95 protein-coding genes and 11 pseudogenes (1 of these 106 only partly in view) are annotated in these 112,471 nt (G+C 71.9%); 49 read left to right on the top strand and 57 right to left on the bottom strand.

The window, feature by feature from the left end:
* Together ACFZCP_RS08655 and ACFZCP_RS08650 are read right to left on the bottom strand one after the other, a co-directional pair.
* Positions 1–4,466: the start of an SDR family NAD(P)-dependent oxidoreductase gene (locus ACFZCP_RS08655; protein ID WP_391425318.1), read on the bottom strand. It extends 9,526 nt beyond the left edge of the window; 4,466 of the gene's 13,992 nt are visible here — the first part of the coding sequence; the start codon lies at positions 4,464–4,466; the stop codon falls past the left edge of the window.
* Between the two features lie 159 nt (positions 4,467–4,625).
* The gene (locus tag ACFZCP_RS08650; protein ID WP_391425316.1) at positions 4,626–6,353 is read right to left on the bottom strand and encodes an AMP-binding protein; all 1,728 of its coding nucleotides are present in this window, start codon (positions 6,351–6,353) and stop codon (positions 4,626–4,628) included.
* Positions 6,354–6,696: 343 nt separating this feature from the next.
* Here ACFZCP_RS08650 and ACFZCP_RS08645 point away from each other — a divergent pair, with 343 nt between their 5' ends.
* Both ACFZCP_RS08645 and ACFZCP_RS08640 read left to right on the top strand, forming a co-directional pair.
* The gene (locus tag ACFZCP_RS08645; protein ID WP_391425314.1) at positions 6,697–7,791 is read left to right on the top strand and encodes a chemotaxis protein; all 1,095 of its coding nucleotides are present in this window, start codon (positions 6,697–6,699) and stop codon (positions 7,789–7,791) included.
* Between the two features lie 150 nt (positions 7,792–7,941).
* Positions 7,942–8,967, top strand: coding sequence for a Gfo/Idh/MocA family oxidoreductase (locus ACFZCP_RS08640; protein WP_391425311.1), 1,026 nt, complete (start codon positions 7,942–7,944; stop codon positions 8,965–8,967).
* Here ACFZCP_RS08640 and ACFZCP_RS08635 read toward each other — a convergent pair.
* Together ACFZCP_RS08635 and ACFZCP_RS08630 are read right to left on the bottom strand one after the other, a co-directional pair.
* Complete coding sequence (locus tag ACFZCP_RS08635; RefSeq protein ID WP_391425309.1) at positions 8,957–10,990, bottom strand: phosphocholine-specific phospholipase C; 2,034 nt, start codon at positions 10,988–10,990, stop codon at positions 8,957–8,959. The genes ACFZCP_RS08640 and ACFZCP_RS08635 overlap by 11 nt on opposite strands.
* Before the next feature lie 140 nt (positions 10,991–11,130).
* Positions 11,131–11,544, bottom strand: a complete 414-nt coding sequence (locus ACFZCP_RS08630) for an SsgA family sporulation/cell division regulator (protein WP_391425306.1) — start codon at positions 11,542–11,544, stop codon at positions 11,131–11,133.
* Between the two features lie 350 nt (positions 11,545–11,894).
* Here ACFZCP_RS08630 and ACFZCP_RS08625 point away from each other — a divergent pair, with 350 nt between their 5' ends.
* Positions 11,895–13,325, top strand: coding sequence for a SpoIIE family protein phosphatase (locus tag ACFZCP_RS08625; protein ID WP_391425304.1), 1,431 nt, complete (start codon positions 11,895–11,897; stop codon positions 13,323–13,325).
* Positions 13,326–13,506: 181 nt separating this feature from the next.
* Here ACFZCP_RS08625 and ACFZCP_RS08620 read toward each other — a convergent pair whose 3' ends face one another.
* Positions 13,507–15,000: a hypothetical protein gene (locus ACFZCP_RS08620; RefSeq protein ID WP_391425302.1), complete on the bottom strand. Its 1,494-nt coding sequence runs from the start codon at positions 14,998–15,000 to the stop codon at positions 13,507–13,509.
* Between the two features lie 341 nt (positions 15,001–15,341).
* Between ACFZCP_RS08620 and ACFZCP_RS08615 the strand changes: the two genes are divergently transcribed.
* Both ACFZCP_RS08615 and ACFZCP_RS08610 read left to right on the top strand, forming a co-directional pair.
* Positions 15,342–16,487, top strand: a complete 1,146-nt coding sequence (locus ACFZCP_RS08615; protein WP_391425300.1) for a phosphotransferase — start codon at positions 15,342–15,344, stop codon at positions 16,485–16,487.
* A gap of 267 nt (positions 16,488–16,754) precedes the next feature.
* Positions 16,755–18,722 (top strand): N-acetylmuramoyl-L-alanine amidase, encoded by a 1,968-nt coding sequence (locus tag ACFZCP_RS08610; protein WP_391425298.1) that lies wholly within the window; start codon positions 16,755–16,757, stop codon positions 18,720–18,722.
* A gap of 12 nt (positions 18,723–18,734) precedes the next feature.
* Here ACFZCP_RS08610 and ACFZCP_RS08605 read toward each other — a convergent pair whose 3' ends face one another.
* The 7 genes from ACFZCP_RS08605 to ACFZCP_RS08575 all read right to left on the bottom strand — a co-directional run bounded on the left by ACFZCP_RS08605 (position 18,735) and on the right by ACFZCP_RS08575 (position 24,747).
* Positions 18,735–19,232, bottom strand: coding sequence for a hypothetical protein (locus tag ACFZCP_RS08605; RefSeq protein ID WP_362695631.1), 498 nt, complete (start codon positions 19,230–19,232; stop codon positions 18,735–18,737).
* Positions 19,233–19,344: 112 nt separating this feature from the next.
* Entirely contained in the window at positions 19,345–20,280 is a 936-nt protein-coding gene (locus tag ACFZCP_RS08600) for a universal stress protein (RefSeq protein ID WP_391425296.1), read from the bottom strand.
* A gap of 165 nt (positions 20,281–20,445) precedes the next feature.
* Complete coding sequence (locus ACFZCP_RS08595) at positions 20,446–20,688, bottom strand: DUF397 domain-containing protein (RefSeq protein ID WP_391425294.1); 243 nt, start codon at positions 20,686–20,688, stop codon at positions 20,446–20,448.
* 82 nt (positions 20,689–20,770) lie between these two features.
* Entirely contained in the window at positions 20,771–21,937 is a 1,167-nt protein-coding gene (locus ACFZCP_RS08590; protein WP_391425292.1) for a thiolase domain-containing protein, read from the bottom strand.
* Positions 21,934–22,983, bottom strand: coding sequence for a thiolase domain-containing protein (locus tag ACFZCP_RS08585; RefSeq protein ID WP_391425290.1), 1,050 nt, complete (start codon positions 22,981–22,983; stop codon positions 21,934–21,936). The genes ACFZCP_RS08590 and ACFZCP_RS08585 overlap by 4 nt, the downstream gene beginning before the upstream one ends.
* A complete protein-coding gene (locus ACFZCP_RS08580; RefSeq protein WP_391425288.1) occupies positions 22,980–23,930 on the bottom strand; it encodes an OB-fold domain-containing protein in 951 nt (316 codons plus the stop codon). The genes ACFZCP_RS08585 and ACFZCP_RS08580 overlap by 4 nt, the downstream gene beginning before the upstream one ends.
* Positions 23,931–23,946: 16 nt before the next feature.
* Positions 23,947–24,747 carry a crotonase/enoyl-CoA hydratase family protein gene (locus tag ACFZCP_RS08575; protein ID WP_391425286.1) on the bottom strand — a complete coding sequence of 267 codons (801 nt, stop codon included), beginning with the start codon at positions 24,745–24,747 and terminating at the stop codon, positions 23,947–23,949.
* A gap of 176 nt (positions 24,748–24,923) precedes the next feature.
* Between ACFZCP_RS08575 and ACFZCP_RS08570 the strand changes: the two genes are divergently transcribed.
* Positions 24,924–26,534, top strand: coding sequence for an AMP-binding protein (locus tag ACFZCP_RS08570; RefSeq protein WP_391425285.1), 1,611 nt, complete (start codon positions 24,924–24,926; stop codon positions 26,532–26,534).
* Positions 26,535–26,778: 244 nt separating this feature from the next.
* Here ACFZCP_RS08570 and ACFZCP_RS08565 read toward each other — a convergent pair whose 3' ends face one another.
* Together ACFZCP_RS08565 and ACFZCP_RS08560 are read right to left on the bottom strand one after the other, a co-directional pair.
* Complete coding sequence (locus ACFZCP_RS08565; RefSeq protein ID WP_391425283.1) at positions 26,779–27,675, bottom strand: alpha/beta fold hydrolase; 897 nt, start codon at positions 27,673–27,675, stop codon at positions 26,779–26,781.
* A 79-nt stretch (positions 27,676–27,754) separates the two neighbouring features.
* Positions 27,755–28,216: a bacteriocin immunity protein gene (locus ACFZCP_RS08560; protein WP_391425280.1), complete on the bottom strand. Its 462-nt coding sequence runs from the start codon at positions 28,214–28,216 to the stop codon at positions 27,755–27,757.
* A gap of 139 nt (positions 28,217–28,355) precedes the next feature.
* On the opposite strand from ACFZCP_RS08560, the gene paaK reads away from it, so the two are divergent.
* Positions 28,356–29,651, top strand: coding sequence for a phenylacetate--CoA ligase PaaK (gene paaK / locus ACFZCP_RS08555; protein ID WP_391425278.1), 1,296 nt, complete (start codon positions 28,356–28,358; stop codon positions 29,649–29,651).
* Positions 29,652–29,673: 22 nt separating this feature from the next.
* Here the strand turns inward: paaK and ACFZCP_RS08550 are convergent, their stop codons facing one another.
* Complete coding sequence (locus ACFZCP_RS08550; RefSeq protein ID WP_391425277.1) at positions 29,674–30,933, bottom strand: MFS transporter; 1,260 nt, start codon at positions 30,931–30,933, stop codon at positions 29,674–29,676.
* Between the two features lie 139 nt (positions 30,934–31,072).
* Between ACFZCP_RS08550 and ACFZCP_RS08545 the strand changes: the two genes are divergently transcribed.
* Positions 31,073–31,945: a helix-turn-helix domain-containing protein gene (locus ACFZCP_RS08545; protein ID WP_391425274.1), complete on the top strand. Its 873-nt coding sequence runs from the start codon at positions 31,073–31,075 to the stop codon at positions 31,943–31,945.
* A 46-nt stretch (positions 31,946–31,991) separates the two neighbouring features.
* Here ACFZCP_RS08545 and ACFZCP_RS08540 read toward each other — a convergent pair whose 3' ends face one another.
* Entirely contained in the window at positions 31,992–32,891 is a 900-nt protein-coding gene (locus ACFZCP_RS08540; protein ID WP_391425272.1) for an MBL fold metallo-hydrolase, read from the bottom strand.
* Positions 32,892–33,096: 205 nt separating this feature from the next.
* On the opposite strand from ACFZCP_RS08540, the gene ACFZCP_RS08535 reads away from it, so the two are divergent.
* The 5 genes from ACFZCP_RS08535 to ACFZCP_RS08515 all read left to right on the top strand — a co-directional run bounded on the left by ACFZCP_RS08535 (position 33,097) and on the right by ACFZCP_RS08515 (position 36,962).
* Complete coding sequence (locus ACFZCP_RS08535) at positions 33,097–33,306, top strand: hypothetical protein (protein WP_391425270.1); 210 nt, start codon at positions 33,097–33,099, stop codon at positions 33,304–33,306.
* Complete coding sequence (locus ACFZCP_RS08530) at positions 33,293–34,684, top strand: amidase family protein (protein ID WP_391425268.1); 1,392 nt, start codon at positions 33,293–33,295, stop codon at positions 34,682–34,684. Before ACFZCP_RS08535 ends, ACFZCP_RS08530 begins: the two co-directional genes overlap by 14 nt.
* Positions 34,685–34,763: 79 nt before the next feature.
* Positions 34,764–35,339 carry a TetR/AcrR family transcriptional regulator C-terminal ligand-binding domain-containing protein gene (locus tag ACFZCP_RS08525; RefSeq protein WP_391425266.1) on the top strand — a complete coding sequence of 192 codons (576 nt, stop codon included), beginning with the start codon at positions 34,764–34,766 and terminating at the stop codon, positions 35,337–35,339.
* 102 nt (positions 35,340–35,441) lie between these two features.
* Positions 35,442–35,774, top strand: a complete 333-nt coding sequence (locus ACFZCP_RS08520; RefSeq protein ID WP_391425264.1) for an ArsR/SmtB family transcription factor — start codon at positions 35,442–35,444, stop codon at positions 35,772–35,774.
* Between the two features lie 288 nt (positions 35,775–36,062).
* Entirely contained in the window at positions 36,063–36,962 is a 900-nt protein-coding gene (locus ACFZCP_RS08515) for a TIGR03620 family F420-dependent LLM class oxidoreductase (RefSeq protein WP_391425263.1), read from the top strand.
* Here ACFZCP_RS08515 and ACFZCP_RS08510 read toward each other — a convergent pair.
* From ACFZCP_RS08510 to ACFZCP_RS08500, 3 genes are read right to left on the bottom strand one after another with little or no spacing between them, the layout of a single operon-like run.
* Positions 36,952–38,448: a fatty acyl-CoA synthetase gene (locus tag ACFZCP_RS08510; RefSeq protein WP_391425262.1), complete on the bottom strand. Its 1,497-nt coding sequence runs from the start codon at positions 38,446–38,448 to the stop codon at positions 36,952–36,954. The genes ACFZCP_RS08515 and ACFZCP_RS08510 overlap by 11 nt on opposite strands.
* A 44-nt stretch (positions 38,449–38,492) precedes the next feature.
* Positions 38,493–40,043: an AMP-binding protein gene (locus ACFZCP_RS08505; protein WP_391425260.1), complete on the bottom strand. Its 1,551-nt coding sequence runs from the start codon at positions 40,041–40,043 to the stop codon at positions 38,493–38,495.
* Positions 40,040–41,152, bottom strand: coding sequence for a nitronate monooxygenase (locus tag ACFZCP_RS08500; RefSeq protein ID WP_391425258.1), 1,113 nt, complete (start codon positions 41,150–41,152; stop codon positions 40,040–40,042). Before ACFZCP_RS08500 ends, ACFZCP_RS08505 begins: the two co-directional genes overlap by 4 nt.
* 124 nt (positions 41,153–41,276) lie before the next feature.
* Between ACFZCP_RS08500 and ACFZCP_RS08495 the strand changes: the two genes are divergently transcribed.
* Positions 41,277–43,049, top strand: coding sequence for a serine hydrolase (locus ACFZCP_RS08495; RefSeq protein WP_391425257.1), 1,773 nt, complete (start codon positions 41,277–41,279; stop codon positions 43,047–43,049).
* Positions 43,050–43,123: 74 nt separating this feature from the next.
* Here ACFZCP_RS08495 and ACFZCP_RS08490 read toward each other — a convergent pair whose 3' ends face one another.
* The 8 genes from ACFZCP_RS08490 to ACFZCP_RS08455 form a co-directional block, all read right to left on the bottom strand.
* On the bottom strand, positions 43,124–44,683 hold the full coding sequence (locus tag ACFZCP_RS08490; protein ID WP_362695587.1) for an NAD(P)/FAD-dependent oxidoreductase: 1,560 nt from the start codon (positions 44,681–44,683) through the stop codon (positions 43,124–43,126).
* A 190-nt stretch (positions 44,684–44,873) separates the two neighbouring features.
* Positions 44,874–47,087, bottom strand: a complete 2,214-nt coding sequence (locus ACFZCP_RS08485; protein ID WP_391425254.1) for a tetratricopeptide repeat protein — start codon at positions 47,085–47,087, stop codon at positions 44,874–44,876.
* A gap of 121 nt (positions 47,088–47,208) precedes the next feature.
* A complete protein-coding gene (locus ACFZCP_RS08480; RefSeq protein ID WP_391425516.1) occupies positions 47,209–48,006 on the bottom strand; it encodes an oxygenase MpaB family protein in 798 nt (265 codons plus the stop codon).
* 277 nt (positions 48,007–48,283) lie between these two features.
* Positions 48,284–49,084, bottom strand: a complete 801-nt coding sequence (locus ACFZCP_RS08475) for an acyl-CoA thioesterase domain-containing protein (RefSeq protein ID WP_391425252.1) — start codon at positions 49,082–49,084, stop codon at positions 48,284–48,286.
* Between the two features lie 224 nt (positions 49,085–49,308).
* On the bottom strand, positions 49,309–50,451 hold the full coding sequence (locus tag ACFZCP_RS08470; RefSeq protein WP_391425250.1) for a DUF3103 family protein: 1,143 nt from the start codon (positions 50,449–50,451) through the stop codon (positions 49,309–49,311).
* 471 nt (positions 50,452–50,922) lie between these two features.
* On the bottom strand, positions 50,923–51,315 hold the full coding sequence (locus ACFZCP_RS08465) for a hypothetical protein (RefSeq protein WP_391425248.1): 393 nt from the start codon (positions 51,313–51,315) through the stop codon (positions 50,923–50,925).
* Complete coding sequence (locus ACFZCP_RS08460; RefSeq protein WP_391425246.1) at positions 51,315–53,663, bottom strand: DUF4132 domain-containing protein; 2,349 nt, start codon at positions 53,661–53,663, stop codon at positions 51,315–51,317. The genes ACFZCP_RS08465 and ACFZCP_RS08460 overlap by 1 nt, the downstream gene beginning before the upstream one ends.
* Complete coding sequence (locus ACFZCP_RS08455; RefSeq protein ID WP_391425244.1) at positions 53,660–55,720, bottom strand: DUF4132 domain-containing protein; 2,061 nt, start codon at positions 55,718–55,720, stop codon at positions 53,660–53,662. The genes ACFZCP_RS08460 and ACFZCP_RS08455 overlap by 4 nt, the downstream gene beginning before the upstream one ends.
* Positions 55,721–56,223: 503 nt before the next feature.
* Here ACFZCP_RS08455 and ACFZCP_RS08450 point away from each other — a divergent pair.
* Together ACFZCP_RS08450 and ACFZCP_RS08445 are read left to right on the top strand one after the other, a co-directional pair.
* Positions 56,224–56,661, top strand: a complete 438-nt coding sequence (locus ACFZCP_RS08450; protein ID WP_391425514.1) for a DUF1003 domain-containing protein — start codon at positions 56,224–56,226, stop codon at positions 56,659–56,661.
* 208 nt (positions 56,662–56,869) lie between these two features.
* Positions 56,870–57,202, top strand: coding sequence for a hypothetical protein (locus tag ACFZCP_RS08445; RefSeq protein ID WP_391425242.1), 333 nt, complete (start codon positions 56,870–56,872; stop codon positions 57,200–57,202).
* Between the two features lie 37 nt (positions 57,203–57,239).
* Here ACFZCP_RS08445 and ACFZCP_RS08440 read toward each other — a convergent pair whose 3' ends face one another.
* The 5 genes and pseudogenes from ACFZCP_RS08440 to ACFZCP_RS08420 all read right to left on the bottom strand — a co-directional run bounded on the left by ACFZCP_RS08440 (position 57,240) and on the right by ACFZCP_RS08420 (position 61,206).
* A complete protein-coding gene (locus tag ACFZCP_RS08440) occupies positions 57,240–57,845 on the bottom strand; it encodes a CGNR zinc finger domain-containing protein (RefSeq protein ID WP_391425240.1) in 606 nt (201 codons plus the stop codon).
* A 218-nt stretch (positions 57,846–58,063) separates the two neighbouring features.
* Positions 58,064–58,282: a hypothetical protein gene (locus tag ACFZCP_RS08435; RefSeq protein WP_391425239.1), complete on the bottom strand. Its 219-nt coding sequence runs from the start codon at positions 58,280–58,282 to the stop codon at positions 58,064–58,066.
* 12 nt (positions 58,283–58,294) lie between these two features.
* Positions 58,295–59,524, bottom strand: a complete 1,230-nt coding sequence (locus tag ACFZCP_RS08430) for an alpha/beta fold hydrolase (protein WP_391425237.1) — start codon at positions 59,522–59,524, stop codon at positions 58,295–58,297.
* Between the two features lie 5 nt (positions 59,525–59,529).
* Positions 59,530–60,132, bottom strand: a pseudogene (locus ACFZCP_RS08425) (flavin reductase family protein); the annotation flags it as partial.
* Between the two features lie 225 nt (positions 60,133–60,357).
* Positions 60,358–61,206, bottom strand: coding sequence for an MBL fold metallo-hydrolase (locus tag ACFZCP_RS08420; RefSeq protein ID WP_391425235.1), 849 nt, complete (start codon positions 61,204–61,206; stop codon positions 60,358–60,360).
* A 371-nt stretch (positions 61,207–61,577) separates the two neighbouring features.
* Between ACFZCP_RS08420 and ACFZCP_RS08415 the strand changes: the two genes are divergently transcribed.
* On the top strand, positions 61,578–62,435 hold the full coding sequence (locus ACFZCP_RS08415) for an MBL fold metallo-hydrolase (RefSeq protein ID WP_391425234.1): 858 nt from the start codon (positions 61,578–61,580) through the stop codon (positions 62,433–62,435).
* Positions 62,436–62,570: 135 nt separating this feature from the next.
* Here the strand turns inward: ACFZCP_RS08415 and ACFZCP_RS08410 are convergent, their stop codons facing one another.
* Positions 62,571–63,290 (bottom strand): hypothetical protein, encoded by a 720-nt coding sequence (locus tag ACFZCP_RS08410; protein ID WP_391425232.1) that lies wholly within the window; start codon positions 63,288–63,290, stop codon positions 62,571–62,573.
* 394 nt (positions 63,291–63,684) lie between these two features.
* On the opposite strand from ACFZCP_RS08410, the gene ACFZCP_RS08405 reads away from it, so the two are divergent.
* From ACFZCP_RS08405 to ACFZCP_RS08395, 3 genes and pseudogenes are all read left to right on the top strand, one after another.
* The gene (locus ACFZCP_RS08405; protein WP_391425231.1) at positions 63,685–63,864 is read left to right on the top strand and encodes a PAS domain-containing protein; all 180 of its coding nucleotides are present in this window, start codon (positions 63,685–63,687) and stop codon (positions 63,862–63,864) included.
* Positions 63,861–65,113: pseudogene (locus ACFZCP_RS08400) on the top strand (PP2C family protein-serine/threonine phosphatase); the annotation flags it as partial. The gene ACFZCP_RS08405 and the pseudogene ACFZCP_RS08400, both read left to right, overlap by 4 nt.
* A gap of 165 nt (positions 65,114–65,278) precedes the next feature.
* Positions 65,279–65,572, top strand: coding sequence for an ATP-binding protein (locus ACFZCP_RS08395; protein ID WP_391425512.1), 294 nt, complete (start codon positions 65,279–65,281; stop codon positions 65,570–65,572).
* A gap of 62 nt (positions 65,573–65,634) precedes the next feature.
* Here the strand turns inward: ACFZCP_RS08395 and ACFZCP_RS08390 are convergent, their stop codons facing one another.
* A complete protein-coding gene (locus tag ACFZCP_RS08390) occupies positions 65,635–66,207 on the bottom strand; it encodes a TetR family transcriptional regulator C-terminal domain-containing protein (RefSeq protein WP_391425229.1) in 573 nt (190 codons plus the stop codon).
* A 223-nt stretch (positions 66,208–66,430) separates the two neighbouring features.
* On the opposite strand from ACFZCP_RS08390, the gene ACFZCP_RS08385 reads away from it, so the two are divergent.
* The 4 genes and pseudogenes from ACFZCP_RS08385 to ACFZCP_RS08370 all read left to right on the top strand — a co-directional run bounded on the left by ACFZCP_RS08385 (position 66,431) and on the right by ACFZCP_RS08370 (position 70,515).
* Complete coding sequence (locus tag ACFZCP_RS08385; RefSeq protein WP_391425227.1) at positions 66,431–67,447, top strand: alcohol dehydrogenase catalytic domain-containing protein; 1,017 nt, start codon at positions 66,431–66,433, stop codon at positions 67,445–67,447.
* A gap of 72 nt (positions 67,448–67,519) precedes the next feature.
* Positions 67,520–68,593 carry a hypothetical protein gene (locus ACFZCP_RS08380; protein WP_391425225.1) on the top strand — a complete coding sequence of 358 codons (1,074 nt, stop codon included), beginning with the start codon at positions 67,520–67,522 and terminating at the stop codon, positions 68,591–68,593.
* 126 nt (positions 68,594–68,719) lie between these two features.
* Positions 68,720–69,390: pseudogene (locus tag ACFZCP_RS08375) on the top strand (enoyl-CoA hydratase-related protein).
* A 237-nt stretch (positions 69,391–69,627) separates the two neighbouring features.
* Positions 69,628–70,515: an oxidoreductase gene (locus ACFZCP_RS08370; protein WP_391425510.1), complete on the top strand. Its 888-nt coding sequence runs from the start codon at positions 69,628–69,630 to the stop codon at positions 70,513–70,515.
* Positions 70,516–70,820: 305 nt separating this feature from the next.
* On the opposite strand, the pseudogene ACFZCP_RS08365 reads toward ACFZCP_RS08370, so the two are convergent.
* From ACFZCP_RS08365 to ACFZCP_RS08350, 4 genes and pseudogenes are all read right to left on the bottom strand, one after another.
* Positions 70,821–71,000 (bottom strand): annotated as a pseudogene (locus ACFZCP_RS08365) (ISAzo13 family transposase); the annotation flags it as partial.
* Positions 70,997–71,401 carry a hypothetical protein gene (locus ACFZCP_RS08360; protein WP_391425223.1) on the bottom strand — a complete coding sequence of 135 codons (405 nt, stop codon included), beginning with the start codon at positions 71,399–71,401 and terminating at the stop codon, positions 70,997–70,999. The gene ACFZCP_RS08360 and the pseudogene ACFZCP_RS08365, both read right to left, overlap by 4 nt.
* Before the next feature lie 152 nt (positions 71,402–71,553).
* A complete protein-coding gene (locus ACFZCP_RS08355; RefSeq protein ID WP_391425221.1) occupies positions 71,554–74,037 on the bottom strand; it encodes a GH92 family glycosyl hydrolase in 2,484 nt (827 codons plus the stop codon).
* Between the two features lie 125 nt (positions 74,038–74,162).
* Positions 74,163–74,651, bottom strand: a complete 489-nt coding sequence (locus ACFZCP_RS08350) for an SRPBCC family protein (RefSeq protein ID WP_391425219.1) — start codon at positions 74,649–74,651, stop codon at positions 74,163–74,165.
* A gap of 279 nt (positions 74,652–74,930) precedes the next feature.
* Here ACFZCP_RS08350 and ACFZCP_RS08345 point away from each other — a divergent pair.
* Positions 74,931–75,140, top strand: a pseudogene (locus ACFZCP_RS08345) (dienelactone hydrolase family protein); the annotation flags it as partial.
* 255 nt (positions 75,141–75,395) lie between these two features.
* Here the strand turns inward: ACFZCP_RS08345 and ACFZCP_RS08340 are convergent.
* Entirely contained in the window at positions 75,396–76,574 is a 1,179-nt protein-coding gene (locus ACFZCP_RS08340; protein ID WP_391425217.1) for an acyl-CoA dehydrogenase family protein, read from the bottom strand.
* Positions 76,575–76,657: 83 nt separating this feature from the next.
* Positions 76,658–77,032, bottom strand: a complete 375-nt coding sequence (locus ACFZCP_RS08335) for a ferredoxin (protein ID WP_362683344.1) — start codon at positions 77,030–77,032, stop codon at positions 76,658–76,660.
* Between the two features lie 191 nt (positions 77,033–77,223).
* On the opposite strand from ACFZCP_RS08335, the gene ACFZCP_RS08330 reads away from it, so the two are divergent.
* On the top strand, positions 77,224–77,589 hold the full coding sequence (locus ACFZCP_RS08330) for a DUF6479 family protein (protein ID WP_391425215.1): 366 nt from the start codon (positions 77,224–77,226) through the stop codon (positions 77,587–77,589).
* Positions 77,590–77,802: 213 nt separating this feature from the next.
* On the opposite strand, the gene ACFZCP_RS08325 is transcribed toward ACFZCP_RS08330, so the two are convergent.
* The 3 genes from ACFZCP_RS08325 to ACFZCP_RS08315 all read right to left on the bottom strand — a co-directional run bounded on the left by ACFZCP_RS08325 (position 77,803) and on the right by ACFZCP_RS08315 (position 78,779).
* Entirely contained in the window at positions 77,803–78,258 is a 456-nt protein-coding gene (locus ACFZCP_RS08325) for an RpiB/LacA/LacB family sugar-phosphate isomerase (protein WP_391425213.1), read from the bottom strand.
* A gap of 100 nt (positions 78,259–78,358) precedes the next feature.
* A complete protein-coding gene (locus ACFZCP_RS08320) occupies positions 78,359–78,526 on the bottom strand; it encodes a hypothetical protein (protein ID WP_391425211.1) in 168 nt (55 codons plus the stop codon).
* An 85-nt stretch (positions 78,527–78,611) separates the two neighbouring features.
* A complete protein-coding gene (locus ACFZCP_RS08315) occupies positions 78,612–78,779 on the bottom strand; it encodes a hypothetical protein (protein ID WP_391425209.1) in 168 nt (55 codons plus the stop codon).
* On the opposite strand from ACFZCP_RS08315, the pseudogene ACFZCP_RS08310 reads away from it, so the two are divergent.
* Positions 78,763–79,161 (top strand): annotated as a pseudogene (locus ACFZCP_RS08310) (ATP-binding cassette domain-containing protein); the annotation flags it as partial. The gene ACFZCP_RS08315 and the pseudogene ACFZCP_RS08310 overlap by 17 nt on opposite strands.
* Positions 79,162–79,169: 8 nt before the next feature.
* Positions 79,170–79,589, top strand: coding sequence for a PT domain-containing protein (locus ACFZCP_RS08305; protein WP_391425207.1), 420 nt, complete (start codon positions 79,170–79,172; stop codon positions 79,587–79,589).
* A gap of 91 nt (positions 79,590–79,680) precedes the next feature.
* Here the strand turns inward: ACFZCP_RS08305 and ACFZCP_RS08300 are convergent, their stop codons facing one another.
* Complete coding sequence (locus ACFZCP_RS08300) at positions 79,681–80,871, bottom strand: zinc-dependent alcohol dehydrogenase (protein ID WP_362683395.1); 1,191 nt, start codon at positions 80,869–80,871, stop codon at positions 79,681–79,683.
* 264 nt (positions 80,872–81,135) lie between these two features.
* On the opposite strand from ACFZCP_RS08300, the pseudogene ACFZCP_RS08295 reads away from it, so the two are divergent.
* Positions 81,136–81,235: pseudogene (locus tag ACFZCP_RS08295) on the top strand.
* A gap of 95 nt (positions 81,236–81,330) precedes the next feature.
* Positions 81,331–82,254: a zinc-binding dehydrogenase gene (locus tag ACFZCP_RS08290; protein WP_391425205.1), complete on the top strand. Its 924-nt coding sequence runs from the start codon at positions 81,331–81,333 to the stop codon at positions 82,252–82,254.
* Positions 82,255–82,633: 379 nt separating this feature from the next.
* Here ACFZCP_RS08290 and ACFZCP_RS08285 read toward each other — a convergent pair whose 3' ends face one another.
* The gene (locus ACFZCP_RS08285) at positions 82,634–83,677 is read right to left on the bottom strand and encodes an RNA polymerase subunit sigma-70 (RefSeq protein WP_391425508.1); all 1,044 of its coding nucleotides are present in this window, start codon (positions 83,675–83,677) and stop codon (positions 82,634–82,636) included.
* Positions 83,678–83,691: 14 nt separating this feature from the next.
* Here ACFZCP_RS08285 and ACFZCP_RS08280 point away from each other — a divergent pair.
* Positions 83,692–83,816 (top strand): annotated as a pseudogene (locus ACFZCP_RS08280) (IS5/IS1182 family transposase); the annotation flags it as partial.
* 286 nt (positions 83,817–84,102) lie between these two features.
* Here the strand turns inward: ACFZCP_RS08280 and ACFZCP_RS08275 are convergent.
* Positions 84,103–84,444 (bottom strand): annotated as a pseudogene (locus ACFZCP_RS08275) (catalase); the annotation flags it as partial.
* A 272-nt stretch (positions 84,445–84,716) separates the two neighbouring features.
* Between ACFZCP_RS08275 and ACFZCP_RS08270 the strand changes: the two are divergent.
* From ACFZCP_RS08270 to ACFZCP_RS08260, 3 genes are all read left to right on the top strand, one after another.
* A complete protein-coding gene (locus tag ACFZCP_RS08270; protein ID WP_391425203.1) occupies positions 84,717–85,274 on the top strand; it encodes a hypothetical protein in 558 nt (185 codons plus the stop codon).
* A gap of 38 nt (positions 85,275–85,312) precedes the next feature.
* Positions 85,313–85,792 carry a hypothetical protein gene (locus ACFZCP_RS08265; RefSeq protein WP_391425201.1) on the top strand — a complete coding sequence of 160 codons (480 nt, stop codon included), beginning with the start codon at positions 85,313–85,315 and terminating at the stop codon, positions 85,790–85,792.
* Positions 85,793–85,897: 105 nt separating this feature from the next.
* Positions 85,898–86,053 (top strand): DUF6131 family protein, encoded by a 156-nt coding sequence (locus tag ACFZCP_RS08260; RefSeq protein ID WP_362683398.1) that lies wholly within the window; start codon positions 85,898–85,900, stop codon positions 86,051–86,053.
* A 179-nt stretch (positions 86,054–86,232) separates the two neighbouring features.
* Here ACFZCP_RS08260 and ACFZCP_RS08255 read toward each other — a convergent pair whose 3' ends face one another.
* Complete coding sequence (locus tag ACFZCP_RS08255; protein WP_391425199.1) at positions 86,233–86,742, bottom strand: FAD-dependent monooxygenase; 510 nt, start codon at positions 86,740–86,742, stop codon at positions 86,233–86,235.
* A 136-nt stretch (positions 86,743–86,878) separates the two neighbouring features.
* A complete protein-coding gene (locus ACFZCP_RS08250) occupies positions 86,879–88,351 on the bottom strand; it encodes an FAD-dependent monooxygenase (protein ID WP_391425197.1) in 1,473 nt (490 codons plus the stop codon).
* Positions 88,352–88,469: 118 nt separating this feature from the next.
* Between ACFZCP_RS08250 and ACFZCP_RS08245 the strand changes: the two genes are divergently transcribed.
* Positions 88,470–89,096 (top strand): TetR/AcrR family transcriptional regulator C-terminal domain-containing protein, encoded by a 627-nt coding sequence (locus tag ACFZCP_RS08245; RefSeq protein ID WP_391425196.1) that lies wholly within the window; start codon positions 88,470–88,472, stop codon positions 89,094–89,096.
* 109 nt (positions 89,097–89,205) lie between these two features.
* Here ACFZCP_RS08245 and ACFZCP_RS08240 read toward each other — a convergent pair.
* Positions 89,206–89,496: pseudogene (locus ACFZCP_RS08240) on the bottom strand (DUF4872 domain-containing protein); the annotation flags it as partial.
* A gap of 317 nt (positions 89,497–89,813) precedes the next feature.
* Between ACFZCP_RS08240 and dhaK the strand changes: the two are divergent.
* From dhaK to ACFZCP_RS08225, 3 genes are read left to right on the top strand one after another with little or no spacing between them, the layout of a single operon-like run.
* Entirely contained in the window at positions 89,814–90,806 is a 993-nt protein-coding gene (dhaK, locus tag ACFZCP_RS08235; protein ID WP_362683413.1) for a dihydroxyacetone kinase subunit DhaK, read from the top strand.
* Between the two features lie 46 nt (positions 90,807–90,852).
* Positions 90,853–91,464 carry a dihydroxyacetone kinase subunit DhaL gene (gene dhaL / locus ACFZCP_RS08230; protein WP_391425193.1) on the top strand — a complete coding sequence of 204 codons (612 nt, stop codon included), beginning with the start codon at positions 90,853–90,855 and terminating at the stop codon, positions 91,462–91,464.
* On the top strand, positions 91,457–91,867 hold the full coding sequence (locus tag ACFZCP_RS08225; RefSeq protein ID WP_391425192.1) for a PTS-dependent dihydroxyacetone kinase phosphotransferase subunit DhaM: 411 nt from the start codon (positions 91,457–91,459) through the stop codon (positions 91,865–91,867). The genes dhaL and ACFZCP_RS08225 overlap by 8 nt, the downstream gene beginning before the upstream one ends.
* Positions 91,868–91,994: 127 nt before the next feature.
* Here ACFZCP_RS08225 and ACFZCP_RS08220 read toward each other — a convergent pair whose 3' ends face one another.
* Positions 91,995–92,690 (bottom strand): glycoside hydrolase family 75 protein, encoded by a 696-nt coding sequence (locus ACFZCP_RS08220; protein WP_391425190.1) that lies wholly within the window; start codon positions 92,688–92,690, stop codon positions 91,995–91,997.
* 378 nt (positions 92,691–93,068) lie between these two features.
* On the opposite strand from ACFZCP_RS08220, the gene ACFZCP_RS08215 reads away from it, so the two are divergent.
* A complete protein-coding gene (locus ACFZCP_RS08215) occupies positions 93,069–94,049 on the top strand; it encodes a fibronectin type III domain-containing protein (RefSeq protein WP_391425188.1) in 981 nt (326 codons plus the stop codon).
* A gap of 230 nt (positions 94,050–94,279) precedes the next feature.
* Complete coding sequence (locus tag ACFZCP_RS08210; RefSeq protein ID WP_391425186.1) at positions 94,280–94,837, top strand: hypothetical protein; 558 nt, start codon at positions 94,280–94,282, stop codon at positions 94,835–94,837.
* Positions 94,838–94,995: 158 nt separating this feature from the next.
* Here ACFZCP_RS08210 and ACFZCP_RS08205 read toward each other — a convergent pair.
* Both ACFZCP_RS08205 and ACFZCP_RS08200 read right to left on the bottom strand, forming a co-directional pair.
* Positions 94,996–95,532, bottom strand: a pseudogene (locus tag ACFZCP_RS08205) (PadR family transcriptional regulator); the annotation flags it as partial.
* A 31-nt stretch (positions 95,533–95,563) separates the two neighbouring features.
* Positions 95,564–97,579, bottom strand: a complete 2,016-nt coding sequence (locus ACFZCP_RS08200; RefSeq protein ID WP_391425183.1) for an FAD-dependent oxidoreductase — start codon at positions 97,577–97,579, stop codon at positions 95,564–95,566.
* A gap of 179 nt (positions 97,580–97,758) precedes the next feature.
* Here ACFZCP_RS08200 and ACFZCP_RS08195 point away from each other — a divergent pair, with 179 nt between their 5' ends.
* Positions 97,759–98,187 (top strand): tautomerase family protein, encoded by a 429-nt coding sequence (locus ACFZCP_RS08195; protein ID WP_391425181.1) that lies wholly within the window; start codon positions 97,759–97,761, stop codon positions 98,185–98,187.
* Positions 98,188–98,203: 16 nt separating this feature from the next.
* On the opposite strand, the gene ACFZCP_RS08190 is transcribed toward ACFZCP_RS08195, so the two are convergent.
* A complete protein-coding gene (locus ACFZCP_RS08190; protein ID WP_391425179.1) occupies positions 98,204–98,572 on the bottom strand; it encodes a hypothetical protein in 369 nt (122 codons plus the stop codon).
* Between the two features lie 134 nt (positions 98,573–98,706).
* On the bottom strand, positions 98,707–99,588 hold the full coding sequence (locus ACFZCP_RS08185; RefSeq protein ID WP_391425177.1) for a hypothetical protein: 882 nt from the start codon (positions 99,586–99,588) through the stop codon (positions 98,707–98,709).
* Between the two features lie 322 nt (positions 99,589–99,910).
* Here ACFZCP_RS08185 and ACFZCP_RS08180 point away from each other — a divergent pair, with 322 nt between their 5' ends.
* On the top strand, positions 99,911–101,989 hold the full coding sequence (locus ACFZCP_RS08180; RefSeq protein WP_391425175.1) for a SpoIIE family protein phosphatase: 2,079 nt from the start codon (positions 99,911–99,913) through the stop codon (positions 101,987–101,989).
* 1 nt (position 101,990) lies between these two features.
* Here ACFZCP_RS08180 and ACFZCP_RS08175 read toward each other — a convergent pair whose 3' ends face one another.
* Entirely contained in the window at positions 101,991–102,788 is a 798-nt protein-coding gene (locus ACFZCP_RS08175) for a putative protein N(5)-glutamine methyltransferase (protein ID WP_391425172.1), read from the bottom strand.
* Positions 102,789–103,116: 328 nt separating this feature from the next.
* On the opposite strand from ACFZCP_RS08175, the gene ACFZCP_RS08170 reads away from it, so the two are divergent.
* The 3 genes from ACFZCP_RS08170 to ACFZCP_RS08160 are packed head-to-tail and all read left to right on the top strand — an operon-like array spanning position 103,117 to position 107,105.
* Entirely contained in the window at positions 103,117–104,532 is a 1,416-nt protein-coding gene (locus ACFZCP_RS08170) for a hypothetical protein (protein WP_391425170.1), read from the top strand.
* Between the two features lie 42 nt (positions 104,533–104,574).
* Positions 104,575–105,855, top strand: a complete 1,281-nt coding sequence (locus ACFZCP_RS08165) for an AAA family ATPase (RefSeq protein WP_391425168.1) — start codon at positions 104,575–104,577, stop codon at positions 105,853–105,855.
* Entirely contained in the window at positions 105,852–107,105 is a 1,254-nt protein-coding gene (locus ACFZCP_RS08160; RefSeq protein ID WP_391425166.1) for a VWA-like domain-containing protein, read from the top strand. Before ACFZCP_RS08165 ends, ACFZCP_RS08160 begins: the two co-directional genes overlap by 4 nt.
* 187 nt (positions 107,106–107,292) lie before the next feature.
* Here ACFZCP_RS08160 and ACFZCP_RS08155 read toward each other — a convergent pair whose 3' ends face one another.
* A complete protein-coding gene (locus ACFZCP_RS08155; protein ID WP_391425164.1) occupies positions 107,293–108,384 on the bottom strand; it encodes a hypothetical protein in 1,092 nt (363 codons plus the stop codon).
* A gap of 152 nt (positions 108,385–108,536) precedes the next feature.
* Between ACFZCP_RS08155 and ACFZCP_RS08150 the strand changes: the two genes are divergently transcribed.
* Entirely contained in the window at positions 108,537–108,935 is a 399-nt protein-coding gene (locus ACFZCP_RS08150) for a MarR family winged helix-turn-helix transcriptional regulator (RefSeq protein ID WP_362684311.1), read from the top strand.
* A 168-nt stretch (positions 108,936–109,103) separates the two neighbouring features.
* Here the strand turns inward: ACFZCP_RS08150 and ACFZCP_RS08145 are convergent, their stop codons facing one another.
* A complete protein-coding gene (locus tag ACFZCP_RS08145; protein WP_391425162.1) occupies positions 109,104–109,859 on the bottom strand; it encodes a GNAT family N-acetyltransferase in 756 nt (251 codons plus the stop codon).
* A gap of 167 nt (positions 109,860–110,026) precedes the next feature.
* Between ACFZCP_RS08145 and ACFZCP_RS08140 the strand changes: the two genes are divergently transcribed.
* The 3 genes from ACFZCP_RS08140 (at position 110,027) to ACFZCP_RS08130 (ending at position 112,207) form a co-directional block, all read left to right on the top strand.
* Positions 110,027–110,632, top strand: coding sequence for a molybdopterin-dependent oxidoreductase (locus ACFZCP_RS08140; RefSeq protein ID WP_391425160.1), 606 nt, complete (start codon positions 110,027–110,029; stop codon positions 110,630–110,632).
* Positions 110,625–111,392 carry an FAD-binding oxidoreductase gene (locus ACFZCP_RS08135; protein WP_391425158.1) on the top strand — a complete coding sequence of 256 codons (768 nt, stop codon included), beginning with the start codon at positions 110,625–110,627 and terminating at the stop codon, positions 111,390–111,392. Before ACFZCP_RS08140 ends, ACFZCP_RS08135 begins: the two co-directional genes overlap by 8 nt.
* 233 nt (positions 111,393–111,625) lie before the next feature.
* The gene (locus ACFZCP_RS08130; protein WP_391425156.1) at positions 111,626–112,207 is read left to right on the top strand and encodes a DUF3592 domain-containing protein; all 582 of its coding nucleotides are present in this window, start codon (positions 111,626–111,628) and stop codon (positions 112,205–112,207) included.
* The last annotated feature ends 264 nt before the right edge of the window (positions 112,208–112,471 follow it).

The raw sequence follows: 112,471 nt of genomic DNA, 5'->3' as shown, positions 1-112,471 counted from the left end.
TACCCCGGGACCGGGTCGCCGTCGGCGGCCGCGACCGCGCCGCGTGTCACCCAGACGGTCCGCGCGGGCGCCTGCTCCGCGGGGAGCGCGATGAGGGCCTGCAGTTCGGCGAGGCCGGCGGCTGCCAGGTCGTGGGCCACGGCTTCCGGCTGCGCGTCGGCTGCCGGGCGTGGCCAGAAACGTACGACGACGTCGGTGCCCTGCTCACGGCGGTCCGGGCCGTGAGGGGCTGCCGCGGTCTGCGGGGCGGCCGGGCTGCGCAGGGCGGCCTCGGTCCGCCGGTCGGCCGGCTCGCCCACGACGGTCCAGGCGAGGTCCGGCGCCGCGGCGGCCGGATGCCCGGTCACCGACCGGTCTTCGGTCACCGACGGATCCTCGGTCACCGACCGTTCCCCGGTGCCGGCCGGATGCTCGGTGACGGCCGTCCAGGCCACTTCGTACAGGTGCCGGGCGTTCTCCGAGCCGGCGTCCAGGTCGGCCGGGTCGGCGGCGCGCAGCCGTACCGCCTCCAGCCGCCCGGCGGCCAGGCCGTCGGCGTCCCACAGGGTGACGTCCAGGGTGAGGTCCGTGGCCGAGCCGCCGGTGCGGCGCACGTGCGCGGTCAGGTCGCCCGTACCGCTCCGGGGCAGGACGCAGCGGCCCACGGCGACGGGGAGCAGGGCGCGTCCGTCGGCCGTGCCGAGGGCGGCGGTCACTTGGAGTGCGGCGTCCAGCAGGGCCGGGTGCAGCGGGTAGGGGTCGGCGACGTCACGGGCGGCGGCCGGCAGGGACAGGCGGGCGAGCAGTTCTCCGTCGCCCGTCGTGACGGCCGACCGTACGCCCCGGAAGGCGGGCCCGTAGCCGAGTCCGAGAGCGGCGAGACGGTCGTACGTCTGCCCGCTCCAGGCCTCTTCGGTGGTGTCGGGCCAGACCGGGGGGCCGCCCACTGCGGGCGGGGACGGCTCGGCCGCCGAGGCGGTGGCGTGCAGGGTCCAGCCGATGCCGTGCGCGCCACGCGGGCGGCTGTGGACCGTGATCTCGGGGGCGGGCCCGGCGGTGACGACCTCGACGGAGACCTCGACCGTGCCGGAGGCGGGCAGGACGAGGGGGCTGAGCAGCAGGAGGCCGGTGACGTCGGCCGGACGGTCCGGGCGGGCCACGGCGAGTGCGGCACGGCACAGCTCCATCACCGTGGTGCCGGAGACCACGGTCCGGCCGAACACGGTGTGGTCGGGCAGCCAGTCGGCCGTGGCCTGCGACCACTCGTTACGGAAGGTCCAGCGGGACTCGTCGGCGGACTGGAGCTGGATGCCGAGCAACGGGTGCGCGCAGCGTTCGAAGAGGGCGGGGCCGCCGGCCGCGGTCTCCGGTTCGGTCCAGTGCCGCTGCGCGTCCCAGGCGTAGGTCGGCAGCTCGGCAGGGTCTGCGGCGGGGACCAGCCGGCGCCAGTCGATCCGCCGTCCGCGGACGTGGAGTTCGGCCGCGGCCCTGTCCAGACAGGCGGGACCGTGCTCGTCCCGGCGCAGCGAGCCGACGGCGGTGAGGTCGTGCCCGGTGTCCTCGCCGATGGTGCGCAGCGCGGTGAGCAGGGCCGGGTGGGGGCTCAGCTCCACGAAGTGGCGGTAGCCGTCGGCGAGCATGCGCTCGACGGTGGGCGCGAAGCGGACGGTGTCGCGGAGGTTGGTGTACCAGTAGTCCGCCTCCAGTTCCCCGGTGACCGGCTCGGCGGTGACCGTGGAGTACCAGGCGATGTCCGTCGGGTACGTGGTGATGCCGTCGAGTTCGTCGAGGATCGCGGCGCGGACCGGTTCGACCCGGTCGCTGTGGGAGGCGTAGTCGACGTCGAGACGGCGGACGAACACCTGGCGCGCTTCCAGGTCGGCGAGCAGGGCCGCGAGCGGTTCGACGGCACCGGCGACGACGGTCGCCCGGCCGCTGTTGACGGCGGCGACGCAGACGGCGCCGTCGAGACCGTCCAGTGCCGCCCGCACCTCGGTGTCGGGCAGCGCGATCAGGGCCATGGTGCCGGTGCCGGACAGACCGGTCAGGGCCTGGCTGCGCAGGGCGACCACGGCGGCGGCGTCGTTGAGGCTGAGCGCGCCGGCCACACAGGCCGCGGCGACCTCGCCCTGGCTGTGCCCGATCACGGCGTCGGGGCGGACACCCCGGGCCCGCCACACGGCGGCCAGCGACACCATCACGGCGAACAGGGCGGGCTGGACGACGTCCACGCGGTCCGGGGACGGGGCACCCGCGTCCCCGCGCAGCACGGCCGCCACGGACCACTCGGTGAAGGGGCGCAGGGCGGCGTCGCAGCGGTCCAGTTCGTCGGCGAAGACCGGGTCGTCGTCGAGCAGGTCGCAGGCCATCCGGGCCCACTGGCTGCCCTGGCCGGGGAAGACGAAGGCCAGCTTTCCGGTGGGGGCGTGCCGGTCGGGGCCCGCGGTGAGGTCCGGATCGGGATGTCCGTCGGCGAGGGCCCGCAGGGCGTCGAGGAGCCGGGTGCGGTCGGGCGCCTGGACGACGGCCCGGTGGTCGAAGTGGGTACGCCGGTGGGCGAGGGTCGCGGCGACCGCGGGCAGCGCCGTCTCCGGGTGCGTCTCAAGGGCGTCGGCGAGCCGGGCGGCCTGGCCCCGGAGGGAGGGGAGGCTGCGGGCGGAGAGGGGGAAGAGCGCGGGGGCGGGGAGGGCTACGGGAGCAAGCAACTCTCCGGCCGCGGGCTGTCCTTCGGAGGCGGGCTGCTCTTCGGAGACAAGCCGCTCGTCAGAGACAGGCCGCACCTCGGGCGCGAGCCGCTCGGCGGGCACAGACCGCTCGGCGGGCGCCGTGGCGGGCACGGGGTGCGGTGCCGGCTCGGAGCCGGCACCGGATCCGGCCGGTGCCTCCTCCAGGACCACGTGGGCGTTGGTCCCGCTGATCCCGAACGCGCTGACCCCGGCCCGGCGCACCCGGTCCCGGCCGCGCGGCCAGGCCTGTCCGGCACTCTGCACGTGCAGGCCGCTGCCGGTCCAGTCGATGTGGTCGGTCAGGCGCTCGGCGTGCAGGGACGCCGGGATGTGTTCGTGGCCGAGAGCGAGGACGGTCTTGATGACGCCGGCGATGCCCGCGGCCGCCTGGGTGTGGCCGATGCGGGACTTCACGGAGCCGATGCCGAGCGGCCGGCCGGCGGGCCGGTCCGGCCCGAACACATCGGCCAGCGCCCGCAGTTCGATGGGGTCGCCGAGCGGGGTGCCGGTGCCGTGGGCCTCGACGTGGTCCAGGTCGTCCGGGGCGAGCCCGGCCGCGTCGAGGGCGGCGCGCAGCACCCGTTCCTGGGCCCGGCCGTTGGGGGCGCTCAGGCCCTGGCTGCGGCCGTCCTGGTTGATCGCCGAACCCTTGACGACGGCCAGGATCCGGTCGCCGTCGCGGCGCGCGTCCGCCAGCCGCTTGAGCAGGACGAGACCGCAGCCCTCGGCCCATACGACACCGTCCGCGTCGGCGGAGAAGGGGCTGCACCGCCCGGACGGGGACAGCCCGCGCAGCCTGCTGAACTCGACGTGCCCGCGCGGGGTGACCAGCAGCGTGGCCCCGCCGGCCAGGGCGAGATCGCACTCGCCGGCCGCCAGGGCGCGCGCCGCCAGGTGCAGGGCGACCAGCGAGGAGGAGCAGGCGGTGTCCACGGTCACCGCGGGCCCCTGCAGGCCGAGGGTGTAGGCGATGCGCCCGGAGGCCACGCTGGACGCCGAGCCGGTGCCCACGTGTCCGTCGAGCTGGGCGAGCGAGGCGGCGGCCAGGTAGCCGCTGTCGTACAGGCCGAGGTAGACGCCGGTGGAGCTGCCGTTCAGGGACTCCGGGAGGATCCCGGCGTGTTCGAGGGTCTCCCAGGTGGTCTGCAGGAGCAGCCGCTGCTGGGGGTCCATGGCGGCGGCCTCGCGCGGGGAGATGCCGAAGAAGGCGGCGTCGAAGCGGTCGATACCGCCGTCGAGGAAGCCGCCGCGCAGGGTGTAGGCGGTGCCGGTGGCCTCGGGATCGGGGTCGTACAGGCCGTTCGTGTCCCAACGGCCCGCCGGGACCTCGCGGATGACGTCCTCGTCGGCGCTCAGCAGCCGCCACAGGGCCTCGGGGTCGTCGGCTCCGCCGGGGAGGCGGCAGGCCATGGAGATGATCGCCACGTCGTCGCCGGGACCGGTCCGGTCCGCTGCCGGGCTCGGTGCCGGTGCCTGGGCGGGAGGCTGCGCGAAGACGGCGTCCGCGACCGCGGCGATGGTGGGGTGGTTGAAGACGAGGGACGGCTCCAGGGGGCGGCCGGTGAGGGCGGCCAGCTCTGCGGCCAGCGTCACCAACTGGCGTGATCCCAGGCCGAATTCGGCCAGCGGCCGGTCCGGGTCGAGGTGCGACTGGTCGGTCCCGGCCGCCTCGGCGACCGCCGACGCCAGCCAGGCCCTGACGCCCTCGGAGGTCGTCAGGGACGGCTCGGGGGTGTGCTGGGGGGACTCGTTCGCAGGCATCTGGGCAGCTGTCCTCGTGAACTCGGGGCAAGGCTCGGTTCCGCACCGCGCGACGGACGCGCGGCACGGCTGAAGCAAGGGGCTGCGGCCGGGTTCCGGGGCCGCTGGACGGGGTATGAGGCCGGGCCGCCGGCGCCGTCGGGCACCGGCGGCCGGGGGTCACGCCTCGGTGGTCGCGGCGGTCACCGGGGAGAGGGTGCCGTCGAGGTACGCGGTCCGGGTGGCGCGGCGCTGGATCTTCCCGCTGGAGGTCTTGGGGATGGTGCCGGGCAGGACGAGGACGACGTCGCGCACGGCCAGGCCGTGTCCTTCGCCGACCGCGCTGCGGATCAGGTCGGTGATCTTCTCGGACTCGCCGGCCCGGTCGGGGGCGACCTCGGCGACGAGGACGGGCTGTTCGCCCTCGGCCGCCGAGTCCACGGCGAAGGCCGCGGTGCAGCCGGGGCGCAGGGCCGGGTGGGCCAGCTCGGCGGTCAGCTCCAGGTCCTGCGGGTAGTGGTTGCGGCCGTCGATGACGATGAGGTCCTTGAGCCGGCCGGTGACGAACAGTTCGCCGTCCCGCAGGAGGCCGAGGTCGCCGGTGCGCAGGAACCGCCCCTCGTGGCCGGGGAGCTGGGCGCGGAAGGCCTCACGGGTGGCGAGGGTGTTGCGCCAGTAGCCCTTGGCGACGCTCGCTCCGCCCACCCAGATCTCGCCGACCTCTCCCTCGGGCAGTTCGTGCCGCCCCTCGGGGTGGACGATCGCCACGGTCACGCCCTCGCCGGGCCGGCCGCAGCCCACGGCGGCCGCGTCGGCCTCGCCGGCGTTCGGCGCCCCGTCGGCGGCGGCGAGCAGCGTGGGCGGGGTGTCCACGACGCCGCCGGTGACCATCAAGGTGGCCTCGGCCAGGCCGTAGCAGGGGTAGAGCGCCTCGCGGCGGAATCCGGCGGGGGCGAAGGTGTCGGCGAAGCGGCGCAGGGTGGCCGCGCGCACCGGCTCGGCGCCGTTGAAGGCGACCTTCCACGCGCTGAGGTCCAGGCTGTCGAGGAGCTCGGGGCCGGCGTGCTTCAGGCACAGCTCGTAGGCGAAGTTGGGGCCGCCGCTGGTGTGCGGGCGGTAGCGGCTGACCGCGGTGAGCCAGCGGTCCGGCCGCTGGAGGAAGTGCAGCGGCGAGAACAGGGTGGCGGTGACGCCGAGGTACACCGTGTTCAGGACCGGGCCGATGAGCCCCATGTCGTGGTAGACGGGCAGCCAGCTGACGAACATCTCGTGGTCGTGCGCGGCGATCGCCTCGGGCGTGTGGCCCATGCGTTCGGTGATGACCCGCTCGTTGTCCAGCAGGTTGCCGTGGGTGACCACGACCCCGCGCGGGGCGGAGGTCGAGCCGGAGGTGTACTGGAGGAACGCGACGGAATCCGCGCCGAGTTCGGGATCGCGCCAGGCGGCCGCCGCGTCGTCGGGTATGTCCTCGGTGGCGGCGCGGGCGATCCCGTCGAGTTCGGGCAGGTGCCCGGCCATGCCGTCTAGCGCGGCCATGACCTCCCGGCCGCCCAGGATGACCTTGGCGTCGGCGTCGGCCATCAGGCGCTTCATCCGGGTCAGCGCACGGTGGTTCTGCGAGCGGCCCTGCGGGGGCACGCCCGGTACGGCGATCACACCGGCCGAGAGGCAGCCCAGATAGGCGCAGATGAACTCCAGGCCGGGCGGGTAGAGCAGCATCGCGCGCGAGCCGGCCAGTCCACGCTCCTGCAGCCAGGCGGCGACGGCCCGGGAGCGGACGGCGAGCCGCTCGTAGGTGAGCTCCTGGATCTCCCCGTCGCAGTCACCGGTCACGAGGTGCCGGTAGGCGGTGCGCTCGGGGTGGTTCGAGGCGTGCTCGGTCAGTAAATCGACCAGGGAACGTGCCATGGGACGTGTCTCACCTGTCTGGGTACGTGAGCGAGGAGAGGGAGTGCGGGCGTCGCGGTGCACGACCGGACGCTGCGCCGCCAACCCGGCCTCATTGCCGGGTCGTTGGGCTCGGCTGCCCGTGTGGGGAGTCATGGGTCGGATGACTCCTGCTGTTCCCCCGCAGCAACTTGCTACCAGCGAGTAGCACGATAGCAGCCCAAATGATCGACATGTCGAACGCATGTAAACACTTCGTGTCCAAGCGAGTTGACGCATCACGTCCGGAGCGTTACGCAGCGTAGCGAAATATCCCTCTTTGAGCCCGAATGCCGGACAGCTGAAACCGCCCTATCGTTCTGTCATGGAGCACGCACTGAGTCCCGCAACCCTTGCCGAACTGCGGCGCCCGCGCCCTTATCCGGCAGTGTCCGTGCTGACGCCGACGCACCGCCGTGAACCCGAGAACGGGCAGGATCCGGTCCGGCTGCGCAATGTCGTGGCCGAGGCCAGGAAGCGGCTGGAATCCGACCCCTCCGTCAGCCGCGAGCGGCGCACCGAGGTCGTGGCGGAGCTGGACCGCGCCCTGGCGGAAGTCGACCTGGCGCACGCCGAGGACGGCCTGGTGATCTTCGCCGCCCCCGGTGAGCACCAGGTCTGGTCGCTGGCCCGCACCGTCCCCGAGCGGGTGGTCCTCTCGGACACTTTCCTCACCCGCAATCTGGTCTCCGCCCAGGCCGCCGAGCGGCCCTTCTGGGTGCTGTCGCTCTCCGCCGACCGCATCACCCTGTGGAGCGGCGGCCCCGACCGGGTCGTGGAGGACCACTCCGGCGGCTTCCCGCTGATCCACGTGCGGGAGAACTTCGACGCCGAACGGAGGATGCAGATCGGCGACGATCCGAGCACCTTCCGTGACGAGGGCACCCGCCAGTACCTGCGCGAGGCGGACACGGCCATGAGCACGGTCCTGCGCGACCAGCCCCGCCCGCTGTACATCACCGGCGAGCAGGCGGCGCTGTCTTTGCTGGACGAGGTCGGCAGCCTCGCCAAGTCGGCCGTGCAGATCCCGCACGGTGGCCTCGCCCACGCCGGCCCTGAGGCGGTGTGGCAGGCCCTCCGGCCGGTCCTGGAGACGGAGGGCCGCAAGAACACCACGTCCGTCATCAGGGAACTGATCTCGGCACGCGGGCACAAGACCTTTGCCGCCGGGGTGGACGAGCTGTGGCAGAACGCCCGGGACGGACGCGTCCGGCTCCTCGCCGTGGAGGAGAACTACCGTACGACCGTCCGCGACGACGGCGACCACCTCGTCCCGGCCGATACCGGTGACCTGGACGCCCGCGACGACATCGTGGACGAGATCGTCGAGAAGTGTCTGGAGACCGGCGCCGACGTCCGCTTCGTGCCCGACGGCGCACTGGGCGACGCGAACGGCATCGCGGGGGTGCTGCGTTACTGAACCTCCGATCCGCCCCGGCCCCGGGCCCGCCCGGACCTCCCGCCCCCTTGCGGCCTGCGCCCGAGACGCCCGGCGCTCCGGGCCCGCCCCCTCGCCGCCCGCTCCCGGGCGTACGCTACGGCGTGATCGGCGGCGAGAGGGAGCACGTGCATGGGTGAGCTGCTGGGCGTGGCGGTACTGGGTGCCGGGCACATGGGAGCCGACCACATACGACGCCTCGACCAGGTGGTGAGCGGGGCGAGGGTGGCTGCCGTCGCCGACCCGGTCGCCGAGCGGGCCAAGGCCGCGGTGGCCGGTCTGGACGGCGTCACCGTACACACGGAGGCGTTGGCCGCGATCGACGCGCCCGGGGTGGCGGCCGTGCTGATCGCCTCCCCCGGCGCCGCGCACGAGGAGGTGCTGCTCGCGGCCTTCGACCGTGGTCTGCCGGTGCTGTGCGAGAAGCCCATGGTGCCGGACTCCGCCGGTGCGCTGCGGGTGCTGGAGGCCGAGGCGCGGCTCGGCCGCCGGCTGGCCCAGATCGGTTTCATGCGGCGCCACGACACGGAGTACCGGCGCCTGAAGGCCCTGCTGGACGGGGGCAGCCTCGGCCGTCCGCTGATGCTCCACTGCACCCACCGCAACGTGTCCTCCCCCGGCCACTTCACCAGCGCCATGCTGATCAACAGCTCCGTCTCGCACGAGATCGACGCGGCACGCTGGCTGCTCGGGCAGGAGCTGACGGCGGTCACCGTGCTGCGGCCCGCGCCCTCGGGCGGTGCGCCGCAGGGCCTGATCGATCCGCAGTTCGTGCTCTTCGAGACCGAAGACGGTGTCCTGGTGGACGTGGAGGTCTTCGTCAACTGCGGCTTCGGCTACCAGGTGCGGTGCGAGGCCGTGTGCGAGGCGGGCAGCGCCCGGATCGGGGACGAGCACACCATGGTGGTCACCTCCCGGGGCAGCGCGGCCGAGGCGGTGGCGCAGGACTACCTCGTCCGCTTCGCCGACGCCTACGACCGGGAGGTGCAGGCGTGGGTCGACGCCACCCGGCGGGGCGAGGTGACCGGCGCGAGCGTCTGGGACGGCTACGCGGCCTCGGTCGTCGCCGAGGCGGGGGTCCGGGCGCTGGAGACCGGCGGCCGGGTGGCCGTCGACCTCGCTCCGCGCCCGGACCTCTACGCCGGGGTCAGCCGCTGACGCTCGCGGCGCCCGTCTCCAGGTGCCCGGTGAACCGGCGCGACCAGGTCGCGTCCGAGTCGACGGTCACCGTGAAGTCGTACCAGCCGTTCTGGTAGGCGACCGCGTTGAAGTAGTCCTCCTTCGAGGCTCCCGCGGCGACGCTGTAGGTCCAGGGGCCGTCGGTGCGGTAGTGGTTGGAGGTGATGGTGAACTTCACCGGTCCCGAGCCCGAGTTGGTCATCTTGAAATAGACGGCGAGCCTGCCCGTGCCCGGCTCCACGGCGTAACGGGTGCTCACCTCGGCCGTCTTGCCCGCCTTGGAGGCGTCGCCCTGGAAGCGGCGCAGGAACCGGTTGGGGCCGGTCATGGTCAGGTCGTACTTGCCCGAGCCGAAGCCCAGGCCGATGTTGAAGTAGTCGGAGGCCGTGCCGCCCGGGTCGACGGTGTACTGGAAGGGCGTGGTGTCGCGGTAGGCGTTGGGGTGGAGGGAGAAGTGCGCCGCCCGGGCCGCCGGGCCGCCCTGGTTGGTCATGGTGAACCAGGCGAGGATCTTGCCGGCGGACCCGAACTCCAGGTGGTCCAGGTACCCGTTCGGCTGGTACGGCAGCGCACGGGCCGGGCGGGTGCCGGACTCCTGGGCGGGCAGGGCGTTGTTCGTCGGCGCCGGGTTGGGCAGCGGGCCGCAGGTGCCGATGCCGATGACGCTCGTCGCGGGCAGCGCGACGGGGCCGTGCACCGGGTTGGCGAAGTCGAACACACCGGTCAGGTCGCCGCTCACCCGGCGCCGCCAGTCGCTGATGTTGGGGCACTTGGCGGGCGTGCCGATGGCCGACGTCCAGGTCTCCAGGAAGCGCAGCACGGAGGTGTGCTCGAAGACCTCAGAGGAGACCCAGCCGCCGCGCGTCCAGGGCGAGACGACGATCATCGGCACGCGGAAGCCGAAGCCGTACGGCACCCCGTTGAGGAACTCGCCGGCGGTTCCGGCGGGCGGGGCCGGGGGCGGGACGTGGTCGAAGTAGCCGTCGTTCTCGTCGTAGTTGAGGAAGAGGACGGTCGAGTCGAACACGTCCTGGTCGGCGGCGAGGGCCTGGTACACCAGGCTGATGAAGTGGGCGCCGTCGCCGGGCGGGGCGTAGGGGTGCTCGGAGAAGGCCTGGTTGGGGACCACCCAGGAGACCTGCGGCAGGGTTCCGGCGAGCACGTCGGCCTTGATGGCGGCGGCGATGTCGTCCGGGGTGGAGCCGGTGGCCTTCGGGACGGAGGACATGCCGCGGTCGTGGAGCGGGTCGCCCGGTGTGGCATTCACGAAGTTCTTGAAGTAGGCGCAGGCGTTGTCGCCGTAGTTGTCGTCCGCGTTCTGGTAGACCTTCCAGCTCACCCCGGCGCCCTGCAGCGCCTCGGCGTAGTTCTGCCAGGTCAGGCCCGACTCGTCGCCGCCGTCGTAGCTGGAGGAGTCGACCTTGCCGCTCCACAGGTAGGTGCGGTTGGGACCGGTCGCACTGAGGGTGGAGCAGAAGTAGGCGTCGCAGATCGTGTAGTTGTCGGCGAGCGCGTAGTGGAAGGGGATGTCGGAGCGGTCCAGGTAGCCGAGCGAGCGGACGTTGCCGACGCCGAGGACCCAGTTGTCCATGCGGCCCTTGTTCCACGCGGAGTGCTGCGAGGACCAGGAGTGCGGCAGGTCGCCGCTGCACTGGGCGAGGGTCTCGCCGTCCTTGCCGCCCGCGTCCGGGGTCGCGCTGAGCTTCCACGGGTACTGGCGGCCCAGTCCGTTGGGCTGGTTGAAGACCGGGTACCCGCCGCCGAGGGTGATGCCGCTGCGGTCGTCGAATCCGCGGACGCCCTTCAGCCGCCCGAAGTAGTGGTCGAAGCTGCGGTTCTCCTGCATGAGGATGACGACGTGCTTCACGTCCTTGATCGTGCCGGTCGCCGCGGCGGCTGCAGGCGCGGCCGCGGCCGTGCCGCGGGCGCCGACGCCGAGGGCGGCTCCCGCCGCCACGGACGCCCCGAGCCCCACGAATCCTCTTCGGCTGATCGGTGTCATTGGCCCCGTCCTCGTCAGCGGAGTGCCCCTGCGGCACACCGCGCGCCAGGGTGCACGCGGTGATCGTCCAGGTCCATAGCTGTGCAATGAGGCATGGGTGAACAAAAGTCAAAGTTGTGCCCGGGCGGCTCCGGCGCCGCTCAGACCCCGCCGAACAGGGTGCTCAGCCCCCGTTCCACGACGGCCGCCACGTCCTCCTGCCCGGCCGGCACCATGGCATAGGTGTTCAGCAGGAAGCGTCGCAGCGCCGAGGTCGGGAACTGGATCAGGGCCAGGCCGCACGACGAGTGGAACTCGACGACCGTCCGCGTGTGGCCGTACGGCCATATCTGTACGTCCCCGTGCCCGGCCGGGGCGCGCAGACCCTGGTCCAGCAGCGAGCGCGCGAAGGTCCAGGTGACCTCGTCGCCCCCCAGGGTGGCCTCGGGCGGGAAGTCCACGAAGACGGCCAGCGGATCGCCCGCCGTGTAGCGCAAGGTCGCCGACACCGGGACCTCCTGGTCCTCGGCGGTGATCAGACGGGCATGGGCGGGCTGTTCGATGATGACGTCCATGCCTATAAGGAGTCCGAAGACGCCTTTCACAGGACGCTGAATCCGGACAGAGTTGGCGCGTCGCAGGCTGCCCGGGGCATCCTTGAACACCTGAGCGTCGAACGCATGGCCGAGCCCTGCTTCCAGGCACCTGGAGTCGGCCATCTCCCGTAGCACGCCTACGACTTGACGCATCGCGCGCGTACGTCATCCGTACCGCCGGATCGCTCCGGGAAGACTCTGGCATATGCCGGAAGCACCACCGTATCGTGTGTTGCCAAATCCCTTACGAGGCGTCGCGGGCTGTGCGACAGTCGTAACGGTCCCTCCCCGTCCCCCGTGGCCGTACCGTCCCCTCATCGGAGTGCGTCATGCCGTCCCCAGTCTCCGCGGACCGCTCAGCCGCCCAGCCGCCCGGGCGCGGCTCGGTCGAGGCGTTGATAACACAGACGCGGAGACTCAAGGGCGACGTGGACGCCGTTCGACGGGATGCCAAGAGCGAGGTTTTGGACCCCGAGGAGCGCTGGCAGCGGGCGCTGTACGACCTCGCGCTGCACCAACTCGACGATCTGGACGCCCATTTGGCGCAGCTCAGGGACGGCCCGCTGCCCGCGCCCGCCGAGCCCGTCGACACTCCGGTCGTCCGACCGGCGGCGGCAGGCCCCGCACGAGGGTCGCTGCTCACCCGGGTCGGCAGCGCGGAGTGGAACCTGCTCACGGACGAGGTGAGCTGGTCCGGGGAGCTGTACCAGATCCTCGGGCTCGACCCGGCCGCCCCCGCGCTCACTCTGGACGAACTGCCCTCCCTGATCCTTGAGGAGGACCGGCCGAAACTGACCGCGATGGTGACGGACTGCCTGGTCGACGCCAAGCCGATCGACGGCGAGTTCCGCGTCGTCCGGTCGGACACCACCGTACGGACCGTCCACATGATGGGCGAACCCGTCCTCGGCGCCGACGGCGGCACCGCCTCGATGTGGGTGGTGCTGCGGGACGTCAGCGAACTGCGGCGCAGCCAGCGGACGGTGCGCGAGACCCATGACACGCTGCATCACCACCGCAGGCAGGCGCAGACCGAGCACCGGCTCGCGGTCGAACTGCAGGAAGCCGTGCTGCCGCCGTGGCGCGGCTCGCTGCGGCTCCCGCACCGGGGGCCGCAGACCCTCGACCTCGCCGCGCACTGTCTGCCGGCCGCGACGAGCGCGCTGATCGGCGGCGACTGGTACGACGCGCTGGAACTGTCCGACGGGGCGACCCTGCTCAGCGTCGGCGACCTCACGGGGCACGGGGTCGCCGTCGCCTCGGGCATGGCGATGCTGCTGGGGGCCGTGCGCGGGATGGCGATGGCCGGAACCGAACCCGGCCCGCTGCTCGCCATGCTGAACCAGTTACTCGACGCCACCGTGCAGCCCGCCCTCGGCAGCGCCGTCTGCTGCCGCTACCGGCCCGGGACCCGCACCCTGGTGTGGGCGCAGGCAGGACACCCCGCCCCGCTGCTGTACCGCAACGGGACGGGGCGTGTGCTGCACGCACCGGACGGTGTCCTGCTCGGCGCCACCACGGGCGCCACCTACGGACAGACCGAAGTGACCCTGGAGCCGGGCGACATCCTCCTGCTGCACACCGACGGACTGGTGTCCGGGCAGAACGCCACGACCGCCATCGCCCCCCTCCTCGGCCTCGCCCCACGCTTCGGGGCGGCGCGCACCGCGCAGGACTGTGTGCGCACGGTCGTGGAGGAATTCGGTGGAGCCGAGCGTGAGGACGACGCGTGTGTGCTCGTCGCCAAGGTCACCGCGTGAGCAGCCCCGACGGGTCCACGGTCTGAGCCGACCCGGCACGGCCACCGGCTGATCCGGCGTGCCGAGCACATCGCAAGCAGAACCGGCAAGGCCACGGGCTGAGCCGCGCTGCCGGGGCCACCGCGTGACCCGACCTGTCCGCAAACCCCCGACCTGTTTGAAGCCGCAGTGCACAGGCTCCCTACGCCTGAGCGCTGTTGTCGTCCCTTCCCTTCTGCTTCGGCAGGGCGAGCCGGATCTCCTCGCGCAGTTCATGGATCTTCGGGTAGCCGGCGTACTCGGCGGTGAGCCTGTACATCTGACGCAGCCGGTCCCAGGTGCGGCGCGAGGAGTTCGAGCCCATCGACATCAGGGCCAGCCGTGCATAGCGGTCGGCCTGTTCGGGGTCGTCGGCGATGAAGCAGGCCGAGGCCATGGAGAGATGGTCGAAGATCTTCGACCGCTCCCGTCCGTCGACACGCAGGGCCAGCGCCTTGTCCGCGTAGTGCTGGGCATGGACGGCGGCGCCCGGGTCGAACTCCGCGAGCGTGCGGTAGGCGAGGGCCTGCATGCCGTACAGATCCTCGTCCTTGAAGGTCTGCATCCAGTCCGGCGGCTCCATGCCCCCGCGGCCGGAGACGAAGAGATCCTCCGCCTGCCCGAGCGTGCGGCGCATCGCCTGGCCCTTGCCCATCGACGCCTGTGCCCAGGCCTCGATGGTGTGGAACATCGCCTTCGTACGCGGCTGGAGGCGCTCCCCCGAGCCGGACTGGGCGAGCTTCATCAGGTCCAGCGCGTCGTCGGGCCGGCCGAGGTGCACCATCTGCCGGGCCGCCCGGGACAGGGCCTCCCCGGCCCGCGGCCGGTCACCGCCCTCGCGGGCGGCATGGGCGGCGATGATGAAGTACTTCTGGGCCGTGGGCTCCAGGCCGACGTCGTGCGACATCCAGCCCGCGAGGACGGCGAGGTTGGCGGCGACGCCCCACAGGCGGCGCTGGAGATGGGGTGGATGGTGGTAGGCGAGCATGCCGCCCACCTCGTTGAGCTGTCCCACGACCGCCTTGCGCTGCAGCCCGCCACCGCGGGCCGCGTCCCAGGCGCGGAACACCTCGACCGAGCGCTCCAGTTCCTCGATCTCCTGCGACCCGATGGGGGCGGCCTCATAGCGGTCGAACCCAGCGGGGTCGGCGTGCAGGGGATCGTCGAGGACAGGGGAGTCGGCCTTCAGGGTGGGGTCGGTGTGCAACCAGTCGTACATGGCGCTGCTGAGTGTGGATCCCGCGGCGAGCGCGGCACCCGCGCCCACCAAGCCGCGTCGGTTGAGCATGAGGTCCATTCCCGTGAATTCGGTGAGGACCGCGGCGGTCCGTTCGGGCGCCCACGGCACTCCGTCGGGATGCTCCGCATTCCCGTCGCCCTGCCGTTTTCCCGCACGCCCGTGCCGTACCAGACCGAGGTCCTCGATGGTCACGACACGGCCGAGACGCTCGGTGAACAGAGCCGCCAACACCCGCGGCACGGGATCGCGCGGGATCTCTCCCATGTCGATCCACCGCCGCACCCGCGAGGTGTCGGTCGACAGCTGGGGGTGGCCCATGGCCGCCGCCTGCTTGTTGACCAGCCTCGCGAGTTCGCCCTTGGACCAGCCGGCCAGGCCGAACAGGTCGGCGAGGCGGGTGTTGGGTTGTCCGCTCACGTCAAGCCCCCAGGTTCTCGGCTGAGTTGACAGTAGCCCCGTGGAGGTTGCCGGGCGACTATTCGCCACGGTTCGCCAGGGTGCGCCAGATGGTGTGCCACCGGGCATCGGGTGTCAGGTAGGAAAGCGCCACCCCGACCCGGTCGCTGCTTTTCATGTCACTGCTTGTAGTGAAGGTGCATTCCCCAGGGTGCACCCGGGCGCCGGGCCGGGTGGGCGTACGAACTCGAAGCCATCACTTCGAGCGTGGACGTTCGAGCGTGACTTTGAGCTTCGAGCACGACTTTGAGCTCGGACCCACAGGCAGGCACCGCAGGCACACGAAGGGATCTGTATCTCCCATGTACGCAGCATCATCCTCCGTGTCCGCTCCGCCCCGGCCGCTGCGTCCCCGCCCGGCGGGCGGCGGACCGTACCTCGACCCGGCGGCGCGGCCGGGCGGCCCCGTGCTGGGCGCGGGCCGGCCGCGGCGCGTTCCGGGACAGCCCGGTACCCAACCGCTCAGCGGGAGACTCGACTTGTCCGGTCCCCAGGGAGCACAGCTGCGCACCGCGATCGCCTCGGTGCACCGGATCTGTCCGGAGTTCTCTCCGGTGCAGGTGCTGCGCCGCAGCGGGAGGTCCGTCCTCCTCGTGGGGACGACAGGGCGCAGCACGGCCGTGGCCAAGTGCCTCCTGGACCAATCGCCCGCCTGGTCGGAGCGGATCCGGCACGAAATAGCGGCATACCGCTCGTTCGTCCGGCACCGCCCGCCCGTGCGGGTGCCCAGACTGATCGCAGCGGACCCGGACAACTGCACCCTGGTGATCGAGCGCATGCCGGGCCGGGCGGCGGCGCTCCAGCGGCATCCGGTGGAGGCCCCGCCCCGGCCGGACATCAGGGCCGCGCTCGGCGCGATCTGCCGGCTGAACGCCTGGCGGCCCCCGGCGGGCACCTTCGACGCCCCCCTGGACTACGCGGCGCGCATCTCCCGGTACCACGAGCTGGGGCTGCTGACCGACCGGGACCTGGGAGACCTGCAGAAGCTGCTGCACGGCATCGCGCACGCGGCGGGCCGCCAGGGGATGGGCCAGTTCTGCCACGGCGACGCCCTGCTGTCGAACATCCTGTTGTCACCGGCCGGTCCAGTGCTGGTGGACTGGGAGCACGCGGGCTGGTATCTGCCGGGGTACGACCTGGCGACGCTGTGGCTGGTGCTCGGGGACGCGCCGGTGGCGCGGCGGCAGATCAGCCAGATCGCCCAGACGGCGGGTCCCGCCTCCCGGGACGCCTTCCTGGTGAACCTGATGCTCCTGCTGACCCGGGAGATCCGCACCTACGAGACGGCCGTGCAGCGTTCGATGCACGACACGACCCCGGCGGCACCGGGCATGGCCCACCCGGGCGCTGCGCCGTCCGGCGAGGAACAGCGCCTGCTGCTCAGGCGGCTGCACGACGACTGTCAGCTGGCCCGCAGGGCCGTGCGCGCGGCGGTCGGCACTCGCTGACGGGGACGACGGTTCCGCGGTGTGCCCAGAGCGGCGGCGCACCGCGGACCTTCGTATGTCCGCACCCGGCCCACGGGCGCCCAGTGGTGTACGCCTCTGACGCTCCGCAGGCCCGGGCGCCGCCGCGGCGAAACTCGCCGAACCCCTCCGTGACATGGGAAATCAGGCCCCTGAGGGCATCATTGACGGATCGTCGGCAAGCCGGTACCACTGTCCCAGCTCGGCGCCGCACGCCCCGCCACGCCCCGCCCGTCACAGGAGGCAGCATTGCGAGGTTCCGCCACCGACCCCACGAGAGCACCCGGCCACAGACAGCTGCGGCGGACCGCCGGCACGCTTGCCTCCGCGGCCCTGCTGCTGCCGCTGCTCGGCGCGGCCCCCGCCCCGAGCGCCACCACACCCTCCGCCGACCGGCTCCAGCGCGCCTACGCCACCGCGGCCGACGAGTACCACGTCCCGCTGAGCGTCCTGCTGGCCGTCTCCTACCTCCAGTCCCGCTGGGACACGCACGCCGGAGCCCCCAGTGTGACCGGCGGCTACGGGCCGATGCACCTCACCGACGCCCGCACCGCCCTCGCCACGACCGAGCATCTCGCCGAGGGCACCGAGGACGCCCGTGGCGACGCCGCCCGTGCGGCCCTTCACCCGGACATCAGACTGCCGGCCGAGTCGGTGCTCCCGGCCCGTCTGAAGACACTGCCCAGGGCGGCCGGACTGACCGGTCTTCCGGCCGCTCGGCTGCGTTCCGACCCGGCCGCCAACATCGCGGGCGGCGCCGCCCTGCTCGCGGCCGCCCAGAAGGAGCTGGGCGAGCCGTTCAGCTCCGACCCGGCCGACTGGTACGGGGCGGTGGCCCGCTTCTCCGGCGCCGACGACACGGCGACCGCGGCGGCCTACGCGAACGACGTGTACGACGTCCTCCACACCGGTGAGGAGCGCACCAGCGACGACGGCCAGCTGGTCGTCCTCGCCGCCCAGCCGCACCTCGTCGCCGACATCGCCCAGCTGGCACGCGCCGGGCTGCGCACGGCCCCGACGGACGACACCGAATGCCCACGGTCGGTGTCCTGCGAGTGGATCCCCGCGCCGTACTCCCAGTTCGGGAACGACGACTACGGCAACCACGACCTCGGCGACCGCCCCGGGTCACAGAGCATCAAGTACATCGTCATCCATGACACGGAGGGCACCTGGGACGGGGTCCTCCATCTGGTCCAGGACCCCACGTATGTGTCCTGGAACTACACCATCAGGTCCACCGACGGTCTGATCGCCCAGCACGTGAAGGCGAAGGACGTGGCCTGGCACGCGGGCAACTGGTACATCAACGCGAAGTCCGTCGGCATCGAGCACGAGGGCTTCCTCGCCGCGCCGGACGCCTGGTACACGGAGGCGATGTACCGGTCCTCGGCGCGTCTGGTGAGGTATCTGGCCCGGGAGTACGACATCCCGCTGGACCGGCAGCACATCCTGGGCCACGACAACGTGCCCGGCCCGACCACGTCCACGATCCCCGGCATGCACACGGACCCCGGCCCGTACTGGGACTGGCGCCACTACTTCCAGCTGCTGGGCCACCCCTTCCGCGCCACGGGCGGCAGGCACTCCGGTCTGGTGACGGTCCTGCCCGACTACGCCCGCAACCAGCCGGTGTACACGGGCTGCACCACCGCGGGCGAGCCCTGCGCGGCGCACGGTTCCGACGAGGTGCGGCTCTACTCCGACCACGACGAGAACGCCCCGCTGATCAAGGACATCGGCCTGGGCACGACACCGACCGACGGGGTGAACGACCTGTCCTCCCGGGTCTCCACCGGTCAGCAGTACGCGGTGGCCGACCGCTGGGGCGACTGGACGGCGATCTGGTACCTCGGGCAGAAGGCCTGGTTCAGGAACCCGCGCAAGGAGCCCACGGCGGTACCGGCGGCCGGTCTGGCCGTCACTCCGAAGGACGGCCTGGCGAGCGTCCCGGTGTACGGCAGGGCGTATCCGGAGAAGGAGGCCTACCCGGCGGGGGTGCCCGCCCAGACGGTGGTGGCACTGCCGTACACGATGGCGGCGGGGCAGAAGTACGTGGTCGGTGACGTGGTGCCGGGCGAGTACTACTACGCGGTCACCTTCACCACCGACTCGCACCGGGTCGTGGTCGGCAAGGACCTGTACTACGAGATCCAGTACGGCCACCGGGTGGCCTTCGTGCGCGCCGCGGACGTCCGCCTGGAGGGCTTCCGCTAGCGGGAGCCCTGGTCAGCCCTGCTGGAACAGCTCCGCCGGGAGCGGCTTCAGCAGGGCGTACAGGTCGTCGGTGATGGGGCGGTCCCAGGCGGCGATGGTCACGAGGATGCCGTCGCTGCGGTCGAACTGGACGCAGGAGATGCGGCTCTCGGAGAGCTTCAGGCGGCGCACGATCAGCAGGTTGTCGCCCTGGAGGACCGGGGTGTCCTCGGTGCCGACGACGGTGACCTCCTCGTCGTTCTCCAGCGCCAGCAGCAGCTGTCCCACCTCGAAGGGGATCTCGCCCTCGGTGACCTCGCGGGCCGGGGAGCCCTCGGGGAGGTTGCCGATGATCATTGCGGGGCCGCGGCCGCCGAACAGGTCGTAGCGCAGGAAGACACCCTGGCAGGTGCCGTCGGGTGCGGGCAGCAGGCCCGCGCCGAGGTTGCCCGGCCAGTCGCCCGGGTCCATGGCCAGCACGTCGAAGTCGGGCCCGGCGGGAGTGGCACTGCGGCGGCGGAGGAACGACATGCGGCCATGGTACGTGTACACGCGTGGTCGGCGACGTGCGGGAGCCCTCTCGGGGGACGCCTGTACGCCGGTGCCCGTCACGGAGCGTGCCCGGTGCGTGGGCGCGGCGGTGTCACTCCTGCGGCGGCGCCGGCGGTACGACGGCCACCGGGCTCGCCGCGTGCAGCAGCACCGCCTGGGTGACCGAGCCCATCATGGAGGCGGGGGCGAGCAGGCGCCGCCGGTGGCGGCCGACGACGACCAGGTCGGCCTTCTTGGACGCGGCGACGAGGTGGCCGGCCGCGTCTCCGGGCAGGGCCTCCACCTCGGCGCGCACGTCCGGGTGGCGCTTGCGGTGCGGGGCGAGGAAGCCCTCGGCGAGGGACCGGGTCTCGTTCCTGACGGCGTCCTCGTCGATCGGCGGCGGCACCGGCTGGCCGGGGGCGGACCAGGTCTGCACCGGCCACGGGTAGGCGGCGATCGCCCGGACGCGGGCCCCGCGCAGGGCGGCCTCGGTGAAGGCGAAGTCGAGGGTGGCGTCGTCGGGGCTGTCGGCGTGGACGCCGACGACCACGCGGGGCCCGGGCCCGTCGGGCCCGCCCCCGTGCTCCCCCACTGCCCGGACGGCGCGGGAGGTGCTCCCGTCGCGGCCGGGCCGGGGCACGACGACCACCGGGCACGCGGCGTCGCGCGCGGCGGCCATGCCGTTGGAGCCGAGCAGCAGGCTGGCGAAGCCGCCGCGGCCCCGTGAGCCGAGGACCAACAGCTGGGAGTCCGTGCCCAGTTCGGGCAGCACCGCGCCCGGTACGCCCTCCATGGCCACGTACTCCACGGCCGGGGCGTCCGGGCGGTCCCGCAGGAGAGCGCGCACCTCGTCGAGCACCGGGTCGCCCCCTGCGTCGGGCGGCCCCGCGACCAGTACGTCGGCCTGCCCCCAGGCGGCGTACTGCCGCACATGGACCACCCTCAGCTCCGCCGCACGGCGGCGGGCGGCGTCCAGGGCCCATTCCAGGGCCCGCCGGCTGTCCTCGGAACCGTCGACCGCGGCGATGACCGGCGTACTGCTCATCTTTCCTCACTTCCGGAACACGACCTTCCCGTGCCGGGCCCAGCCTCGCGCAGGCAGGGCCCCGGCAGGGCACTGTTGGTCGCGTGTCCGGAAAAACGCTCGCAACACTCCCGGATCGGCTCCCGGTGCCGGCGGCGGCGCCGGGAGGGCCGACGGCGAGGCCGCTCAGGTCAGGTCGAACTCCCCTTCCCGTGCGCCGGAGACGAAGGCACCCCACTCCGCCGGGGTGAAGATCAGGGAGGGGCTTTCCGGGCTGCCGCTGTTGCGCATCGCGATGAATCCCTCGACAAAGGCGATCTGCACATCGCCCAGCCCTCGGCTGCTGGACTGCCACTCCGCCTTGCTGAGGTCCAGCGGCGGCTTGTCCCAGCCCGTGAGCGGCATCTGCTGGGTGGTGGTCTCGGCCACGTCCGTGCTCCTCCCGGTTCGTCGTCCGCGGTCAGCCTAGCGAGCGGTTCGGACTGCGGACAGGCCGTGTCGGAAGGACCTTTCAGGAGCCGGGGGGCTGTGATCCCACCAGCCACATGGAGAAGAACTGCGATCCGCCGCCATAGGCGTGTCCGAGCACCTTGCGGGCGCCGTCCACCTGGTGTTCCCCTGCCTGGCCGCGTACTTGGAGTGCGGCCTCGGCGAAGCGGATCATGCCGGAGGCGCCGATGGGGTTGGTGGACAGCACGCCGCCCGACATGTTGACGGGCAGGTCGCCGTCCAGCTCGGTCACGCCGGACTCGGTGAGTTTCCAGCCCTCGCCCGCCTCGGCGAAGCCGAGGTTCTCCAGCCACATGGGCTCGTACCAGGAGAACGGCACGTACATCTCGACGGCGTCGATGTCCCGGCGCGGGTCGGCGATGCCTGCCTGCCGGTAGACGTCGGCGGCGCAGTCCTTGCCGGCCTGCGGGGAGACGAAGTCCTTGCCCGCGAAGAGCGTCGGCTCGCTGCGCATGGCGCCGCCCAGCATCCAGGCGGGCGGCCGGGGGGCGCGGGCGGCTCCGGCGCGGTCGGTGAGGACCATGGCGCAGGCGCCGTCCGAGGAGGGGCAGGTCTCGGAGTAGCGGATGGGGTCCCAGAGCATCGGCGAGGCCTGGACCTTCTCCAGGGTGATGTCGTGCTCGTGGAGGTGGGCGTAGGGGTTCTTCAGGGCGTTGCGGCGGTCCTTGTAGGCGACGAGGGAGCCGACGGTGCCGGGTGCGCCGCTGCGCCGCAGGTAGGCGCGCACGTGGGGGGCGAAGAAGCCGCCCGCCCCGGCGAGCAGCGGCTGCTGGAAGGGGATCGGCAGGGACAGGCCCCACATGGCGTTGGACTCGGACTGTTTTTCGAAGGCGAGGGTGAGGACGGTGCCGTGGACGCGTGCGGCGACGAGGTTCGCGGCGACCAGAGCGGTGGATCCGCCGACCGAGCCGGCGGTGTGCACCCGGAGCATCGGCTTGCCCACCGCGCCGAGGGCGTCGGCGAGGTACAGCTCGGGCATCATCACGCCCTCGAAGAAGTCGGGCGCCTTGCCGATGACGACGGCGTCGACGTCGGCCCAGCCCAGCTCCGCGTCCTGGAGTGCGGCGAAGGCCGCCTCGCGGACGAGGCCGGCGATCGACACGTCCCGGCGGGCGGCCACGTGCTTGGTCTGGCCGATCCCTACGACGGCCACGGGCTCCTTGCTCATCGTGGATCCCCTTCGAGTACGGCGACCAGGTTCTGCTGCAGACAGGGACCGGAGGTGGCGTGGGCGAGGGCGCGGTCGGAGGCGCCGCGGTGGATGCGGGCGGCGGCCTCGCCGATGCGGACGAGTCCGGCGGCCATGACCGGGTTGGCGGCGAGGGCACCGCCGGAGGGGTTGACGCGGACGCCGTCGCCGAGCCGGAGCGCCTTGCGCAGCACGACCTCCTGCGAGCTGAAGGGGGCATGCAACTCGGCGGTGTCGACGGGCCGTTCGAAGGCGCCCGCCTTCTCGGCGGCCAGCCGGGCGGACGGCGAGTCGGTGAGGTCGCGCACGCCCAGGGAGTGGGCCTCGATGCGGTGGTCGATGCCCCGGATCCAGGCGGGCCGCGCGCACAGCTCGCGGGCCCGCTCGCCGGCCGCGAGGATCACCGCGGCGGCACCGTCGCCGACCGGCGGGCAGTCGCCGGTGCGCAGCGGGCGCACGACGTAGTCGCCCTGGGGCACCGGCCCCCTGCGCTGCGCATGGGGGTTGGCGGCGGCATCGGTCCCGCTGCGGGCTCCGACGGCGGCGAGCGCGGGCTCGTCGGCCTCCCCCGCGTCGATGAGGGCCTGCGCCTGGAGGGCGGCCAGGGCCACGGCGTCGGGCCACAGGGGGGCCACGTAGTACGGGTCGAGCTGCCGGGTCAGTACGTCGCGCACGGAGCCGGGTGAGCACTTGCCGTAGGAGTAGACGAGCGCGGTGTCGGCGTCTCCGGTGAGCAGTTTGGTCCATGCCTCGTACAGGGCCCAGGCGCCGTCCATCTCGACGTGCGACTCGGAGATGGGCGGCCAGGCGCCGACGCCGTCCAGCGCGAGGGTGAAGGAGAAGGCCCGGCCGGCGAGGTAGTCGCTGGAGCCGGAGCAGGTGAAGCCGATGTCGGAGGTCTTGAGCCCGGTCTGTTCGAGGGCCTCGTGCAGGACCGGCATGAGCATCTCGACCTCGGAGGACTCCTCGGTGGAGCGCCGGTGGTCGGTCTGGGCGAAGGCGACGACCGCGATCTCCCGTGTCACAGCAGCTCCTTGTAGGTGTCGTAGTCGGCGTCGGGTTCGCCGCTGGGCCGGTAGTGGTCGGGGTAGCGGGCTCCTGGTGTCCACACGGGCTCGACCCGCAGTCCCATGCGCACCTCGTCGTAGGGGATGCCGCCGATGCGGGCGTGCAGGGCGAGGTCGGCGCCGTCGAGGGCGATGTGCGCGTAGACGTAGGGCACCTCGATGTCGAGATTCGCCGTGTGAGCAGCCTTGATGTTGACGATGCAGTAGGTGGTCACTGTGCCGCGCGGACCCACCTCGACCTGTTCGGATGTGGCGACGCCACAGGTGGGGCAGGCGCCCCTGGGCGGGACGTAGACCTTGCGGCAGGAGGGGCAGCGCTCGCCGACGGTCCGCTGTTCGCAGAGGGCGCCGATGTAGGCGGACTGGGCGCGGCCGGGCGAGTAGGTGTAGTCGAGCCGCGCGGGGGCGACGATCCCGGTGAGCGGGTTCTCGAACGCGCCCGTGTGGCCGCCCGGTTGTTCCGGCGCGCCGTCGTAGGGCTCGAAGCACGCGATGTCGGTGATGGCCCCGGTGCGTTCTGCGGCCCACCGGATCCGCACCCGCATGCCGGTGCGCACGGCGTCGGGGCCGGGGGCGTCCAGGGCGTGCAGCAGGGCGGTGTCCGCGCCGTCGAGCCGGACCAGGACCCAGGCGAACGGGGTGGCCAGGGGCTGGCCGCGGCGCGGCTCGTGGTTCCAGGCCCAGGTGGTGACCGTGCCCGTGGGGGCGACTTCCACGAGATCGCGGATCTCCTCGGCGGTGACGGGGTCGTACTCCACGGGCGGCACGAGGGTGCGGCCGTCCGCGGTCCCGACCCCGAGGACCACGCGTTCGCGCAGTCCGGTGAGGAAGGCGCTCTGGACGGGGCCGAGGGACCGGGTGAAGGGGAACTCGACCACGAGAGGGGCTTTGAGGACTTCGGGCATCGGCGTGCTCCTCGGTTCAGGCGCGCTTGTAGACGGGGGGTCGTTTCTCCGCGAAGGCGCGGGCGCCCTCCTTGGCGTCGGCGGTGTCGAAGACGGGCCAGCCGCGGGCGAGTTCGGCGGCGAGTCCGTCGGTCTCGGTCATCTCGGCGGTCTCGTACACCGATGCCTTGACGGCCTCGACGGCGAGCGGGCCGCAGGCGTTGATCCGCTCGGCGATCTCCAGAGCCTCGGCCAGCGCGGTGCCGTCGGGAACGACGTGCCCGATCAGCCCGATGGCCGCGGCCTCCTCGGCGCTGTACGGCCGCCCGGTGAGCAGCATCTCCAGGGCGTGGGTGCGCGGGATCTGGCGCTGCAGCCGGACGGTCGAGCCGCCGATCGGGAACAGCCCGCGCCTGACCTCGAACAGGCCGAAGGTGGCGGACGCTCCCGCGACCCGGATGTCGGTGCCCTGGAGGATCTCGGTGCCCCCGGCCACGCAGTGTCCCTCGACGGCGGCGATCACCGGTTTGCGGGGGCGGTGGTGGCGCAGCATGGCCTTCCAGTGCAGATCGGGGTCGGCGTTGAGGCGGTCGCGGTAGTGCTCTCCCGCCATGCCGCCGCCGGCCAGTGCCTTGAGGTCCATTCCGGCGCAGAAGGCGCCCCCGGCTCCGGTGAGCACGATCGAGCGGATCGCCTCGTCCTCGTCGGCCTCGGTCCAGCCGTCGTACAGGCCGACGAGCATGGGAAGCGAGAGCGCGTTCTTCGCTTCGGGCCTGTTGAGCGTGAGCACCAGTGTGGCGCCTTCGCGCTGCACGGTGAGGTGTTCTGTCCCACCCATTGCCCATCTCCCCTCGGTAAGAACGAGAACAGGTTGCAGGAGGCGGTGAGGCACTTCAAGGGTTTTCTGACAGACAGTCAGATTTCCTTGCGCGGACCCTTCACAGTTGCGGCGCCCTTTGCTCTGATGACCGGCGAACCGGTGGATCGCCCGGCCGTCGGAGGTCAGGAGGAGCGGTGGAGTTCAACCTTGCCGATCTGTTCGAGTCGGTCGTCGACGTGGTACCGGACCGCGAGGCCCTCGTGCACCTCGACCATCCCGGCACGGGCGCGGAACGCCGCCTGACCTACGCGGAGCTGGACGCGGCCGCCAACCGCATCGCCCACCACCTGGTCGACAGCGGGATACGCCCCGGGGAGCACCTGGGCCTCCACCTGTACAACGGCGTCGAATACCTGCAGACGGTCCTCGCCTGCCTCAAGGCGCGCATCGTCCCGGTCAACGTCAACTACCGCTACGTCGAGGAGGAGCTGGTCTACCTCTACCGGGACGCGGACCTGGCCGCGCTCGTCTTCGACGCCGAGTTCGGCGACCGGGTGGCGGCGGCGCTGCCCCGCGCGCCGGGACTGCGGCACCTGCTGCGGGTGGGCGGACCGGCCGAGGTGCCCGGCGCCGTCCCGTTCACGCAGGCCGAGGCGGCCGGGTCGGCCGGGCGGGGCTTCCCTGAGCGGTCGGGCGACGACCAGTTCATCATCTACACCGGCGGTACGACGGGCATGCCCAAGGGGGTGATGTGGCGTCAGGAGGACCTGTTCTTCGCCGGCCTGGGCGGCGGGGCGCCGACCGGCGAGCCCGTCAAGACGCCGCAGGAGCTTGCCGAGCGGGTCGCGGCGGGCGGCCACGGGATCACCTTCTTCCCCACTCCCCCGCTGATGCACGGTACGTCGACCCTGACGGCCTTCATCGGGTTCAACTTCGGCCAGCGGGTGGTGCTGCACCGCAAGTTCGTGCCCGAGGAGGTGCTGCGCACCGTCGAGAAGGAGAAGGTGACCAGCATGTCGCTGGTCGGGGACGCGATGCTCCGGCCCCTGATCGACGCCCTGGGCGGACCGATGAAGGGAACGGACTGTTCGGCGCTGTTCAGCGTCTCCTCGTCGGGCGCGATCATGTCGGAGACCGTACGCCGGCAGTTCCGGGAGCTGGTCCCGAACGCCGTGCTGCTGAACAACTTCGGCTCCTCCGAGTCGGGCTTCAACGGGACGGCGACGGACGACTCGGGCCCCGAGCGCGGCTTCCGCATCCGGGTCAACTCCCGTACCCGGGTGGTGGATCCGGCGACGCACGAGCCGGTCGCCGTGGGCGAAATCGGCCGGGTCGCCCAGTGCGGCCATGTGCCGCTCGGCTACTACAACGACGTGCGCAAGACCGCCGAGACGTTCTTCGAGCGGGACGGGCAGCGCTGGGTGCTGCTCGGCGACATGGCGACGGTGGACGAGGAGGGCGTGGTCACCGTCCTCGGCCGGGGCTCGCAGTGCATCAACACCGGGGGCGAGAAGGTGTACCCGGAGGAGGTCGAGCAGGCGCTCAAGGCCCATCCGGACGTGTACGACGCACTGGTCGCCGGGGTCCCGGACAGCGTATGGGGCCACCATGTGGCGGCCGTGGTGCAGCTGCGCGAGGGCGCGCGACAGCCGTCACTGACCGACATCCAGGACCACTGCCGCACCTGGCTGGCCGGGTACAAGGTCCCGCGCCAGCTGGTGATCACGGACTCCGTCCAGCGCTCCCCGAGCGGCAAGGCGGACTACCGGTGGGCGCGGGAGGTGGCGCTGGCCGAGGACCGGTGAGCCGCCGGGGCGACGGGGCACCGAGGCACCGAGGTGAAAGGGAGCCCGGGCGACGGGCCTACGGGCCAAGGGGCCAGGGGCCAAGGGGCCAAAGTGCGACGGGCCGCCGGGGCGACGGGGTACATCGGTGGCAAGCGGCCTTGCTCGTCCAGCCGGGCCCTCGGCCGACGAACTCCTCACGGTGACAGGGGAACTCCTCCGGCTTTTGGCCGCAGCTCGTGCACCGGACGGCCCGCGTCGACGGTCACCGGGCGGGCGTCGGTGCGACGCCCGGGGCCTGCCCGTCGTCGGGGAAGAGCCGCCCGCTCCCGTCGAGAAACGCGGAGACACGGCGCACGAAGAAGTCCGGGTCGTCCAGCCACGGGTAGTGACCGGCGTCGGGCTGGACGGCCAGCTCGGCGTTCGGGAAGACCTCGGCGGTGCGGCGGGCGAGATCGGGACGGGGGCCGCCGTCGAGTCCGCCCGCATACACCAGGACCGGGACGGCCAGGGTGGCGAGCGCGGCCCGGGTGGCGTCCGGGGTGAAGGCGCCCTGGGCGGAGAACCGGTCGGCCGCCTCGTCGTTGGTCTGCTCCTCGGCGGCTTCGTCATGGCTGCGGGCGGCCTCGTCCCAGCGGCCGTAGAAGAACGGCATGACGGCCTCGTCGAAGCCGGTCCGGCCCGTGAGCCAGGCCTCGAAGACGGGAAACGCCCGCGCGTACCACGGCTCGTCCGCCCGCAGGCGGGCCGCGGCCAGCCGGTCCTCGGGTGTCGTCCGCATGCCGAGGGCCGACGGATTGGGGGTGAGCAGGACGAGCCGCCGTATCCGGTGGGGGTGGCGGGCCGCGTAGAGCAGCGCGAGACTGGCGGACGCCGAGTGCGCGACCAGATCCATGTGCTCCAGGCCCATGTGGGCGCGCCATACCTCCACGTCGTCGACCATCCGGTCACAGCGGTAGGTCGCCGGGTCGTCCGGCACCGCGGAGTCGCCGGTGCCCCGCAGGTCGAGCAGGGCCAGGCGGCGGTGGGCGGTCAGCCCGCCCAGGTCACCGAGGTAGGCCGAGGCGCGCATGGGTCCGCCGGGCAGCACCGCGAGGGTCTCGCCCGCACCCCGCAGGTGGTAGGCGAGCCGGGTTCCGTCGGCTGCGGTGAAGGTCGGCATGCGGATGATCATCCTGGTTCGCCCGCCCGAGCCGCAACACTCTTTCGGGCGGGGGACCGGCTCGGCCCGGTCGGCGGGCTCACAGCGCGATGGGCCGGTAGGCCAGTATCTCGTCGACGATCCGCTCCGGCGAGGCGTCCACGAGGTGGGCGGGCGGGTGGAAGATCAGGTCGCGGGACCGGGGGTGGGCGACGTTGGCCTCCAGCACCAGCAGGTAGTGGTCGGTGTCGGGATCTCCTGGTGCCGCCATGATCCGGCGGACGATCTCGCCCAGTTCCGCGCGGGTGACGTCCGGCACGCGCGGCCATGCCGGGCGCGCCGCCTCCAGGGCGAACGCCTCCGGACCACCGGCCGCGGCGCAGTTCACAAAGGCGGACGGCCCGTACGCCTTCCCGGTCGCCGCGTTGAAGGCGTCGATCGCCCGCTGCCCCGCCTCGGCGTCCTCGTGCAGCAGGTTCTCGATCCGCTCGATCTCCTCGCCCAGTTCCGCCGACCGCTCGGCCGGCACGGGCGCGGGCAGCAGTTCCCGTCGCAGTTCCACATGCCCATTCTGTGAGACGCCGCCGAGAAAATCCGGGCGGACCCCTTGTCTGGAGACGGATGGCCTGAATTACTGACCCGAACAGAGCGACCGAATGATCGGTCGTCCGGAATGTGCGGATGGTGAGGGAGACGTCCCGATGGCAGATGCGACGGACCTGCTCGACGCGGGCGAGCGGCTCGGCCCCGAGGAGCTGCGTGCGCTCCAGCTGGAACGGCTGCGTGCCTCGCTGCGACATGCCTACGACCATGTGCCCTTCTACCGGGACTCGTTCGACAAGGCCGGCGTCCGCCCGGAGGACTGCCGCTCACTGGCCGACCTGGCGCACTTCCCGTTCACCGTGAAGGCCGACCTCCGCGAGCACTACCCGTACGGCATGTTCGCCGTGCCCCGAGAGCGCATCCGCCGCCTCCATGCCTCCAGCGGCACCACGGGCCTGCCCACGGTGGTCGGCTACACGGACAACGACCTCTCGGTGTGGGCCGACATGGTGGCGCGGTCGATCCGGGCTGCGGGCGGGCGGCCGGGTGACATCGTGCATGTGGCCTACGGCTATGGGCTGTTCACCGGCGGCCTGGGCGCCCACTACGGTGCCGAACGCCTGGGCTGTACGGTCATCCCCGCGTCCGGCGGCATGACCGCCCGTCAGGTCCAGCTGATCCGGGATCTGGAACCCGGCGTCATCATGGTCACGCCGTCGTACATGCTGACGCTGCTCGACGAGTTCGAGCGGCAGGGCGTGGACCCGCGCGGCACCTCGCTGCGGGTCGGTGTCTTCGGCGCCGAACCGTGGACCGAGGAGATGCGGCGCGAGATCGAGGAGCGGTTCGCGATCGACGCCGTCGACATCTACGGGCTGTCCGAGGTGATGGGCCCAGGGGTCGCCCAGGAGTGCGTCGAGACCAAGGACGGCCTCCATGTGTGGGAGGACCACTTCTTTCCGGAGGTCGTCGACCCGATCACGGGCGAGGTGCTGCCGGAGGGTGAGCGGGGCGAGCTGGTGTTCACCTCGCTCACCAAGGAGGCCATGCCGATCGTCCGGTACCGGACGCGGGACCTGACCCGGCTGCTGCCCGGCACGGCCCGCGTGTTCCGGCGGATGGAGAAGGTCACCGGCCGCAGTGACGACATGGTGATCCTGCGCGGGGTCAATCTGTTCCCGACCCAGATCGAGGAGATCGTGCTGCGCACCCCCGGCGTGGCGCCGCACTTCCAGCTGCGCCTGACTCGGGAGGGCCGCCTCGACGCGCTCACCGTGCGCGCCGAGGCACGCCCCGGCGCGACGCCCGAGGTGCGGGAGGCGGCGGCCCGGTCCATCGCCACGGCGGTGAAGGACGGAGCCGGTGTGTCGGTGGACGTGGAGATCGTGGAGCCGGAGACGCTGGAACGGTCCGTGGGCAAGGTCCGCCGGATCGTGGATCTGCGGCCGCGCTGACGATCGGGGACACCCGGGTGGTTCACCCGGCGTCCACGGTGTCCTCGGCCCGGGCCGGACGGACCGAGCCCGCCCGGGCCCGGGTGCGGGTGGTCGTCCGCCGGCCGAGGGCCCACACCAGCAGACCGGCCAGCGGCAGCACCGTGCCGAGGGCGCAGACGCCGGTCCAGCCGTAGGCGGTGTGCAGTGCCCCGGCGACGGCGGAGGAGAGGGCGCCGCCGGCGAAGACCGTGGTCATGAAGACCGTGTTGATGCGGGCGCGGGCATCGCCGCGCAGCGCGTAGATCCCGTGCTGGCTGAGCACCTGGTGGCACTGCACGGCGAAGTCCAGCAGCACCGCGGCCAGGGCGAGCAGCGGCACGCTCCGGTGTCCCAGGGCTGCGAGCAGGAACATGGAGGAGGCGAGCAGCAGGGCAGCGCCACTGGCGGCACGGCCGTGGCCGCGGTCGGCGATCCGGCCGGCGATCGGTGCGGCGGCCGCGCCGCCCGCGCCGACCAGCGCGAAGAGCGCGATCCGGGCCTGGCCGAAGTGATGTTCGTCGATCAGTTCGTAGGCGATGGCCGTCCAGAACGTGGTGAACGCCCCGAACATGCTCGCCTGGCACAGGGCCCGGCGGCGCAGGGCGGGCTCACGCCGCACCAGCTCGCCGAGGCTCGCCAGCAGCGCGCGGTAGCCCGCCGTGTGGTCCGGTGCGCGTTGCGGCAGCATCCGGTGCAGGACGGCGGCGAGGCCGAGCATCAGGGCCGCCGAGATCACGTAGATCGCCCGCCAGCCCAGCAGGCCGGCGATCAGGCTCGCCGCGGTACGGGCGAGCAGGATGCCGGTCAGCAGGCCGCTCATCACCTGGCCGACGGCCTTGCCGCGCCGCTCGGGCGGGGCCAGGTGCGCCGCCAGCGGCACCAGTATCTGCGCGACGACCGACGTCGTCCCCACCAGCACGGAGACGGCGAGGAACATGCCGAACACCGGGCTTGCCGCGGCCAGCAGCAGCGCGGTCGCCGTCACGAGCAGCGTCCGTGTCGCCAGCCGGCGGTTCTCCACCAGATCGCCGAGCGGCAGGACGAACAGCAGGCCCAGGGCGTAGCCGGCCTGGGTCAGCGTCACCACCGTCGCGGCCGGGCCCTGGCCCACGCCGAAGGAGCGGGCGACGAGTTCGAGCAGGGGTTGCGCGTAGTAGAGGTTGGCCACGGTCAGTCCGCACGCCACTGCCATGACCAGGGTCAGTGCGGGACTCATCCGCTGCGGTGCGACCGCTGTGGGCGCACTCACCAGTTGACGCATCGTTCACGCCTTCCTTCCGGGGTTGCGGCCACAACGCTAGGAAGGGGGCGGCGGGCGAAGAAGGGTGTGCTGCACCCTGTCCCGGCCAGGGTGCAGCACACCCAGGCGGAGCGGTCCTCCCGGCGGTACGGTTACTGCCATGACGAGGGCAAACGAGCTGGGCGACTTTCTGCGCGCCCGTCGCGACCTGGTCTCCCCCGCGCAGGCGGGCCTGCCGTCGCACACCTCCCGCCGGGTCAAAGGCCTGCGCCGGGAGGAGGTGGCGCTGCTCGCCGGGGTCAGCACCGACTACTACACCCGCCTCGAACAGGGCCGTGAACGGCATCCCTCGGAGCAGGTGCTCGGTGCGGTCGCCCGCGCCCTGCACCTCGACGAGCCCGCCGCCACGCACCTGTTCCGGCTCGCCCAGCCCGGGCAGCGGGCCGCCACCGCTCCGGTGAGCACCGTCAGCCCCGAACTGTCGCGGCTGATGGACCACTTCCTGGGCCTGCCGGCCTGCGTCGTAGGACCCGCGCTGGACTTCCTGGCCGCCAACCCGTCGGGGAGGCAGCTGTTCAGCGACTTCGCCCGGATGGACAACCAGCTGCGGATGCTGTTCCTCGACCCCGTCGGCCGCCGCTTCTACCGGGACTGGGAGCGCGCCGCCCGCGGCATGGTCAGCAACCTGCGCGCGCAGGCCGCCCCTTACCCCGACGATCCGCGCATCGCCCAGGTCGTCGGTGAACTCTCCCTGCGCAGCCCGGCCTTCGCCGGTCTGTGGGCCCGCTACGACGTACGGCCCTGCACCAGCGACGACAAACCGCTGTGGCACTCGCAGGTCGGCGAGATGTACCTGCACTACGAGTCGTTCACCGTCGCCAGCGCTCCCGGCCAGCGGCTGCTGGTCTACTCCGCCGAACCCGGTACCCCGAGCGCCGACGCCCTCGTCCTGCTGCGCACCCTGGCCGACGACGCCCGTACCGCTCGTCCCCCGCGTACGGGGTCCGGGGCATCCACCGCGACCACGGCCTGACGGCGGGCAAGGCCCTTCGCCCCCTCCGGCCGCGCGCGGTGGCCGGTCAGGCCGCCGGGACGGGGATCAGCCGGTAGGCGTCCCCGTGGGTGACCACGCGGCCGGCGGTGGGCGGCGCGAAGTGGGTGCCGAGGACGAGTGCGTCCGTGTCGGCCAGGGATCCGAGCAGCCTGCGCCGCGAGGCCTCGGACTCCTGCGGGTCGATGTCCACGCAGGCTCCGATGGCGGGATGGGCGAACTGGACCGGATGGTGGATGCAGTCGCCGGTGATCAGCGCCTTGTGCCCCTTGCTGGTGAGCTCGACGGCGAGGTGGCCGGGGGTGTGGCCGGGGGTGGGCGTCAAACGCAGGCCCGGGGCGATCTCGACGCCCTCGGCCGGGACGTCGACGAGGTCGAGCAGTCCGGCCTGCTCGACCGGGATCACGGAGTCGCGGAACATCTGCCTGCGCGCCTCCTCCATGTCGTACGCGGCCCAGAACTCCCGCTCGATGCGCGAGGTGAGGTGGCGGGCATTGGGGAAGGTGGGGACCCACGCGCCGTTGACCTCCCGCGTGTTCCAGCCGACGTGGTCGGCGTGCAGGTGGGTGAGGATCACCAGGTCGACGGAGTCCGGCGCGAAGCCGCCGGCCGTGAGGCGCTCCAGGAAGTCGGTCCTCAGGTCGTGCCAGGCCGGGTTGGCCCGTTCCTTGCCGTTGCCGACGCCGGTGTCCACGAGAACGCGCAGCCCGTCCACCTCGAAGGCGAAGCTGTGGCTGTCGATGCGCAGAACGCCCTCGTCGTCGGCGAAGTCGGGGCGCAGCCAGTCCTCGCCGGTCACCACCTCGGGCGTGGCGTCGGGCAGCAGCCACGCTCCGGTCGGGGGCGGCAGGAGGACCTCGTCGACGCGGTGGACGGTCACGTCGCCCACGGTCCAGGAGGGGAGCTGTACGGCGGGGGAGGTCTGCATGGTCCCTCGTCTCCTTGTTCTCTTCGGCTGCTCACTTCAGCAGAGGTGATCTTCTGCGGGGTGGGTTGCCCCACGCCCCGACCCTCCCGCTTAACGCAATGCATTTGCTTTTAAGGCACGGTAGAACCTACAGTCCACTAAAGCAAACCGTTAGCTTTTGGCTCGGGATCTTCCGCCGCCCGGCCCTGCCCAGGAAGGAACACCCATGCCCGCCATGGACATCACGCCACCGGAGGCGGCCCGCTGGGCCGCCCGTGCCGGACTCCCCCTGCCCGCCGACCGTCACACGGCGGTCGCAGCGACCGCCCACCACATCCAATCCGTCGTCGCGGTCCTGCGGGAGCTGGACTTCGGGGACACGGCGCCCGCCGGCGCCTACCGTGCGGGAGAGGGGAAGCACGATGCAGCCGTATGAGCTGTCCGTCGCCGCCGCCGCGGACGCGATCCGGGCCCGGCGGCTGTCCCCCGTCGAGCTGGTCGACTCGGTACTCGGCCGCATCGAGCAGGTCGAGCCGGACCTCGGCGCCTATGTCACGGTCACCGCGGAGCAGGCACGCCGGGCGGCCCGCAAGGCCGAGCACGATGTGGCACACGGCCGCCACCGGGGACCCCTGCACGGCGTCCCGATGGGCCTGAAGGACCTGATCGACGTCGCCGGCGTGGGCACCACGGCAAGCTCCCGGGTCCGCGCCGACCACCGCGCCGAGGCCGACAGCACGGTCGCCGCGCGCCTGACGGAGGCCGGCGCGATCCTGGTCGGCAAGACGCACACCCACGAGTTCGCCTACGGACTGACCACCCCGCAGACCAGCAACGCCTGGGACCGCAGCCGGGTCGCCGGCGGCTCCAGCGGCGGGTCCGCCGTCGCCGTCGCCTCGGGTACGGCGACCTTCGCCCTGGGCACCGACACGGGCGGATCGATCAGGGTGCCCGCCGCGCTCAACGGGGTCGTCGGGCTCAAGCCGACCTACGGCCTCGTCCCCCGCCACGGCGTCACGTCCCTGTCCTGGTCGCTGGACCACGTCGGTCCGATCACCCGCACCGTCGAGGACGCGGGCCTGGTCCTGACCGCCCTGGCCGGGCACGACCCGCGCGATGCGGCCTCGGTGGCCGCCCCCGCGGCGGACTACCGGCCGGGCGCGGGCACGGACCTGACGGGGCTGCGGATCGGCCTGCCCCGCACCCACTATTTCGACCACGTCGACGCGGAGGTGGAGGCCGCCGTCCGGCACGCCGTGGGGCAACTGGAGACTCTCGGCGCACGGCTCGTCGAGGTCGACATCCCGATGACCCGCTACCTCCAGGCGACCCAGTGGGGGCTGATGGTCCCCGAGGCCACGGCCTACCACGAAGGCACCCTGCGGACGGTCCCCGAGCTGTACGGGACGGACGTCCGCATCCTCCTGGAGGCCGGCGAGCTGATGACCGCCGGGGACTACCTGCGCGCCCAGCGGTCCCGGACGCTGATGCGGCGGGAATGGGCCCGCATGATGGAGGAGGCCGACGTGATCGCCGCCCCGACGGTCCCGGCGACCGCGGTGGGGGCCGGCGAGCAGACGATCACCTGGGCCGACGGCACGCCCGAGAGCGTCTCCGACGCCTATGTGCGCCTTTCCGCCCCCGCCAACATCACCGGGGTGCCCGCCCTGTCCCTCCCGGTCGGGCACGACGGAGCGGGCCTGCCGATCGGCATGCAACTGCTCGGCCGGCCCTTCGGGGAACGCGCACTCCTGCGGGTCGGCCACGCCTACGAACAGACACAGCCTGCCCGAGCGCTCGCGCCGGCGGTCTGAGAACGGCATGCGGCCCGGGGGGATCAGCGCACTGCAGCACGGGCCCCTAAACGCAATGATTGTGCTTTAAGGTGGTTTCATGAGCCGCAGACAGATGGCGCGTCCCGGCGGGCGCAGCGCCCGGGTCCAGGAATCGGTGCACAGCGCCGTCCGCGCACTCCTGTCGGAGGTGGGGCGCGACGCGCTGACGGTGCCGCTGGTGGCCCAGCGCGCAGGAGTCACCCCGTCGACGGTCTACCGCCGATGGGGCGACCTGCAGGAGTTGCTGTCCGACGTCGCGGTGGAGCACCTTCGGCCCGACACGTCACCCGAGGACCACGGCAGCCTGCGGTCCGACCTGACGGCCTGGGCCGAACAGTTCCTCGACGAGATGTCGTCACCCTCCGGCCGCGCCTACATCCGCGACGCCCTGCTCGGGGACCCGGACGGCAGCAACGCCGGAAGGTGCTCGGCCTACGCGGCCGAACAGATCGACGTCATCCTCGCCCGGGCGACCGGCCGCAGGGAGAACGTCCCCGGCGTCGAGACGGTCATGGACCGCGTCGTCGCCCCCTTCATGTACCGCATCCTCTTCCGCCCCGACGGGCTCGACCCCGTGTACGCGCAGCGGCTCGTCGACGAACTCCTCGGGGCGGCCGAGGAGGCCGGCCGGTGACGTGCCGGCCGGCCCGCACGGGCCTGCGCGGTCCTGGCGTTCCGCACCGCGGCATGCATCGACGTATCCCGAAACGTCGGCCGCGACCTATACTCCGGACGCATGACGGACATCGCCCCCTCCCCGGATCCTGACCTGGTCAGCGCGTTGCGGGCGCTGTCCAACCCGATGCGGCTGCAGATGCTGCAGTGGCTGCGCGAGCCCGAGCGGCACTTCCCCATGGAGACGGCGATCGCCGATCCGGCGGAGGTGGGTGTGTGCGTGAGCCACATCCAGGCGAAGGCGGGGCTGGCCCAGTCCACCGTGTCGGCCTACATGGCCGAACTGCAGCGCGCCGGCCTGGTGCGCGCGACCCGCGTGGGCAAGTGGACCCACTACCAGCGCGACGAGCAGCGCATCGCCGGCCTCGTCACGACACTCGGCCAGACGCTCTAGCCGACCGCCCCGCCGGACGCCGCCGAGCCACGTCGAGCCGCCGCGCCCGACACTCGCGAGCCACGTCGAGCCGCACCGCCCCACGCCCACGAGCCGAACCAACCGCACCGCCCGACGCGCCGGCCGCGTCCAGCCACGCCGAAGCCGCCCCCGGGTCACTCCTTGCACTCATATCGAGATTCTGCGATATTTCGATCGAGCGATGCGATTGCATCCACCTCCGATCCGGCGACGGTCGGTCCTCGGCCCCGCTTCGATCGAACAGGGAATCCAGTGAAGGAGCGCACGATGACCGGCGGGAAGCATCCGGACCTCGGCACGTTCGGGATCTACACCTTCGACTTCGAGCACCAACCGGCCGCGGCGATCAGGGACTCGGTCCAGGAACTGGAGGAGCTGGGCTGGCCGGCGCTGTGGATCCCCGAGCTGCTCGGGCGGGACGCGTTCAGCCACGCCGGCTATCTGCTCGCCGCCACCGAGCGGATGAGCGTGGTCAACGGCATCGCACGCATCTGGTCACGCGAGGCGCGCTGGACCCACGGTGCCGCCCTGCTGCTCGCGGACGCCTACCCGGGCCGGCACGTGCTCGGCCTCGGCTTCGGCGGTCAGCCGCGCCCGGGGGTCAAGCCGCTCGCCGCCATGTCCGCGTACCTGGACGAGCTGGACGCGGCGGACACGCCCAACCCCCGTCCCCGGATCCCGGTCCGGTGCCTGCTGGCCGCCTACGGCCCCCGGATGCTGGAGCTGGCCCGCGAGCGCGCCGACGGGGCCCAGACCTATCACGTGAACGTGGCCCACACCGCCCAGGCACGGCAGATCCTCGGGCCCGACGCCTTTCTGGCCGTCGAGCACGCGGTGCTCCTCGAGACCGATCCCGGCCGGGCCCGTTCCCTCGCCCGCGAGCATCTGCACGGTTACCTCGGTACCCCGTACAACCTGGCCAAGTTCCGCAGGCTCGGCTACACGGAGGAGGACCTCCTGGGCGGTGGCAGCGACCGGCTGGTGGACGACCTGGTGTTCTGGGGCGACCTGGAGACCGTCGTACGGAAGCTGCGGGGCCACGCCGAGGCGGGCGCCGATCATGTGGCGGTGCAGGTGATCGGTGTCGAGCCCGGCACCTCGGCGCTGCCGCAGTGGCGCCGGCTCGCCGCCGCCCTGCTGCCCGGCGCGGCCGGCGTCAGCCGCTGAACCGCTCGCGCAGCTCCCGCTTGAGGATCTTCCCGCTGGCGTTGCGCGGCAGCGCGTCCACGAAGAGCACGCGCTTGGGCGCCTTGAAGGGCGTGAGCTTGTCGCGCACATGGGTGACGAGCTGTTCCCCCGTCACCTCGCCGCGCCTGACGACGACCGCCGTGACGGCCTCGATCCACCGCTCGTCGGGCAGGCCGATCACGGCGGCCTCGGCGACGGCCTCATGGGTGTAGAGCGCGTCCTCCACCTGGCGGGAGGCCACCAGCACGCCACCGGAGTTGATGACGTCCTTCACCCGGTCGACGATGGTGAAGTAGCCGTCCGCGTCCCGCACGGCCAGGTCGCCCGAGTGGAACCAGCCGTCACGGAAGGCCTCCTCGGTCTCCTCGGGCTTGTTCCAGTAGCCCTCGCACAACTGCGGTGAGCGGTAGACGATTTCACCGGTCGTGCCGTCGGGCACGTCCTCGCCTTTGTCGTCGACCACCCGGGCGTCCACGAACAGGACGGTCCGGCCGCAGGAGTCCAGCCGGCCCTCGTGCTCGTCGGGCCCCAGCACCGTGGCCAGGGGGCCGATCTCGCTCTGCCCGAAGCAGTTGAAGAAGGCCAGTTCGGGCAGGCGTTCACGCAGGCGACGCAGCACCGGCACAGGCATGATCGAGGCGCCGTAGTAGGCCTTGCGCAGACCGCTCAGGTCCCGCGTGGCGAAGTCGGGCCGGTTCGCCAGGCCGATCCACACGGTGGGCGGTGCGAACAGGCTGTCCACGCGGCCCGCTTCGACGAGGTCGAACAGGCGGTCCCCGTCGGGGGCGTCCAGGATGATGCTGGTCGCGCCGACGGCGAGGTAGGGCAGCAGGAACACGTGCAGCTGCGCCGAGTGGTACAGCGGCAGCGCGTGCACGGGCCGGTCGCCGGCGCTCAGGTCGAGAGCCGTGATCGCGCTCAGGTACTCGTGCACCAACGCCCGGTGGGACATCATCGCGCCCTTGGGCAGGGCGGTGGTACCGGAGGTGTACAGCAGTTGCACCAGGTCCTCGGTGCGCGCCTCGGGCGCGTCGCAGGGCGGCGCCCCGGCCAGCCGGGCCAGGAAGGAGTCGTCGGTGTCCCGCAGCGGGAGCACCCGTACCTGCTCCGGCAGCCGGCCGGCGAGGTCCGGGTCGGCGAGGACCACCGTGCTGCCCGACTGGCCGACGATGTACGCCAGGTCGTCGCCGGTCAGGTTCTGGTTGACCGGCACGTGGACCAGCCCCGCGCGGGCGCAGGCGAGGAAGGCGATCAGGTAGGCGTCGGAGTTGTGCCCGTAGGTGCCGACCCGGTCACCCGGGGCGAGCCCCTCGGCAAGGAGGAGGCCCGCCGCGCGGGAGACGGCGTCGTCGAGTTCCTGGTACGTCCAGCTGCGCTCGCGGTACTCCACCGCGACCCGTGCCGGGGTGCGCCTGGCGCTGCGCCGCAGCACCCCGTCGACCGTGCTGCCGTGTCCCTGCGTCATGAAAGCCGATCCTCGGCCCACCGGCAGGCGCAGGTCAAGCACCGTCACACCAGCCGGGTGCGGCCCTCCCAGTACGGATCCCGCAGCCGCCGCTTGTACAGCTTGCCGTTGGGGTCACGGGGCATCTCGGCGATGAAGTCGACGCTCTTGGGCCGCTTGTACCCGGCGAGCCGCTGCGCACAGTGGTCGAGCAGCGCCGTGGCGAGGTCGGGCCCCGGCTCGTGCCCGGGGGCCGCTTCCACGACGGCCTTGACCTCCTCGCCCCAGTCGTCGTGCGGAATGCCGAAGGCGGCGGCGTCGGCGACGGCGGGGTGGGCGAGCAGGGCCGACTCGATCTCGGCGGGGTAGATGTTGACCCCGCCGGAGATGATCATGTCGATCTTGCGGTCACGGAGGAAGAGGTAGCCGTCCTCGTCGAGGTAGCCGAGGTCGCCGACGGTGAAGAAGTCGCCGATGCGGTTCTTGCGGGTCTTCGCCTCGTCCTTGTGGTAGGAGAATCCGCCGGTGCTCATCTTCATGTAGACGGTGCCGAGCCGGCCCGGCGGGAGGCGGTTGCCGTCGTCGTCGAAGACCGCGAGTTCGCTGATGGGCCAGGGCTTGCCGACCGTGCCGGGCTTCTTCAGCCAGTCCTCGGCGGTGGCGAAGGCTCCGCCGCCCTCGCTCGCCGCGTAGTACTCCTCCACGCAGTGCCCCCACCAGTCGATCATGGCTCGCTTCACATGGTCGGGGCAGGGGGCGGCGCCGTGGATGGCGTGCTGCATGGACGAGACGTCGTACCGGTCCTTCACCTCGTCCGCAACGGCCAGCAGGCGGTGGAACTGGGTCGGGACCATATGGGTGTGGGTGCACCCGTGGGTGTCGATGAGACGGAGCATCTCCTCGGGGGTCCACTTGTCCATGAGCACCAGACGATGGCCGATGTGCAGGGACGCACCCGCGAACTGGAGGACGGCCGTGTGGTAGAGCGGCGAGCAGACGAGATGGACGTTGCCCTCGAACGGCCTGATGCCGAAGATGCCGAGGAAGCCGCCGAGGTAGGACTCCTCGGGAGGCTTGCCGGGCAGCGGGCGGCGGATGCCGCGCGGGCGTCCGGTCGTGCCGGAGGTGTAGTTCATGACCCAGCCGAGCGTGCGGTCGGCGGGCGCGGATGCGGGCTGTCCGTCGAGGAGTTCGGGGTACGGCCTGAAGCCCGGGACCGTGCCGACCGCGTAGCGGTGGGTGGCCGGCAGACCGGCCTCGTCGGCGGCCTCGCGGGCCGGCGCGGCGAAGCGCTCGTGGGCGATGAGCACCTTGGCGCCGGAGTCGGCGACGATCCAGGCGATCTCGGGGCCGACCAGGTGGTGGTTGACGGGGACGAGATAGAACCCGGCCTGGCTCGCGGCCAGGTAGGCGGTGAAGAACTCGACGCCGTTGGGCAGGACGACCGCGAAGGCGTCGCCCCGCTCCAGGCCCGCCGCGCGCAGCCCGTGGACGAGCCGGTTGGCTGCGGCGTGCAGGCGTCCGGCGGTCCACTGCTCGCCGTCGGGGGCGATCAGGACGGTACGGTCGGGATCCTGGGCGGCCTGGGCCCAGAATCCGGCGGGGGGTGTGCTCACGACTGGCCGCTCCTTCCGGCGATGCGGTTGATGCGGTCGACGGCCTGCTCGAAGCCGCGGGTGAGGTCGTCGAAGACGGCCTGGACACTGCGTACGCCGGTCATCCGGCCGACGATCTGACCGACGGGGGTGCCGAGCAGCGGCTCGACCTCGTACTTCTGGATGCGGGAGACCGCCTCGGCGACCAGCAGGCCCTGCAACGGCATGGGCAGCGTGCCGGGCCCGGCGGGGTCGTCCCAGGCGTCGGTCCACTCGGTGCGGAGCTGGCGGGCGGGCTTTCCGGTCAGGGCGCGGGAGCGGACGGTGTCCCCGGACCCGGCGGCGAGGAGTTTGCGGGTCAGGGCGGGCGAGTGGAGATCGGCTTCGGTCGTGGTCAGCCACAGGGAGCCCAGCCATGCACCCTGGGCGCCGAGGGCGAGGGCGGCCGCCACCTGCCGGCCGCTGCCGATGCCTCCGGCCGCCAGCACGGGCAGCGGGTCGACCGCCTCGACGACCTCCGGGGTCAGCACCATGGAGGCGATCTCCCCGGTGTGGCCACCGGCTTCGTAGCCCTGCGCCACGACGATGTCGATGCCGGCCTCCTGGTGCTTGCGGGCGTGCCGGGCGCTGCCGGCGAGCGCGGCGACCAGGACGCCCCGGTCGTGGGCGCGGGCGACGACGTCGGGGGGCGGGGAGCCGAGGGCGTTGGCGAGCAGCCGGATCGGGTAGTCGAAGGCGACGTCGAGCTGGCTGCGGGCGACCTGTTCCATCCACCCGGTGATGCGCCACCCGGAGGCCTCGCCCTCGGCCAGTTCCGGTACCCCGTGCTGGGCAAGGGTGTCGCGCACGAACTGCCGGTGCCCCGGCGGGATCATCGCCTCGACGTCCGCCTCGGAGACACCCTCCACCTTCTTCGCGGGCATCACCACGTCGAGCCCGTAGGGGCGGCCGCCGACGTGTGCCTCGATCCAGTCGAGGTCCCGTTTGAGGTCGTCGGGGGCGGTGTAGCGGACCGCGCCGAGCACGCCGAAGCCGCCGGCCCGGCTGATGGCCGCGGCGACGGCGGGGAACGGCGTGAAGCCGAAGACGGCGTGCTCGATTCCCAGTTTCCTGCTCAGCTCCGTCTGCATGGGCGCAGGATGCCGCAGTCGCCCGGACGACGGAAGACCTTTTCTGATGCTCCGTCAGATCCATGTTCCCGGACGGCCCGCACGCCTCATTGACACATGCCGCGGCCGACAGGACAGTTTCACGATGACCGATGAGGTGGTTCCAGGACTCACCCGCCGTCAGCTGGGCGCCCTGACCGTGGCCGGCGCCCTCGCCCTCGCTCCGCTGCCCGCGGGTCCGGCCGAAGCCGCGCCCGCCTCCGGCGGCCGCGGTCCCACCCTGCGCCACGGCTCGCCCGAACGCGCCGGACTCGTCGCGGCCCATCTGCGCGGGCTCGTCACCGATGCCGAGGCGTTCCTCGGTCCCTCCCCCACGCACCCCTGGTACGCGGGGGCCGTCCTGCTCGCCGGGCGCGGCGGCACCGTCGCGCTGCACCGGCCGATCGGCACGGCGGTGCGCTATGCGGGATACGACGAGAGGACCGACACCGGCATCGAGTTCCCGCCCGCCCGGCAGATCACGATGGCCCAGGACACCGTCTTCGACCTCGCCTCCCTCTCCAAGCTCTTCACCTCGCTGCTCGCCGTGCAGCAGCTGGAGCGGGGCGCGCTGGAGCTGGAGGCGGCCGTCGCCTCGTACGTCCCGGAGTTCGGCCGGGCCGGCAAGGAGCGGATCACGGTCCGTCAGCTCCTCACCCACACCTCGGGGTTCCGCGCCTGGCTCCCCCTCTACAACGCGCCGACGCACGAGGAGATGCTCCGCCTCATCTGGAACGAGGCCCCGCTCAGCCCGCCCGGGACGGCCTACCTCTACTCGGACCTCAATCTGATCTCCCTCCAGCTCGTCCTGGAGAAGATCACCGGCCGCCCGCTCGACGTCCTGCTCCGTGAGGACATCACCGCCCCGCTCGGCCTGACGCGCACCCGGTACAACCCGCCCGCGTCCTGGAAGCCGAAGATCGCCGCGACGGAGGACGCCCGCCCGCCCTGGTCGGGGCTGGACCGGGGGCTCGTCTGGGGCGAGGTGCACGACGAGAACGCCTTCGCCCTCGGCGGGGTCGCGGGTCACGCGGGGGTGTTCTCGTGCGCCTGGGACCTCGCCGTCCTCGGCCGCACGCTGCTCAACCGGGGTACGTACGGCCGTGCCCGCATCCTGCGGCCGGAGTCGGTGGACCTGATGTTCACGAACCTCAACACCGCCTTCCCCGGCCACGACCACGGGCTCGGCTTCGAGCTCTACCAGCACTGGTACATGGGCGCGATGGCAACCCCGCGCACCGCGGGTCACACCGGCTTCACCGGTACCTCTCTCGTGCTGGACCCGACGACGGACTCCTTCCTCGTCGTGCTGGGCAACTCCGTTCATCCGGTGCGCACCTGGCGGTCCGGGTCCGCGCCCCGGGTCGCCGCGGGCACCCGCCTGGCCCGCGCCGTTCCGGTGCGCCCGGCGCTCGGCCGTACCGCCTGGTTCTCCGGAACGGCCGACGCCACCGCCGCGACCCTCGCCCTGCCCGCGGTCGACACGTCGCCCGGTGCCGCCCGGCTGCGCTGTGCGCTGTGGTGGGACACCGAGCCCGGCTCGGACCTCCTCGTCCTGGAGGCCACCACGGACGACGGCACCACCTGGCAGCCGGTGCCGTTCACGACCGAGCGCCGCGGCGAGGAGCCGCAGGAGCACCCCTCGGGTTCGGTGACCGGCTGGTCCGGCCGCGTCTGGCACCGACTGACCGCCGGACTGCCCGCCGCCCGGCGGCTGACCGTGCGCTGGCGGTACAGCACGGACCGGCTGTACGTCGGCCGTGGCGCCTACGTCGACGCCTCGCGCATCGAGGCGGGCGGCGAGACCGTCTTCGACGAGGCGCGACCGGCGGACGCGGCACGGATCGAGGCGGTGGGGTGGAGGATCTCGGCCGACTGAAGTCCGCCGCCCTGGCCCACGGTGGACCGCCGCCTCGGCGGCCGAGGTCCGCCGCCTGCGTCGCCCCCCGCCCGCTATGCCTCCAGCACCGCCATCGCCGCGTTGTGCCCCGGCACCCCGCTCACCCCTCCGCCGCGCACCGCGCCCGCGCCGCACAGCAGGACGTTCCCGTGCCGGGTCTCCACGCCCCAGCGCCCGGTGCCTTCCTGGGCGTACGGCCAGGACAGCTCCCGGTGGAAGATGTTCCCGCCCGGCAGCCTGAGGTCGCGTTCGAGGTCCAGCGGGGTCTTCGCCTCGATGCAGGGGCGGCCGTCGGCATCCGTGGCCAGACAGTCCGTGAGGGGTTCGGCGAGATGGGCGTCGAGCTGGGCGAGGGTGGACTTCAGCAGTTCCTCACGGACGGCGTCGTTGTCCCGGTCGAAGAGCCGCGCGGGGGTGTGCAGGCCGAAGAGGGTGAGCGTCTGGAAGCCCTGCGCCACCAGGTCCGGGCCGAGAATCGTCGGGTCGGTGAGCGAGTGGCAGTAGATCTCGGAGGGCGGGGCGGCGGGCAGCTCACCGGCGGAGGCCTGGGCGTGGGCGACGGCCAGTTGCTCGTAGCCCTCGGCGATGTGGAAGGTGCCGGCGAACGCCTCGCGCGGGTCGACGGAGGCGTCCCGCAGCCTCGGCAACCGCTTCAGCAGCATGTTCACCTTGAGCTGGGCGCCCTCGGCGGGCGTCGGGGGTTCCTCTCCGGTCAGCGCGGCCAGCGCCTGCGGGGAGGCGCCCACCAGGACGTGCCGGGCGGTGGCGACGCCCTCGCCGTCGGGCGTCCGGTAGGTCACTTCCGCGGTGCGCCCGTCCGTCTCGATCCGGTCGGCCTCATGGCCGGTGGCGATCACCGCGCCCGCCTCACGGGCCGCGGCGGCCAGGGCGTCGGTGAGGGCGCCCATGCCCCCGACCGGCACGTCCCAGGCTCCCGTTCCGCCGCCGATCACGTGGTAGAGGAAGCAGCGGTTCTGCCGCAGGGAGGGGTCGTGGGCGTCGGCGAAGGTGCCGATGAGCGCGTCGGTGAGGACCACGCCCCGCACCAGGTCGTCGCTGAAGTTCTCCTCGATCGCGACGCCGATCGGCTGCTCGAACAGGGTGCGCCAGGCCTCCTCGTCGTCGATGCGGCGGCGCAGCTCGTCACGGGTGGGCAGCGGTTCGGTGAGGGTCGGGAAGACCCGCCGGGCGACCTCGCCGGTCATGGCGTACAGGCGCTGCCAGGCCTCGTACTCGCGCTCGCCGCCGGTCAGCCGGGCGAAGGCCTCACGGGTGCGCTGTTCGCCGCCGCCGACCAGAAGTCCGGTGGGGCGGCCGCCGCGGTCCACGGGGGTGTACGAGGAGATGGTGCGGCTGCGGACGCTGAATTCCAGCCCGAGATCGCGCACGATCTTCTGCGGGAGCAGGCTGACCAGGTACGAGTAGCGCGACAGCCGGGCCTCCACGCCGGCGAACGGGCGGGTGGAAACGGCCGCGCCGCCGGTGTGGTCGAGCCGTTCCAGCACCAGCACGGACCGGCCGGCCCGGGCCAGATAGGCGGCGGCGACCAGGCCGTTGTGCCCTCCGCCGACGATGACGGCGTCGTATGTCCGGGATCCCTCGAGTGCGGTCATGGTTCTTGGTAACACGGGATGATCTAGGTCGGCCAGAGGACGGACGGCTGCGAGTACGGCGCGGCGAGCGCTCCCGCGGTGAGCGGGCCCGGCTCCGCCGGGGCGTCGGAGCCGGGTCCGTCCGGGCTCCATGCCGCCGAGCCGGTGCCGGTGCCGCCGACGGGGCGGCCGGTCCGGGGCGGGGCTCGTCTCAGCGGCCCCCCGCCGCCAGCTGCTGCCGCAGGACCGCCACCCTGCGGTAGAGCTCGACCGCCTCCGCGCCGCGACCGAGCTGTTCCAGGCAGTGGGCCTCGTCGTTGCGGCTGGCGAGGGTGTCGGGGTGGTCGGCGCCGAAGACGCGCTCGCGTGCCGTGGCCACCCGCCGGTAGGCGCTGAGCGCGTCCGCCCAGCGGCCCAGCCAGCCCAGGGCGACGGCGACCTCCCGGCGGCTGACCAGCGTGTCCGGGTGGTCGGCGCCGAGGACGCGCTCACGCTGTGCGCACACGTCGCGGGCCTCGGCGAGTGCCTCCTCCCAGCGGCCGAGCCGGCCGAGGTTGACACCGAGGCCGTGGCGGGCGCGCAGCGTCTCGGGGTGGGTGGCACCGTGCACGCGGGTACGGTCCTCGATCAGGCCGCGGTACAGCAGGAGGGCGTCCGCGCTGCGGCCGAGGCGGCCCAGGCTGATGCCGGCCTCGTAGCGGGCGGCGAGTGTGTCCGGGTGGTCGGGGCCGAGGGTTCTGGCGCGCGCCTCGGCGACCTCGCGGTAGGTGTGCAGCGCCTCGCCCCAGCGGCCCAACTGGCCCAGGGCGTAGGCGACTTCGTAGCGGGTGACCAGGGTGTCGGGGTGCTCGGGCCCGAGCACCCGGGCGCGGGCGGCCGCCACGTCGTGGGCCATGCGGAACGAGTCGTCGAGCCGGCCGAGCCGGCTGAGGTTGAAGGCGAGGTTGTGGCGGCAGCGCAGGGTGTCCGGGTGATCCGGGCCGAAGACGCGCATCCGGGCGTCCAGCACCGAGGTGTAGCTCTGGTGCGCCTCGAAGTGACGGCCCAGTTGCCCCATGACGTAGGCCGTTTCCTGGCGGGCGGCGAGGGTGTCGGGGTGGTCGGGCCCGAGGACGCGTTCCCGGGCCGCGGCGACGTCCGCGTAGGCGCGCAGTGCGTCGGCGGCGCGGCCGGTGCGGCTGAGGGTGAAGGCGACCTCGTAGCGGCTGGCGAGGGTGTCGGGGTGGTCGGGGCCGAGCAGCGCGGCCCGCTCGGCGGCGACGGCCCGGTGGACCTCGCCCGCCTGGCCCCACCGGCCGCGCCGGGCGAGTCCGAGGCCCTGCTGGTGCCGTGCGGTCAGGGCGGCGGCTGCCTCGGACGACGGCCGGGGCAGCAGCGCGACCGCGGCGGCCGGGCCTGCGGTCCATGCGCCGGTCAGGGCGGCCCCGGCGTCCGGCGCGGCGGTGTACAGTCCGGCGCCGACCGCCTTGTGACCGGTGGTCATCCCCCGGGTCCAGGGCGGCAGGAGCCCCTCGCGGTGATCCGCCTCGGCGGGGCGCGGCCCGGGCGCCACGATCGTCGGCACATACCCGGACGCCCTTCGCTCCCCGGCCAGGCGGCGGCCCAGCTCGTGTGCGTCGCAGGGCCGCTCCTCGGGGTGTTTGGCCAGCAGGTCGAGGACGATGCGCTCGAAGCGGGCGGGCAGTTCGGGACGGTGCAGGCGCGGCGGACGCGGCGGGGTGTCGCGGTGTCCGATGAGGATCGCCCAGGCGTCGTCCAGGTCGAACGGCGGTACCCCGGTGGCGATCTCGTACAGGACACAGCCCAGTGAGTACAGGTCGCTGCGGTGGTCGACCCCGGATCCGCCGATCTGCTCCGGGGACATGTAGTGCGGGGTGCCCATCGCGACGCCGGTGCCGGTCAGCCGGGAGGTGAAGCCGATGCCGTGGCCGAGGCGGGCTATGCCGAAGTCGCAGATCTTCGCCGTGCCGTCGGCGAGCCGCACGATGTTGGCCGGCTTCAGGTCGCGGTGCACTATGCCCTGCTGGTGGGTGTAGGCGAGGGCGGAGGCGACCTGCTCGGCGATGTCGATCACGTCGTCCACGGGCAGCGGGTGCCCCTTGTTGTCCTCCAGGAGCCGGCTCAGGTCACGGCCCTCCAGCAGTTCCATGACCAGGTAGAGGACGCCGTCGTCCTCGCCGAAGTCGTGGACCACGGTGACGCCGCGGTGCGAGAGGGCGGCGGCCACTCTGGCCTCCCGCCGGAACCGTTCCTGCACGATCCGGTCGAAGGACGGGTCGTGGTGTGGGCCGAGCGGCTTGAGGCACTTGACCGCGACCTGCCGGCCGAGTGACTCGTCGCGGGCCCGCCACACCTCGCCCATTCCGCCCCGCCCGATCAGATCGAGCAGCCGGTACCGGCCCTGAATCAGCCTGTTCTCCCCCATCGCGCGCCGTCGCCCCCGTCGCCGTCCGCCCCGCCCCCTGGGGGACCCGGTCCCGGCGCCGTGGCCGCGCAGAACGCGGTCCGATCCGTGACACACCCCCCTGCTCGTCCAGTATGGCGGCCTATCGCCCCACTTTGTACGGTGCCGGTCGCGCACTCGGGCCGAGCCTCGCCATGGCCCGCAGGATGTGTTTGGGCGGCAGCTGCCAGCGCAGACGTGCAGGAATACGGCGCAACAGGGCGCCCGTCACCCGCAGCCGCCGGGTGACGACGGCGGGTGCGGGGGCCGGTCTGCCGTACAGCTCGTGGGCGTATGGAGGCAGAGAGGCGTACGCCAGCTGTGCCACGCGCCGCCAGAGCACCTCGCGCGCCGGTACAAGGAGGGGGTGCGTCGGCGGGCGGAGGAGGAAGTCGTCCACCTCGCGTGCCTCGGGCCCCGCGGCCAGCTCCGGCCGCACCTTCTCGAAGTAGGCGGCCATCTCGGCCAGAGCGGCCGGTACGGCGCCGGGGTCGAGGCCCACCAGGCGGGCGCTGACGCGGTGTTCGGCGAGGTAGCAGTCGGCCTGGGCGTCGGTGAGGGGGAATCCGGAGCGGCGCAGGACGTGCAGGTAGGAGTCGATCTCGGCGCAGTGCACCCACAGCAGCAGTTCGGGTTCGCCTATGCCGTAGCGCTCGCCGGTGGCGGGGTCGGTCGCCGTCAGCATGCGGTGGATCTTCCGCACCCGGGCGCCCGCCCGCTCGGCGGCTTCGGCGGTGCCGTACGTCGTGGTGCCGACGAAGTTCGCGGTGCGCATCAGCCGACCCCAGGCGTCGCGGCGGAAGTCGGAGTTCTGCAGGACGCCACGGACCGCACGCGGGTGCAGCGCCTGGAGGTACAGCGCGCGGACGCCGGCGATCCACATCATGGGGTCGCCGTGCATCTGCCAGGTCACCGAGGAGGGGCCGAAGAGGCCCGGGTCGCCCGTGTCAGTGCGGTCCACACCGGCAGTGTGTGCAGGCCCCGCGGCCGGCAGCAAGGCCCGCGCGCAGACCGCGGGCCGACCGATGTGCGTTCTCGCCACACGGAGGGACCGCGCGAAACGGTCACACCCCGGGTGCCGGCCGCCTACCGCCCACTACCCCCGCCGCCCGCCGCCTGCCGCCCGCCGTCTGCCGCCTGCCGCGAGGGGGGCAGGGCGGCGCGCCGTCGGCGTCCTCTCAGCCGCGCGGAGCCACGTACAGCGTCTGCGTACTGCGGCCGAGCGGACCTTTCTCGTCGTGCAGGGCGGACTCGGCCAGCCCGATGCCCGCTCCGTCCACCATCGACCGGGCGTCCAGGCAGACCCACTCGCCCTCGGGATGGCGGTGCAGGCCGACGGTGAGGTCGGGGTTGATGAAGACATAGCGGTGGAAGTCCAGTTCGGTGCTGACGCCGTTGCCCGAGTCGGCAGCCGTCAGCACACGACTGAGGGGGGTGATCTCCTCGCCCGCGACCAGGGGGACCCGCATGCGCATCCAGGCCGTGGCCGGGCCGCGTTCGAGGAACGAACCGGCGGTGAAGCGGATGTCCATGGCGGTGTGGTAGCCCTGGTCCCACGGGACGGGGAAGAACGGTTCCGGCTGCGCCTCCTCCGGCCCCGGCACCTGCCGGCCCGGCGAGACCGCCGGTACGGCATCCGGTGCCGCCTTCATCAGCAGGGCCGTCGCCCGCATCACTTCCTCGCCGCCGTCGGGTGCCAGACCGGCCTCGACGAGTTCGACGCTGCGCCCGGCCCGCAGCACGCGTGTGGTCACGGTCAGCGGCCGGATCGGGACGGGCCGCATGATCTCGAAGGTGAGCCGGGCGACCCGCAGGTCCGGACGTGCACCAGGCCGTTCCTCCACGGCCAGCCCCAGCAGGGCGGCCGCCGGTCCGGCGTGCTGGGAGTCGGGGTCCCAGGGCCCGCGGGTGCAGGCGGTGGGCAGGAAGCGGCCGGGGGCCTCCCGCTCGTAGAAGGCCTCGGCCTGCGACGTCGGCATTGCTGTCCTTCCCTGTCGCTCGGACTGTCCGCCACCCATGGTACTAAGCGCTTGCTCATTCGATGGGGGATCGGCCCCGCCAGGGCTTCACCCGCCCACGGGCCGGCCGGGAGAAGACTCCCTGGCGGGCGAGGGGCACTGCGACGACACCGCCACACGGCCCCGGCGGCCCGCCGGACGCAGCCGCCCCTCACCCGCTCCAGGACCCGTTCAGCGCATGGTGGTCAGAACTGCTCGACGAAGTACGGCTCGACCGTCATCCAGCCATTGCCCGACGCACCGTTCAGCCGGCCCGTGGAGTTCTTGGACAGGGTGTACCAGGACTCCACGTAGTCGGGGTCGTCGGTGAACCAGGAGTCGGGCATCGCGCTCAGGACCGCGTTGACCAGCGGGATGTAGGCGCCCTGGTCGGTGACGGTGAGCAGAGCCGTGGTGAGCGCCTGGGCCAGCGCCTTGTAGTTGGTGCCGTCGTCGTCCTCCATCATCACGACGTCGGCCAGGTTGTACTTGTAGTTGGACCAGTTCACCAGGATCTGGTTCGGGGAGTAGACGGTGTTGTCATAGTCGAGGTACGGCATGTCGACCGAGTCGACGCGTGCCTTGCCGTCCGTACCGAAGCCGGTCACCAGGGAGAACATCTCTGCGGCGCCCTTGAACCAGGGCTCCTCGTCGTCCTTCACCTCGACGGCTGTGACCTTGGTGGCCCACCAGCCCGCCGCCGCGGTGTTCGCGGACGCGGCGCCGGGCGCGTCGAGGCCCTTGTCCGCGAACGCCTTGTCCAGCACCGCCAGTCCGGCCCGGTGGGCCTTGGAGACGTCGACGTCCAGGATGTAGAGGGGACGCTCGGGCACCCGGGAGGTGGCCACGGCATGGGCGCGTCCCCGGCTGTCGTACGCCGTGAGAGCCCTGGCATGGTCGTCGGCCGCCGCGACGGCGACCCACGGGGTGACGCCGGCACTCAGGTGCCGACGCATGGCGGGCGCACCCAGGCGCAGGCGCAGCAGCGATCCGGTCGACGCGGGCAGGCCTTTGAGTCCCACGATGCGTCTGTTCGCGGCGGTGACCGAGGTGTGCAGATGTCCCGCCGCCGGCCCGTCGGCTCCGGCGGCCAGGTTCTGCAGGTCGACGTCTCGTGCGCCGAGCGCGGCCGAGCGCACCTGCGCCCGCCACTGCGGATTGCGGAGCGAGGAGGCCAGTGACCGCGCGACGGCCTGCTCGGTCTCGTGGACCGGGGACGGCCGGAACGCCGTGGGCCGGCCGCTCGTGTCCGCCGCCGTCGAGGCGGAGGCCGGCTGGGCCGCGCCGGCGGCTATGCACAACATCACGCCGATCAGGGCGCCACGTCGCTTCAATGCTCTGCTCACCATGCTCCTTCTGCTGTGGCTGCGGCCGCATCCTCATGGAGGGCGGCCGCAGGCCGGCGGTCGGCGGACCCGAGGGTTCTCGGGCGCCGTGTGCGATGAGGGCTTCACACCCCGCGTCCTGCCGAGAAGACGACAGCCCGGGTTGATGCGTTCATGACATTTCGGTGCTCCTCCGGTCGGCCGCAGCATGCTTCGACGTGGTGCGCGTACTGCTCCGGGCCGGCAAGGAACGCCGTCACCGGCCACGGTCCGCTTCCGTCGGCCGCGGCCGACGGATCGGAACCGAGTGGCTGAGTGGTTCAGTGGATCAGCCACTGATGCAGTGAAGCAGTCGGCGAAAGACCCGTCAACTCCCCTGTCGAACACACGTGTTGCCGCCCGTTGCGGCCCGGAGCCCCCGACCCCGCTCGGTGGCCCCGCCATGCCCGTGGGCTCGGCGCGAGGCCGCCCGACCGGCCGGGCGGCTCCTGCCTGTCAGCCGCCGACAAGGGCGACGAGCTTGATGAAGACCAGGTCCGGATCGGCGCCGAGATCCACGACTTCGTCGAGGTCGTCGACCTGGCGGTCGCCGGCCAGCACGAAGAAGCCGTTGGTCAGGAAGGCACGCTCGGCGATGTCGGCCTGGCGCTCCCAGTCGATGCGGCGGGGCTCACGGAGCCGGTAGCCGTTCAGCTCGGTCTCGGCGTCGTCGGGGCGGACGAGCCCGTTGAAGCGATGGCCCGGTCGGGCGTTGTGCCGGGCGACCTCCTCACGGACCCTGAGCCTGATCAGCTCCCGTACGGTCAGCCGTTCCGGCAGCCCGGCGACCTTCCACTCGGTGACCGGCCTGCCCGTCGCGGTCTCGTCCCGGAACGTCACGGTGGCCATCAGGCACCTCGCTTGATCTGCATGAGGATGGACTCGTCGGTGATCTCGGTGTCGGCGGCGAGCAGCATCGCCTTGCTGAGGACGAGGGAGAGCCGGTCGTCCTCGAACGGCAGGAACACCTTGCCGTCCCCCGTGCGCCGTGCCGGCACGATGCACAGATAGGCGGCATCCGGTTCCATCAGGATGTTGCCCGAGCCCAGATGGATCCGGTACGTGCGCAGATCGCCGCGGACGACCAGGAAGCGCCCGTCGAGCGTGCACCGGTCGGCGATCCTCAGGCGCGGCAGGATCCGCTGGAGGGCGTCGCGGCGCGCCGCGGCGCTCTCGGTCAGCTCGGCGAAGGAGGCCCGCTCCCAGTAGGCGCGCGCGGGACCGCCGTCGGCCCAGTCCGGGTCGGCGGCGATCGAGGTCACGCCCACGAAGAGGTCCACGTCGCGCATCGCCTCGCTGAACACCAGCGGGGGCACGTCGGCGAGCGGTGCCTCGCGCCAGGCGCCGCCCTCCGCGCGGCGGTCGAACCGCACCCGGTCGGTCGAGGCCAGTTCGTCCTCGCCCGCCCAGTCGGCCCAGGTGTGGAAGAAGCGGACCCGCCACTCCCCCGCAGCGAGGGTGCGCTCGGCCTCGTCGCCGTCCCCGTCGTCCCAGGGGCCGAGCCGGCCGCTCTTCCATCCCCGGGCCCGGAACAGGGCGAACATCGTGCGGTAGCGGACGAGGTGGGCCGCGAAGCGGTTGGAGTGGACGCGGGTCTCCTCCTCGGCCGGGGTGAGGAGGTAGATCTCGCGGAACGCCTGCTTGAACGGCTGCCGTATGCATCGCTCGATGAGCAGGTCCCGCCAGGCCCGCACGGCCTCGGGGGCGGAGCGGAGCGGGTGCCACAGCCGTACGGAGGCGTCGTCGGGTGCGTCGGGCAGCTGCTCGTCCGCCTCGGGCAGTACGGCCCGCCACTCGCCGGGTGCGACCTCGATCTCCCAGATCAGCCGGCGTACGAGGGTCCGGGCGAGGGGATGGCCGGCCAGCTCGGTGCGCCACCAGCCGTAGGGGTGCACGGCGTCGGCGGTGAAGCCGCCCTCCAACGCACGTACGAGGGTGACGAGTTGGGCGTTCACCCGCTTCACCAGGTCGCGCAGCTCCTTGACCAGGGCGACGTGGTCACGGCGGACCGCCGCGGGGACGCTGCGCAGCGCACGGCCGTCCTTCTCCCAGGTCAGCGTGGCGGTCTCGGCGACCCTGACGACGGCCTGGTGGTCGCCGGCCGTCCGGCGCAGGACGCCGCCCACGGCCGAGCCGCCGGTGGACGCGGTCTCGAACCCCATCCTCGGCAGCCGCAGCGCCACCTCGGTGCGCTCGGCCAGGGCTGCGTCGACCTTCTTGAGCATCTTGTCGAGCTGCTTGGGCACCCCGGCGTGCCGGACGGTCCGGCGCACCGTACGGATCGCGGCGACCAGCTCGGGCGTCGGGAAGTCCTCGGCGGCGCGGACCACCTCGTACAGCAGGGCCTGCGACGGAAGCGTCCGCGCCGCCGTCGGAGCGAGGGCGACGCCCGGCAGCAGCCGCTCGAACAGCTCCGGCAGCCACGGTTCGTCGCGCAGCAGCGCCACCCGCAGGGCCTGTCCGAGCGAGGTGACCTCCCGGTCGCCGAACGCCTTGTCCGCCCGGTAGGGGATCTCGCCGGTCCGGATCGCGTCGGTGCGGTCGGCCGCCGCCTCCAGCGCGCGGCGGGCGAACGCCACGTAGGCGGGGCTGTCGGCCGATCTGCGCCACAGGTGCGCGAGCGGCGAGACGAACCTGTGGTCCCGGTCGATCCCGGACAGCAGTGTCTGTTCGGTCGGGGTGAGGCCGGCGATGACGGTGATCTCGTCCGCGACGATGGGGCCCACTTCACGGGTGAGGCGTTCCACGGCCGCGCGCAGGTGCCCGTCGCCGGCGAGTGCCGCGACCGCGAGCAGCGCGTACGGCTGACGCACCGAGTCACGCTCCAGCCAGAACCCGACCAGGGCGCGGGCCGGTTCGGACAGGTCGGGCAGCGGTCCTGTGCAGTGTTCCAGCGCGCCGAGGCCCAGGGTGAGGTCCGCCCCGCCGCGCTCCTGACACTGTTCGACGAGTGCCTCGAACATGCGGCGGCACGCGTCGGGCGTGTACCGCGGCTGCCGTTGACGGGCCGCGTCCTCGACCGCGAAGCGGACCGCCGTTCGCGGGTACGTGGCCGAGGCGTCCAGTCGGTGGGCCGCCACGAAGAGGCTGCCGAGCTCCTCGTCCGAGACCTGCGACAGGTCCGGGTGTCTTTCGTCCTCCCCGAGGGTGAAGTCCGGGTCGGTCAGCGCACGCGTCAGCCGGGCTGCGAGGTTCATCGGGCGCCCCTCCTGATCTGGTGGACGATCGTCGGGTCGGTGATCCTGGTGTCCGCGGCGAGCAGGAACGCCTTGCTGAGGATCAGGGAGAGCCGTTCGTCCTCGAACGGCAGGAAGACCTTGCCCTCGCTCCTGCCGCGTGAGGGCACGATGCACAGGTAGGTGTCGTCGGGTTCCATCAGGATGTTGGCCGAGCCCAGGTGGATCCGGTACGTGCGCAGATCCCCGCGGACGAGCAGGAAGCGCCCGTCGAGCGTGCACCGGTCGGCGATCCTCAGACGGGGCACGATCCGCTCCAGCGCCGCACGGCGAACCTCTGCGTTGGCCGTCAGCGCACCGAACGTCGCCGTACGCCAGTACCCGGCGAAGCGGTCCTCGCCCCGGTCGGACCAGTCGGGATCGGCGGCGATCGACGTCACCCCGACGAACAGGTCGACGTCCCGCATCGCCTCGCTGAACACCAGCGGGGGCACCTCCGCCGCAGAGGCCTCCCGCCAGCGCCGGCCGTCCCGCCGTTCGAAGCGGACCTGGTCCGTCGCGGCGTGCTCGGGCGCGTAGCCTCCGCCGTAGTCCGAGGCGGGCTCGTGGTGGAAGCAGGCCCGCCACCGCCCGTCGCCGAACTCCGCCCGCGCCAGCCCGTTGTGGCCTCCGTCGTGCGGGCCGAGGAAGTTGGCCTGCCAGCCGCGCTCCTTGAACAGCGCGTAGAGCTGCCGGTAGTGGACGATGTGGGCGGCGAACCGGTTGGAGTAGATGCCGCTCTCCTCCTCCGCCGGGGTGAGGACGTAGATCTCCCGGAAGGCCTGCTTGAACGGCTGGCGCAGCCGCTCGGCGACGAGCCGCTCGCGCCATGCCCTGATGTCGTCCGCCGAGGCCCGGACGGGATGCCACAGCCGGACGCGCTCGGGCCGGCCGGGCGGTGCGGCCGTCGGCGCGACCGCGTGCCAGTCTCCGTCCGCGTCCCGGAACTCCCAGATGAGGCCGCGGACGAGAGTCCCGGTGACCGGGTGGTCGCGGTAGTGGCGGCACCACTCGTCGTACGACCACTCGCGCCCGGCCGACATCAGCGCCTCGACGCGGGCACGTTCGCCGGAGAGCGTCCCCCGCACCTCCTTGGCCAGGGCCTTCAACTCCTGCAGCTCGTAGTGGAAGTCGTCCATTACCGCTGCCGGCGCCGTACGGGACGTCCTGCCGTCCGGGCGCGTGAAGGTGAGCCGCACGCTCGCCCCTTCCTCGATCGCCACCCGTATCCGGTGGCCGCCCAGCTCCCGTTCCAGTGAGCCGTCCGGCGCCAGGCCGTGGTCCGGCACGCTGCGTTCGACGAGCTGCTCCGCCGTGATGCCCTGCTTCCCGGCCGCCGTCACCAGTGCGGTGTCGAGCTGTTTGCGCAGAGCCCGGTTCCCGATCCGCAAGCGCAGCCGCCACAGCGATTCCAGCGAGGCCGGATCACCGGTCTCGGCCAGCGCGTTGATCGCCGCGCCCGCGAGTCTGAGGTCCTCGATCACGTCGGACCCGGGGCCGCCGGCTCGCAGCGCGAGCAGGCCGAGGTGCTGCACCGTGGCCGGGCCGCCGGTCAGCGTGGCCGCCCAGACGGCGCCGCGCGCCAAGTCCCCGTCGCTCTGCTGGACGAGGTAGTGGTAGTGGTGGCCGCTGTCCAGCCAGGCGGTGTGCGCGCCGCTGTCCGTGCTGCACAGCGGGTCTTCCTCCGCCAGAGCCCGCAGGACGCCGGCGGCGAGGTCGTGCGCCGATGCCGCGCCCGCGAGGTCGCGGCAGATCCGCCGCCACTTCTGCGTGGGGCGCGGCGCCGACAGGCTCGCCAAGTGCCGCAGGAAGTCGGCCAGTTCCGGCGTCGGAGAGGTCTTCGCACGGTCTCTCAGCGAAGCGGCCCACGGGGCGTGGGCAGGAATCAGCCCCTCGGGAACGTGTCCGTCGTCCGCGCTCGCGAGCAGCGGACGTTCCGGGGGATCGGCGAGCCGGCCGACACGGCGGAGCGCGGCGGACCGCACGTCGTCGAACGAGTCGTTGCTGCGGGAGTCGGCCGCCAATGCGTCGTTGGGCATGGCGCGATGATGACAGGGGGGACTGACAACGGCGTTTTCGGCCGTCTTGTGACCGGGCTCGTTAGTTGACACAAGGCAATGCTCGTGACCTGCACTGATGCCAACTGGCTCTACCGTCTGGAGGTACCGGATCAGCAAGATGGTTGGCACTTTGGCACAGCGCAGGTCACAAGGCATCTCACCGAAAACCCGCGTCCCATGGCGATAGTCGCTCGGTACGCAGGTCCTTCCGGACCTTCCAGCGCTCGGAGTACGCCGAGCGACGTCAGCACGACCAGGCACAGCGTCAGCGAGCCACCGAAGACGCCACCGCCGTCCAGGAACGCCGGGCCCCTCGGGGTGTTCGGCATGTGGTGGAGGAGACCCGCCACGATACTTGACACCGAGAGAGAGATTTAACCGTCCGAGAACCTTTCCGGTGATCGAACCTTGGCACGCAGCACTCAGCCCGTTCGGGCAGCCTGGCTGTGCGGCTGCGGCGCGAGCAAGACGTGCTCGCGCGGATGCGCGGCACCGAGGACCGGATCGCGGACGCGATCACCGCCTTCGCCGGCACCATGCCTTTCGTCTATGTCCACGCGGCGTGGTTCACCGTCTGGATCGTGTGCAACGAAGGCGTGTTCGGTCAGGAGGCCGTCTGGGATCCCTTTCCCTTCGGGCTGCTCACGATGATCGTCAGCCTGGAGGCGATCTTCCTCTCCACCTTCGTCATGGTGAGCCAGAACCGCCAGGCCGCTCGCGAGAACATCCGCGCCGACCTCGACTTCGAGACCAACGTGCTGTTCCTGAGTGTGATGTCGACCTTCTCGGCGCTGCCCGACGGTTCGGCGGACGGCCACCAGGCGGTGAACCGGTTGTTCTGGATGGTGGCCTGGATGGTGCGGCCGCCCTCGTGCAGGGTCACGGCCCTGACATCGGATCCCACAGAGCCCACGAGGTAGTTCACGCCGGTCCGTGCCGGCGCAGTCCTGAGGGGCGGCGTCCCAGCGGCGCAGGGCGACCCGGGGGCGACCCCGCGCGGTCCACCAGGCCTCCAGACAGAGGCTCTTCGCCCGGGTCGCCGTCGCCTCGGCCCTGCGGGACGGCACCATCCGCCTCCCGTTCGGCTCCGCCCGGACCTCTCCGGTCGCCGCGGCCGACGTGGCGGAGGTGATCGCCCATCTCCTGCTCGCCCCGTCCTCGCCGCCCCGCCGGGTCTACGAACTGACCGGGGCGCACTCCCGCGACATGGCAGCCATCACCGCCGAGTTCTCCGCAGCCCTCGGCCGTCCCGTGACCTACGTCGACGTGCCGTACGAGGAGTGGCTGGAGGGCGCCCTGAGGAAGCAGGACCTGCCACCCCACGTCTTCGAGCACATCGCCACCATGGCAAGGCTGCACCGCGAGAACCGCTACGACCGCGCCACGAACGACGTCACCGAACTACTCGGACGCCCTCCCCTGGGGTTCGACCATCTCCTGCGGAACCTACCCGCCGCGTAGCACTGGCAGTGGAGTTGCGATCCAGCTTCGCCGCTTGTCAGGGCTGCTCGGTGCCTGCGCGCTTGCGGGCACGATAGTTGCGCAGGTTGGCCGCGTTACCGCAGACGCGGACGTCATGCCACACACCACTGTTGTTGCGGGAGCGGTCGTAGAACGACGTCGCACAACGTGGGTTCCGACATGTCTTCAGGCGGCGCAGGGTGTCGGTGCACTGGGCCTGGTAGGCCTCGATGAGGGCGAGCGACGCGACCTGGCGCCACCCTGTGCCCCGCGGTTCGGCATGGATGCGCCCGTGCGCGTCGAGCCGTAGAGCGGTGGGCAGCGTCATGAGCGAAGCAACAGGGCCGGGGTGGGGTGACGACTCATTGGTCGGCGCCTGCACGAGCCGGTTGAGGCCATGGCGCAAGTCCCGTAGCCCCTGTACATCCTCGGCTGTCAGGGCGATGCCGGGGGCGGGTCGGTGGGTCGCGCCGCTCCAGCTCTCCAGCGCCTGGTCGAGCCACGCGCCGGCGTCCTCGACGGACTCCAGCAGGTCGGGGTGGCGCGGTCGGCCGGCGGAAAGTGTGTTGAGCAGGTCCTGTACGAAAGCCAGCCCGCCCGGGGCGGGCTCCAGGTCGTACCGGACCGTCGCAGTCCAGGACATTCTCTGCTCTCTCTTCACAACGTGGCCACTACGTCAACATTGCCATAATTATTTCACCTATTACTTCTCAAGTATAAGCGGGCGAGCGATTCGCATCGTTCCGCTTGATCCAGGCACATGTCATGGCCTGCTCTTCCGTGGCTGGCCACCGCGAGCCCATCTGGTGAACAGAAGTGTCGCCAGGACGGCTATCGCTTCGCCGTACCGACACAGCTCCGCTATGAGGTGGGCGAGAGATGACGGCGGAACCAGTCGGCCGCCGCGTCCGGCGCGACGCGCAGCAGGCCCTTGCGCTTCAGCCCGTGCTCCTTCACGCCTGCGTACCCGTGAGCCATCGTGATGGCCGGGTGCGGGCCGGGACCGTCCGGGAGGAACAGCCAGCCGCGCAGTGTGACGCCGCCCTCCGCGGCGAAGGCGATGTCCGTACGTTCCGGCATGGTGTGTGCCTCTCAGTCCGCGGGCGGTCGCGCCGGCTGCCGGTCGCCCTCGTAGAAGTAGGCGGGGTCGACCTGCCCCTGCAGGCGGGCGCGCAGTGCGACGGAGAAGCGGAGTGCGGCGCCCAGGGGCCGGTGATGGATCGCGGCGCGAACGATGTGCCCGTCGTCGTCCGCGGTCAGGATGGTCACGCTCTGGATCGGCATTCCACTGAACGCTGTGGCTTTCCATTCCAGGTAGGTGCGCGGTCCGTCGGAGCTGTCGTGGGTGAATTCGAGGGACTCGTAGATGCCGCTGGCGGCGGCCAGCACCTGCTTGACCTGCTCGCGGCCCTCTATGGGTTGGGTGAGCACGGTGGCCTCGAGCACGACGTCCGCGGCGAACGCCTCCGCGAAGGAGTCGGCCGCCTTGTCGCTGAAGGCCGTCGTCCATCGCTGCTGTCCTGTGCGTGGAGCCGCAGGGGCGGCGGCCTGTGCCCTGGCGAGAAACGCGTCGAGCAAGGCGGCGACCGCGGTGGGCTGCTCGATGTGGGCCCAGTGTCCGGCTCCGTCGACTGTGGCCACATCGGCCGCGACGTACCAATCGCATACCTGCTGGGCAGCCTCAGCAGTGACGAATCCATCGTCGGCGCCCCGGATCACGAGCACGGGCCCCGTGTAGTGACTGTGCTTCTCCGCGCCCTGATGGCGCGTGTCCCAGCAGTCCACCAGCGCGCGCACCACCTCCGGGCGCACCCGCCCGCCGATCACCGTGAGCCGGTCGAGGTCCGCCTCGCCGAGGCCGCTGGAAAGCCGCCGGCGGAACTCTCGCCCGGCACGTGGATCGCTGCACAACTCGCGGAGGAATCCGGCGGTCTGCGCCGGCAGGTGGGTGTCCGCCAGGGGCACCGGCGTCACCAGGACCAGCCCGAGCGTGCGCTCGGGACGCGTGGCGGCCACGTGTTCCACGATCGGCGCGGTCATGCTGTGGCCGACGAGTACCACCGGCTTGTCGAGGGCGTCCACGACGGCCCCGACCTCGGAGACGAACCGGTCCAGCGTGAACGGGCCGTCGGCATCGGTGCGTTCGCCGAGACCGGTCAGATCGAGTTGCACCGTCTCGACGCCCACGCTGCGCAACTCCCCGACCACACCGTCCCAGACGTACTGGTCGTCGAGGAATCCGTGGACGAAGACCACCGCCCGACTCCCCGCGCCGCCCCGGCGAAGCCGCACGTCGGTGTCCGCGACGCGTTCCGTTCTCACGTGCCTCACTCCTTCCCGCGTTCGGTGGTGGCTCCCGAAGGCGACCACTCGGCGGTGTCGATGGGGGACCATCCCGTCGCGCGCCCGTCGAGACGCGACACGCGCCGGTCCTGGAATGTCCTCAGCACGTTCTCGTCCAGAGGAGTGGTGAAGACGTTGTCGACGACCGTGTACTCGGCGGCCAGGCGGCCCACCACCGGCAGCGCCGCCGTGTCGATGCGCCCACCTTCCAGATAGAGATCGTCCCTGATGTGGAACCGGACGACCTCTCCCCATACGACGTGGTCGTGCAGGTCACCCACAGCAATGATTCGGTTCACCACGCACTCGAAGGCGATCGGTGCCTCCTTGATCCGGGGCGGCCGGACGACCTCGCTCGGGGCCTTCTCCACTTCCAACGCTGCGAATTCGTCGATCTCGGAGTCGAACTCGTGGGCCGAGCGGTGCAGTTGGTCGGCCAGGGGCAGGACCGCCAGGTTGGTCACGAACTCGCCGGTGTCGCGGATGTTGACGAAGGTGTCCTTCAGGGTCACTCCGTCGGAGCGCGGCTGCAGGGTGATCGAGACCATGGGCGGTTTGCGGCCCACCGCGGTGAAGAAGGAGATCGGTGCGAGGTTGGCGACGCCGTCCGTGGAGACGGTACTGACCCAGGCGGACCGCCCGGGGCAGGATGCTGCCGATCAGCAGCTTGTAGGCGGACGTGGCGTCCACGTCGCTTCCGTCAATGATCATGTGTAGTGCTCCGCATCGTTGTGCCGATGAGCCGGTGCGACCGACCGGGCAGTGGGCTGGTGGGGGCGTCGGAACCGGCTACGGGGCAGCCGGACTGCTCGTCAGCCTTTGGCGGACCGGGCCGAGCCCCACAACGCGCCCTGATTGACCCGCCCGGGATGCAGTTCCAGCATGCCGCGATAGAGGTCGACGGGGGTCGTGGTGCGCTCGGCGACCGCCTCGAAGTCGCGCAGGTACCGCCGGGTCTCGGCGACGGTCGCCGGGTCGTCCGGGCGGCCCGGCCTCTTGTGTCCCGCGACCACCGCCCGCGGGTGCAGCGCGGCGATGGTGTCGAGGGCGTCGAGCCAGGATCGGCGGCCCTCGGCGGGCGATTCGGCGAGGTAGAGGTGGACGTCGTTGTAGACGGCGTCACCGGCCACGACCAGGCCGATGGAGGGCACGTGCAGGCACGTGGTGTCGTCGGTGTCGGTGTGTCCGAGCCCCACGACGACGAGGTCGTCGCCCTCCAGGTCGAGGCGGTCGCCGTCCAGCGGTTCCGCGGCCACCAGCCTGTCGGGGATCTGGCCGGGGAAGCGCTTGCGCCAGAACGACGCGACGAACTCCGGCGCCATCTGCTTCTCCATCTGCCGCACCACGGCCGGCGTCGCCACGGCACGCGCCCGCGGGAAGCGCTCGAGGAGGGTGCCCAGCCCGAACCAGTGGTCCCCGTGCCCATGCGTCACAAAGACGGTGGTGAGGTTCTTGCCGCTCGCCGCGACCCAGTCGGCCAGCCGCCCGGCCTGCTCGGCGGTCATCAGCGCGTCGACCAGCACAGCATCGCGTTCGCCTGCGATCAGCGTCGCCGTGATGGGCGACCACATGCGCCGCGGGAGGTCGGGCGGCAGGTCCGTGATCTCGGTGGGGATCGACGGCGCCACGTGGACACTCCAGGTCAGAGGTGCTTCGGGCATCGTTGCGTCCTTGGGTCCCTGGGGCGGCTACACCCGTGTGCAAGAGATCAGTCACGTGGCCGCATCGAAAGGTGTCGTGACTGCCCCGCCCTTCTGTGAAGGTACTCGCCCGTTTCGAAAGAGGCAAAACAGATATGGCTACGTCTGTAGTGCATGTTGGACTGCTACACGCGGCGGATCCCATGAATATGCAGGCCTAGTTGCAACACGGCGGGCCATATCCTCACCGCCCGGCAGCGAAAGATGTAAAATTACTACGCTCATTTCGTTGGATTCACGCGGTACCTGTCCTGTCCCGCATCGCCGATGTCCAGCCCGGCCTGCCGGCAGGCGGCTGCGCGGCCCCACACCGCCCCTGAGGAGGCGCCATCATGACCGCACCCGTGCCGAGCCCACTGGCGTACGAGGTCTACGTCTCGGAGGGGACACCGCGGGCCGGCGAGGAACGCCTGCCGAACGGTGACAAGCTCCACTCCTCGCCACTCGCCACGACGCTGATCTTCGGCCGGGAGGACGCCGTACTGGTCGACCCGCCCCTCACCCGCGAGCAGACCCAGAGGGTCGGCGACTGGATCGAGCGGTCCGGCAAGCGCCTGGCGTACATCTACGCGACCCACGGGCACGGCGACCACTGGTTCGGCACCGCGGATCTCGTGGAGCGATTCCCCGGCACCACCGTCTACGCGACGCCGGGCACCATCGGGGTCATGCGCCGGCAGGCCACCAAAGGGCGTGAAGAACTGTGGGACAAGCAGTTCCCCGGTCTCCTTCCCGACACCCCGGTCCTGGCCCAGCCCATCCCCGCAGAGGGCTTCCTGCTGGAGGGGAACGTCGTCCAGGCGATCGAGGTCGGGCACACCGACACCGACGAAACCTCCGTTCTGTACGTACCGTCCATCGGCCTCGTCGTGGCCGGCGACGTGGCCTACAACGGCGTACACCAGTACATCCTCGAAGGCGGGAACGGGGGCCTGCAGGAGTGGCTCAAGGCCCTCGACCGGGTCGCCGCTCTGGAGCCGAAGGCCGTCGTGGCGGGCCACAAGAACAAGGACCTTCCCGATGATCCCGCCATCCTGGAGCAGACCCGGCAGTACCTGCTCGACGCCATCCGGCTGCTCGGCCAGAAACCTACGGCCCGCCAGTACTTCGACCAGATGATCGCGCTCCATCCGGACCGTCTGAACCCGGGTCCGGTGTGGTACGGGGCGGTCGGGCTCCTCGGAGAGTGACCTGCCGAGATCCACACGGAAGTGCGAGCCTCAGCGCCCTGTGCCGGCTGGTCTGGGCGCCTGAGCCGACGGTCGAATGGGTGCGAGGCGCGCAGCCGCCGGTCCCGCCCAGCACGCGCCGCGTACGGGCCGATGTCAGGTGAACCGAGCGTTGCTGACGTCGATGGAGACCATCGTCTGGTCCAGGATCGGGCGGTTGTCCGCAGCGCCTCGGTAGGCCCGGCGTCTGGTGGGCAGACGGATCCCGTCCGCTTCCACCATGTCGTAGACGTACTGTGCTGCCGCAAACCCGCCCGCGATGTCGACGTGATAGTCATGCCGACGCAGGAGATGGTCGGGGCCGAAGTAGAAGTCCTGCTGGGTGCTGTGGCTGGCGATGCCGGGCGGGAAGGTCGCGCGCAGCCCGCGCCAGAGTTCGTCTCCTTCCCGCCACGGTTCGATTTCGGTGACGGTGAAGCCGGGCATCACCAGGAGGAAGGGCGTCGTGAGATACGTCCACAGCGCGTATCCGTTGAAGTAGGCGCGGTCCAGTGGGTCCCAGGGGGTGCTGAGCTCGTGGCCTGTGAACGACTTCCGCGGTTGGGTGCGTTCGGCCACGACGCGACCGTCGCGTTTTTCGATGCTGATGCGGTCGGCTGTGAAGTCGGTTCTCTGGTCGGGGGCGCCGAACGGCATCACGGCGGCGTGCTGCTCATGCAGCCAGACGGTCATCTCCCGGGGGGTGGGGTCCTGCGGCATCCCCTTGATGACGAACATGTCGCCACCGCTGACGATGGTCGCGCGGACCATGGTGAGTGCGTTCCAGCGGTCGAGGCCGCCATGCGCGTCGAGGACCTCCGCGAGCAACGTGTTCATGTCGGTCTCCTGCTCGGTCGCGCCAGGGGGAGGCGGCCAAAGGGACGTCGATCGGGCGGCCCGGCTTCGGCGACGCAGCCGCAGCCGCAGCCATGCGATCCGCGGTGACCCTCGCAGGCCGGGCGGCTCTCTCATCGTTCACTGGTTCGTCGGCGTCACGCACCCCGGGCGCTGATCCTCAGGGCGCTGCAAGCCCGGGCGGAACTGTCGTGGACGGCAAGTATCCGCTGGTCAAACCCGTCCCCAGCGTTGGCGTGGCGGTTTGACGCAAGTCCACCGGCGGCTGTCGTAGGGGTTCTCTCGTACCGGCCGGCGTGCAGAGCCTCGGATGGCGCCGATCTGCGGCGGCGCAGCCCCTGGCAGCCGGGCAAGCTGGAAGGCGGAGGTGGTTCCCATGGCCGGTGAGACGCCGCTGATGGTCGTGGACGGCGGGGGCGTGGTCGTGCAGTGGAGCCACCAGGCGGAGGAGTTGTGGGGGCGTCCGGCGGGCGAGGTGGTCGGGCGTCCGGCAATCGACCTGGCCAGCCATGTCCCCGCGCCAGGCGGTGGCGACGTGGAGCGCTGCACGACGTGACAGAGCAGGAGAAGGAACGCCGCGGAGTCCAGGCCCTCCATGCCGTCCGCGAGCGGGTGGGACAAACCCTGGATGTCGTGGCCACCTGCCACGAGTTGGTCCGCGCGCTGGTCCCCGGGTTTGCCGATATCGCCGTGGTGGAAGTGGTGGAGCCTGTGGTGCGCGGAGAGGAACCACCGCTGAGCCCGCTGGGACGGAATGTGCCGTTGCGTCGGGCCGCCTTCGGGAACAGCGGCGGGGATCAGCAGGCCCGGGCGCATCCGGTGGGAGATGTCCGCGCGCTGCCGTTCCCGACCCCGTACGCGCAGGCGCTGGCCGACCTCAAGCCGCGCACGATTGCCCTCGGCCCCGACACGCCCTGGCTGGCGGCCGATCCGGCGCGGGCCGAAGCGATTCACGCATCCGGCGCACGTTTCCTGCTCGTCGCACCGCTGACGCTGCGCGGAAAGGTGCTCGGGCTGCTGAGTCTCTACCGCACCCAGCGATCCGGCAGATTCGACGAGAAGGAACTCGCCCTCACCCTGGAACTGGCCACGCACACCGCCCTGAGCATCGACAACGCCCGCCGCTACATCCGCGAGCACACCATCGCTGCGACATTGCAGCGCCATCTGCTACCCCCGGCATCTCCGTCCCAGACCGCGATCGAGACCGCCGACCTGTACGTGGCCGACGACCGGGGCGTGGGTGGCTGGTCCAACACCTGCGCCCTGCCCGGCGCCCGCACGGCCCTGGTCGTCGGGGAAGTCGCCGGCCACGGCATCCACACCGCCGTCACCATGGGGCAGCTGCGGACCGCCATGCAGTCGCTCGCCGCCCTGGACCTGGAACCCGACGAACTCCTCGCCCGGCTCGACGACACCATGACACGTCTCGCGCGCGAGCGGAGGGCGCTGCCACTCGGCGACCCCCTGCGCGACGAGCCCCTCAGCGCGACGTGCCTGTGCGTGCTCTACGACCCGTTCACCCATACGTGCACCATCGCCTCAGACGGACGCCGCCCGTCGTCGCCGGCGCCGCTTCCAGCACCCGAGTGGTCGACATGGCCGCCGGAGCCGCCCTCGGCGACGGAGGAGGTCCCCCGTACGCCACCACCACCGTCACTCTGGCCGATGGAGACGTCCTCGCCCTCTACACGGCCTCGCTCCTGTCTGCGGCACGGCCCGAGGACGGCACAAGCGACACGCAGCCGCTTCAGCGCTTGCTCGCCGACACCGACCGGCCCCTGCAGGACCTGTGCGACGACATCCTCTACCGACTCCGGACCGATGCTCTTCCCGGCGACGCCATCCTTCTCCTCGCCCGCACCCGCCCCTTCCCCGCCGACCGCGTCGTCACCTGGCGGCTGGACGATGAGCCCACCGCTCCTGCCGTCGCGCGGCGCCACGCCCGGCGCCAACTGACCGGCTGGGGCGTGGACGAGGACGCTGCCTACGACACCCAGGAAATCGTCAGCGAGCTGGTCACCAACGCCCTGCGGTACGGCGCGCCGCCCGTGCAACTGCGCCTCATCAACGACCGGACGCTCACCTGTGAGGTCCACGACTCCGGCATCTCCGCTCCGCGGCTGCGCCACGCACGGACGGTCGACGAAGGCGGCCGCGGCCTGTTCATCTGCGCCCAGCTCGCACACAACTGGGGTATCCGCTACACCGACAACGGGAAGACGGTCTGGACCGAGCAGGCCCTCCCGTCACAGCACCCGTAGCGCCCCTCCGACGAGGAATCGTGGTGCGGCGCCTGCGAGTCCTCGGCGGACCCCAGCGGGGATCAGCGCAGAAGGGCGTCGAAGACCATGCGGAAAAAGGCGTCCAACGGAGCGGAGGACTTGTCCGCCCGGGCCGCGATCAGCGTGCCTTCCCAGGCGCTGAGGATGAACAGCGCGGCCTCTTCGACATCGAGAGCGGCATTCAGCTCTCCTGCTTCCTTGGCTTCGGTGAGCACCTGCCGGATGCGCGTGGCCCACCGCTGGAAGCCGCCCTGAACGGCGGAGCGGATCTCCTCGGAGTGGTCCGCCACCTCGGCGCCGAGGTTGCCGACCAGGCATCCGCGGGCGAAGCCGCTGTCGATGGTGTCCGCGCCCAGGAACTCGAAGTGCGCCCGAAGCCGCTCCAGCGCAGGGCGTCCTGGCGTGTCGAGCATGTCGAACCGCAACCCGGCGGCGTAGCGGCTCAGCGCCTCGAGGGCGCTCTCCTCCTTGCTGGCGAAGTGGTTGTAGAACGAGCCCTTCGGAGCCCCCGCCGCCGAGGTGATGTCGCTGATGCCCGTGGCATTGAAGCCCCGCGTACGGAACTGCTCCAGGGCTGCCTGCGCGATCTCCTCGCGCTTGGACGCGCGTGCCATCCTCACCACCACCTCGAAGGTCAATATGTCCGGTCGCCTTGCCTCGGGTCAAACCCAGGCCCCCAGGGAAAGCAGCGCCCGTTCACGACGGCGCATGGCCTGCCGGTTCGCCTGCCGGTACCGCTTGACGAATTTTAAAGTGACCGGTCATATTGAAGTAAGTCCCCGTCCCAAGTCCTCGGCCCTCCCCGTGCCGGCAGAGGCAGCACCGAGGAGATGCGTCATGTCCGCGTACCGAGCATTCGAGGCCACCGGCGTCCACCAGCTCCGGCTCGTCGAGCGCGAGCCGGTCGAGCCGGAGCCCGGACACGTCCGCCTCCGGGTGGAGGCGTGCGGTGTCTGCCACTCCGACGTGCTGGCCGTGGAGGGACTGCGCCCCGACCCGTCCCATCCAGTGGTTCCCGGCCACGAGATCGTCGGCGTGATCGATGCCGTGGGCGCGGGTGTCACCGCCTGGAGGCCCGGCGACCGCGTCGGCGTCGGCTTCCTGAACGGACACTGCTGGGAGTGCGAGCCCTGCCGCCGCGGCGACTTCGTCAACTGCCTGAACCAGGAACAGACCGGCACCACCATCGACGGCGGATACGCGGAGGTGACGTACGCCCGCGCGAGCGGACTGGTGCGCATCCCCGACGGCATGCCGGCCGTCGAGGCGGCTCCGCTGCTGTGTGCCGGGCTGACCACCCTCACTGCGCTCCAGCAAGCCCCTGCCCGCGCGGGCGCGCTGGTCGCCGTGCAGGGGATCGGCGGGCTGGGTCACCTGGCCCTGCAGTACGCCCGCGGCCTCGGACACCGTGTGGTCGCCATCGCCCGCGGCCAGGAGAAGGAGGCTCTCGCCAGGGAGCTGGGCGCCGACGAGTACATCGACAGCACCGGCACCGACCCCGGCACGGCGCTTGCCGACCTGGGCGGCGCATCGGTCATAGTCGCCACCGCGTCCAGCGGCACGTCGATGAACCCCCTGGTCCGAGGACTCGCCCCGGGCGGCACGCTGGTGGTGGTCGGCGCGGCCCCCGACCCGCTGACGGTCGCCACAGCCGACCTGATCTTCGGTACCCGTCGCATCGTCGGCAGCCTGACCGGATCGTCGATCCAGAACGAGGACAACCTCGCCTTCAGCCTCGCCCACGGCATCCGCCCCTCCACCGAGACCATGCCTTTCACCCACGCGATGGACGCCTACGAACGGATGCTCTCAGGCAAGGCCCGCTTCCGGGTCGTCCTGGACATGGCCGCCTGACCACGCCGCGACCCGCACAGCCGGGCGGACGAGCCCCGGCCCGCGCCCTCGGCATTCCCCTTGAGGTTCCCCATGACCGACATGGTCGACACGACAGAGCACACCAGCACGGCCCCGCGTGACAGCGGGCGAGCGCGTCCAGCCCCGTATGACAGCGGGCGGGCGCGGACGGCCACCGACACCGTCTCCGACGCCAACGGTCGTCACGCGACCCGCGCCGCAAGGATCGGCCTGCTGTCCGTCTCCCTCGGAACAGCCGGCCTCGGCGGAGCCTGGCAGGCGGCGGCAACCGCCTTTCCGCCCGCTCTGCAGGTCAGCGACGCGCTGTTCACGGTCAGCGGGCTCATCTGGCTGGTGCTGCTGGCCCAGTACCTGCGCCATGGCGGGGCCCGATGGCGCAATCTGCGCCACGACCTGCGCCATCCCGTCCAGGGCTTCGCCCTTGGGTACGTCCCCATCATCGGCATGCTGATCGCCGGCCACTTCTCCCGGTTCGGGCTCACCGGGGCACGCTGGGCCTACGCGGTGTTCCTCACCGTGGCCGCCCTGATCGCCGCACGCCTGCTCGCCCACTGGCTCACGGGCGCCCTGAGCACCACCACTCTGCACCCGGGCTACCTGCTGCCCGTCTCCTCCGCCCCCTTCGTCGCCAGCGCCATGGCCTCCACGCTCAGACTTCCCGGCGTCGCCGACGCGGCCTTCGCGGTGGGGCTGCTGTATTGGCTCGCCTTCGGCACCGTCATCCTCGGCAGCCTCGTCACCAACGGCCCCCTGCCCGGGCCCGCCCGCCCCGCACTCACCGTCCTGACCATTCCCCCCGCGACGGGCGGAATCGCCTGGACCGCCGCTCACAAGGGCGTCTTCGATGCCGTCGGCTACGGCTTCGCCGGGGCCCTGCTCTTCACCGTCCTCCTCGTCGCCTTCCTCCTTCCCGAGCTGCGCCAGCCCGCGTTCCATCCGGGCCTGTGGATCTTCAGCTTTCCCATAGCGGCGAGCACCAACTTCACCATCCGCTGGATACACGGATCCGCACTTCCCGGCGGGCCGGCCCTCACCGGGGTCCTCCTTGCCGGTGCGACCATCGCGCTGGGCCTGCTGGCCGCGGCCACCCTGCACCACCGGGCCAGGAGAGCACTTCCCATCTGACTTCCGCCGCGGCGGCGGAGAGACGCATCCCAAACGCCCCGCAGCCCCGATCCGCGGCCCAGCAGACCCCGACTCCCCCGCGGCCAACATGCCCTGCCCCACCGAAACGTCTCCAGAGGAGCCATCGTGCCCACGCTCGACCGCCAGGACGCCGTCTTCGTTCTCGACCTCGGTACGGTGAGAACCGCTTCCACCCCGACTGGATCGCCTCGGTCAACGCGGCCCTGGACGAAGTGGAGAAAGCGGAAGGTCCCCGCGCCCTGGTGACGGCTGCGACCGGGAAGTTCTTCTCCAACGGTCTCGATCTCGAATGGCTCGCCGCGCACAGCGACGAGCACCAGGACTACGTCACTTCCGTCCACGGACTGTTCGCACGGCTCCTGTCCCTCCCGCTGATCACCGTCGCCGCGCTGCAGGGACACACGTTCGCCGCCGGAGCGATGCTCTCCCTGGCCCATGACTTCCGTCTCATGCGCGCCGACCGAGGCTTCTGGTGCCTGCCCGAGGCAGACATCAACATCCCGTTCACCCCTGGCATGTCCGCCCTCATCCAGTCCCGGCTGACCCCGCAAACGGCTCACCATGCCATGGTCTCCGCCCGTCGTTTCGGCGGCCAGGAAGCAGCCGCCGCCGGAATCGTCGATCAGGCCGCGGACGAGGCCACCCTGCGCACCGCCGCCCTCGAACTCGCCCAGGCTCACGCGAGCAAGGCCGGCGACAGTCTCGGAATCATCAAGACGCGCATGTACACCCCTGTCCTCACCATGCTCCGCGACACGGCCAACCCGCTGGGCTGACGCCGCGCCGGGGCAGTCACCGGCCGGGACGGGGGCACGAAGATTCCGCACCCCTGCCGGCCGATGATCGCCACCGTACGGATGCACCGCGGCAAGGCAGCCGACTCGCAGTTCTGCAATGCCGACGTCATCACCGCCTGCCGCCGGGCCGACATGTTCCAGCGCCGCTCGGCGCCGTCTTGCCGCACTCCCGCCGCCTTCCGGCCGCCGGGCCGGACGCAGCCCCTGGAGATTGCTATGCCCAAGGTCTTCCTCATCACCGGATCCTCCCGTGGCCTCGGCCGGGAGATCGCAGTGGCCGCTCTGGCCGCCGGCCATGAAGTCATGGCCACCGCACGTGATCCGCACGCCCTCGACGACCTTGTTGCCGCCCACGGAAACCGGATCCGCGCGGCACGGCTCGACGTCACCGACGCCGACGCGGCCGAGCGCGTCGTCACGGACACCGTCGCCGCGTTCGGCAGACTCGACGTCGTCGTCAACAACGCCGGACAGGGCGACCGGGCCTCGCTGGAGGACACCACCCTGGAGGCCTTCCGCCGCCAGATAGACACCAACTTCTACGGCACCGTGTATCTCAGCAAGGCAGCCCTCCCCGTCATGCGGCGGCAAGGAAGCGGCCACATCATCCAGGTCTCCTCGCTCGGCAGGCGTATCGCCAGCCCCGGCATGAGCGCGTACCAGTCTGCCAAATGGGCCGTGGGGGGCTTCTCGGAAGTCCTGGCGACCGAGGTCGCACCCCTCGGCATCAAGGTGACCGTCCTCGAACCCGGCGGCATGCGCACCGACTGGGCCGGATCGTCCATGCACATCCCCCCGGTCAGCAAGCCCTACGAGCCCACCGTCGGCGCGGCCGTCGCAGCGATGCGAAACTTCACCGAAACCGCCCACGGCAATCCCGAGAAGGTCGCGCAGGTCGTACTGGAGATCGCGCACCTCGACGATCCGCCCCTGCGCCTGCTCCTGGGCAAGGACGCCTACACCTACGGACGTGCCGCATGGAACAGGCGCCTGACGGAAGACGAGAAGTGGCGGCACCTGAGCCTTTCCACCGACTTCGACGACGTCGAAGGCGAAGGCGCACGCTTGCTCGAAAACCAGGCGGGCAACCCGCGGCGCTCATAGCCCAAACTCGTTCTTCCACGGACAGTTCAGGGCCGCTTCCCTTCGATGAGGCTTTTCACCAGGGCGGGCGGCTGGCGCGCTCCTTCGGCCCCCCGCCTCCCGACCCGCTCGACCCGGCAGCTCTGAAAGTGCTCGCCGATCGGCTCACTGCAGACTCCCGCCGCAGGTTGAATCTCATTGGCTGATCAGACGGGTGAGCTGCGGAGATGCTCCGAGGCCCGTCAGCAGGATGATCTTGGGCACGGGCCTTTTCGCACGTAGGCGCCCTTGCATCTCGGCACTGACCGCTTCGATGGTCGTAACTGACCATTGCGGACCGTCGTCTCGCTGACCTGGGCCGCCCTCGCGACCGCCCGAATACCGCCGTGCCCCAGGATCCGGGCCTCGGCCCCCATCATCAACCGGCGCTGCCGCTCGTCCAGATGCGGGAACAACACCTCGAACTTCACAGCGAGTTGACCACGGACGTCATCAGAGACGCTCATATCACAACAACGAGCCGAAGCACGCGAAGCAACACCTTGATTCTCTGCGAGCCCTTAGGCAGAACTTGCTGCAGGGTGTTCCTGTGCAGGGCCGGGTGGTCCGGGTCGAGTGCGGTTTTCTGGCTGACCAGCAGGTGGGGGTTGGCGGAGGCGGGCCAGCGTTGGTGGCGGTAGGTCAGCCAGTCGGCGGCGAGGTGGTGGGTGAGTTCTTCCAGGTAGAGGGTGTGCCGCAGTAGGCCGCGGCGAAGTTCGAGGGTCCCTCGGGCGAGGTTCAGGTCTGCGGTGCGCGCGGTGCGGATCTCGGTGGCGGGGACGGCGTGGACGGCGGCCAGGGCGATGGTGAGCCGCGCGAACGGGGTCGCGGCGTGGTCGAGTCGGCCAGCCAGCAGGTCGGAGGGCACCGGCCGTGAGGTGCCTGTCAGATCCCCACGGCCAAGTGACGGGCGAGGTCACGGTGCTGCCGAAGCGCCTCACACTTGATTCCAACGCCGGGTCACGCCCCTCCGCAACAGCGGAGTCCCTCGTGGCGCGAGCCGCTTCGGGCCTTGGGCGGTCAGCCGTCGACGGGACGGTGGCCGACCGCGTGACGCCGGCCGTGATGGTGGTGGCGGCCCCGGCCGGGGTGATGGTGGCGTCGTCCGGCGTGGCAGCCCTGCGGTGCGCAGGAGCGCCGGGTGGCCGATCGGAGCGCCGCGCGGCCGGGGTGTGCGCTGGTGAGGGACGGGGGCTGCGCCCCGCCGAAGGACGGCGGGGCGTCACTTCGCGCGGCGCCCCACGCCGTGTCGGGGGTGTCGCCGAGCGTGTAGTCGAGGGTCCCGCCGTCACGTACGAAGGACTCCGGGAGCCAGGCCCTGGAGGAAGCGACGCCGTTGACCTTCAAGGCATGCACATAGGGCGTGTCCGCGTCCGCACCAGGCGCGTCGATTCTGATCGACCGGCCGCCGTCACGGTGCACGGTGACGGCCGGGAACAGGGGGCTGGCCAGCACCAGTTCGGCCCGCCCCGGCACCTGTGGGTACATGCCGAGTGCCGCCCAGACGTACCAGGACGACAGGGTGCCCAGGTCGTCGTTGCCCACCTCGCCGTCCGGGCCGGGGCCCCACAGCGTGTTGACGGCGCGGCGGACCACGTCCTGGGTGCGGTGGGGGGCGCCCGCGTAGACGTACGTCCAGGGAGAGTTCAGGGACGGCTCGTTGCCCAGGAAGGCGTGCGGCTCGTGCGGCCCGGCGTTGAGCTTCCTGAAGTACTCGTCGAGCCGCCGTACGACCTTGTCGTCGCCGCCCATCGCCGTGAACAGCCCGGCGAGGTCGTACGGCACCATCCAGTGGTACTGGGCGGCGTTACCCTCGACGTAGCCTTTTTCGCCGGCCGGGTCGAAATGCGACCCGAAGGAGCCGTCACGGCCACGCGGCTGAATCCAGGAGCCGGCCGGGTGGAACAGGTTCCGCCAGTGTTGTGCCCGCTTCATGAACGTCGCCTGGGTCCCGGTGTCGCCGAGCCGTCCGGCCAGCGCCGCGATTCCGAAGTCGGCGGTGGTGTACTCAAGGGTGGTCGACACGTCGTCGGGCACGTACCCGAGCGACAGGTAGTCGGCGAGTCCGGGCCGCTCGACGTAACGGGCGCCGGTCTGTTGGATGGTGGTCGCGCCCTTGACCATGGACGCCAGGGCCGCCCTGGCATCGAAGTCGGTGGCCCCGAAGGCGTACATGCCGGCGAGTATCGAGTGGTACGGGTCGCCGTTCATGACGCCCGTGAAGTCGTTGTCGACCGACCACCGGTCCCACACGTCACGGGCCTGGTGCGCCTGGTTGTACATCGACTGGGCGATGTCCGAGGCCACGTCCGGTGCGAGGAGGGCGAGCAGCTGCACCTCACAGCGGTATATGTCCCAGCCGGAGAAGTTGGCGTACTGGTGGTGGCCGTCCCGGACTTCGTGGATCCGGCCGTCGAAACCGATGTACCGGCCGTTCACGTCGTCGAAGACGTTGGGCTGGAGGAGTGAGTGGTAGAGGGCCGTGTAGAAGGTCGTCCGCTGGGCGTCGGTGCCGCCGGCGACCTCGATCTGGTGCAGCCGGGCGTTCCACTGTTTCCGGGTCTTCTCGGCAATGGTGTCGAACGAGGCCGAGCCCTGCTCCTGCGCGGCGTTCTCGGCGGCGCCGGCGATGCTCACGTACGACAGGCCGACCTTGACCCCCACGGTCCGTGACCGGGTGGTGTCGAAGGTGACGTAGGCCCCTGAGCCGGCCCGGGCCGTGTCGACCCTCTCGTCACCAGGCGAGACGACGGCGTCGTGCCAGGTGCCGACAGCGGCGAAGGGCTGGTCGAAGGTGGCCGAGAAGTACACGCGGTAGCGGTTACCGCTGCCGCAGAAGCCGCCGCTGGTGACGTAGCCGGTGATGGTGCGGCGAGCCCTGTCCACGGTCGCCCGGCCGTCGGAGGCGCCATGCACGGATCCGGAGACATCGATGAGGAGCGATGCCCTGCTGCCGGCGGGATAGGTGAAGCGGCCGGCGCCGGAACGCTGGGTCGCGGTCAGCTCGACCTTCGTACCGGAGGCGAGCGTGACGCCGTAGTAGCCGGGCCGCGTTGACTCGGCGTCGTGCGAGAAGCCGTCCAGATAGGTGCCGGGCTCGGCGGCCGGCGTCTTGGTTACCGAGCCCGCATGGGGCATGAAGGGCAGGTCCTGGGCGGCGGTGCAGCCGGCGCCGGAGAGGTGGGTCAGGCTGAAGCCACGGATCTCATGGTCGGTGTAGGCGTAGCCGCCGGGCTGGGGACTGTGGGTGTCCGGGCTCCACTGCACCATGCCGAAGGGAGCGTCGGCGCCGGGGAAGGTGTTGCCTCCGTCGTATCCGGTGGTGCCGGTCTTCTTCGTGCCGACGAACGGGTTGACGTACTGGGTGAGGTCTCCCGGGATGCTGCCGGTCCCGTCTTCGGTCGCCGCCCGGACGGGGGCCGCGGCAGCGGTCGGTATTCCGGCGGCGACGGCTATGGCCAGGAGTAACCGGCCCCATCGCCACGACTTCGCCGGCGCCGGCATACGGAGCCTCCTCGACCACGTCGACCCATCAGCCACCCCGTCACCAGGAGTATCCACGAGTTGAGCTGTGAGTGAGCAAGTGGATGAGGCAAACGAGGCGGGTACGCCGCACCGCTCTCCGGTCATCAGCCGCGACACAGGACCTCGAGTCGCCGCATCCCCTCCCGGAAGAGCTTGTCGATGTGTCCCCGGCCCGCCCGCAGAAGCAGGTGTACCGGGGGCTCGGCATCGACGGCGAGCGTCCAGCTGACGGTGGTTGCCGTATCGGCCGCGGGTTCCAGGGTCCACTGCTCCACCAGCGCCGAGACGCCGGGCACGTTGGCTTCGCAAGCGCGGTAGGCGAAGCGCCTGCCGGGGTCCCAGGCGATGATCCGCTCGCGGGCCCGGAAGGTGCGACAGAGCCGGAAGCAGCGTGTGGAGCCCACGCCGTACGGGGGCGGTCCCTCGAAGTGGACGTCGTTGGCGGGAGCGAACCAGCGGGGCCAGTTTTCCGGCTCTTCAGCGAGTTGCTCGAAGATCGTCCCAGCGGACGCGCGCAGCTCCCGGGTGCAGGTCTGCCGGAAGCGGGCCCGGGCGAGAAAGCCGAGGTCCTCGGATCGGAGCTGGTGGGTCACGCTTTCTCGGGTTCCTTCCGATGCCGACGTGGGAGGAGGGTTCGTGTTCATCGTCGCCCGGTGCCGAACGGCCCTCACAGGGGCAACGAGATGATCTTGACGCCCTGAGCGCCCCTCGGCTGTCACCCATTCGGCACAGTGTCGCCAGCGCTGCCGTGGGGACGGGGTTTGTGACGGCTCTTGTGAGCCCTCGCCGTATTTCAGAGGGACACCCGCGCTGTTCTGGCCGCGGCAGAACAGCGGCCGGACCGGGCTCGACGATCACTGCAGTCCAGTCTCATGACGACGATTTCGACGCGTACGGTCGAGTATCCGGCCGACGGTTTGCCGATGATCGGGCACCTCGCGCTCCCGGCCGGTGTCGACCGCCGGCCCGCGGTGCTGCTCGGACCAGAGGGCATGGGGCTCAGCGACGTCGAGCGCCGCCGGGCCGATGCTCTCGCCGAACTGGGATATATAGCGCTGGCCTTCGACCTTCATGGCGGGCGCAACGCTTGTATCTCTACGCAACTCAACTCGCTTCGGCCTGCGACCAGAGTGAACCGCTCTCCGTCGATGTGACGGCCGTGGTCGCACAGGAGACTGCCACGCCATTCACAAGTGAACTGCACTTGATGACGCAAAGGTGCAGGTCACTTCCACCGAGGCAATAAACCCCAAGATCCACTACCTCCGGTGGTGCACGGCTCAACTAGTGCCAACTATCCCTCTTTTGTGCCAACCAAAAATCCTCGTCACAGTCTCTCAGCGCCGCACCCTCGGCATCCCCAGCCCGATCCACGAGATGATCTCGCGCTGGATCTCGTTGTTGCCGCCGCCGAAGGTGAAGATGACCGCCGAGCGGTAGCCGCGTTCCAGTTCGCCGTGCAGGACGGCGCCCGCCGAACCCTCCCTGAGCGGTCCGGCCGCGGCCACGGCCTCCATGAGCCAGGCATAGGCGTCCCGGCGGGCCTCGGAGCCGTAGACCTTGACGGCGGAGGCTTCCTGCGGAGTGAGCGTGCCGTCCTGGACGGCCGTCACCATCTGCCAGTTCAGGAGCTTCATCGCGTCGAGCCGGGTGTGGGTGCGGGCGAGCAGACGGCGCACCCAGGACAGGTCGATAACCCGGCGGCCGTCGGCCAGCTTGGTCTCCGTCGCCCAGCGCTGCACGTCGTGCAGGGCGCGGATCGCCATGGTGCCGTGGGCGGCCAGGGTGACGCGTTCATGGTTGAGCTGGTTGGTGATCAGCCGCCAGCCCTGGTTCTCCTCGCCCACGCGGCGGGAGACGGGGACGCGGATGTTCTCGTAGTAGCTGGCCGTCGTGTCGTGGGAGGCGAGTGTGTTGATGACGGTGCAGGAGTAGCCCGGGTCGGAGGTCGGCACCAGGAGCATCGTGATGCCCTTGTGCGGCGGGGCTGCGGGGTCGGTGCGCACGGCCAGCCACACCCAGTCCGCGGTGTCGCCGTTGGTGGTCCAGATCTTCTGCCCGTTCACGACGTACTCGTCGCCTTCGCGCACGGCCCGCGTCTTCAGGGCGGCGAGATCGGTGCCCGCCTCGGGCTCGCTGTAGCCGATGGCGAAGTCGATCTCACCGGAGAGGATGCGGGACAGGAAGTACGCCTTCTGCTCCTCGGTGCCGAACCGCATGAGGGTGGGGCCGACGGTGTTCAGCGCCATCAGGGGCAGCGGTACGCCCGCCTGCGCGGCCTCGTCGAAGAAGATGAACTGCTCCATCGCCGTCATCCCGCGCCCGCCGTACTCCTTGGGCCAGCCCACGCCGAGCCAGCCGTCCGCGCCGAGCCGCCGGACGGTCTCGCGGTAGAACCGCTTCTGCGCGGCCGGGTCGGTGTACCGGGCGTAGGCGCCCGCCGGCACCAGCTCCGCGAAGTAGGTGCGCAGTTCGTTGCGCAGTCGCTGCTGCTCGGGTGTGTGGTCGAGGTGCACGGCGCCTCCAGGGTCCCCAAGGGCGGTCCTGACGGCGCACACCGTAGAACGTGTTTCAGTAATTGGGAATGGCGTGCCGCGGCTCAGTTCAGGCTCGCCATGAAGTCCACGCACGCTGCGGCGCAGGCCCGGCACGCCCCCGCGGCCGAGTCGGCACCGGGCTGCCCGTCGAAGGCGTGCGCGCATTCCAGGCAGACCGAGCGGCACCACTCCAGTTGGATCCTGATCCCTTCCTCTTCCTGACGGTTCTGCTCGGACAGCATGCGGCAGGTCACTTCGCACACTTCGGCGCACATGATGCCCAGCCGGCGCACGCGGTCCCGGCGCTCGGTGCCATCGGGATCCAGGAGGCTCGCACGCACCGCACATGCCCTGGAGCACTCCGTGCACGCCTGTGCGCACAGGAAGCGGTCCTCCAGGAACCGGTAGAGCTGCTGCTGCGAAGTCGGAGGTGTCACGCCGCCCGGGTAGCCGGGCCACGGCAACGCAAACACCCGCCCCGGGCGCCACGCGAACACCCGCATCGGGCGCAACACGAACACCCGCGACGGGCATGCGAGGGCACGGCCGGACCCCGGTCGCCGTGCGTGGTCCCGCGGCCACACAAGGTGTCCGGTTCGCCCCGTTCTGGGCGGGGTATTCCTGTGCTATGAGTACCGCACAGATGCAGCTGGCCGCGGGAAGCGGTCTGGCGAGCCTTTTCTTCTTCCTGATGGCCGTGGCCGTCCTGGCGCTGCTCGCCGGCGGATTCTGGATGAACTCCAGGATCAAGTACCGCGAACCTCCTCGACCACGTCCCGAGGAGCAGCCGCACCTGCCGCCGGGGGGCGCGGTGCACGAGATCCAGCAGAACCGGGAACCCACGGAGATTCCGCAGATACCCAAGGGCGGCCGTGCACTGACCCCGTACGAGCTGACCAACATGCACACCAGGCCGAGCGCCACGAAGACGCGCCCGCGTTGGAGCAAGGGGACGAGCGGTTCCTTCGGCGGCGGCGGACTGGGCGCCCACTGACTCCCGGCCGGGCGACCGACACCGCCGGGCTCAGGACACCGCCGGGCTCAGGACCGCGCCGCACCTCCGGACAGCGCCGGACCGGATAGCGCCGCACCTCCGGACAGCGCCGGACCTCCGGACAGCGCCCGGCGACGAGCACGGCCCGGCACCGGGCACACGGCATCGAGCGAACGGCCGGCCTCTGGCCCGCGCCGGACCGCCGTACGCCCGCTAGGAGACCTTCCTGGCGGCGTCCAGGCGGCCGACGCGGGCCACGTTCTGCACATCCTCCGGGGCCGTGCTGGCCTCCGCGGCGAACCAGGCGTCGAGGATCTCCGTCAGGACCGCCGCGGAGGTCAGCCGCAGGCCGAGGGCCAGGACGTTGGCGTCGTTCCAACGGCGCGCTCCGTCGGCCGTGGCGGCATCGGTGCACAGCGCCGCGCGGACGCCGGGCACCTTGTTCGCCGCGATGGAGGCGCCGGTGCCGGTCCAGCAGCACACGACCGCCTGATCGGCCGCGCCCTCGGCGACATCACGGGCGGCCGCCTCCGAGCAGACCGCCCACTGCGGGTCGGCACCGGGCCGCAGCGCACCGTGCGTACGCACCTCGTGACCGCGCCTGCGCAGCTCGTCCACGAGGAGACGGGCGACGGGTTCGTCCATGTCGGAGGAGACCGAAACCTTCATGCGCGCCCGTTCCCTCGCAGGTCAGATGCTTGTCGCGCGGTTGGTGACAGCGGTTTGCGGCACCACGCACCGATGACGGGGATCTTCATGCTGCTTCACGTTACGCGTCGGCGAGGGAACTTCCCCACCCGGCGCTGACGATGGTGGCGGCCGGGTCGGTGACCGGGAAGGCGGTCAGGTCGTCGGCGCGCAGAAGGATGACGTCGGCGTCCTTGCCGGACTTCGCCCGGTCGGCAGGCCCGAGGCTGCGGTGCCCTCGCCCGGCCATCACCCCCACCGCTCCACGTGATGGCCGGCGCCCCGCAGGTGCGGGCCGCCGGTCATCTGGTGGGCGTCAGCGGGCGGCGGCTCCGTCACCCGCGCACCCTCAGCCGCGGCAGCCGCGGGGCCGCTCCCGGGACCACGGTGCGCGGCAGGCTCCCGGGTCCGTCGGCCAGGCGCAGGCCGGGAAGGCGTGCCAGCAGGGTCGTCAGCGCGATCTCGCACTGCAGCCGGGACAGTCCGGTGGACCGGGTCGGCATCCGGCTGCCCACCGGCCGTGTCACCGCTCTGGTGGGAGAGTCCGGTTCGGGCAAGTCCACGCTGGCCCGGGCGCTGGTCGGCCTGGTGCGGCCCCACACCGGGCGCGTCCTGGTCGATGGACGTGCCCTACGGGTCCGGACCGTGCGGGACCGCAGGTGGGTGGCCCGGCCGGTGCAGATGGTGTTCCAGGACCCGGACACGGCTCTGGACCCGCGGATGACGGTCCGCGACACGCTGGTCGAAGCCGCGTCGGCGCTGGTCCGGCTGGAGCGGCCGGCGCGGGACGCGCGCGTGGCCGAGCTGCTCGGTCTCGTCGGGCTCGACGCGCACATCGCCTCCCGGCTCCCCCGGGAGCTGTCCGGTGGCCAGCGCCAGCGTGTCGCCCTCGCGTGGGCACTGGCCGTCGGCCCCGGCGCACTGATCGCGGACGAGATCACCTCGGCCCTCGACGCGCCGTCGCAGGCAGCCGTCCTGGGCACGCTCAGCGACCTCCAGCGCCGGCTCGGTCTGAACGTCCTGTTCATCAGCCACAGCCTCACCGCCGTACGGCAGGTCGCGGACCACGTCGCCGTCATGCGCCTGGGCCGCATCGTGGAACACGCCTCCGCCGAGGACCTGTTCCACTCACCCGGCCATCCGTACATACGGACCCTCCTGGACGCGGAACCGACCCTCGTGGGCGACGCAGGAGAGCCTTCGCCGACCGTCCCACCGCCCGTCCCACCGCCCATCCTTCAGCCCGGCCCGTCGCCCGTCCCACCGCCCATCCCTCAGCCCGGCCCGTCGCCCATCCCATCGCCCATCCCTGAGGCCGGCTCGTCGCCCGGCCCGTCACCCGGCCGTCCAGGCACATGTTCGTCCCGGTCCGGGCCCCACGGGCGTACACGTGCAGCGGCCGGACTACGGCTGCATCAGGATCTTGACCGCGCCGTCCTGCTTGCGCTGGAACATCTCATAGGCGTGCGGCGCCTCGGTGAGCGGCAGCCGGTGCGTGGCGAAGTCGTCGACTCCGAGCGGGTCCTCGTCCGTGAGGTACGGCATGATCAGGTCGGTCCACCGGCGGACGTTCGCCTGCCCCATCCGCAGCTGGATCTGCTTGTCGAAGAGGGTGAGCAGGGGGATCGGGTCGGCCGTGCCTCCGTACACGCCGCTGAGCGAGATCGTGCCGCCCCGCCGGACCAGGTCGATGGCCGTGTGCAGGGCACCGAGACGGTCGATGCTGAAGCGCTCCGCGAGGGGCAGGCCGAGCTTGCGGGGCAGGAGCGCGGAGGCCGTCTGGGCGAGCCTGGCCGCGGCACTGCCATGGGCCTCGGTGCCGACGGCATCGATCACGGCGTCGGGCCCCCGGCCGACGGTCACGTCACGGATCGCGGTGACGAGTTCCTTCTCGTCGTCGAAGGCCCTGAGGTCGTAGGTCTGGACGCCACGCCGGCTCGCCCGGGCCAGCCGCTCGGGCACCAGGTCGACGCCGAGCACCCGCTCGGCGCCCCGGGCCAACGCGATCCGGCAGGCCATGTCGCCGATGGGGCCGAGACCGAGGACGGCCACAGTGCCACCGGGCGGGACGGAGGCGTACTCGACAGCCTGCCAGGCCGTGGGCAGCACGTCGGAGAGATAGACGAAGCGGTCGTCCGGCGGGCCCTCGGGCACCTTGATCGGGCCGTACTGCGCCTGCGGAACCCGCAGGTACTCGGCCTGGGCGCCCGGCACCGCGCCGTACAGCCGGGTGTAGCCGAACAGGGCGGCGCCCATGCCCTCTCCGGTGACCTGGGTCGTCTCGCACTGCGTGGGCAGGCCCGCCAGGCACATCCAGCAGGCTCCGCAGGCGATCTGGAACGGCACGACGACCCGGTCCCCCACCATCAGGTCGGGCACCCCGGCGCCGACTTCCTCGACGATTCCCATCGGTTCGTGGCCGAGGATGTCACCCGGGGTCATGAACGGGGTGAGCACCTCGTACAGATGCAGGTCCGAGCCGCACAGCCCGCTGGACGTGATGCGGATGACGGCGTCGGTGGGCTTCTCGATCCGCGGGTCGGGCACGTCCTCCACGCGTACGTCCCGCCTGCCCTGCCAGGTCACTGCCTTCATGGGGCACGCCCCCTTGCTCACGTGCGACCGGTTTCACCCGGCCGCGTCCGGTCGGCGGTGGCTGCCGGGTACCCGCGCGCACCATCGACGAATCCCCACCCGTGGGGAACACGGGCCTGGGCTTTCGCCATGCGTGACCACGGTCCGAGGGCGCAGTCCCCGCGGCCCGGGGGTACGCATCAGCTCCCCATCAGGCTCGCGTCAGGCGGTCCTGTCAGTCTCTTTCACCTGACCGGCACGGCGACAACCTCGGGCCGGGAACGAGGAGAGGTGCCCGGAGCGGTTGATCGGGGACCGACGAGCAAGTCTCGAGGTCGGGCTCCCTTGGGAGCCCACGCAGGTTCGAATCCTGCCCTCTCCGCCAGTCCGATCCGGTCCGTGGATCCGATCGGGTAGTGCGGTACGGCACCGGCGCCCGGGCGAGGCAGGATTCGGTTCCGGGGCCTGCTGACTGCACTCATGCGAGCCATCGTCACCAACCGCTACGGCGGCCCGGAAACACTGGAATTCAGGGAAGTCGACGACCCCAGGGTCGCCCCGGACTCGGTACTCGTCCGGGTGCGGGCGGCGGCGGTGAATCCGGTCGACTGGAAGATCGTCGCCGGGTACCTCGACGCGGTCTTGTACGTCCACTTCCCGCTCGTTCCCGGCTGGGACGTCGCAGGTGTCGTCGAGGCCGTCGGCATGGACGCCCCGGAGTTCTCCGTCGGTGACGAGGTCTTCGGCTACGTCCGCAAGGACGAGGTGCAGCACGGCACCTACGCCGAGCTCGTCGACGCCCCCGTACGCGCGCTGGCACGCAAGCCCGCCTCGCTCAGCTGGACGCAGGCGGCCGGCGTGCCGCTGGCGGGGCTGACCGCCCTGCCGTCGCTGCGCCGGGTGGACGTCGGTGCGGGTGACACGGTCCTGGTGCATGCGGCGGCCGGCGGTGTCGGCGCCTTCGCCGTGCAGATCGCGGTGGCCGGGGGCGCCCGGGTCATCGGGACCGCCAGCGAGCGCAACCACGACTTCCTGCGTTCCCTCGGCACCGAACCCGTGACCTACGGTGACGGCCTGGCCGACCGGGTGCGTCAGATCGCGGCCGAGGGTGTCGACGCCGCCTTGGACTACGTGGGCGGTGACGCGGTCGCGATCTCCAGGGAACTGTTGAAGGACTCCTCCCGGGTCGCGTCGATCGTCGACCGCGGTGTGACGCAGCACGGTGGGCATCACGTCTGGGCCCGGCCCGACAGTGCGGGCCTCGCGGAACTCGCCGGCCTCGCCGATGCGGGCAGGCTCTCGGTCCATGTCGACCGCGTACTGCCCCTGGACCAGGCGGCGGAGGCCTTTCGCCTCAGCGAGAGCGGGCACACCCGCGGCAAAGTGGTGCTTGAGGTGAGCTGATCCGGGGGCGAGTGCTCCGCTGTGGGCCGCCTCTCCTCTCTGGCAGGCTCCCGTGCCTGCCTTCGTCGTCCAGCCACGGGGCGTCGCCGGCACGGGTTGATGGGCCCTGCCGCCCTGGTGTTGCGGACACCACGGCGCCGGGGACAAGTTCCGGCTCGGCAGCACACGGGACAACGGTGTCCTGCTGCTGGCGCGCACGACCTCGTACAGACCTCAGGCCTCACGGGCGGCTGAGTCGACACCGAGCCTGTGCCGGCGGAGCCGTCCGGGTCGGAGACGATCCCGTCCAGGGTGGCGAACTCGATGAAGATGACAGTCACGACGGGTTCCTTTCGGTGCGACGCTCACCGGTACGTACCGGCGGCACCGAGGGGCCTCGTCACTCCTGGCGGAATTCGTCTCCGGGAATGCGGCGTGGCAGGTCGAAGGCGTCGAGGACGCGCGGATCGGTGAACACGATGTTGTGCGAGACGCGGTCTGCGGTGACGGTGAAGACCTGCAGGCTGTGCGGCTGATGCCCGCCGCCGGGCTCCGGCGCGTACGCGGCGAGGGCCGGCTGGCAGTTGGCGGTGAGCGGCCGCACGAGCCAGCCCGTGCCGCGCATCCGGAACACACGCTCCATGAACAGGCCGTAGTGGTCCCGTCCCCGGTACCACAGCGGGACCGGCGGCATCTCCATCACCGCGTCCTCGGCCAGCAGCCGCACCAGTGCAGGCACATCGGCCGCCTCGAAGGCCCGCATGTACCGCTCGACCACCGCGCGCACCTCCGGGTCGCCCGGCTCAGGTACGTCTGCGGCATCGCCCGCGCCGGCGACGGCGGCACGGGCCCGCTGCAGGGCGCTGTTGACCGCCGCGACGGTCGTCCCCAGCTGCTCGGCGACCTCGGCGGCGGAGAACGCCAGTACCTCGCGCAGCACGAGCACCGCACGCTGCCGCGCGGGCAGCAACTGCACCGCCGCGACCCACGCGAGCCGTAGGTCGGCCCGCGCCTCCACGTCGTACCGGGCGTCGGGGAACGGCTCCAGCCAGGGGACGTCGAGTGCCGGCGTGAGCAGTGCCCCGGGATCCTCGCTCGGCGCGCCCAGCCCCGACGGCAGCGGACGCCGCTCGCGCCCGTCCAGCGCGGTCAGGCACACGTTGGCCGCGATGCGGTACAGCCACGTCCGCACCGACGCCCGGGCCGGGTCGTACCGGTCATGGGCCTTCCAGGCGCGCAGCAGCGTCTCCTGCACCAGATCCTCGGCCTCGCTGAACGAGCCGAGCATCCGGTAGCAGAACGCCACCAACTCGCCCCGGTACGACTCGAAGTCCACCGCGTCATCATGCCATTCCCGGGCGGCGCGCCCTTGGCCGTCCCGATCATCGACGTTCGTAGGGGCCGGCCGCCCGTGGACCGACCGCCGGCCACCTGCGGACTTCAGAACCTTCAGCGCCTCAATGCTCCAATCGGCTCAAACAGTGCCGCGCCATCGCGACCCGGTTCGACAAGCTCGCCACCCGCTACCGCGCGGCCTGCACGTCGCCCCGCGCGTCCTCTGGCTCCGTGGACCAACGACATGACCATGTGTCGGACGCGGCCTGGCGGCAATCAGGAGGTGTCTGCGGTCGGGGAATCCGGCTCGTCGTCGTCCTTGGCCTTGTCCCGGACATCTCGCGGTGTGGGTGCGGTGATGTTCCGCTGTTCCGCGGACCGTTGCCGCGTCTCGTCGTCGACCGGAGAGGTATCGCTGTTGTCGGGGGTCTTCATGGGATTCTCCCTGCTGAGAGGTCCTATGCCTTGTGCTGCTGTGCGCGGCGCGCAGGGTTGCCCTGTTCCGCCGTCTTCGGGTCCTTCTCGCCGGACTGCGCTCGTGCAGGACTTCACCGCGAAGCCGCGCGGGTCACGCCAGGTGTCCGGGCTGCCTCGTTCCCTCGCCACGGTGGAGAACCGGATGACCAGGTCGGTGCGCGTGCGCGGCTGGAACACGGCCGCCTTGGTGTAGCGGCTCACGTCGTGGGTCACTTCGAAGGAGCCGAAGGCGCCGCTTCCTTTCGCATGCGGCTGGCGCTCGGGAATTCGCTCCCGGTTGAAGTGCGGCATCTGCTCGATCAGAGAGGCGTCCTGCAAGAGGACGGGTCCCCCGGGTCCAACGGTCAGCGAGTGTTCATCGCTCTTCACCAGAACACCTGAGTCGGTTGTGGTGGGGATGTGGGTCTCCGTCGTGACACTCCTCCTGTCGTCGGACGTCGCAGTCGGCCCCTTTCGGGACCCACAAGGCGCGTGACCCCGGGCATCCGCGTCAAACGTCCTCTGGACAACGGATCCGCGGGAGACGTACCGCCCTCGACCTGTCCGGCCCGGGCACGCCCCGACGGACCTGGGCAGCCTCCCGCCGAAATTCTTTACTCACCTTGGAATGTTCGAAGCGAAAGGGGTACCCGGTGCGACATCGATCAGAAATCGGAAAGGAGGTCGGTCCGATGTCCACCGGCACGCTTCTGGCGATCGTCGTTCCCATCGCGGTGGTCGTCGTACTGATCGCCATGGCCCTGGTTCTCTTCCGACGACGCAGGGCTCTGCGCGAACGGTTCGGCCCGGAGTACGAACGGACGGTCGACGACGCGGACAGCCGATTCGCCGCCGAGCGCGAGCTCAGCACGCGCGAGAAACGCCATGACAAGCTCGACATCAAACCGCTGCCCGACGAACTCCGGGAGCGCTACGGCCGCGACTGGGACGACGTGCAGCACGAGTTCGTCGACCGGCCCGAGGACGCCGTGCACGACGCGGACCGGCTGGTGACCTCGCTGATGCAGGCACGCGGCTACCCCACCGGCAGCTACGACCAGCAGCTCAAGGACCTCTCCGTGGAACACGGCCGCACCCTTGAGCACTACCGGGCCGCTCACGAGATCGACGCGCTGAGCACAAGCCACAAGGCCACCACCGAACAGCTGCGCGGCGCCATGGTGCACTACCGGGCGCTGTTCGACGAACTCCTCCTCGACGGCGGTCAGACCCGCCATGCCACGGCCTGACCCCCGAGCGGACAGGAGCCGACGGACACGGAGTCGACATGCGACGCAACGACACACGGCACACCGCTGACACCGGGCCGTCCACCGAGGACCTCGTGCGGCCTCGCGAGACCGACACCGGACCGGACAGCACTTCGGCGCCCCGGGTCTACCCCGGCGAGAGCGACGAGCGAGCCGACGTGAACGACATCGGGGCCAACGACACGGATGCCCGAACGCCGGAAGCACGGGCCGGGGACGCGGACGAGATGCCGCAACTGCTGACGCCCCAGGACGAGGAGGACTTCCGCAAACGCTGGGATAAGATCCAGACCGCCTTCGTCGACGACCCCCGCAACGCCGTGCAGGACGCGGACAGCCTGGTCGCCAACCTCATGCAGACACTTGCCACGACGTTCGCCGAGCACAAGAAAGAGCTCGAAGACCAGTGGAGTCGAGGCGGACACGCCGACACCGAAGCCCTGCGTACGGCCCTCCGCCACTACCGCTCGTTCTTCAACCGCCTGCTGACCACCTGAAAAGCCCCGATGGCCGTCCCGACAGCAGGGAACCCAGCGGGCCACCGTCATACCACAACCATCAGCCGCCGCCCGACACTTCGGCCGGCGAGAGAGGAGACGGCCATGATCGCCCTCGGCGTCATCCTGCTCATCCTCGGATTCGTCTTCAACATCGGCATCCTGTGGACGATCGGGATCATTCTGCTCGTGATCGGGCTCGTCCTGTTCCTCCTCGGCTCGGTCGGCCACGCCGTCGGCGGCCGACGCCACTACTGGTAACCCGCACGCGGGTCGGACCAGCCGGTCCAACGCACTGGGCGCGCCGGGTACCCGGCGCGCCCAGTACAGCCGCCATGTTCCGTCCGGGAGGCGTGGCGCCCGGCTTCGGGTACTTCATTCCCTCCCCGGCAGACGGCCGCTCCTGCGACGGCGTGATCCGGTGATCCGGTGATGCGATGTCAGTGGTGCTGGGTCATGTGAGAGAGGGCCTGGGTGGCGCTGTCGCGGGCGAAGGCGCTGTTGATGCCTTCCGCGGCCCCTTCGGCTGCTGCGACGGAGCGGGGCTGCAGAACGGCTTCGTAGGCGTGGATGGCGTCCTCGATGGCGGGGCCCTCGATGAGGGCGTGGGCGAGGTCGGCACCGTCGAGCATGGCGAGGTTGGCGCCCATGCCGGAGAAGGGGGACATGAGGTGGGCCGCGTCGCCGAGGAGCGTGACGCCGGGGGTGTGGGCCCAGGTGTAAGGGACGGGCAGGGCGTCCAGGGGCCGGTTGGTGCAGCCGGTGTCGGTGTGGGAGATGAAGTCGAGCAGGTCGGGGCTCCAACCGGCGAACTTCTTGAGGAGGGTCTCGCGACCGACACCGCGACCGGCACTGACGCGAAGGCGCTTGGGGGCGCCGTGAACGCAAGAAGGCCGCCACCCGCCGGGCTCCGGCCGACTCCGCTCTGCGTCTCTGCCTGGAGCGTGCATACGAGCAGGTCTGCGAGCACCAGCACCATCCGTCACGCCAGATGCAGTTGCGCTGCTGGGCGGCCGGACGCAGAAAGCGCCGGCCCACCGCACTGATGGGCCGACACTGTCCGGCGGGTGAGCTCCCCGAACGCGCTCAGCGGCACAGGGTGCGCAGGGCGGTGAGGCAGTCCGCGGCCCTGCGCTGCGGGTCGGTGTCGGTGCTGGCCCAGGCAATCCGGGCGTCCGGTCGGATCAGAACGGCGGTGACGTCCCGCCAGATCCGATCCGACGCTTCGGTGTCGACGATGACTGTCCGCCGTTCCAGACCGCCCGCGGAACACGGCGTCGGCGTCCCGCCGAGGTCCAGCAGCAGCGGCCGGCCGCGGTGCATCAACGGGTGGGCGGTGGGCACCTCGGCCGCGTCCAGGGCGAGGCCGGCCAGTCGCGTGCCGTCCAGCGGGTGCGCTCCGGGTGCGGTGTCGGCGGGGAGTGGGTCGTCGAAGCCCGCAATCCTGCGGGCCCACTGGCGGTTGGTCTGCGGTTCGGCCAGCGCGCTGGACCAGACCTCGCGCAGCGCGATCTGCTCGGGGCTCGCCGCGGCGAACAGGGCGAGCTGCGCACGGGTGTTGTCGATGACGGCGCGGGCGGCCGGCCGGCGCTCCGTGTCGTAGCTGTCGAGCAGTCCGTCGGGCGCCCGGCCCTGGAGGGTGGCGGCCAGCTTCCAGCCCAGGTTGGTGGCGTCCTGGATACCGAGGTTCATGCCCTGCCCGCCGGCCGGGAAGAACATGTGTGCCGCGTCCCCGGCCACGAGCACCCGTCCGGCCCGGTACCGCGCGGCCTGGCGGGTGGCGTTGCCGTAACGCGACAGCCATCGGGGGTTACGGATGCCCAGGTCTCGTCCCAGTAGCGCGCGGGTCTGCTCGCGCACCTCCTCCAGAGCCAGCGGTTCACCGGCGCCGTGGTGCATGGTGGCCGTGGAGAGGCCCGCCAGCCGGTGGACGCCGTCGCCGATCGGGGCCGCCAGGAACGAACCGGCCGGCCCGGTGGCGGCGAGCGGCGCGGTGGGCGGGTCGTCGAGCTCGACGTCGGCGAGCCACCCGGTCAGCGTGGTGTCCTGACCGGGGAAGTCGATGCCGGCCGCCTGGCGCACCGCACTGCGGGTGCCGTCGCAGCCCACCACCCAGCGGGCCCGCACGGTCCGGTGGGTGCCGCCGGCCCGGACCACCACCTCGACGGCGTCCGGCCCCTGGGTGAGCGAGACGACCTCCTCCCCGCGCAGCACCCGGGCGCCCACGGCAACCGCGTGCTCCTCCAGGAGTTGTTCGGTGACGGACTGACCGAGCGCGAGCATGAACGGGTGCACCGCTCCGACCGTGGAGAAGTCCAGCCTGGTGGTCGCCGCGCCGAAGTGGCCGGTCGGCACCGGGGTGCCCCGTTCGATGAACCGCTCCGCGAGTCCGCGGGTGGCGAAGGTGTCCAGCGTGCCGGCCTGCATGCCGACCGCGCGCGACCGTCCGTCCGGTGCCGCCCGGCGTTCCACGACGGTCACCTCCACCCCGTGCAGGCGCAGCTCCGCGGCCAGCCAGAGCCCCACCGGGCCGGCCCCGGCGATGAGCACGTCGAGCATGACCATCACTTCCTCTCACTCTTGTCCGTTGGACAAGAGTGAGCATGCCCTAGAATTGTCCATTGGACAACAGGGGTTGGACGACAGGGCGCGGAAGCCGACCGGAGAGGCGCATCGGATGGGTACGACACGGGGCGAGATCGTCGCCGCCACACTGGCAGTCCTCGACGAGCACGGGCTGGACGGCGTGACCATGCGCGCCGTCGCGGCCCGGCTCGGCGTGCAGCACAACACCGTCCGCTGGCACGCCTCCAGCAAGGGCCGCCTGCTCGAACTGGCCTCCGACGAACTCCTCGCGCACTGTCTCGACGAGCCGCTGCCCGAGGCGTTCCCCGACCGGCTCAAGGAACTGAGCCGCCGCTGCCGCACGGCCCTGCTCTCCCACCGCGACGCCGCCAGGATGGTCGCGGGCGTCTTCGCAGCCGAGCCCCACACGCTGCGCTACGCCGACTCCGTGATCGCCACCCTGCTGGCGGCCGGCCACTCGCCGCGCACGGCCGCGTGGACCCACTGGACGATCTTCTACCTGACCCTGGGCCACACCCAGGAACAGCAGGCCGCCCAGGAAGCCGCACCGGCCCTCCTCCCGGACCAGGCCATGGCCGACAGCTACCCGGCCCTGGCCGAGGTCCTGCCGTACGTCGGCCCCGACAGCTTCGACCAGCGATTCGAATTCGCCCTCGACCTGATCATCGCCGGCCTTCCCCCGGCCGAGGGACCCCTCGACCCGGGCCATCAGCGGTGATTCGGGTGGCTTTCCGGCCGGTTGACACGGCAACCGCACCCGATGAATCGCCGCAGGTCGAGAAGGGTGCCCCATCCCTACAGGGTTGAGGTGAGTTCGGCTGCAGTGTTCAGCTGCAGTGCCAGAGCATGCTGAGTGCCCGCATCGCATCACGTTCGATGCGCGCCAGTTCGACGAGGACGGAGCCGGCCTGCACGAGATTCTCCGCGTCACCGGTTTCGCCGGCTGTGGCGATGAGTGCGGCCACCTGTGTCCAGAGGGTGGCGGCCTCGGCATACAGGCTGTGGCCGGTGCGCAGGTGGCCGCTGTCGATCAGCTGGGCGCACTCGGCGAGGAAGTCCCGGTAGAGATTGCGGAACAGGGCGCCGCCGGTGCCGGCCTTCTCCACGAGGACGGCGGCCCATGACATCCGTGCAGCACAGAAGCCGCGAGCACCGTCGGCCGACCGGACGCCACGAACCACAAAGCCCCCGTCGCAGGTGACCTTCGCTGCCGCAAGGTCGATACTGCCCATAGACGGGACAGGCGGCCCCCTGGATCGGGGGGCCGCCAACACCTGACGCCCCGTCACCGGAGTCGGCATTGAGTCAGCAGGAGACCCGTCACAACCCGCCGCGAACCGCAGCACGCCACCAGGATCGAATACCGCTCACGCCACCGGTGACCTGCGAAGACGCAGGTCCAGAGCCCCAGTGCTAAGCTCGTGAGGAGACAGCCATGAAGATGCTGATCAACGTCCCGGAGACCGTGGTGGCGGATGCCCTGCGGGGTCTGGCGGCAGCTCATCCGGACCTGACCGTGGACGTGGAGAACCGGGTGATCGTGCGCCGGGACGCCCCGGTGGCCGGACAGGTCGCGCTCGTCTCGGGTGGCGGATCGGGGCACGAACCGCTCCACGGCGGATTCGTCGGCCCGGGGATGCTCTCGGCGGCCTGTCCCGGAGAGGTGTTCACCTCGCCGGTGCCGGACCAGATGGCGCGGGCCGCGGCCGCCGTCGACAGCGGGGCCGGCGTGCTGTTCGTCGTGAAGAACTACACCGGCGACGTGCTCAACTTCGACATGGCCGCCGAACTGGCCGAGGACGAGGGCATCCAGGTCGCGAAGGTACTGGTCAACGACGACGTGGCGGTCACCGACAGCCTGTACACGGCCGGGCGCCGCGGCACCGGTGCGACGCTGTTCGTGGAGAAGATCGCGGGGGCCGCCGCGGCCGAGGGCCAGCCGCTGGAGCGGGTGGAGGCCGTCGGGCGCCAGGTGAACGAGAACTCCCGCAGCTTCGGCGTCGCCCTGAGCGCCGTCACCACCCCGGCCAAGGGCAGCCCGACCTTCGATCTGCCCTCCGGCGAGCTGGAGTTGGGAATCGGCATCCACGGCGAGCCGGGCCGGGAGCGGCGGGCGATGATGACCTCCGGGGAGATCGCCGACTTCGCGGTGCACGCCATCCTGGAGGACATGCCCCCGCGCAACCCCGTGCTCGTCCTGGTCAACGGCATGGGCGCCACTCCCCTGCTGGAGCTGTACGGCTTCAACGCCGAGGTGCAGCGGGTGCTCACCGAGCGGGGCGTGGCCGTGGCCCGCACCCTCGTCGGCAACTACGTGACCTCCCTCGACATGGCGGGCGCCTCGGTCACACTGTGCCAGGCCGACGAGGAACTGCTGCGGTTGTGGGACGCCCCGGTGAAGACCCCGGCGCTGCGCTGGGGGATGTGATAGGGCGGACGAAGCGGCCAACATCCCTACCACGCAAGGAGATCCAGTGCTCGACGCCGATTTCTTCCGCCGTTGGATGACGGCGGCCGCCGCGTCCGTGGACCGGGAGGCGGAGCGGCTCACCGCCCTCGACTCGGCCATCGGGGACGCCGACCACGGCAGTAACATGCAGCGCGGTTTCGCCGCCGTGGTGACCGCCCTGGAAGCGGAGGCGACGGACACACCGAGCGCCGTACTGACCGCGGCCGGGCGCGTGCTGATCTCGACCGTCGGCGGAGCGTCCGGGCCGCTGTACGGCACGCTGCTGCGCCGGGCCGGCAAGGCGCTCGGGGATGCCACCGAGATCAGCGAGAAGCAGCTGGCCGAGGCGTTGCGGGCGGGCGTGGACGGGGTGATGGCGCTGGGCGGGGCGGCACCCGGCGACAAGACCATGGTCGACGCCCTGCTCCCGGCCGTGGACGCGCTCGGTGACGGCTTCGCCGCCGCGCGCGTCGCCGCCGAGGAGGGCGCGGTGGCCACCACCCCCCTGCAGGCGCGCAAGGGCCGGGCCAGCTACCTCGGCGAGCGCAGCATCGGTCATCAGGATCCGGGGGCCACGTCCTCGGCCCTGCTGGTCGCCGCGCTCGAAGAAGCGGCTGCGGGGGCCCGAGGTGAGTAAGGCGAAGCCGGTCGGCATCGTGCTGGTGTCGCACAGCGCGGAGGTCGCTGCTTCGGTGGCCGAGCTGGCGAAGGGGCTGGCCGGCGGAGCCGAGGGGGTGCCGGTCGCCTCGGCGGGCGGCACCGAGGGCGGTGGGCTCGGTACCAGCGCCGAGCTGATCTCGGCGGCGGCGGCCTCGGTGGACCGGGGCGCGGGGGTGGCACTGCTCACCGACCTCGGCAGCGCGGTGCTCACCGTGAAGGCGTTGATCGCCGAGGGTGACGAACTCCCGGACGGCGCACGGCTGGTGGACGCGCCGTTCGTCGAGGGTGCGGTGGCCGCCGTCGTCACGGCGGTCACGGGCGCGGACCTGGACGCGGTAGAGGCGGCGGCCGTGGAGGCGTACAGCTACCGGAAGGTGTAAGACCGCCGCCTGAGTCGGTCTCGCCTCCGGCTGCCTGCGCCCCTCTCCCCCTCGGCCCGGTGGGCAGCCGGGAGGGGTGACGGGCGGGGGACGGTGAAACAGTGGGGAGACGGTGTCCGTCCCGGTCTCAGCGGCGCCCGAGGAAGAGCCGGGCCAGCCGCTCCCCCTCCCTCTCCGCCGCCTTGCGGTCCTCGATGGGCCTGACCCGTGCGTGCTTGAAGACGATGTACGTGACGCCGGAGGCCGCTCCGCCGAGCCGCGGATCGCACCGGATGCCGAGTCCGCGTGCGGTGGCGTAGGAGGCCTCGCCGATGAGATCGCGGGGGCCGATGTCGCCGACGACCGCGTACTGGACCCGGCCCTTGTAGATCACGGCGGCCACGGAGCCGCCGCCGATGCCCTGCGCCCGGGGGTTCCAGCGGCCGCTGGGTGCGGGGATCACGATGTAGGGCAGGTGCTCGGCGCTCAGGTGACGTCCGTCGGACTGCTGGTAGGCGGTGGCGGCCGTGAAGTACGGGTCGGCGCGGCGGTTGCAGCGGGCGGTGGGCCGTCCGTCGCAGTCGACGTCCAGGTCGGCCTTCCAGAACACCGCGTCGGGGGTGCCGCAGACGCGGACGTCCGCGGCGGCACCGTCGTCGGGGCGGTACCGGCCCCGTGAGACCTTTGCACAGGTACGCATACGGTCGAGCAGGTCAGCGGCTGTCACCAGATTCTTGGCGTGGGCGACGGGCATCGGAGGGGACGGGACGGCGGCGGCCGAAAGCGTCGTCGGGGCGAGCAGGGCGGCGCTGGCCGTGGCCAGCGTGAGCGACTGAACACGCACTCTGGGGGACCCTCTCCTCGGGGACGTTGCGGACACCATGCCCAATCTGGTACGGGCGTGCGGGTACGGCCCACCCCGATGGGGCCGGATGGAGCATGGTCCTGACGCCCCGTGAGAGGACGACAGGGGCCGGGGGCCTGAGCCGGCGTCGGCCCAGGTCCCCCGGCCGCCCGTGTCGGCGCGGTTCCGGCGACGACAGCGTTTCCGCGCCTCGGGCTGGAACTCCCCAGGATCCCCTGGGAGTTCGGCCACAGGGAGACTTCAGCATACGTAACTCCCGCCGACGGTCGCCCATACGACCCCCTTGCTGAGGCCGCACCACCCGGGCCATATTGGTCCGGACCTTTGTCGTGATGCCGTCCCCGGGGAGGCAGAGACGTGCGACGCGTTCTCCTTCCGCCCGCGCTGGTCTGCGCGGCGCTGATGCTGGTCGCGTCCTGCGGCCGGAGCGGTGCGGCCGACCGTGACGAGGGCCGGGCGCCGGGGGCTCCGACGGGCGTCACCGCGGCGGCCGGGAGTGCCACGACCGTGCATGTGATGTGGAACACGGTGCCGGACGGGCCCCGGGTCCGCACCTATGAGGTGTATCGCGGCTCTACGAAGGTCACGGAAGTACCGGGCTCGCTGCACATGGTGGACGTCACCAGGCTCAGGCCGTCCACCGTGTATGGCTTCACCGTGCGGGCCCGGGACACGGACGGTCGCCTCGGGCCGCCGAGCCGCGAGGTGCGGGCGCGGACGCCCGCCATGGTGGCGGCCGACCGCTCGGCCCCGGCCCGCCCGCGCAAGCCGGCCGGGCGGGCGGTCGGCAGCCGGGCGGTGCAGCTGTCCTGGGCCGCCTCCCGCGACGACCGCGGCGTGGTGTCGTACGACGTCTACCAGGGCGGTGCGAAGATCCACAGCGTCGGCGGGGACCAGACCGCGACCGTGGTCACCGGGCTGCGCCCCGGCACCCGGTACGTCTTCACCGTGCGGGCGCGGGACGCCGCCGACAACCTCTCGCCCGCGAGCGCGCCCGTCCGCCTCACCACGCCGGGCTCCGACGACGGCCGTGACACCGCGCCGACCGGTTTCACGGCGGCGACCCACCGGTCGGCCGGGGCGTACTACCTCGATCTGTCCTGGGATCCGCCGCGCGTGGACGGGCTGATCACGGAGTACCAGATCCAGCTCGACGGCGCCGCGGCCACCTCCCTGGTGTGGGGCGGCGACCCCCCGCACGGCCGGGCCCGCTACAGCTTCTGGGTCGGGCAGGACGCGGGGGCCGAGCACCGGGTGCGGCTGCGGGCACGGCTGCCGGACGGGACCTGGGGCGGGTTCTCGGAGGAGCGGACCGTGACCACGGGGGCGACGGCCTGACGGACGCCATCGCGGCAGCGGGGGCGACGGGCTGACGGACGCCATCAGGGCAACGGCCGCCGATGGCAAGCCGGCCTGCACCGGACGGAGGAATCCGTCACCTGGCCGGCTGCATACCGGGTGCGGCCGGGGCCGGGGGCGCTTTTGCTGCATCTGAGGCAGCACGGACGTTTCCCTACCCTCGGCGGCGCATGGGACGTACCGCCAACCGTGCCGCCGGAGGCCAGCCAATGCGAAACTCTCGACTCATCCTCCGCTCCGGCCTGACCCTGGCGGCTGCCGCCGCGCTACCGGCCTCACTGGCCGGGCCGTCCGCCGCGGCCTCGGGAATCTCCGTGAGCACCACCGGGTCCACGGTCTCGGTCGTCACCAGCTCATGCTCACTGAACAACGGCAGCTGGGGCAACGCCTCGCTCCTCGGCAGCCGCCAGGCGAACTTCTCCCAGGGCCGGCAGACGGCTCTGTCGGGCACGACCATCAGCCAGTCGGCAGCCTGGTCGGGAGTGAGCCCGGGGACGTACACGGTGGTCGTGGTCTGCTCCAACGGCTCCACCGCCGGTTCCCAGTCGGTCATCGTCTCCGCGGGCTCCGCGGTCACCGCGCCCCGCGTCCCGACGACCTCCTCGACGTCCAAGTCCGCGCCCTCGCGCGGTGTGATGGGCGGCGTGGGCGGCGCGGCCCGGGACTACGGCCCGCTCACCCTGGGCGTCGGGGCGGCTCTGGTGGGCTCGGGCGTCGTCGCCACGGCCTGGTTCCTGCGCCGCCGCTCGAAGCCGTACCGGCTCTGAGCGGACCGCGGTCCTCAGCCGGGCGTGCCGTTCGCCGGCTCCGACTCCGGTCCCCGCTCCGGTTCCGGCATCGGTTCCGGCTTCGGTTCCGGGTCGAGGTGCGGCTCCGCTTCCGTGCCCGGATCCGGTTCCGCGCCCGGCCCTGATTCCCCTGCTTCGCCGGGCAGTTCGGCGAACTCCTTCAGGGCGTGGGTGAGCCACTGGGTCCAGAAGGTCTCCAGATCGATGCCCGCCCGCAGGACCAGATGGCGCAGCCGGTCCTGCGGAGCGTCCCGGTCCGGCGGGAAGTCACGCCGCTCGATCTCCTCGTACGTGGCCAACTGCCGCTGGTGCAGCTCCAGATGGCGGCGCAGGTCGGTCTCCAGACCCGCCGTGCCGACCACCGCGGCGGCGCGCAGCCGCAGCAGCAGGACGTCCCGCTGCGGTTTGGGGGCCTGGGCGGCGGCGGTCCAGCGGGCGAGTTCGGCACGGCCCGCGGGCAGGACCTCGTAGCTCTTGCGCTGCCCGCGGGCCGGCTGCTCGGCCGGCAGAGCGCGGATGAAGCCCTCGCCCTCCAGCTTCCCCAGCTCGCGGTAGATCTGCTGGTGCGTCGCGGACCAGAAGTAGCCGATCGACTTGTCGAACCGGCGGGTCAACTCCAGGCCCGACGACGGCTTCTCCAGCAGGGCGGTGAGGATGGCGTGCGGGAGTGACATGAACTCATCCTAGGGACGCGGCCATGGCCCCTTACAGTGCCGCGGCCAGCTCGGTGCCCTGCTTGATGGCCCGCTTGGCGTCCAGCTCGGCCGCGATGTCGGCGCCGCCGATCAGGTGGGCGCTGTGCCCGGCGGCGATCAGCTCCTCGTACAGGTCGCGGCGCGGCTCCTGGCCGGTGCACAGCACAACGGTGTCCACCTCCAGGACCGTGCTCTCCTCGCCGACGGTGATGTGCAGACCCGCGTCGTCGATCCGGTCGTAGCGCACGCCCGGGACCATGGTCACACCGCGGTGCTTCAGCTCGGTGCGATGGATCCAGCCGGTGGTCTTGCCGAGTCCGGCACCGACCTTGGTGGTCTTGCGCTGGAGCAGGTGGACCGTGCGCGGCGGGGCCGGCCGCTGCGGGGCGGCGAGGCCGCCCGGTGCGGCGTAGTCCATGTCGACACCCCAGTTGCGGAAGTACGTCTGCGGGTCCTCGCTCGCCTTGTCGCCGCCGTCGGTGAGGTACTCGGCGACGTCGAAGCCGATGCCGCCGGCGCCGAGGATGGCGACGCGGTCGCCGACGGGGGCGCCGTCGCGCAGGACGTCGAGGTAGCCGAGGACGCGCGGGTGGTCGGCGCCGGGGATGTCGGGGGTGCGCGGGGTGACACCGGTGGCGACGACGACCTCGTCGTGGCCGTCCAGGTCGGCGGCGGTGACCCAGGTGCCGAGGCGCACGTCCACGCCGTGCTCGTCGAGCTGGTGGCGGAAGTAGCGCAGGGTCTCGTCGAACTCCTGCTTGCCGGGGACCTTGCGGGCCACGTTCAGCTGGCCGCCGATCTCGCTCGCGGCGTCGAACAGGGTGACCTGGTGACCGCGCTCGGCGGCGGTGACCGCGCAGGCCAGCCCCGCCGGTCCGGCGCCGACGACGGCGACGCGCTTCTTGAGCCGGGTCGGGGAGAGCACCAGTTCCGTCTCGTGGCAGGCGCGCGGGTTGACCAGGCAGGAGGTGATCTGCCCGCTGAAGGTGTGGTCGAGGCAGGCCTGGTTGCAGCCGATGCAGGTGTTGATGGCCTCGGGCCGGCCGGCGGCGGCCTTGGCGACGAAGTCGGGGTCGGCGAGCATCGGGCGGGCCATGGACACCATGTCCGCGTGCCCGTCTGCGAGCAGCTGCTCGGCCAGCTCGGGGGTGTTGATGCGGTTGGTGGTCACCAGCGGCACGGACACCTCGCCCATGAGCTTCTCGGTGACCCAGGAGTAGGCGCCGCGCGGCACGGAGGTGGCGATGGTGGGGATACGGGCCTCGTGCCAGCCGATGCCGGTGTTGATGATCGTCGCCCCGGCGGCCTCGACGGCCTTGGCGAGGGTGACGACCTCCGTCAGGGAGGAGCCGCCCGGGACCAGGTCCAGCATGGAGAGGCGGTAGACGATGATGAAGTCCTCGCCGACGGCCTCGCGCACCCGCCGGACGATCTCCACGGGGAAGCGCATCCGGTTCTCGTACGACCCGCCCCAGCGGTCCTGGCGCCGGTTGGTCTGCGCGGCGATGAACTCGTTGATGAGGTAGCCCTCGGAGCCCATGATCTCGACGCCGTCGTAGCCGGCCTGCCGGGCGAGGCGGGCGGCGCGGACGTAGTCGTCGATGGTCCGCTCGACGTCGGCGTCGGTGAGTTCGCGGGGCACGAAGGGGCTGATCGGGGCCTGCAGGGCGCTCGGGGCGACCAGGTCCTGGTGGTAGGCGTACCGGCCGAAGTGCAGGATCTGCATCGCGATCCTGCCGCCCTCGCGGTGCACGGCCTCGGTGACGACCCGGTGCTGCTCGGCCTCCGCCTCGGTGGTGAGCCTGGCGCCGCCCTCGTACGGCCGGCCCTCGTCGTTGGGCGCTATGCCGCCGGTGACGATGAGCCCCACTCCGCCGCGCGCCCGGGCCGCGTAGAACGCCGCCATCCGCTCGAACCCTCGCTCGGCCTCTTCCAGGCCGACGTGCATGGAGCCCATCAGGACGCGGTTGGGCAGCGTGGTGAAGCCCAGGTCGAGCGGGGACATCAGGTGCGGGTATCGACTCATCGGGCCCTCCGAGCGCTGTGTGTTCGTCTCTGTTGTAGAGGACCGCGAACTCGTTGTGCAACTAGTTGCATAAACCCGTCGGGGTGAACCCGATCACTCTGTAACTACCAGTATGTACACTGACGGCGAACCGCAGGACCGCTCCGGAACCGCAGGATCTAGCACAGGGGGACTCCGCCATGCCTTTCGTCCGCATCGACGCGCTGGGCGCCGACAGCGAACGCCTCGACGCTCTCGGCCGAGCCGTACAGGACGCCCTGACGGAGACGATCGGGGTCCCGCCCGATGACCGCTTCCAGGTCCTGGTGGGGCACGACGGCACCGGCAGCACCCTGCGCCACGGCGACTACCTGGGCGTGCACCGGGACGACGGGATCGTCTACGTGGCGATCACCATGCGCGCGGGACGCACGCCGGACCAGAAACGGGCGCTGTACCGGCGCATCGCCGAGCTGGCGCACTCCTACGCGGGCACCGAGCCGCGCAATGTGTTCGTCACCGTCACCGAGAACCAGTCGGTGGACTGGTCGCTCGGCAACGGCGAGGCGCAGTACGCCCCGGCCGGCGGCGAGGCACCGGCGGCCGGGGCGGTGGTGCAGCAGAGGTGACGCGGCCCGGCCGGCGTCACCGGCTTTCGAGCATGACGTGCAGTTCCCTCTCCTGGTCCCCCGAGGCGGAGGAGAGGTTGCGCACGCTGAAGAGGGAGTCCAGCGTCGTGTGGAGGCGGTTGATCGCCCAGTAACTGCCCTGGGCGTCCGCCTCGACGGAGGAGGAGAGCCGGGCGGGCGGCTTGCAGGTGTGGGCGTCGGTGACCTCGAAGGTGCCGAGCCACACCATGGGGCGCGTCTCGTGGAGCTGCTGGGGCACGTCCTCGGCGGTCCGGTCGGATTCGAAGCACTCGCACAGCACGTCGAACACGATGCGGGCGTCTTCCTTGCTGCATCCGCTGATCTCGAGGGAGACGGGCTCCTCGTGCATTCGCTCACGGGCCATCGTGATCGCTCCTCTCATGGCGGTGGCACGTTGTCACGGGTTCCCCGCCACCGCGCCACCTCCCAAGAAAACCACCACTGTGCGGCAGCGCACCACCGGTCGCGCCACCGGTCGTGCCGCGGGGCCGGCCGGGCTCAGCCGCGCGAGAACTTGTACGTCTTGCTGTCCGTGAGCACGCAGAACCCCGGCGACATGACGATCACGCGCAGGATGCCGGTCCGGCGGTCGTAGTCGATGCCCTCCGACTCGAAGCTGCCCGAGCAGGAGCTGCGCAGCGGGAGCCGGCGCAACGCCGTGACATGCCCGGTGACGTCCCCCGAGCCGCTCGGAGCCGCCGACAGGTCGATCTGGAGCAGCGGCTTGGTCATGCCGAACAGGGACCCGTCCGGATCGTCTGAGGAGCACAGAAGCGTCGTCGGGCCGGAGAAGTCGCAGCCCTGGACGTCGCGCACGGCGTGGTCCAGATTCACCTGGGAGACCTGCGGGAGGTTCGCGGAGGGCGAGGTGCTCGGGTTGCTGCCCGGGGCGGGGAAGACCAGCAGGCGGTTCATGGTGCCCCACTCGCCGGCCAGCATCCACTGGCCGTCCGGCGAGATCGCGTCCCAGGAGTTGTTCAGGGCCTCGCCGGGGCCGAGCGTGTGGACGTACTCCGACCAGGCGCCGCCCGGCGCCTGCACGCGGAACATCTTCGAGTTGCCGGAGTCCTGCTGGTAGGGCTCGATGTAGTAGCCGTTGTACGAGGCGTCGGGGTCGCCGACGTGGTTCCAGCCGCGGCTGGAGACGCCGAGCGGGATGGTGCCGATGCCGGTGTACCGGTTGGGGCTGTTCGCCGGGACCTCCACCGAGGTCAGACCCTGGCTCTCGGTCAGCGGTTCGGCACGGTCGGAGCCGGTCTCGGTCCAGGTGTCGGCGGCCGAGGCCGGGACGGGTGCGGCGAGGGACACGACGGCGGTGGTGGCCAGGGTGACGAGTCCGGTGAGGACTGCATGACAACGTTGCCGGGCGGGCGCGGGCATGGCCGACTCCTCGGAACGGGCGGGTGGGGGCACTCGGTCGGCGGACAGTCTGTCCCCGCTCGGTAGTCATGTACAGGCCAATGGAGCAACGTGGGCGTGAATTCTCCCGGTCCCGGGGCCGGGCCCGCGGTCACCGCAGGCGAGGGCCGGTGTCGCGGGTGCCTGGACCATCTGGTGACTTCGGCGGACGCCCGCCGCTGTGTTGAGAGATGGTGGAGATGAACAGCGCGGGCGTCGGAGAGTCGGGTGTGAGCGCGGTAGAACAGGGAGAGTCGGCACGGGGGACGACGTGCCGTTCGGACGGGCGAAGGCGGTGCGTGGCATGAGTGCAGCCGAGGCTCCGGTGGCGGAGGGTGACGAGCCCACCCGCGGATCGGTGCGGCCGAGCGGGCTGCTCGACGTCCTTGGCGTGGCCTCGGTGGTCCTGGACACCGAGGGCCGCATCGTGCTGTGGAGCCCCCAGGCGGAGGAGCTGTTCGGTTACTCGGCAGGCGAGGCGCTGGGGCAGTACGCCGCCCGGCTGATGGTGCACGAGGAGCACATCCAGCTGATCGGCAAGCTCTTCGCCGATGTGATGCGGACCGGTCAAAGCTGGGCCGGAGCGTTCCCCGTCCGGGTCAAGGACGGCGGCACCCGTCTGGTGGAGTTCCGCAACATGCGGCTGCTGGACGACCGGGGCGAGGTGTACGCGCTGGGCCTCGCCGCCGACCAGTCGACCGTGCGGAGGCTGGAACAGGACGTGGCCCTGTCCGAGCGGATGGTGCAGCAGTCGCCGATCGGGCTCGCCGTCCTGGACACCGGGCTGCGGTTCGTCTCCGTCAACCCGGCGCTGGAGCGGATCCACGGCGCCCCGGCCGGGCAGCACCTGGGGCGCACGGTGCGCGAGGTGCTCCCGCTGCTGGACGCGGACGCCCTGGAGGGCGCGGCCCGCCGGGTCCTCGACACCGGCACGCCGCTCATCGACGCCCCGGTCGTGGGCCGCACTCCGGCCGATCCGGACGAGGACCGCACCCTGTCGTTCTCCCTGTACCGCCTGGAGGACGCGATGGGCACCGTGCTCGGCGTGGCGGTCTCGGTGGTCGACGTCACCGAGCAGCACCGCTCCTCCCTCCGGGCCGAGGCCGCGCGGCGCCGGCTCGCGGTCGTCGCCGACGCGTCCGCGCGGATCGGGACGACGCTGGAACTGGAGCGCACCGCGTGCGAACTGGCCGAGGTCGCCGTGCCCGAGCTGGCCGACGTGGCCGCCGTGGACCTGCTGGACGCGGTCGTGGAGGGCCGGCCCAGCACCCTCGGCCCCTCGGAGCCGGCGGTGATCCGGGCGCTCGCACTCCGTGCCGAGCAGGAGTCCGACGCCGTACGGGCCGCCGACCCGCCCGGCCGGATCGCCCGGTACGAGCCCGACCGGCTGGTCACCGAGTGCGTCCGTACGGGTGAGGCCGTGCTGGTGCCGCAGGTGAAGGACGATGACCTGCCGCGCATCGCCCGCTCCCCCGAGGCGGCCGTGCTGCTGGGCCGCGCGGGTCTGCACTCGTATCTGGCCGTGCCGCTGATCGCCCGCGGCGAGGTGCTCGGTGCGCTCGACCTCAAGCGCACCCGCAATCCCGCACCCTTCGACGGGGACGACGTCCTGCTGGCCCGCGAGCTGGCGGCCCGCGCGGCCGTGCAGATCGACAACGCCCGCTGGTACCAGAACGCCCGCAACACCGCGCTCACCCTGCAGCGCAGCCTGCTGCCCAGCCATCCGCCGGTGACGACCGGCCTGGAGGTGGCCTCCCGGTACCAGCCGGCGGGCGCCACCAGCGAGGTCGGCGGCGACTGGTTCGACGTCATCCCGCTGGAGGGCGGCAAAACGGCGCTCGTGGTCGGCGACGTGATGGGCAGCGGGATCAGCGCGGCCGCCACGATGGGCCGACTGCGTACCGCGACCACCACGCTGGCCTCGCTCGACCTGGACCCGGCGGTGCTGCTGGAGCATCTGGACAAGACGACCTCGGCCTGGGACCACTCCATCGCCACCTGCGTGTACGCCGTCCACGATCCGCATCTGCGCCAGTGCCGGATCGCCAACGCCGGCCACCTGCCCCCGGCCCGGCTGCGCCCCGGCCGGCCGCCGGAGCTGCTCGACCTGCCCACCGGTGTGCCGCTGGGCGTCGGCGGTGTCGAATTCTGCACCGTCACCGTGGACTTCGAGCCCGGCGACGAACTGGTCTTCTACACCGACGGACTGGTCGAGACCCGGCGCCATGCGCTGGACGAGCGCCTTGACTTCCTGCTGTCCCTGCTCGACGACCCGGCCCGCCCGCTGGAGGATGCCTGCGACCTCCTCCTGCGCACGCTGCACCACCCCGACAACCACGACGACGTGGCCCTGCTCATCGCGCGGGCGCAGGAGTTGCCGTAGGTCAGCCCTCCCGGACGCCGATCACCACATGTGCGTACAGCTCCTCCGACACGGCCAGACGGGTCGTCAGACCGGCGTCGGTGAACGCCCGCAGAGCGGCCGGGGCCTGACGTTCGCTGGTCTCGGTCAGCAGACAGCCGCCGGGAGCGAGCCACTCGGGTGCCCCGGCGGCCACCCGCCGCAGGACGTCGAGGCCGTCCGCACCGCCGTCGAGGGCGGCCAGCGGCTCGTGGTCGCGGGCCTCCGCGGGGAGCAGCGCCACCTCGGCGCTGGGGACGTAGGGCACGTTGGCGGTGAGTATCCCGACCCGGCCCCGCAGTCCGGCGGGCAGGGCGTCGAACAGGTCGCCCTGGTGGGCCCGGCCACCCTGGGGGGCGAGGTTGCGGTGGGCGCAGCGCACGGCGGCCGGATCGATGTCGGCGGCGTGCACCTCGACGGCACCGAGTGACGCGGCCAGGGCCGCGCCGAGGGCACCGGAGCCGCAGCACAGGTCGACGACGACCCGCGCCCCGGGCGCCTGGGCCAGGGCCTGGTCGACCAGGAACTCGGTACGGCGGCGGGGGACGAACACGCCCGGTTCCACGGCGATGCGCAGGCCGTGGAACCAGGCCCAGCCGACGACGTGTTCGAGCGGGAGCCCGGCGGCGCGCCGCTCCACCATGGCGGCCAGTTCACCGGGGGTGCGGGCGGCGCCCAGGAGCAGCTCCGCCTCGTCCTCGGCGAAGACGCACCCGGCGGCGCGCAACGCGCGCACGACGGCGGACGGGGTGAGAGGGGGCAGGAAGGGAAGAGAGGGCACGGAAGCCGCGAGCCTTTCGGAAACCTGGGGCCGAAGGGCGCTCTGGCGGTCACCGGTACCGGTGGTCCGCGCTGTCACAACAAGCCGTCACAAGGAGGGAGCACCCCAGCTGACACAGCGGTAATGGGTCTCACCTCCTTGGCGGCACACGGCCGCGCACCGTCGGCGGCCGGGCGGCCACCATACCCCAGCGCCCGGACCCGCCGCCGTGCCCGCCCGGTTCGGGGAAAATCCTTGGCGCGGCCCGCCGCAGGCCCGTTACGATCGCCGCGATGACCACTCACTCTGCTGACAGAATGGGGGTCCCGTCCGCGCAAGGTGAGTGCTGATGCTCACTCAGACCGCGTACGGGGATTCCCGACTCTCCATGTGGCAGCGCGTCCGCGAGTTCGCCGTGCCGCCGTCCATGATCGAAACCGCGACCGCCCGGCGCCGTGCCGGGGACTGGGCGGGGGCGTGCGCCGCCGCCGGTGTCGACATCGACCTCGATCTGCGCTCCGTCGCCCGCACCCACGGCCGGGACCCGGCGGCCCGGATCCGCGCCGACCTCCGCCGCCTCGCCCCCGACCTGCTCCGCTGGCACATGCCGAGGATCGCGCCCGACGGGCTGCTGCGCCCCGGCCTGACCCTCACGCTCGCCCGGTACCCGGGCCGGGCCGACGACGGCCCGGTGCACCTCGTCGCCCGGACCCCGCCGGCCTGGGCGGACGCCGGCCAGCGGATCGGCCTCACGGTGTGGGACGGCTCCCGTCCGACCACCGCCCGGCATCCGCATCCCCGCCCCAGCAGGCGGTACCGGCTCGACCTGCACCGGCATCTGTGGGATGCGGAACGGGCCGGTGAGCTACGGGTCCGGGCCGGCACCGACCGGCCCGTGACGGACCCGCGGCTGCCGGACCTGGTACCGCCGGAACTCGGCTGCGCCACCGGCCGCTGGGCGGCCGAGGCGGAGATCCTGCTGCGCCGGGAAGGACAGGACCGCGGGGCCTTCGCGGTGCGGTGCGGCGCCCGGCACCGGCTCGTCCTGGAACTATGCGGGGGCGGCGGGGACACGGACGGCCCCGGCCCGGCCCTGCGGGTCGTGGCCGTGACTCCACGGGGCCACGGCCCGGCGCGGACCGGCGCCCCGGACGACGGATTCTCCGCGCTCCCCGTCCTGCCCGACGCCGCGACCTGGATCCTCCCCGACCTGGAACTGGTCCGTGCGGGGCTGCTGGAGCCCGGCCGGCTGCACCCACTGGTCGCCGCCGCCCTGGAACCGGACCGCCTTCGGCCCGAACCTCCCCGGCCCGCCGCCCCGTTGGGGCAGCCGCGCCTGGTGGAGTGCCGGGGCGCCCGGCACCGCATCGGCCTGGTCGACGGCGTGCTGGCTCCGCTGGACCACGACCCGGACGAGATCCGGCGCGAGGAGCTCCTGTTCGCGCTCGGCGGGCCGCCGATGCCCTGCCTTCAGGCCATCGACGACGCGCACCGGCGGCCGGACTGCCTCACCGGGGTCCGCGAGCGCCTGGACCACGGCGACACCGCCGGGGCACTGGCCGTCGTCGAGGCTCTGCTGGGTCCCGGGGCGCTGCTGCGGGACGGCCCCCTGCGGGACGCCTTGGAGTCGGCCGCGGAGCGCCGGATCGCCTACGGGCTCTACCGGGCCGGTCTCGCCGGACCCGGCCGCGCTCCGCTCCGTCCCGACCGTCGCACCACCCGGCACCACCGCCGTCACCCGCGCCAGGCGACCTTCCGCGTCTGATCGCGCCGTCTCCTCCGACCTCACACCCCAAGGTGATCACTCATGTCTTCCTACGCTTCCCGGACATCGCCCGCATCGACCGCATCCGCCGCCGATCCCTCTCAACTCGACGTCGCCGGTGACCTGTTGACCCTGCTGCGCGAGGCGCGCACCGAACCCCGCGACGACACCCAGCTGGAGGCGCTGACCCTGGCCGTGGCCGCCGACCTCCCCGTACTCCTGTGGGGAGAGCCCGGCATCGGAAAGACGGCGGCCCTGACCCAGCTCTCGACCGCCCTGGACCTGCCGCTGACCACCGTGATCGCCAGCGTGCACGAGCCGTCCGACTTCTCGGGGCTGCCCGTCGTGGGGGACGATCCCGCGGAACAGGGGGTCCCGATGGCCCCGCCGGACTGGGCGGTACGCCTGGTGCGGGCCGGCCGCGGGCTGCTGTTCCTGGACGAGCTGTCCACCGCGCCCCCGGCCGTGCAGGCGGCGCTGCTCCGGCTCGTGCTGGAGCGGCGGATCGGCGCGCTGCGGCTGCCGCCCGGCGTGCGGATCGTGGCCGCCGCCAACCCGCGGTCCTCCGCCGCCGACGGCTGGGAACTGAGTCCGCCCCTGGCCAACCGGTTCGTGCACCTGCAGTGGACGCACGACCAGGACGTCGTCGTACGCGGCCTCGGCGGGACCTGGCCCCGGGCCACCCTGCCCCGGCTGGACGCGCAGAGGCTGCCGGAGGCGGTGACCTTCGCGCGGCGCGCGGTGTGCGGCTTCCTCTCCGCGCGGCCGACGCTCGTGCACCGGCTGCCCGGCGGCGAGAGCCGCCGGGGCGGTGCCTGGCCGTCGCCGCGCAGCTGGGAGATGGCTCTGCATCTGATCGCCTTCGCGACCTCCGCCGGCTCCTCCCGGGAGGTGCTGTCCCTGCTGGTCCGGGGGACGGTGGGCGACGGACCGGGCCTGGAGCTGCTGGCGAGCCTGGACCGGCTGGACCTCCCCGACCCCGAGACACTGCTGGCCGATCCGGCAGGCGCCGTGCTGCCCGAACGCGGGGATCTGCGGCAGGCCGTGCTGGACGGCGTGGTGGACGCGGTCCGCAGACGGCCCGAGCGGGCCCGCTGGGACGCGGCGTGGGCGCTGCTGGTGCGGGCCTCGGAGACCGGGGCCCCGGACGTGGTGGTCGTGCCCGCGACCACTCTGGCCTCCCTGCGCCGCGAGGACTGGGACGTACCGGCGGCGATCGAGCGGCTCTCCGGTGTGGTGCTGCTGTCCCGGCGCGCCGACGACGCCGCCCGCGGGGCCGCGGTCGCGGCCGGGGCCGGCGCCGGCTCCCGGGCCGGCCGATGACGGCGGGCGCACCGGGGGCACTGGACCTCGACAAGCTGTTCACGGCCCGGCTGCACGCGGCCCGGGCACGGCCCTACCTGGCGACGGCGCTGTTCGCGCTGCATCCCGTCGAGTCGCGACAGGTGCCGACGATGGGCGTCGACCGGCACTGGCGGTGCTATGTCTCTGCGGCCTTCGTCGACCGGACGGCTGTGCAGGACCTGGCCGCGGTGTGGGTGCACGAGGTGTCCCACCTGCTGCGCGACCATCACGGGCGCAGTGACCGCGTCGCCCGGGAACGCGGGCTGGCCGGCCTCGGGGACCGGCTGCGGATGAACATCGCGGCGGACCTCGAAATCAACGACGACGCATTCGGGCACGGGCTGGTCAGGCCCGAAGGAGCGGTGCACCCCGGCCAGTTGGGGCTGCCGACGGGGCTTTTGATGGAGGACTACCTGCGTCGGTTCGGGCACGGGCCGATCACCGAGCGCCTCGCCTGGCTGGACTGCGGCAGCGGGGCCGACGGGCTGGAGCGCGGGTGGGAGCTGGGGCCGGAGGGCGCCCACGGGCTGAGCGACCAGGAACGCGACGCGGTCCGCTTCCGGGTCGCTCAGGGCATCATCGGCCGCCCGGGGGACGCTCCCCAGGGCTGGCGGCGCTGGGCCGAGGAGGTGTTCCATCCGCCGCAGCCCTGGCGGGAGCTGCTGGGTGCGGCGCTCCGCTCGGCGGCCTGCGGCGCGGGCTCGGGCGACGACTACAGCTACGGCCGCCCTGCGCGCCGCTCGGCCGGGGTGCGCGGCGCCATCCTGCCGGGCTTGCGGCGCAGACCCCCTCGGGTCTGCGTGGTCGTCGACACCTCCGGATCGGTCAGTGACGCCGAACTGGGCAGCGCGCTCCTGGAGGTCGCCGCGATCTCCCGTGCGGTGGGCGGCCGGCGGGACCTGGTCACCGTCGTGTCGTGCGACGCGGCGGCCCAGTCCGTGCTCCCGCTGTGCCGGGCCGAAGGGATCGAGCTGACGGGCGGGGGAGGCACGGATCTGCGGACGGGCTTCGCCCGGGCGCTGCGGACGCGGCCGGGTCCCGACGTCGTCGTGGTCCTGACGGACGGACAGACGCCCTGGCCGGCCACGCGACCGGCGTGCCGCACGGTGGTGGGCCTCTTCCCCCGGCACCGGTCGGACGACTCCCGGAGCGAGGACAACCCGAACTACCGGCCGGACACACCGCCCGAGTGGGCGCGGGTGGTGACGATCGGATCGGCCGCCGGATGAACTCACCGGGCGCGTCCGCCCCTCCCCGGACGCCGACCGCCTCCTCACCCCCCCGTCCTGGACGCCGACCGCCCCCTCACCCGTCCTTGGACGCCGACCGCCCCTCAAGCCCGCCCCTCCCCGTACATCGGCCGCCCGCTCGGACTCCTCCCCTCCTCAGACGCCGACCGCCTCCTCCAGCTCCTCCTCAGACGCCGACCGCCTCCTCCAGCTCCTCCTCGGCCTCGTGCCCGGCCTCGGCCGCCCGCCCGGCCTCCACCGCGGGTTCGGCCTCCGGCGCGGGTTCGGGAAGGGCGGTGGCCGGGCCGGTCGCCGGGCGGGCCGCCCGTGCCCGCTCACAGGCAGCGGCGATCCCGGTCACCGCGAGGCCGACGATCAGCCAGACCACGAGCGTCCACACGCTGCGGGCGAGGCCGTCGTCGCCGAAGTACAGCAGGCTGCGGATGCCCTCGACGAAGCCGGCGCCGTTCCAGAAGGCGTGCAGGGTACCGAAGAAGCCGTTCTGCAGCTCGGGCCGGAACAAACCGCCGGAGCTGGTGAAGTTCAGCATCACGAACAGCACCATCATGGTCAGGGTCGTCCACCGCTTGAGGAAGGTGTGCAGACCGACGCCGATGAAGAGGATGCCGGCGGAGTACAGCCACGCCATCCCCCACAGGCTCGCGAGTGAGTGGTGCGCGAGGTGGAACACCGGCCCGGCGAGCAGCGCGCCGATGGCACCGACCACGACGGAGACGCCGAGCGCCAGCAGCGCCCGTACCCGCGTCGGGAGCGCGGCACCCGCGGCGCCGAGCGCGGCGACCGAGGCGTACGAGCCGATGCTGACCGCGATCAGCAGGAAGAACAGGCCCTGCCCGGTGGGGTCGTCGGAGACCGGCGGAGCCACGTCGGTGACCTTCAGCGGGGCGCCCGCCTCGGCGGCGACCGGCGTGAAGACCTTCTCGACGGCCGTGGCACCCATGTCGGAGGCGGCGGTGGCCACGAGCAGCTCGGGCGCCTTGGCACTCGGAACATAGGCGCCGGTCACGTCCCGGGACTTCAGCAGGTCCACGGCGGCGGCCCGGGTGGCGACGGTACGGACGTCGAGCTTGTCCCCCGCGGTGTCCTTGACGGTCTGGGCGAACACCTTCGCCCGCGGTCCGGCACCGACGACGGCCACGGGCAGGTGGTGGGGCTCCGGGGTCACGAAGGCCCCCATGTACGCGAGCCCCATGCCCAGGCACATCAGCAGCGGGGTGATCAGGTGCGTGAGCACATGGCGCAGTGCCGGTGACCTCATCGGGGCGACCTCCAATAGTTGGCTTATACAACTCTCACTTCAAGTTGTACTATACAACTAGAACGTGCGGGGAAGGTATTCCCGCACACTGGCCCCATGGAGGTGTTCCCGTGACAGCGGCGGAAGCGGCCGTGGAGACGATCCAGCGCGAGATGACGGTCTTCGCCCGCCGGGCCCGTGCCACGGCGGGACGCATGCACCCCGAGCTGTCGCTGGTGTCGTACACCCTGCTCGGCCATCTGGAGGAGTGCGGGGGCTGCCGGGCGACGGACCTGGCCGCCCACTACGCCCTGGACAAGTCCACCGTGAGCCGCCAGGTGGCGGCCCTGGAGCGGGCCGGACTGATCGAACGGCGTCTGGATCCCGAGGACCACCGGGTCCAGGTGCTGCACCTGACGGAGGCGGGCCAGGAGATCCTGGCCCAGGTCACCCGCAGCCGCCGGGCCGCCTTCCGGGAGCGGCTCGCGGACTGGCCGCAGGAGGACCTGGTCCGCTTCGCCGCCTACCTGGAGCGCTACAACGCCGGCCCGTCCGGCACCGAGTCCGTCTGATCCGCCGGTCACGGCCTGGGTGCGGCCGGGCCCTGCCCCCCTGCGGCACCGGTACGGCCGGACCCGGAGCGGCCACGGCACGGGTACGGCCGGGCCGTGACCCGCTGCGACACCGTCGCGGCCGGACCCCGAGCGGATACGGCACCGGCACCGCCGGGGCGGGACCGCCTAAGGCACCGCCACGGCGGCCCGGTCGTCCGTGAGGTGTTCGGGGGCCCGTGCCGCCAGGAACGCCGTGTGCCGGCGCAGCCGGAAGCCGAGGGACTCATAGAGCCGGATGGCGCCGGTGTTGTGGGCACCGGTGTGCAGGAACGGGCTCTCGCCGCGCTCCCGGATACCGTGCGCGACCGCCTGGATCAGCCGCGTGGCCAGGCCCTCCCCGCGGAAGGCCGGGTCGGTGCAGACCGCGCTGATCTCGGTCCAGCCCGGCGGGTGCAACCGCTCCCCCGCCATGGCGATCAGGGCGCCCTCGCGGCGGATGCCGAGGTAGGTGCCGAGTTCGATGGTGCGTGACAGGAACGGTCCGGGCCGGGTGCGCGCCACCAGGTCCAGCATCTCGGGAACGTCCGCCGGGCCGAGCCGCACCGCCTCCGCGTCCGGTGCCCCGGCGATACCGTCGCCCACCAACTGCACTCCCTCGACGTGGAAGGTCACTTCCCAGCCGTCGGGGACCGTCCCGCGGAAGCCGGGCAGCGGCACCTCGCACCCGGGACCGGCCAGCGCGGCGAGATCCGCCCAGTCGTCCGCGTCCGCGTCGGCGGGCAGACCCAGCCACGGGGAGACGTCGACCGGGTAGCGCAGCACGCGCCCGCGCCGCTCGGCGAAGCGGGCGTGCGGGCCGCTCAGGGAGGCCAGGGCGGGGTTGTCGAGAAGGTGCGGCTCCTTCGGGCCGGTCGCTGGGCCGTCTCGATGGGCCTTGGTCATCCACTTGCCTCGCTTCCGTCGCGCTGGGGCCGGCGCACCTGCCGGCACTCTGCGCCAAGGAGGAGCGCGGGGCGGGTATTCCCGGTGCCCGCACGCGTTCGTACGACCGCCATGATCGGGCACCGGCCTGGGACGGAGCACTCATGGCGACCACGTACGGTTGAAACATGAACGTCACCCGAGGCTTCACGGGCCGCCCGCGCGTCGACAACCCGGGCCTGCCACCGGGGCAGTACGACGCACGGGACGACTGGCCCGTCCTGTCCGCCGAGGTCACCCCCGACCTGACCCCCGCGGACTGGTCCTTCCGCATCGACGGACTCGTGGAGCGGCCGCACACCTGGGACTGGGACACCGCACAGGCCCTGCCGGGCTCGTCGTACGAGGGGGACATCCACTGTGTGACCGGCTGGTCGAAGTTCGGAGTGCGGTTCGGTGGCGTCTCGCTGGACTCGTTCTTCCATGTGGTCCGGCCCCATGAGTCCGCCACCCATGCGATCGCCTGGTCCCACACGGGCTACACCGCGGGCCTGCCGCTCGCCGACCTGACCGGTGGGCGGGCCTGGATCGCCTGGGAGTACGACGGCAGGCCGCTCGCACCCGAACACGGCGGTCCCGCGCGGCTGCTGGTGCCGCACCTGTACTTCTGGAAGAGCGCCAAGTGGATCGCCGGCATCACCCTCCTCGACCACGAGGAGCCGGGTTTCTGGGAGCGCAACGGCTACCACGAGCGGGGCAATCCCTGGGAGGAGCAGCGGTACTCCGGTGACTGAGACGGCGACCACGACCTTCACCGCCCCGGCCCGCTTCGCCGTGCCGGGGCGCATCGCCGTGGGCGAGCAGACGGCATCGGTGTGGCAGACGGCCACCCTGACCGAGGTCCGGCGCGAGACACCGCGTGCGGCCACGTTCCGGCTCGCGGTGCCGGGCTGGGCGGGGCACCTGCCCGGTCAGCATCTGATGCTGCGGCTGACCGCGGGCGACGGCTATGTGGCCCAGCGCCACTACTCGATCGCGTCCGCACCGGATGCGTCCGGCCACATCGAGCTGACCTTGGACCAGGTGCCGGACGGCGAGGTCTCGGGCTGGTTCCACACCGTGGCCGAGCCCGGCGACACGGTCGAGGTGCGCGGCCCGCTGAGCGGCTTCTTCGCCTGGCCGGGCGACCGGCCCGCCCTGCTGCTCGGGGCCGGGTCCGGGGTCGTACCACTGATGTCGATGGTGCGGCACCACCGGGCGCGCGGCCTCGCCGTACCTCTGCGGATGCTGGTGTCGGCGCGCAGCCCCGGGGAGCTGATCTACGCGCCGGAGCTGGGCACCGAGACGACGGCCGTGTTCACGCGCGACGCCCCTGCCGGGGTGCCCGTGGGTCGTATGGCGGCCGCACATGTGGCACCACTCCTGGCCGAGCAGCCTCCGGGTGGGTGGGAGGCCTATGTGTGTGGCTCCAACGGGTTCGCCGAGCACGCCTCCCGCCTGCTGGTCGAGGCGGGCCAGCCGGTCGAGCGCATCCGCATCGAACGCTTCGGCTAGCCGGCCACGGGCGCGCAAGCCAAGCGGGCCGCCGCCCCGGGCCGCCGCTCGCGCGACCCGGGGCGCGTGCCGTGTGCCGTGCTCCAGGTGGGCCGGAAGTCGCGGTCGGTGACGTGAGCCAAGGTGCGTCGTACGGGGTACGAGACGGGTGTGGACGCTCGTGTGCAGCGGGGGCGGACGACCGGACCCGGCTCGCCCGGTCCTCCGGCTCCGTCGGCGGCGAGGAGGTGGACATGCGTACCCAGGTGCGTGGCTGGCGCTGGCGGGGCAATCCGCTGCGGCGCCGGTCGGACGTCGTGGAGGCGTGGACGGTACTGATCGTCGCCGTCCTGCTCTTCGTGGTGGCACCCCTGGCCGGCGTGGCGGCGGGCCTGCACGCCCATGACCAGGCACGGACGATCGCGGCGGCAGAGCGGGCCGAGCGGCACCGGGTGCGGGCCGTGGTGCTCGGCAGCACGTCCGCGCACCGGCCCACGGTGGGCGACCGTGAGCACCCCTACCGGGCCCAGATCCGCTGGACCGAGCCGGGCCGGGGCACGCACACGGGGACGGCTCGCGTTCCGGCGGGGAGCCGGGCCGGTGACGTGGTGACCGTCTGGTTCGACGCCCGGAACCGCAGTGTCGCACCGCCGCCGGACGACGTCGCCATCTGGCAGCACACGGTGACCGTCGGCGTGTGCGCGGCGGGCGGGGCGGCGGCCGCGGTCCTTCTCGGCCACGCCGTGGAGCGCCGGATCGCCCAGCGCCACCGCATGGCGGAGTGGGAACGGGAGTGGGCGCGCACCGGCCCGAAGTGGACCCAGCCGAGGACCTGACCCGCCCGAGGATCCGACCAGTGGGCGACGTGCCTGGCGGACGGACGTGACCGGTGGACGGACGTGACCGGTGGGGGTGAAGTGATCCGGGGGAGGGCGGGCCGTGGGGAGGGTCGTCTGTCGGTCCGGTCGTGTACCGGTCCGGTCGTGCGCCGGTCCGGTCGTCCGCCGTGTGGTCGTGCGCCGGTCAGGCCGTCCGCAAGCCCCTGGCGCAGCAAGCGCGTTCCCCCTCCCCCTGGTCGCCCGTGCCGCCACCCCCCTACG

Origin of the sequence: Streptomyces sp. NPDC007971 (assembly GCF_042958635.1) — a bacterium.
Lineage (GTDB): Bacteria > Actinomycetota > Actinomycetes > Streptomycetales > Streptomycetaceae > Streptomyces.
This window is presented reverse-complemented; position numbering and strand designations above follow the sequence as displayed.

Coding starts and splice junctions, on each gene's coding strand:
- ACFZCP_RS08650 (WP_391425316.1), bottom strand. CDS start 6,353: ATGGCACGTTCCCTGGTCGATTTACTGACCGAGCACGCCTCGAACCAC.
- ACFZCP_RS08645 (WP_391425314.1), top strand. CDS start 6,697: ATGGAGCACGCACTGAGTCCCGCAACCCTTGCCGAACTGCGGCGCCCG.
- ACFZCP_RS08640 (WP_391425311.1), top strand. CDS start 7,942: ATGGGTGAGCTGCTGGGCGTGGCGGTACTGGGTGCCGGGCACATGGGA.
- ACFZCP_RS08635 (WP_391425309.1), bottom strand. CDS start 10,990: ATGACACCGATCAGCCGAAGAGGATTCGTGGGGCTCGGGGCGTCCGTG.
- ACFZCP_RS08630 (WP_391425306.1), bottom strand. CDS start 11,544: ATGGACGTCATCATCGAACAGCCCGCCCATGCCCGTCTGATCACCGCC.
- ACFZCP_RS08625 (WP_391425304.1), top strand. CDS start 11,895: ATGCCGTCCCCAGTCTCCGCGGACCGCTCAGCCGCCCAGCCGCCCGGG.
- ACFZCP_RS08615 (WP_391425300.1), top strand. CDS start 15,342: ATGTACGCAGCATCATCCTCCGTGTCCGCTCCGCCCCGGCCGCTGCGT.
- ACFZCP_RS08605 (WP_362695631.1), bottom strand. CDS start 19,232: ATGTCGTTCCTCCGCCGCCGCAGTGCCACTCCCGCCGGGCCCGACTTC.
- ACFZCP_RS08600 (WP_391425296.1), bottom strand. CDS start 20,280: ATGAGCAGTACGCCGGTCATCGCCGCGGTCGACGGTTCCGAGGACAGC.
- ACFZCP_RS08590 (WP_391425292.1), bottom strand. CDS start 21,937: ATGAGCAAGGAGCCCGTGGCCGTCGTAGGGATCGGCCAGACCAAGCAC.
- ACFZCP_RS08580 (WP_391425288.1), bottom strand. CDS start 23,930: ATGCCCGAAGTCCTCAAAGCCCCTCTCGTGGTCGAGTTCCCCTTCACC.
- ACFZCP_RS08575 (WP_391425286.1), bottom strand. CDS start 24,747: ATGGGTGGGACAGAACACCTCACCGTGCAGCGCGAAGGCGCCACACTG.
- ACFZCP_RS08565 (WP_391425283.1), bottom strand. CDS start 27,675: ATGCCGACCTTCACCGCAGCCGACGGAACCCGGCTCGCCTACCACCTG.
- paaK (WP_391425278.1), top strand. CDS start 28,356: ATGGCAGATGCGACGGACCTGCTCGACGCGGGCGAGCGGCTCGGCCCC.
- ACFZCP_RS08550 (WP_391425277.1), bottom strand. CDS start 30,933: ATGCGTCAACTGGTGAGTGCGCCCACAGCGGTCGCACCGCAGCGGATG.
- ACFZCP_RS08545 (WP_391425274.1), top strand. CDS start 31,073: ATGACGAGGGCAAACGAGCTGGGCGACTTTCTGCGCGCCCGTCGCGAC.
- ACFZCP_RS08540 (WP_391425272.1), bottom strand. CDS start 32,891: ATGCAGACCTCCCCCGCCGTACAGCTCCCCTCCTGGACCGTGGGCGAC.
- ACFZCP_RS08535 (WP_391425270.1), top strand. CDS start 33,097: ATGCCCGCCATGGACATCACGCCACCGGAGGCGGCCCGCTGGGCCGCC.
- ACFZCP_RS08530 (WP_391425268.1), top strand. CDS start 33,293: ATGCAGCCGTATGAGCTGTCCGTCGCCGCCGCCGCGGACGCGATCCGG.
- ACFZCP_RS08525 (WP_391425266.1), top strand. CDS start 34,764: ATGAGCCGCAGACAGATGGCGCGTCCCGGCGGGCGCAGCGCCCGGGTC.
- ACFZCP_RS08520 (WP_391425264.1), top strand. CDS start 35,442: ATGACGGACATCGCCCCCTCCCCGGATCCTGACCTGGTCAGCGCGTTG.
- ACFZCP_RS08515 (WP_391425263.1), top strand. CDS start 36,063: ATGACCGGCGGGAAGCATCCGGACCTCGGCACGTTCGGGATCTACACC.
- ACFZCP_RS08510 (WP_391425262.1), bottom strand. CDS start 38,448: ATGACGCAGGGACACGGCAGCACGGTCGACGGGGTGCTGCGGCGCAGC.
- ACFZCP_RS08500 (WP_391425258.1), bottom strand. CDS start 41,152: ATGCAGACGGAGCTGAGCAGGAAACTGGGAATCGAGCACGCCGTCTTC.
- ACFZCP_RS08495 (WP_391425257.1), top strand. CDS start 41,277: ATGACCGATGAGGTGGTTCCAGGACTCACCCGCCGTCAGCTGGGCGCC.
- ACFZCP_RS08490 (WP_362695587.1), bottom strand. CDS start 44,683: ATGACCGCACTCGAGGGATCCCGGACATACGACGCCGTCATCGTCGGC.
- ACFZCP_RS08485 (WP_391425254.1), bottom strand. CDS start 47,087: ATGGGGGAGAACAGGCTGATTCAGGGCCGGTACCGGCTGCTCGATCTG.
- ACFZCP_RS08480 (WP_391425516.1), bottom strand. CDS start 48,006: ATGCACGGCGACCCCATGATGTGGATCGCCGGCGTCCGCGCGCTGTAC.
- ACFZCP_RS08475 (WP_391425252.1), bottom strand. CDS start 49,084: ATGCCGACGTCGCAGGCCGAGGCCTTCTACGAGCGGGAGGCCCCCGGC.
- ACFZCP_RS08470 (WP_391425250.1), bottom strand. CDS start 50,451: ATGGTGAGCAGAGCATTGAAGCGACGTGGCGCCCTGATCGGCGTGATG.
- ACFZCP_RS08465 (WP_391425248.1), bottom strand. CDS start 51,315: ATGGCCACCGTGACGTTCCGGGACGAGACCGCGACGGGCAGGCCGGTC.
- ACFZCP_RS08460 (WP_391425246.1), bottom strand. CDS start 53,663: ATGAACCTCGCAGCCCGGCTGACGCGTGCGCTGACCGACCCGGACTTC.
- ACFZCP_RS08455 (WP_391425244.1), bottom strand. CDS start 55,720: ATGCCCAACGACGCATTGGCGGCCGACTCCCGCAGCAACGACTCGTTC.
- ACFZCP_RS08450 (WP_391425514.1), top strand. CDS start 56,224: ATGCGCGGCACCGAGGACCGGATCGCGGACGCGATCACCGCCTTCGCC.
- ACFZCP_RS08440 (WP_391425240.1), bottom strand. CDS start 57,845: ATGTCCTGGACTGCGACGGTCCGGTACGACCTGGAGCCCGCCCCGGGC.
- ACFZCP_RS08435 (WP_391425239.1), bottom strand. CDS start 58,282: ATGCCGGAACGTACGGACATCGCCTTCGCCGCGGAGGGCGGCGTCACA.
- ACFZCP_RS08420 (WP_391425235.1), bottom strand. CDS start 61,206: ATGCCCGAAGCACCTCTGACCTGGAGTGTCCACGTGGCGCCGTCGATC.
- ACFZCP_RS08415 (WP_391425234.1), top strand. CDS start 61,578: ATGACCGCACCCGTGCCGAGCCCACTGGCGTACGAGGTCTACGTCTCG.
- ACFZCP_RS08410 (WP_391425232.1), bottom strand. CDS start 63,290: ATGAACACGTTGCTCGCGGAGGTCCTCGACGCGCATGGCGGCCTCGAC.
- ACFZCP_RS08405 (WP_391425231.1), top strand. CDS start 63,685: ATGGCCGGTGAGACGCCGCTGATGGTCGTGGACGGCGGGGGCGTGGTC.
- ACFZCP_RS08390 (WP_391425229.1), bottom strand. CDS start 66,207: ATGGCACGCGCGTCCAAGCGCGAGGAGATCGCGCAGGCAGCCCTGGAG.
- ACFZCP_RS08385 (WP_391425227.1), top strand. CDS start 66,431: ATGTCCGCGTACCGAGCATTCGAGGCCACCGGCGTCCACCAGCTCCGG.
- ACFZCP_RS08380 (WP_391425225.1), top strand. CDS start 67,520: ATGACCGACATGGTCGACACGACAGAGCACACCAGCACGGCCCCGCGT.
- ACFZCP_RS08370 (WP_391425510.1), top strand. CDS start 69,628: ATGCCCAAGGTCTTCCTCATCACCGGATCCTCCCGTGGCCTCGGCCGG.
- ACFZCP_RS08355 (WP_391425221.1), bottom strand. CDS start 74,037: ATGCCGGCGCCGGCGAAGTCGTGGCGATGGGGCCGGTTACTCCTGGCC.
- ACFZCP_RS08330 (WP_391425215.1), top strand. CDS start 77,224: ATGAGTACCGCACAGATGCAGCTGGCCGCGGGAAGCGGTCTGGCGAGC.
- ACFZCP_RS08325 (WP_391425213.1), bottom strand. CDS start 78,258: ATGAAGGTTTCGGTCTCCTCCGACATGGACGAACCCGTCGCCCGTCTC.
- ACFZCP_RS08320 (WP_391425211.1), bottom strand. CDS start 78,526: ATGGCCGGGCGAGGGCACCGCAGCCTCGGGCCTGCCGACCGGGCGAAG.
- ACFZCP_RS08315 (WP_391425209.1), bottom strand. CDS start 78,779: ATGCCGACCCGGTCCACCGGACTGTCCCGGCTGCAGTGCGAGATCGCG.
- ACFZCP_RS08300 (WP_362683395.1), bottom strand. CDS start 80,871: ATGAAGGCAGTGACCTGGCAGGGCAGGCGGGACGTACGCGTGGAGGAC.
- ACFZCP_RS08290 (WP_391425205.1), top strand. CDS start 81,331: ATGCGAGCCATCGTCACCAACCGCTACGGCGGCCCGGAAACACTGGAA.
- ACFZCP_RS08270 (WP_391425203.1), top strand. CDS start 84,717: ATGTCCACCGGCACGCTTCTGGCGATCGTCGTTCCCATCGCGGTGGTC.
- ACFZCP_RS08265 (WP_391425201.1), top strand. CDS start 85,313: ATGCGACGCAACGACACACGGCACACCGCTGACACCGGGCCGTCCACC.
- ACFZCP_RS08260 (WP_362683398.1), top strand. CDS start 85,898: ATGATCGCCCTCGGCGTCATCCTGCTCATCCTCGGATTCGTCTTCAAC.
- ACFZCP_RS08255 (WP_391425199.1), bottom strand. CDS start 86,742: ATGCACGCTCCAGGCAGAGACGCAGAGCGGAGTCGGCCGGAGCCCGGC.
- ACFZCP_RS08250 (WP_391425197.1), bottom strand. CDS start 88,351: ATGCTCGACGTGCTCATCGCCGGGGCCGGCCCGGTGGGGCTCTGGCTG.
- ACFZCP_RS08245 (WP_391425196.1), top strand. CDS start 88,470: ATGGGTACGACACGGGGCGAGATCGTCGCCGCCACACTGGCAGTCCTC.
- dhaK (WP_362683413.1), top strand. CDS start 89,814: ATGAAGATGCTGATCAACGTCCCGGAGACCGTGGTGGCGGATGCCCTG.
- ACFZCP_RS08210 (WP_391425186.1), top strand. CDS start 94,280: ATGCGAAACTCTCGACTCATCCTCCGCTCCGGCCTGACCCTGGCGGCT.
- ACFZCP_RS08200 (WP_391425183.1), bottom strand. CDS start 97,579: ATGAGTCGATACCCGCACCTGATGTCCCCGCTCGACCTGGGCTTCACC.
- ACFZCP_RS08195 (WP_391425181.1), top strand. CDS start 97,759: ATGCCTTTCGTCCGCATCGACGCGCTGGGCGCCGACAGCGAACGCCTC.
- ACFZCP_RS08190 (WP_391425179.1), bottom strand. CDS start 98,572: ATGGCCCGTGAGCGAATGCACGAGGAGCCCGTCTCCCTCGAGATCAGC.
- ACFZCP_RS08185 (WP_391425177.1), bottom strand. CDS start 99,588: ATGCCCGCGCCCGCCCGGCAACGTTGTCATGCAGTCCTCACCGGACTC.
- ACFZCP_RS08180 (WP_391425175.1), top strand. CDS start 99,911: ATGAGTGCAGCCGAGGCTCCGGTGGCGGAGGGTGACGAGCCCACCCGC.
- ACFZCP_RS08170 (WP_391425170.1), top strand. CDS start 103,117: ATGCTCACTCAGACCGCGTACGGGGATTCCCGACTCTCCATGTGGCAG.
- ACFZCP_RS08165 (WP_391425168.1), top strand. CDS start 104,575: ATGTCTTCCTACGCTTCCCGGACATCGCCCGCATCGACCGCATCCGCC.
- ACFZCP_RS08160 (WP_391425166.1), top strand. CDS start 105,852: ATGACGGCGGGCGCACCGGGGGCACTGGACCTCGACAAGCTGTTCACG.
- ACFZCP_RS08155 (WP_391425164.1), bottom strand. CDS start 108,384: ATGAGGTCACCGGCACTGCGCCATGTGCTCACGCACCTGATCACCCCG.
- ACFZCP_RS08150 (WP_362684311.1), top strand. CDS start 108,537: ATGACGGTCTTCGCCCGCCGGGCCCGTGCCACGGCGGGACGCATGCAC.
- ACFZCP_RS08145 (WP_391425162.1), bottom strand. CDS start 109,859: ATGACCAAGGCCCATCGAGACGGCCCAGCGACCGGCCCGAAGGAGCCG.
- ACFZCP_RS08140 (WP_391425160.1), top strand. CDS start 110,027: ATGAACGTCACCCGAGGCTTCACGGGCCGCCCGCGCGTCGACAACCCG.
- ACFZCP_RS08130 (WP_391425156.1), top strand. CDS start 111,626: ATGCGTACCCAGGTGCGTGGCTGGCGCTGGCGGGGCAATCCGCTGCGG.